At 68.3% G+C, this 115,343-nt stretch carries 97 protein-coding genes and 1 riboswitch (2 of these 98 running past the window's edge); of the genes, 60 read left to right on the top strand and 37 right to left on the bottom strand.

The features are described 5' to 3' along the window. On the bottom strand, positions 1 to 479 hold the 5' portion of the coding sequence (locus K7957_RS11010; RefSeq protein ID WP_223012030.1) for an NAD-dependent epimerase. It extends 550 nt beyond the left edge of the window; only the first 479 of its 1,029 coding nucleotides appear in the window; the start codon lies at positions 477 to 479; the stop codon falls past the left edge of the window. A gap of 2 nt (positions 480 to 481) precedes the next feature. Further along, a complete protein-coding gene (tviB, locus tag K7957_RS11005) occupies positions 482 to 1,750 on the bottom strand; it encodes a Vi polysaccharide biosynthesis UDP-N-acetylglucosamine C-6 dehydrogenase TviB (RefSeq protein ID WP_223012029.1) in 1,269 nt (422 codons plus the stop codon). A gap of 958 nt (positions 1,751 to 2,708) precedes the next feature. Here tviB and K7957_RS11000 point away from each other — a divergent pair. Further along, positions 2,709 to 2,852 (top strand): hypothetical protein, encoded by a 144-nt coding sequence (locus K7957_RS11000; protein ID WP_223012028.1) that lies wholly within the window; start codon positions 2,709 to 2,711, stop codon positions 2,850 to 2,852. Between the two features lie 324 nt (positions 2,853 to 3,176). Here K7957_RS11000 and K7957_RS10995 read toward each other — a convergent pair whose 3' ends face one another. Next, on the bottom strand, positions 3,177 to 4,625 hold the full coding sequence (locus tag K7957_RS10995) for a glycoside hydrolase family 125 protein (protein ID WP_223012027.1): 1,449 nt from the start codon (positions 4,623 to 4,625) through the stop codon (positions 3,177 to 3,179). A gap of 174 nt (positions 4,626 to 4,799) precedes the next feature. Here K7957_RS10995 and K7957_RS10990 point away from each other — a divergent pair, with 174 nt between their 5' ends. After that, positions 4,800 to 6,230 carry a glycoside hydrolase family 125 protein gene (locus K7957_RS10990; RefSeq protein ID WP_223012026.1) on the top strand — a complete coding sequence of 477 codons (1,431 nt, stop codon included), beginning with the start codon at positions 4,800 to 4,802 and terminating at the stop codon, positions 6,228 to 6,230. 13 nt (positions 6,231 to 6,243) lie between these two features. Here K7957_RS10990 and K7957_RS10985 read toward each other — a convergent pair whose 3' ends face one another. Then, complete coding sequence (locus K7957_RS10985) at positions 6,244 to 7,395, bottom strand: ROK family transcriptional regulator (protein WP_246616974.1); 1,152 nt, start codon at positions 7,393 to 7,395, stop codon at positions 6,244 to 6,246. A 297-nt stretch (positions 7,396 to 7,692) separates the two neighbouring features. Between K7957_RS10985 and K7957_RS10980 the strand changes: the two genes are divergently transcribed. From K7957_RS10980 to K7957_RS10935, 10 genes are all read left to right on the top strand, one after another. Further along, positions 7,693 to 9,030 (top strand): sugar porter family MFS transporter, encoded by a 1,338-nt coding sequence (locus tag K7957_RS10980; protein ID WP_223012024.1) that lies wholly within the window; start codon positions 7,693 to 7,695, stop codon positions 9,028 to 9,030. Then, complete coding sequence (locus K7957_RS10975; RefSeq protein ID WP_223012023.1) at positions 9,027 to 9,956, top strand: ROK family protein; 930 nt, start codon at positions 9,027 to 9,029, stop codon at positions 9,954 to 9,956. Before K7957_RS10980 ends, K7957_RS10975 begins: the two co-directional genes overlap by 4 nt. Further along, on the top strand, positions 9,943 to 11,667 hold the full coding sequence (locus tag K7957_RS10970) for a class I mannose-6-phosphate isomerase (RefSeq protein ID WP_223012022.1): 1,725 nt from the start codon (positions 9,943 to 9,945) through the stop codon (positions 11,665 to 11,667). Before K7957_RS10975 ends, K7957_RS10970 begins: the two co-directional genes overlap by 14 nt. A gap of 37 nt (positions 11,668 to 11,704) precedes the next feature. After that, on the top strand, positions 11,705 to 14,491 hold the full coding sequence (locus K7957_RS10965; RefSeq protein ID WP_223012021.1) for a TonB-dependent receptor: 2,787 nt from the start codon (positions 11,705 to 11,707) through the stop codon (positions 14,489 to 14,491). Further along, entirely contained in the window at positions 14,491 to 15,660 is a 1,170-nt protein-coding gene (locus K7957_RS10960; protein ID WP_223012020.1) for a glycoside hydrolase family 76 protein, read from the top strand. The genes K7957_RS10965 and K7957_RS10960 overlap by 1 nt, the downstream gene beginning before the upstream one ends. Continuing rightward, a complete protein-coding gene (locus tag K7957_RS10955; RefSeq protein WP_223012019.1) occupies positions 15,627 to 16,493 on the top strand; it encodes a GDSL-type esterase/lipase family protein in 867 nt (288 codons plus the stop codon). Before K7957_RS10960 ends, K7957_RS10955 begins: the two co-directional genes overlap by 34 nt. Positions 16,494 to 16,667: 174 nt before the next feature. Further along, positions 16,668 to 19,379, top strand: a complete 2,712-nt coding sequence (locus K7957_RS10950; protein ID WP_223012018.1) for a TonB-dependent receptor — start codon at positions 16,668 to 16,670, stop codon at positions 19,377 to 19,379. Between the two features lie 32 nt (positions 19,380 to 19,411). Further along, positions 19,412 to 21,502 (top strand): glutaminase family protein, encoded by a 2,091-nt coding sequence (locus K7957_RS10945; RefSeq protein ID WP_223012017.1) that lies wholly within the window; start codon positions 19,412 to 19,414, stop codon positions 21,500 to 21,502. A gap of 22 nt (positions 21,503 to 21,524) precedes the next feature. After that, positions 21,525 to 23,564 carry a beta-L-arabinofuranosidase domain-containing protein gene (locus K7957_RS10940; RefSeq protein WP_223012016.1) on the top strand — a complete coding sequence of 680 codons (2,040 nt, stop codon included), beginning with the start codon at positions 21,525 to 21,527 and terminating at the stop codon, positions 23,562 to 23,564. Between the two features lie 241 nt (positions 23,565 to 23,805). Beyond that, entirely contained in the window at positions 23,806 to 24,198 is a 393-nt protein-coding gene (locus K7957_RS10935; protein WP_246616973.1) for a DUF4174 domain-containing protein, read from the top strand. Between the two features lie 72 nt (positions 24,199 to 24,270). Here the strand turns inward: K7957_RS10935 and K7957_RS10930 are convergent, their stop codons facing one another. Both K7957_RS10930 and K7957_RS10925 read right to left on the bottom strand, forming a co-directional pair. Then, on the bottom strand, positions 24,271 to 25,998 hold the full coding sequence (locus K7957_RS10930; RefSeq protein ID WP_223012014.1) for an N-acyl-D-amino-acid deacylase family protein: 1,728 nt from the start codon (positions 25,996 to 25,998) through the stop codon (positions 24,271 to 24,273). Between the two features lie 23 nt (positions 25,999 to 26,021). Then, a complete protein-coding gene (locus tag K7957_RS10925; RefSeq protein ID WP_223012013.1) occupies positions 26,022 to 26,483 on the bottom strand; it encodes an Lrp/AsnC family transcriptional regulator in 462 nt (153 codons plus the stop codon). A 129-nt stretch (positions 26,484 to 26,612) separates the two neighbouring features. On the opposite strand from K7957_RS10925, the gene K7957_RS10920 reads away from it, so the two are divergent. Then, a complete protein-coding gene (locus K7957_RS10920; protein ID WP_223012012.1) occupies positions 26,613 to 26,843 on the top strand; it encodes a hypothetical protein in 231 nt (76 codons plus the stop codon). Here the strand turns inward: K7957_RS10920 and K7957_RS10915 are convergent. From K7957_RS10915 to K7957_RS10880, 8 genes are all read right to left on the bottom strand, one after another. Beyond that, the gene (locus tag K7957_RS10915) at positions 26,833 to 28,791 is read right to left on the bottom strand and encodes a serine hydrolase domain-containing protein (RefSeq protein ID WP_223012011.1); all 1,959 of its coding nucleotides are present in this window, start codon (positions 28,789 to 28,791) and stop codon (positions 26,833 to 26,835) included. The genes K7957_RS10920 and K7957_RS10915 overlap by 11 nt on opposite strands. 10 nt (positions 28,792 to 28,801) lie before the next feature. Beyond that, positions 28,802 to 30,370 (bottom strand): serine hydrolase, encoded by a 1,569-nt coding sequence (locus K7957_RS10910; protein ID WP_223012010.1) that lies wholly within the window; start codon positions 30,368 to 30,370, stop codon positions 28,802 to 28,804. Beyond that, positions 30,367 to 31,485: a hypothetical protein gene (locus K7957_RS10905; RefSeq protein ID WP_223012009.1), complete on the bottom strand. Its 1,119-nt coding sequence runs from the start codon at positions 31,483 to 31,485 to the stop codon at positions 30,367 to 30,369. The genes K7957_RS10910 and K7957_RS10905 overlap by 4 nt, the downstream gene beginning before the upstream one ends. Next, a complete protein-coding gene (locus tag K7957_RS10900; RefSeq protein WP_223012008.1) occupies positions 31,473 to 32,516 on the bottom strand; it encodes an N-acetyltransferase DgcN family protein in 1,044 nt (347 codons plus the stop codon). Before K7957_RS10900 ends, K7957_RS10905 begins: the two co-directional genes overlap by 13 nt. A gap of 2 nt (positions 32,517 to 32,518) precedes the next feature. Beyond that, positions 32,519 to 34,828, bottom strand: coding sequence for a TonB-dependent receptor (locus K7957_RS10895; RefSeq protein WP_223012007.1), 2,310 nt, complete (start codon positions 34,826 to 34,828; stop codon positions 32,519 to 32,521). A 65-nt stretch (positions 34,829 to 34,893) separates the two neighbouring features. Further along, positions 34,894 to 36,177 (bottom strand): peptide MFS transporter, encoded by a 1,284-nt coding sequence (locus tag K7957_RS10890; protein WP_223012006.1) that lies wholly within the window; start codon positions 36,175 to 36,177, stop codon positions 34,894 to 34,896. Then, a complete protein-coding gene (locus K7957_RS10885) occupies positions 36,165 to 37,154 on the bottom strand; it encodes a dipeptide epimerase (RefSeq protein ID WP_223012005.1) in 990 nt (329 codons plus the stop codon). Before K7957_RS10885 ends, K7957_RS10890 begins: the two co-directional genes overlap by 13 nt. Then, positions 37,154 to 39,139: a serine hydrolase domain-containing protein gene (locus K7957_RS10880; RefSeq protein ID WP_223012004.1), complete on the bottom strand. Its 1,986-nt coding sequence runs from the start codon at positions 39,137 to 39,139 to the stop codon at positions 37,154 to 37,156. Before K7957_RS10880 ends, K7957_RS10885 begins: the two co-directional genes overlap by 1 nt. A gap of 116 nt (positions 39,140 to 39,255) precedes the next feature. Here K7957_RS10880 and K7957_RS10875 point away from each other — a divergent pair, with 116 nt between their 5' ends. From K7957_RS10875 to K7957_RS10855, 5 genes are all read left to right on the top strand, one after another. Continuing rightward, positions 39,256 to 39,945, top strand: coding sequence for a helix-turn-helix domain-containing protein (locus K7957_RS10875; protein WP_223012003.1), 690 nt, complete (start codon positions 39,256 to 39,258; stop codon positions 39,943 to 39,945). Beyond that, positions 39,942 to 41,210, top strand: a complete 1,269-nt coding sequence (locus K7957_RS10870) for a dipeptidase (protein ID WP_223012002.1) — start codon at positions 39,942 to 39,944, stop codon at positions 41,208 to 41,210. Before K7957_RS10875 ends, K7957_RS10870 begins: the two co-directional genes overlap by 4 nt. Before the next feature lie 135 nt (positions 41,211 to 41,345). Continuing rightward, positions 41,346 to 42,500, top strand: coding sequence for a Gfo/Idh/MocA family protein (locus tag K7957_RS10865; RefSeq protein WP_223012001.1), 1,155 nt, complete (start codon positions 41,346 to 41,348; stop codon positions 42,498 to 42,500). Between the two features lie 128 nt (positions 42,501 to 42,628). After that, positions 42,629 to 43,168, top strand: a complete 540-nt coding sequence (locus tag K7957_RS10860) for a GNAT family N-acetyltransferase (protein ID WP_223012000.1) — start codon at positions 42,629 to 42,631, stop codon at positions 43,166 to 43,168. Positions 43,169 to 43,326: 158 nt separating this feature from the next. After that, positions 43,327 to 44,076, top strand: a complete 750-nt coding sequence (locus tag K7957_RS10855) for a sulfite exporter TauE/SafE family protein (RefSeq protein ID WP_223011999.1) — start codon at positions 43,327 to 43,329, stop codon at positions 44,074 to 44,076. Between the two features lie 278 nt (positions 44,077 to 44,354). Here the strand turns inward: K7957_RS10855 and K7957_RS10850 are convergent, their stop codons facing one another. Next, positions 44,355 to 45,482, bottom strand: a complete 1,128-nt coding sequence (locus tag K7957_RS10850; RefSeq protein WP_223011998.1) for an epoxide hydrolase family protein — start codon at positions 45,480 to 45,482, stop codon at positions 44,355 to 44,357. A 193-nt stretch (positions 45,483 to 45,675) separates the two neighbouring features. Between K7957_RS10850 and K7957_RS10845 the strand changes: the two genes are divergently transcribed. Then, entirely contained in the window at positions 45,676 to 46,578 is a 903-nt protein-coding gene (locus K7957_RS10845; protein ID WP_223011997.1) for a LysR family transcriptional regulator, read from the top strand. Positions 46,579 to 46,721: 143 nt separating this feature from the next. Here the strand turns inward: K7957_RS10845 and K7957_RS10840 are convergent, their stop codons facing one another. Both K7957_RS10840 and K7957_RS10835 read right to left on the bottom strand, forming a co-directional pair. Beyond that, entirely contained in the window at positions 46,722 to 47,051 is a 330-nt protein-coding gene (locus tag K7957_RS10840) for a hypothetical protein (RefSeq protein ID WP_223011996.1), read from the bottom strand. 24 nt (positions 47,052 to 47,075) lie between these two features. Further along, positions 47,076 to 47,987, bottom strand: a complete 912-nt coding sequence (locus tag K7957_RS10835) for an SDR family oxidoreductase (RefSeq protein WP_223011995.1) — start codon at positions 47,985 to 47,987, stop codon at positions 47,076 to 47,078. 82 nt (positions 47,988 to 48,069) lie between these two features. On the opposite strand from K7957_RS10835, the gene K7957_RS10830 reads away from it, so the two are divergent. Continuing rightward, on the top strand, positions 48,070 to 48,678 hold the full coding sequence (locus K7957_RS10830; RefSeq protein ID WP_223011994.1) for a TetR/AcrR family transcriptional regulator: 609 nt from the start codon (positions 48,070 to 48,072) through the stop codon (positions 48,676 to 48,678). A gap of 140 nt (positions 48,679 to 48,818) precedes the next feature. Here K7957_RS10830 and K7957_RS10825 read toward each other — a convergent pair whose 3' ends face one another. Beyond that, a complete protein-coding gene (locus tag K7957_RS10825; protein ID WP_223011993.1) occupies positions 48,819 to 48,962 on the bottom strand; it encodes a hypothetical protein in 144 nt (47 codons plus the stop codon). Position 48,963: 1 nt separating this feature from the next. Beyond that, on the bottom strand, positions 48,964 to 51,132 hold the full coding sequence (locus tag K7957_RS10820; RefSeq protein ID WP_246616972.1) for a TonB-dependent receptor: 2,169 nt from the start codon (positions 51,130 to 51,132) through the stop codon (positions 48,964 to 48,966). Between the two features lie 107 nt (positions 51,133 to 51,239). Then, a riboswitch (cobalamin riboswitch) is annotated at positions 51,240 to 51,446 on the bottom strand. A 111-nt stretch (positions 51,447 to 51,557) separates the two neighbouring features. Here K7957_RS10820 and K7957_RS10815 point away from each other — a divergent pair. The 12 genes from K7957_RS10815 to K7957_RS10760 all read left to right on the top strand — a co-directional run bounded on the left by K7957_RS10815 (position 51,558) and on the right by K7957_RS10760 (position 63,565). Continuing rightward, a complete protein-coding gene (locus K7957_RS10815) occupies positions 51,558 to 51,857 on the top strand; it encodes a TonB-dependent receptor (protein WP_223011991.1) in 300 nt (99 codons plus the stop codon). A gap of 107 nt (positions 51,858 to 51,964) precedes the next feature. Further along, complete coding sequence (locus K7957_RS10810; RefSeq protein ID WP_343228378.1) at positions 51,965 to 52,321, top strand: DUF3253 domain-containing protein; 357 nt, start codon at positions 51,965 to 51,967, stop codon at positions 52,319 to 52,321. Positions 52,322 to 53,240: 919 nt separating this feature from the next. Then, positions 53,241 to 54,137, top strand: a complete 897-nt coding sequence (locus K7957_RS10805) for a Crp/Fnr family transcriptional regulator (protein ID WP_223011990.1) — start codon at positions 53,241 to 53,243, stop codon at positions 54,135 to 54,137. A gap of 154 nt (positions 54,138 to 54,291) precedes the next feature. Then, positions 54,292 to 55,473, top strand: a complete 1,182-nt coding sequence (locus K7957_RS10800) for an inositol-3-phosphate synthase (RefSeq protein ID WP_223011989.1) — start codon at positions 54,292 to 54,294, stop codon at positions 55,471 to 55,473. Between the two features lie 5 nt (positions 55,474 to 55,478). Then, on the top strand, positions 55,479 to 56,402 hold the full coding sequence (locus K7957_RS10795) for a hypothetical protein (RefSeq protein WP_223012258.1): 924 nt from the start codon (positions 55,479 to 55,481) through the stop codon (positions 56,400 to 56,402). Beyond that, entirely contained in the window at positions 56,399 to 57,511 is a 1,113-nt protein-coding gene (locus K7957_RS10790; RefSeq protein ID WP_223011988.1) for a class I SAM-dependent methyltransferase, read from the top strand. Before K7957_RS10795 ends, K7957_RS10790 begins: the two co-directional genes overlap by 4 nt. Continuing rightward, positions 57,511 to 58,506 carry a Gfo/Idh/MocA family protein gene (locus K7957_RS10785; protein WP_223011987.1) on the top strand — a complete coding sequence of 332 codons (996 nt, stop codon included), beginning with the start codon at positions 57,511 to 57,513 and terminating at the stop codon, positions 58,504 to 58,506. Before K7957_RS10790 ends, K7957_RS10785 begins: the two co-directional genes overlap by 1 nt. Further along, positions 58,497 to 59,312: an MBL fold metallo-hydrolase gene (locus K7957_RS10780; RefSeq protein ID WP_223011986.1), complete on the top strand. Its 816-nt coding sequence runs from the start codon at positions 58,497 to 58,499 to the stop codon at positions 59,310 to 59,312. The genes K7957_RS10785 and K7957_RS10780 overlap by 10 nt, the downstream gene beginning before the upstream one ends. Positions 59,313 to 59,326: 14 nt before the next feature. Next, positions 59,327 to 60,814 (top strand): YcaO-like family protein, encoded by a 1,488-nt coding sequence (locus tag K7957_RS10775; RefSeq protein ID WP_223011985.1) that lies wholly within the window; start codon positions 59,327 to 59,329, stop codon positions 60,812 to 60,814. Continuing rightward, the gene (locus K7957_RS10770; protein ID WP_223011984.1) at positions 60,811 to 61,641 is read left to right on the top strand and encodes a sugar phosphate isomerase/epimerase family protein; all 831 of its coding nucleotides are present in this window, start codon (positions 60,811 to 60,813) and stop codon (positions 61,639 to 61,641) included. The genes K7957_RS10775 and K7957_RS10770 overlap by 4 nt, the downstream gene beginning before the upstream one ends. Next, on the top strand, positions 61,638 to 62,852 hold the full coding sequence (locus K7957_RS10765; RefSeq protein ID WP_223011983.1) for a glycosyltransferase family 4 protein: 1,215 nt from the start codon (positions 61,638 to 61,640) through the stop codon (positions 62,850 to 62,852). Before K7957_RS10770 ends, K7957_RS10765 begins: the two co-directional genes overlap by 4 nt. Beyond that, positions 62,849 to 63,565 carry a PIG-L deacetylase family protein gene (locus K7957_RS10760; protein WP_223011982.1) on the top strand — a complete coding sequence of 239 codons (717 nt, stop codon included), beginning with the start codon at positions 62,849 to 62,851 and terminating at the stop codon, positions 63,563 to 63,565. The genes K7957_RS10765 and K7957_RS10760 overlap by 4 nt, the downstream gene beginning before the upstream one ends. Before the next feature lie 20 nt (positions 63,566 to 63,585). On the opposite strand, the gene K7957_RS10755 is transcribed toward K7957_RS10760, so the two are convergent. Continuing rightward, on the bottom strand, positions 63,586 to 64,335 hold the full coding sequence (locus tag K7957_RS10755; protein ID WP_223011981.1) for a Crp/Fnr family transcriptional regulator: 750 nt from the start codon (positions 64,333 to 64,335) through the stop codon (positions 63,586 to 63,588). 96 nt (positions 64,336 to 64,431) lie between these two features. On the opposite strand from K7957_RS10755, the gene K7957_RS10750 reads away from it, so the two are divergent. The 13 genes from K7957_RS10750 to K7957_RS10700 all read left to right on the top strand — a co-directional run bounded on the left by K7957_RS10750 (position 64,432) and on the right by K7957_RS10700 (position 74,077). Continuing rightward, positions 64,432 to 65,553, top strand: coding sequence for an alpha/beta hydrolase (locus K7957_RS10750; protein WP_223011980.1), 1,122 nt, complete (start codon positions 64,432 to 64,434; stop codon positions 65,551 to 65,553). A 115-nt stretch (positions 65,554 to 65,668) separates the two neighbouring features. Further along, entirely contained in the window at positions 65,669 to 66,778 is a 1,110-nt protein-coding gene (locus K7957_RS10745; RefSeq protein ID WP_343228377.1) for an L-dopachrome tautomerase-related protein, read from the top strand. Positions 66,779 to 66,811: 33 nt separating this feature from the next. Next, a complete protein-coding gene (locus tag K7957_RS10740) occupies positions 66,812 to 67,903 on the top strand; it encodes a catalase family protein (protein WP_223011979.1) in 1,092 nt (363 codons plus the stop codon). A gap of 11 nt (positions 67,904 to 67,914) precedes the next feature. After that, positions 67,915 to 68,799 (top strand): alpha/beta fold hydrolase, encoded by an 885-nt coding sequence (locus K7957_RS10735; RefSeq protein WP_223011978.1) that lies wholly within the window; start codon positions 67,915 to 67,917, stop codon positions 68,797 to 68,799. A 466-nt stretch (positions 68,800 to 69,265) separates the two neighbouring features. Then, on the top strand, positions 69,266 to 69,814 hold the full coding sequence (locus K7957_RS10730; protein WP_223011977.1) for a PRC-barrel domain-containing protein: 549 nt from the start codon (positions 69,266 to 69,268) through the stop codon (positions 69,812 to 69,814). 426 nt (positions 69,815 to 70,240) lie between these two features. Beyond that, entirely contained in the window at positions 70,241 to 70,744 is a 504-nt protein-coding gene (locus K7957_RS10725; RefSeq protein WP_246617015.1) for a sigma-70 family RNA polymerase sigma factor, read from the top strand. Further along, complete coding sequence (locus K7957_RS10720) at positions 70,734 to 71,372, top strand: NrsF family protein (protein WP_223011975.1); 639 nt, start codon at positions 70,734 to 70,736, stop codon at positions 71,370 to 71,372. Before K7957_RS10725 ends, K7957_RS10720 begins: the two co-directional genes overlap by 11 nt. 111 nt (positions 71,373 to 71,483) lie before the next feature. Then, on the top strand, positions 71,484 to 72,065 hold the full coding sequence (locus tag K7957_RS10715) for a DUF308 domain-containing protein (RefSeq protein ID WP_223011974.1): 582 nt from the start codon (positions 71,484 to 71,486) through the stop codon (positions 72,063 to 72,065). Positions 72,066 to 72,185: 120 nt separating this feature from the next. After that, positions 72,186 to 72,404, top strand: coding sequence for a hypothetical protein (locus tag K7957_RS10710; RefSeq protein ID WP_223012280.1), 219 nt, complete (start codon positions 72,186 to 72,188; stop codon positions 72,402 to 72,404). After that, entirely contained in the window at positions 72,404 to 73,132 is a 729-nt protein-coding gene (locus K7957_RS10705) for an aspartate/glutamate racemase family protein (RefSeq protein ID WP_223011973.1), read from the top strand. The genes K7957_RS10710 and K7957_RS10705 overlap by 1 nt, the downstream gene beginning before the upstream one ends. Next, a complete protein-coding gene (locus K7957_RS20560) occupies positions 73,129 to 73,251 on the top strand; it encodes a hypothetical protein (RefSeq protein WP_281422857.1) in 123 nt (40 codons plus the stop codon). The genes K7957_RS10705 and K7957_RS20560 overlap by 4 nt, the downstream gene beginning before the upstream one ends. Before the next feature lie 2 nt (positions 73,252 to 73,253). After that, a complete protein-coding gene (locus tag K7957_RS20555) occupies positions 73,254 to 73,376 on the top strand; it encodes a hypothetical protein (protein WP_281422856.1) in 123 nt (40 codons plus the stop codon). A 380-nt stretch (positions 73,377 to 73,756) separates the two neighbouring features. After that, on the top strand, positions 73,757 to 74,077 hold the full coding sequence (locus K7957_RS10700; protein WP_223011972.1) for an alpha/beta hydrolase: 321 nt from the start codon (positions 73,757 to 73,759) through the stop codon (positions 74,075 to 74,077). 407 nt (positions 74,078 to 74,484) lie between these two features. On the opposite strand, the gene K7957_RS10695 is transcribed toward K7957_RS10700, so the two are convergent. From K7957_RS10695 to K7957_RS10670, 6 genes are all read right to left on the bottom strand, one after another. Beyond that, on the bottom strand, positions 74,485 to 75,840 hold the full coding sequence (locus K7957_RS10695; RefSeq protein ID WP_343228376.1) for a M20/M25/M40 family metallo-hydrolase: 1,356 nt from the start codon (positions 75,838 to 75,840) through the stop codon (positions 74,485 to 74,487). Then, entirely contained in the window at positions 75,837 to 76,277 is a 441-nt protein-coding gene (locus K7957_RS10690; RefSeq protein WP_223011971.1) for a hypothetical protein, read from the bottom strand. The genes K7957_RS10695 and K7957_RS10690 overlap by 4 nt, the downstream gene beginning before the upstream one ends. Before the next feature lie 138 nt (positions 76,278 to 76,415). Beyond that, positions 76,416 to 79,385, bottom strand: coding sequence for a TonB-dependent receptor plug domain-containing protein (locus K7957_RS10685; RefSeq protein WP_343228375.1), 2,970 nt, complete (start codon positions 79,383 to 79,385; stop codon positions 76,416 to 76,418). 440 nt (positions 79,386 to 79,825) lie between these two features. After that, positions 79,826 to 80,437 carry a cupin domain-containing protein gene (locus K7957_RS10680; protein ID WP_223011970.1) on the bottom strand — a complete coding sequence of 204 codons (612 nt, stop codon included), beginning with the start codon at positions 80,435 to 80,437 and terminating at the stop codon, positions 79,826 to 79,828. Between the two features lie 428 nt (positions 80,438 to 80,865). Beyond that, on the bottom strand, positions 80,866 to 83,118 hold the full coding sequence (locus K7957_RS10675; protein WP_223011969.1) for a hybrid sensor histidine kinase/response regulator: 2,253 nt from the start codon (positions 83,116 to 83,118) through the stop codon (positions 80,866 to 80,868). 333 nt (positions 83,119 to 83,451) lie between these two features. Beyond that, the gene (locus K7957_RS10670; protein ID WP_223011968.1) at positions 83,452 to 84,096 is read right to left on the bottom strand and encodes a TetR/AcrR family transcriptional regulator; all 645 of its coding nucleotides are present in this window, start codon (positions 84,094 to 84,096) and stop codon (positions 83,452 to 83,454) included. A gap of 83 nt (positions 84,097 to 84,179) precedes the next feature. Here K7957_RS10670 and K7957_RS10665 point away from each other — a divergent pair, with 83 nt between their 5' ends. Genes K7957_RS10665 through K7957_RS10655 form a run of 3 tightly spaced genes read left to right on the top strand, consistent with a single transcriptional unit; the run spans position 84,180 to position 88,354 of the window. Further along, the gene (locus K7957_RS10665; RefSeq protein WP_223012254.1) at positions 84,180 to 85,613 is read left to right on the top strand and encodes an efflux transporter outer membrane subunit; all 1,434 of its coding nucleotides are present in this window, start codon (positions 84,180 to 84,182) and stop codon (positions 85,611 to 85,613) included. Further along, positions 85,610 to 86,800, top strand: coding sequence for an HlyD family secretion protein (locus K7957_RS10660; RefSeq protein ID WP_223011967.1), 1,191 nt, complete (start codon positions 85,610 to 85,612; stop codon positions 86,798 to 86,800). The genes K7957_RS10665 and K7957_RS10660 overlap by 4 nt, the downstream gene beginning before the upstream one ends. A 9-nt stretch (positions 86,801 to 86,809) precedes the next feature. Next, positions 86,810 to 88,354, top strand: coding sequence for a DHA2 family efflux MFS transporter permease subunit (locus K7957_RS10655; protein WP_223011966.1), 1,545 nt, complete (start codon positions 86,810 to 86,812; stop codon positions 88,352 to 88,354). A 105-nt stretch (positions 88,355 to 88,459) separates the two neighbouring features. Here the strand turns inward: K7957_RS10655 and K7957_RS10650 are convergent, their stop codons facing one another. Further along, positions 88,460 to 89,563: an aldo/keto reductase gene (locus K7957_RS10650; RefSeq protein WP_223011965.1), complete on the bottom strand. Its 1,104-nt coding sequence runs from the start codon at positions 89,561 to 89,563 to the stop codon at positions 88,460 to 88,462. A gap of 95 nt (positions 89,564 to 89,658) precedes the next feature. Between K7957_RS10650 and K7957_RS10645 the strand changes: the two genes are divergently transcribed. The 3 genes from K7957_RS10645 to K7957_RS10635 all read left to right on the top strand — a co-directional run bounded on the left by K7957_RS10645 (position 89,659) and on the right by K7957_RS10635 (position 93,636). Next, positions 89,659 to 90,543, top strand: a complete 885-nt coding sequence (locus tag K7957_RS10645) for a LysR family transcriptional regulator (RefSeq protein WP_223011964.1) — start codon at positions 89,659 to 89,661, stop codon at positions 90,541 to 90,543. Between the two features lie 268 nt (positions 90,544 to 90,811). Further along, positions 90,812 to 92,500: a carboxylesterase/lipase family protein gene (locus K7957_RS10640; protein WP_343228373.1), complete on the top strand. Its 1,689-nt coding sequence runs from the start codon at positions 90,812 to 90,814 to the stop codon at positions 92,498 to 92,500. A 92-nt stretch (positions 92,501 to 92,592) separates the two neighbouring features. Then, the gene (locus K7957_RS10635; RefSeq protein ID WP_246616970.1) at positions 92,593 to 93,636 is read left to right on the top strand and encodes a poly(ethylene terephthalate) hydrolase family protein; all 1,044 of its coding nucleotides are present in this window, start codon (positions 92,593 to 92,595) and stop codon (positions 93,634 to 93,636) included. A gap of 728 nt (positions 93,637 to 94,364) precedes the next feature. Here K7957_RS10635 and K7957_RS10630 read toward each other — a convergent pair. Beyond that, complete coding sequence (locus K7957_RS10630) at positions 94,365 to 94,781, bottom strand: BLUF domain-containing protein (protein ID WP_223011962.1); 417 nt, start codon at positions 94,779 to 94,781, stop codon at positions 94,365 to 94,367. A gap of 245 nt (positions 94,782 to 95,026) precedes the next feature. Here K7957_RS10630 and K7957_RS10625 point away from each other — a divergent pair, with 245 nt between their 5' ends. Then, the gene (locus tag K7957_RS10625; RefSeq protein ID WP_246616968.1) at positions 95,027 to 95,434 is read left to right on the top strand and encodes a host attachment family protein; all 408 of its coding nucleotides are present in this window, start codon (positions 95,027 to 95,029) and stop codon (positions 95,432 to 95,434) included. A 289-nt stretch (positions 95,435 to 95,723) separates the two neighbouring features. On the opposite strand, the gene K7957_RS10620 is transcribed toward K7957_RS10625, so the two are convergent. The 3 genes from K7957_RS10620 to K7957_RS10610 form a co-directional block, all read right to left on the bottom strand. Further along, positions 95,724 to 96,542 (bottom strand): kinase, encoded by an 819-nt coding sequence (locus K7957_RS10620; protein ID WP_223011961.1) that lies wholly within the window; start codon positions 96,540 to 96,542, stop codon positions 95,724 to 95,726. Next, positions 96,532 to 97,503 carry a 2-hydroxyacid dehydrogenase gene (locus K7957_RS10615; RefSeq protein ID WP_223012251.1) on the bottom strand — a complete coding sequence of 324 codons (972 nt, stop codon included), beginning with the start codon at positions 97,501 to 97,503 and terminating at the stop codon, positions 96,532 to 96,534. Before K7957_RS10615 ends, K7957_RS10620 begins: the two co-directional genes overlap by 11 nt. 240 nt (positions 97,504 to 97,743) lie before the next feature. After that, on the bottom strand, positions 97,744 to 99,210 hold the full coding sequence (locus K7957_RS10610) for a deoxyribodipyrimidine photo-lyase (protein WP_223011960.1): 1,467 nt from the start codon (positions 99,208 to 99,210) through the stop codon (positions 97,744 to 97,746). Between the two features lie 281 nt (positions 99,211 to 99,491). On the opposite strand from K7957_RS10610, the gene K7957_RS10605 reads away from it, so the two are divergent. The 3 genes from K7957_RS10605 to K7957_RS10595 all read left to right on the top strand — a co-directional run bounded on the left by K7957_RS10605 (position 99,492) and on the right by K7957_RS10595 (position 102,287). Beyond that, entirely contained in the window at positions 99,492 to 99,980 is a 489-nt protein-coding gene (locus tag K7957_RS10605) for a nuclear transport factor 2 family protein (RefSeq protein ID WP_223011959.1), read from the top strand. Between the two features lie 208 nt (positions 99,981 to 100,188). After that, entirely contained in the window at positions 100,189 to 101,364 is a 1,176-nt protein-coding gene (locus K7957_RS10600) for a zinc-dependent alcohol dehydrogenase (RefSeq protein ID WP_223011958.1), read from the top strand. A 149-nt stretch (positions 101,365 to 101,513) separates the two neighbouring features. Beyond that, positions 101,514 to 102,287 (top strand): alpha/beta fold hydrolase, encoded by a 774-nt coding sequence (locus K7957_RS10595; protein WP_223011957.1) that lies wholly within the window; start codon positions 101,514 to 101,516, stop codon positions 102,285 to 102,287. 126 nt (positions 102,288 to 102,413) lie between these two features. Here the strand turns inward: K7957_RS10595 and K7957_RS10590 are convergent, their stop codons facing one another. Continuing rightward, positions 102,414 to 103,328: a LysR family transcriptional regulator gene (locus K7957_RS10590; RefSeq protein WP_223011956.1), complete on the bottom strand. Its 915-nt coding sequence runs from the start codon at positions 103,326 to 103,328 to the stop codon at positions 102,414 to 102,416. Between the two features lie 88 nt (positions 103,329 to 103,416). On the opposite strand from K7957_RS10590, the gene K7957_RS10585 reads away from it, so the two are divergent. Then, positions 103,417 to 104,433 (top strand): NADP-dependent oxidoreductase, encoded by a 1,017-nt coding sequence (locus tag K7957_RS10585; RefSeq protein WP_343228372.1) that lies wholly within the window; start codon positions 103,417 to 103,419, stop codon positions 104,431 to 104,433. A gap of 32 nt (positions 104,434 to 104,465) precedes the next feature. Beyond that, positions 104,466 to 104,768, top strand: coding sequence for a putative quinol monooxygenase (locus tag K7957_RS10580; RefSeq protein WP_223011955.1), 303 nt, complete (start codon positions 104,466 to 104,468; stop codon positions 104,766 to 104,768). A gap of 40 nt (positions 104,769 to 104,808) precedes the next feature. On the opposite strand, the gene K7957_RS10575 is transcribed toward K7957_RS10580, so the two are convergent. After that, a complete protein-coding gene (locus tag K7957_RS10575) occupies positions 104,809 to 105,426 on the bottom strand; it encodes a hypothetical protein (protein WP_223011954.1) in 618 nt (205 codons plus the stop codon). 436 nt (positions 105,427 to 105,862) lie between these two features. Here K7957_RS10575 and K7957_RS10570 point away from each other — a divergent pair, with 436 nt between their 5' ends. After that, positions 105,863 to 107,602, top strand: a complete 1,740-nt coding sequence (locus K7957_RS10570; protein ID WP_223011953.1) for a DUF885 domain-containing protein — start codon at positions 105,863 to 105,865, stop codon at positions 107,600 to 107,602. A 41-nt stretch (positions 107,603 to 107,643) separates the two neighbouring features. Then, the gene (locus tag K7957_RS10565; RefSeq protein ID WP_223011952.1) at positions 107,644 to 109,191 is read left to right on the top strand and encodes a S10 family peptidase; all 1,548 of its coding nucleotides are present in this window, start codon (positions 107,644 to 107,646) and stop codon (positions 109,189 to 109,191) included. A gap of 385 nt (positions 109,192 to 109,576) precedes the next feature. On the opposite strand, the gene K7957_RS10560 is transcribed toward K7957_RS10565, so the two are convergent. Both K7957_RS10560 and K7957_RS10555 read right to left on the bottom strand, forming a co-directional pair. After that, positions 109,577 to 111,982 carry a GH92 family glycosyl hydrolase gene (locus tag K7957_RS10560; protein ID WP_223011951.1) on the bottom strand — a complete coding sequence of 802 codons (2,406 nt, stop codon included), beginning with the start codon at positions 111,980 to 111,982 and terminating at the stop codon, positions 109,577 to 109,579. Positions 111,983 to 113,167: 1,185 nt separating this feature from the next. Then, positions 113,168 to 113,824 (bottom strand): UPF0149 family protein, encoded by a 657-nt coding sequence (locus K7957_RS10555; RefSeq protein ID WP_281422855.1) that lies wholly within the window; start codon positions 113,822 to 113,824, stop codon positions 113,168 to 113,170. Between K7957_RS10555 and K7957_RS10550 the strand changes: the two genes are divergently transcribed. Next, a complete protein-coding gene (locus K7957_RS10550; protein ID WP_223012279.1) occupies positions 113,809 to 114,012 on the top strand; it encodes a hypothetical protein in 204 nt (67 codons plus the stop codon). The genes K7957_RS10555 and K7957_RS10550 overlap by 16 nt on opposite strands. 79 nt (positions 114,013 to 114,091) lie before the next feature. Here the strand turns inward: K7957_RS10550 and K7957_RS10545 are convergent, their stop codons facing one another. Together K7957_RS10545 and K7957_RS10540 are read right to left on the bottom strand one after the other, a co-directional pair. Continuing rightward, a complete protein-coding gene (locus tag K7957_RS10545; protein ID WP_246616966.1) occupies positions 114,092 to 114,739 on the bottom strand; it encodes a PEPxxWA-CTERM sorting domain-containing protein in 648 nt (215 codons plus the stop codon). A gap of 272 nt (positions 114,740 to 115,011) precedes the next feature. Further along, positions 115,012 to 115,343, bottom strand: the 3' portion of a protein-coding gene (locus K7957_RS10540; RefSeq protein ID WP_223011949.1) for an IS6 family transposase. The gene runs 385 nt beyond the window's last position; 332 of the gene's 717 nt are visible here — the last part of the coding sequence; the start codon falls outside the window, past its right edge; it ends in the stop codon at positions 115,012 to 115,014.

Genomic DNA, 115,343 nt, shown 5'->3' with positions numbered 1-115,343 from the left:
TCATTGGCCTTCTTGGTGGCGGCGTAGAGGCTGACCGGATGATCGATGTTCTGATGTTCGCTGAACGGCAGCGCGACGTTGCCACCGTAAACGCTCGAGCTGCTGGCATAGACGAGGTGTTCGGTCCCCTGCGCGCGGCACGCCTCGAGAATATTGAGGAAGCCCTGTATGTTCGCCTCGATATAGGCGTGCGGGTGCGTGAGCGAGTAGCGCACGCCGGCCTGTGCGGCGAGGTGCACCACCCGATCTGGCTTCTGCTCGGAGAAAATGCGTTGGATTGCCGCCGCGTCCGCCACGTCGGCGTGATGAAAGGTGAAATTCGCGTGAGCACGCAGTCGCGCCAGACGAGCTTCCTTCAACGAGACATCGTAATAATCGTTGAGATTGTCGACGCCGATCACTTCGTCGCCCCGCGCCAGCAACAGCGAGCTGGTGTGCATGCCGATGAAACCGGCGGCTCCGGTCACTAGGACTCTCATGTTCACAGCCTTCCTTCAGCGGAACCCTGGGGCAATATGCCCTTGACGTCGAACAGTACCGCCCCCGGACGCCCGAGGGCCCGCAGCGCATCAGCCCCCAGTTCGACAAATTGACGATGCCCCACGGCAATCACTACCGCATCATAGCCGCCCACGATGGGCAGATCATTGAGGCAGTCGAGGCGGTACTCGCGCCGGACCTCGGCGGCGTCAACCCAGGGATCGTAGACGTCAACGTTGAGCCGATACGCGCGAAGTCCGTGCACGATATCGATCGCACGCGTATTGCGGGTGTCGGGACAATTCTCCTTGAAGGCCAGCCCGAGCATCAGGACGCGCGCGTTGAGCGGCTGTATATCGCGCGCCAGCATCAGCTTGACGATGCGGTCGGCGACATGTTCCCCCATCCGGTCGTTGATACGCCGCCCGGCGAGGATCACCTCCGGATGATAGTCGATCTGCTGAGCCTTGTAGGTCAGGTAATAAGGGTCGACACCGATACAGTGCCCGCCGACCAGCCCGGGTCGGAAAGGCAGAAAGTTCCACTTGGTGCCGGCGGCCTCCAGCACCTCGAGCGTGTCAATGCCTAGACGTTCGAAGATAAGGCTAAGTTCATTCATCAGTGCTATATTGACGTCGCGCTGCGTGTTCTCGATCACCTTGGCCGCTTCCGCTACCTTAATACTGCTTGCCTTGTGCGTGCCCGCGCTAATGATGTCGCGATACATCGCATCGATCTGCTCCGCGATCTCCGGCGTGCTGCCGCTGGTGACCTTGGTGATCGACGGCAGGCGGTTGTGCTTGTCACCCGGGTTGATCCGTTCCGGGCTGTAGCCGCAGAAGAAATCGACGTTGAAGCGGAGACCCGAGCAGCGCTCGAGCACGGGCACGCAGACCTCCTCGGTGCAGCCAGGATAAACGGTCGATTCATAGATGACGATGTCGCCGCGCTTCAGCCGCGCGCCGATCGTCTCGCTCGCGCGGACAAGGGCCGTGACGTCGGGGCGCTTGGCGGCGTCCACGGGCGTGGGCACGGTCACGATGAAGATCTCGGCCGCGGCGAGCTCCTCGGGAGCTGCGGTGAAGGTGAGGTGCGGGGCGGCCGCCAACTCTTCCGCCTCGACCTCGAGCGTATGGTCGTGGCCGCGCCTTAGTTCGGCGATACGCCGCGCGTCGACGTCGAAACCTATCACGCGCCGACGCTTGCCGAACTCCACCGCCAAGGGCAGGCCGACATAACCTAAGCCAATGATGCCAATCGTCTTTTCCATTCGACGCGTATCCCAAGAGGCTGGTGTTGTACGTAGCAGATCGGTCGCCTCGTCGACGTGTCGCTGTCAGGAAGAGGTTTAGGCTGAGATCCGCTCCGTCATCGCGCGCGACTGTCGCCCGCACGTGAGCGTACTGTCCGTTCGCGGCGCGCGGATGCCACGTCGTCAGGGCGGAGGCAACCGCCGCGGCGACGGCGCCCAGCCCCCCTCATCCCGCCGCCGGCGTCACGCGGCGCGACCTGATCGAACAGCGGGACCGTGTAAGCGGCGTCGCCGTGCGCGGGGCTGTGATGCATGCCATTGGCAATCAGGCTGTCGCGTGGAGGCGCTACCGAGAAGACCTTGACGCCGAGCGCCTCCGCCACGTCGCTTGATCGATGCGGCCCAAGCGGCGCCATCGCGCGCAGGTACGTTTCTCCGCCGAAGTGAGCCAGGCGGAGCGGACCCCGAGAAAGCTGACGTCGAGCTCGGCCAACGCCGCCGCTCGCGCCACGGCCACGCCGCCCGCGGTGAGCGGCGGCACCTCCGTCGCGTTGGCGACCGCCTCCACCTCGATCGCCTCCTCGTCGCGCTCGATCGGCAGGCGGATTGCGACGGACGCGGCCGACCGATCCGCACACCGCGCCGAGCAGCACCGTCTTGCCGACGCCACGCAGACCGTAGAAGCTCGTCGAGCGCACGGTCCTCCCGCGCGGATACGATCGAGCGCGATGAGGGTGACCTCGAGCAGCGGCTCGCGCCGGGCAAGCTCGGGTGGCGGGGTGCCGTCGCCGGAGGCGAAAGGGTTGCAGCGCGGGCCCATAGCGATGTTATGATAGTTATGGTTCTTTCGTAACTTGACCTAATATCGTCATATGCCGGGCCGTCGCGGCTCTGCCGCGCTCGGCCGCGGGTCACCCGCGCGCCCGCTGCGAGCCAACGTGATGACAAGCGCGAATGATTATGCAACAGGCGCGCGATGATCGACCTGACACCCGAACTCGTCGCTTACACGATCATCGCTGTGATAGTTCTGGTCGCCGCGCCGACGACCGTCGTCGTCCTGCGGCGACGCCATCGCGAGAAGCTGCGCCGTCGCGGTATCAAGCGCTACGGACACTAGCACCACTCCTTGCCCCCGCGGCCCGGCAACGATCGATGCCACGCAGCCGGCGGGCGCACTCGGTCCGGAAAACATCATCCTGCCAGAGCCGGCCGTGGCCCGACGTCCTGCCTGGCGCGGCCGAGAGAACGCGGGTGCCCGGCTGATCGACGGGTCGCGTCCTGCTCTGACCACTGACTCAGTGTGCCCGGCGTTCTACCCCCCCAAGGCTCCAGCCCAGCGAGCCATGCAGACCGCCGCGTGCCAGCACCGCTCGCCACGATCGCCGAACTGCAAGCGAGGGAGCCGTACCGCCGGTTCGCAGCCGGCGTCTCCACGCTACCGTCACAGGCGCTGGCGCAGCGCCGCGGGCCGGTCGCGTGCCAAGGTCACGATCAGTTCGCCCAGCAACCCGTTGGCCCAGGCGAACCAGGGCCGCGTGAAGCGTGTGGGGTCGTCCTTGTGGAAGGTCTCATGGACGAAGCCGGTGTCCGCGTCCGTGTCGCGGATCGAGCGCAGGCACGCGCGGACCAGCGCATCGTCGCGGCTGGAGGCCGCGCGCACCAGCGTCGCCATCGGCCAGATCAGATCGAAGCCGGCGTGCGGCCCACCCAGCCCCTCGCCGGCGCGGCCGCGCACGAACCAGGGGTTGCGCTCGCTCCACGCCGCCGCCTCGGTGCGCCGCCATAGCGGATCGTCGGACGCGGCGCAGCCGAGGAACGCGAGCCCAGAGAGCGACAGCTCGCAGCAATCGTCCATGAAGAGCGCGTTGCCGAAGCCGTCGACCTCGAACGCCCAGACCTCGCTCCCGTCCGCCAGCCGCATGCGGCCGTGCGCCTGCAATGCGGCCTCGATCTCCGCCGCCAGCGCGGCGGCGTCGGCGGCCAGCGCGGTGTCGCCGCGCGCCTCCGCCGCGACCGCGGCGAGCTCTCGCAGGGTGCGCGCGGCGAAGATGTTGGCGGGGATCAGGAACGGCAGGATGGTCGCGTCGTCGGAGGGGCGGAAGCTCGAGTGGATCAGCCCGACCTTGCGCGTCGGATTGCCGACGCTCCACAGCTGCGTCTCGGTCGGCTGCACGCTGCTGCGCTGGAAGCGGTAGGGTCCCGGCCCGTCGCGGCGCTGCTGCTCGCGGAAGGTGCGGACGATCGCACGTGCCGACTGCGCCCATTCCGCGGTGAAGGGTGTCCGGTCCCTGGTCGCGCGCCAGTAGCTCGACGCGAGCCTTAGGACGTAGCAGAGCGAGTCGACCTCCCACTTGCGCTCGGCCACGCCGGGCTTCATCTCCGTCTGATCGTGCTGCGACGAGTCGAGGTCGGTGCGTGCGCCGGGGTTCTGCAGGAAGGCGTTGGCATAGGGATCGATCAGCACGCAGCGCGCCTGGCGCGCGATCAGGCCGCGGAACAGCCTGGTCAGCGCGCGGTCGCCCGCCGCGAGGTGGAGATAGGGGCGCAGCTGCGCCGACGAGTCGCGCAGCCACAGACACGGGATGTCGCCGGTGATGACGAAGGCGTCGTCGTCGGTGACCGAGAGCACCGTCGTGTCGAGCGTGTTCGGGTAGCAATTCTCGAACATCCACGCGAGCTTCGGGTCGGCGATCAGCCGCGTCATGCGCACGATCTCGCGCTCCACCGCGGCGCTGTGGAAGCGCCTGGCCGATAACGGTGGGCGCTTCGACGGCCGCGCCGACGCGGCCCAGGCGGGGCGAGCGGCGGCGAGCGCGGCGGGTGCGGCCAGTAGCGTGCGTCGGTCGAGGCCCAGCGTCGCGCCCGCTCGGGCGCCGTGTCGACCGTCCATGCTCATCCCTCCTCGTCTGCCAGCCCGCACTGCATCGGTGCGCGCCTCTCGTCCGCTCGGTTACCATAGCCAGCCACTAATCTTACACCTACTTTCTTTTTGATTGCCGCGTCATCCCGTGCGTGTCACATCCGCTCGGCCACCGGCAGCACCGGGGCGGAGCAGGAGAGAGACATGCACCCGACGCGACGCGCCGTGATGGCGCGCGCCGCCGCGCTGACGATCGGCACCCCCGCGACCGCCGCGGCGCCGGTCGGCTTCGTCAGCCAGCGCCCGCCGCTCGCGAAGCGGCGCTTCGTCAGCGCCGCGGTGGAACGCGAGCTCGGCCGCCTCAAGACGCGGATCGCCGACCCGGAACTCGCCTGGATGTTCGAGAACTGCTACCCCAACACGCTCGACACCACCGTCTTCACCGGCACGGTCGACGGCAAGCCCGACACGTTCGTGATCACCGGCGACATCGACGCGATGTGGCTGCGGGACAGCGCGGTGCAGGTCGAGCCCTATCTCCCTCTCGCCCGTGGCGACCGGCGGCTGCGCGAGATGCTGCGCGGGCTGATCCAGCGCCAGGCGCGCTGCATCCTGATCGATCCCTATGCCAACGCCTTCGTCCGCGATCCCGGCGCGCGCTCCAACCTCGACTCGGCCACGCTCGACGACACCGAGATGCGGCCGGGCGTGGCGCAGCGCAAATGGGAGATCGACTCGCTGTGCTACCCGATGCGGCTGGCGCACGATTACTGGGCGGTCACGCGCGACCGCGCGCCGTTCGATGACCTTTGGCGCCGCTCGGCCGCGCTGATCGTCGAGACGCTGCGGGTGCAGCAGCGCAAGGAGGCGCCGGGTCCGTACCGCTACCAGCGGCTCACCAAGATCCCGACCGACAGCCTGATGCTAGACGGTTACGGCGCGCCCTCGAACAAGGTCGGCCTGATCCACTCCGCCTTCCGCCCCTCCGACGACGCCTGCGTCTACCCCTTCCTCGTTCCCGCCAACCTCTTCGCGGTGTCGAGCCTGCGCCAGGTCGCGCGCGTCCACCGCGAGGCGCGCGGCGACGCCGCCGCCGCGGGCGAGGCAGAGGCCCTGGCCGACGAGGTGGAGGCGGCGCTTCGCGAGCATGCGATCGTGCCCGACGGGCGCGGCGGACAGGTCTGGGCCTATGAGGTCGACGGTTTCGGCAACTGGCTGTTCGCCGACGACGCGGGCATCCCCAGCCTGTACGGCCTGCCGCTGATCGAGGCCGCGTCGGTCGACGACCCGCTCTACCAGCGCACCGCCGCGCTGGCGTGGAGTCCGCGCAATCCCTTCTTCGTGCAGGGCAGCGCCGCCAGCGGCGTCGGCAGCCCGCACATGGGGCTCGACAAGGTGTGGCCGATGGCGATCATCGCGCGCGCGATGGTTACCCGCGACGAGGGCGTGGTGCGCGACTGCCTGCGCACGCTCAAGGCGACCCACGCCGGCACCGGCTTCATGCACGAATCCTTCCACAAGGACGATCCCGCGCGCTTCACCCGCGCCTGGTTCGCCTGGGTCAACGGCATGTTCGGGCAGATGATCGGCACGGTCGCCGCGCGCTACCCGCGCCTGCTCGCCGAGCGCTTCTGAGGCGAGGCGCGGGTCAGTCGTCCGCCGACAGGAAGACGAGATCGTTGAAGGGCAGGATCGCCGCGCCGATCGCGGGGGCGTCGGCGGCGAGCTGCGCGGTCAGCACGGGCGCGGCGGGCACCACCGGATCGTCCACCGTGTCGCGGTGGCGCGCCACCGCGGCGGTGAGCTGGTCGATCAGCGGCACCGGCAGCCGCCCGCCGATCACGATCGCGCCGGGATCGATCAGGCAACTGATCGTGGCGATCGGCCCTGCCAGCGCCGCGGCGGCGCGCTCGATCCAGCCGCCGATCACCGCACGCGCGGCGGCGTCGGCGCTCGCCAAGTCCGGGGGCGCGATCGGCGCGATGCCGTGAGCGGCGAGATCGGCCTTCAGTGCCGAGAGCGAGACGATCGACTGGAGCGGCGCGCCGGCGCGATCGGTGAGGAAGCCGATACGCCCGGCGCGGCCGGTCGCGCCGTGATGGTAGCTGCCCGCGACGACCAGCCCACCCCCGAGTCCCGCGGAGAGCAGCACGTAGAAGAAGCTACGGTGGGTCAGCCCGCTGCCGAAGCGCGCCTCGCCGATCGCCGCCGCGGCCGCGTCATTCTCGGTGATGACGGGCCCCGCGCCGAGCGGCTGGAGCAGCTCGGGCAGGTCGACGCGGTCCCACTCGGCATAGGCGCGCGGCAGGCCGGGCAGGTCGACGTGCCCCAGCCCGCCCGGCAGCGCGACCCCCATGCCGAGCACGCGGTCGCGCTCGATCAGACCGTCGCCGAGCAAGGTTCCCACGGCGTCGCCGATGAAGGCGGTGACGGCGCGCGGCGCGGCGAAGTCGATCTCCTGCGTGTAGCGCGCCCGCACCGCGCCGGTGAGATCGAGCGCGACCAGCGTGACATGGTCGCGGTCGATGTTGACGCCGTAGCTGAAGCAGCCGTCGGGGTTCACAGCGAAGCGGATCGCGGGCATGCCGCGCACCCCGGTGCGACGGCCTTTCTCGAACACGAAGCCGCGGTCGGTCAGCCGCTGGGTGATGTTCGCGATCGCCGCCGGCGACAGGCCGGTCTGCTCCGCCAGCTGGAGCCGCGTCGACTCGCCCGCGCGCAGGATCGCCTCGAGCACGAGGCGCTCGTTGCGCTCCCCCGCCCGCGCCGGGTTGGTGCCGTGCAGCGTCCGCTGGCTCAACCGCTCGCTCCCGTCGCTTGAGGTGGCAGGGGCAAGGAAAGTCTCCGATGTCGAGGGCGGGGCGCAACGCGCTTTCACAGGTAAACACTGCCTGCGTCACGCACAACAAGCGCTTCTGCGCTAACTTACACCTACTTGCTTTTTTAATTGACGCGCTCGCGGGTTCGGCAGAAAGGTCGGCAACTGCCCCGATCGCGGCACGCCTCTCGGGGCGTGACACAAAGCGCGACACGGCGAGGCAGGAGGGAGAGGGGCGCGCGACCGCATCGCGCCGCCGCCGGTCAGGAGGAACGTGCCATGGGCGATGCAGCACCGCGCGCGCGCCTGTTGTTCACGGCCTTCGCGATCTCGCTCTCCGGCCTGCTCTTCGGCTTCGACACCGCGGTGATCGCGGGCGTGACCGGCGCGTTGCGCGACCAGTTCGGCCTGTCGCCCGCGGCGCTGGGCGTGACGGTGTCGTCCGCGCTGCTCGGCACGATGGTCGGCGCCGCGGTGGCGGGCGTGTACGGCGATCGCCGCGGCGCACGTGCTGGGCTGCGGCTCGCCGCCGCGCTCTACCTCGTCTCGGGACTGGGCTGCGCGCTGGCGTGGAGCTGGGGCGCGCTGCTCCTGTTCCGCGTCATGGCCGGAGTCGCGATCGGCGCCTCCTCGGTGCTCGCGCCGGTCTATCTCGCCGAGGTGGCGCCGCCCGCGCGGCGCGGCGCGATCGTCGGCAGCTTCCAGGTCAGCATCGTCACCGGGATCCTGATCGCCTATGCCAGCAACGCCGCGGTCGGGGTGCTGCTGGCGGACGCCGCGGCGGCGTGGCGGTGGAAGCTCGGCCTGACCGCGCTGCCCGCCGCGCTGTTCCAGCTGCTGCTCGTCGCGGTGCCCGACAGCCCGCGCTGGCTGATGCTGCGCGGCCGCCGCGATGAGGCCGCCGCGGCGACGCTGCTGCTCCACGGCGATGAGACGGTCGACCTGACCCCTGCCGTGCCCCCGCGCGCGGTGTCGCTGGCGTCGCTGTGGCGCGAGGCGCCGCGGCCGATGATCCTCGCGATCGTGCTGGGCGCGCTCAACCAGCTCACCGGCATCAACGCCATCCTCTATTATCTCAACGATATCTTCGCGGCCGCCGGGTTCCGCCAGGTCTCCGGCGATCTGCAGGCGATCGCGGTTGGTGCGGCCAATCTCGTCTTCACGCTGGTCGGCATGGCGCTGATCGACCGGCTCGGCCGGCGGCCGCTCCTTCTCGCCGGCGGCGCCGCGATGGCGGTGCTGCTGTGCGCCGCGACCGCGATCATGCTCGGCCTCCTGCCGCGCGCGCTGATGCTGGCAGTGCTGGTCGGCTTCATCGCCGCCTTCGCCACCTCGCAGGGCGCGGTGATCTGGGTCTATCTCAGCGAGATCTTTCCGGCGCACGCGCGCGCCGCGGGCCAGGCGCTGGGCGCGGGCACGATCTGGCTGGTCGACGCGCTGGTCGCCGCGATCTTCCCGGTCGCCGCCGCCGCCTCGCCCGCCGCGCCGTTCCTGTTCCTCGCGGCGTGCATGGCGGCACAGTGCGTGCTGGTGTACCGCTGGTTCCCCGAGACGCGCGGTGCCTCGCTCGAGCAGATCGAGCGGCAGATGCGCGGCGGTCCGGAGCCGGCACGATGACCGCCTATCTCGCGGTCGACGTCGGCGGCTCGCACGTCGCCTGCGCGCGCGTTCGCGGCGGCATCGTGGAGAATCGGCGCGAGATCCGGTTCGCCGCCCCGACCTCGCTGGCGGCGGTGATGCCGGGACTGGAGGCGCATCTCGCGATCCTGCGCGGGAGGGAGCCCGTGGCCGGTGTGTCGATCGCCTTCCCCGGCCTGGTCGACCCGCGATCGGGCCGCGTCGCCTCGACGCCGGCGGGCAAGTTCGAGGACGCGGTCGGCTTCGACTTCACCGGCTGGGCGCGCGAGCGGCTCGGCCTCGCCCTGCGGCTCGAGGTCGACGGGCGCATGGCGCTGCTCGGCGAGCACCGCTTCGGCGCGCTGCGCGGCGTCGACGACGCGGTGCTGCTCAGCCTCGGCACCGGGATCGGCTCGGCCGCTCTGATGCGGGGCGCGATGGTGCGCGGCCGCAGCGGCCAGGCGTCGGTGCTCGGCGGCCATCTCACCGTCGAGATCGACGGGCCGACCTGCCTGTGCGGCAACCTGGGCTGCGCCGAGGCGCTGGCATCGAGCTGGGCGCTGCCGCGGCTGATCGCGGCATTGCCGGGGCGCGGCGCGCTGCACGACCTCGCCGCGCCCGACCTCAAGGCGGTGTTCGACCTCGCGCGCGACGGCGACGCGGGCGCGCGCGCGGTGCGCGCCGCCTGTCTCGCCGCCTGGGCCGCCGCCGCGCTCAACCTCGTCCACGCCTATGACGCGACGCGCGTGCTGGTCACCGGCGGGGTCGCCGCGGCGGAGGAGGTGGTGCCCTTCATCCAGGCGCACGTGCGCCGCCACGCCTGGTGCCTGGGTGAGCCGCCGCTGGTGCTGCGCGGCGCGCTCGGCGCCGACGCCGCGCTGCTCGCCGCCACGCCGCTATGGGAGAGCGATCGTGACCAACTATGACAAGCGGCCCGTCGTCCGGGTCGACGACGCGGCGGACGCCTGTCTGGTCGGGTGGGACGCGATCCTGCCGCACCTCGCCACCGCGCTGGACCTCTGCGTCGAATGCTATCCCGGCGCGCCGGTCGCTTCGATCGTCGCGGTGCTGCGCGACGCCTGGCCCGACGCCGAGGTGGTCGACACCACCGCGCTGTTCCGCGATCCCGAGGTGCTCGACGCCGAGATCGACGCGTTGCTCGGCGACGACCCGGTGTTCGCGCGCTTTTCCGCGATCGGCATCCACGACTTCCTCGACGAGACGAAGGTCGCGGCGTGGCGCGCGGGGCGCGCGCCGGGTCGCCGCACGGTGCTCGTCGGGCCGGGCGCCGCGACCGTCCTGCGCGCGCCCGACCGGCTGGTCTATGTCGCCATGGCGCGCTGGGAGCTCCAGCAGCGCCAGCGCCGCGGCGAGATCGCCAACCTGGGTGGCAGCGACCGCGCCGCGCGAGCGGCAGAGCTGTACCGCCGCGCCTTCTTCGTCGACTGGCGCGTCGGCGACGCGGTCAAATACGCGCTGCTGCCCGGGGCCGACTTCGTTATCGAGGCGAACGGACCGGTGCCGCGGATGATCGCTGGCGACACCTACCACCGCGCGCTCGACGCCGTCGCCGCGCGCCCGTTCCGCGTCGTGCCCTTCTTCGATGCCGGGCCGTGGGGCGGGCAGTGGGTGCGGCGCACCTTCGACCTGCCCGAGGGCCCGCCCAATTACGCCTGGTGCTTCGACTGCGTGCCCGAGGAGAACAGCCTGCTGCTCGGCTTCGGCGAGGAGGCGTTCGAGCTCCCCGCGCTCGACCTCGTGCGGCTCCGCCCCGACGCGCTGCTCGGCGGCGACGTCATCGCGCGCTTCGGCGCCGAATTCCCGATCCGCTTCGACCTGCTCGACACGATGGAAGGCGGCAACCTCTCGCTCCAGGTCCACCCGCGCGCCGACTATGCGCGTGCCGCCTTCGGCCTGCCCTACACCCAGGACGAGAGCTATTATCTGCTCGATGCCGGCGCGGACGCGTGCGTCTATCTCGGGCTCACCGACGCGGCCGAGCCCGCCGCTGTCGCCGCCGCGCTCACCGCAGCGCAGGCGGGCGGCCCACCGCCCGACGTCGACGCGCTGGTGAACCGCCTGCCGGCGCGCGCGCACGATCATTTCCTCATCCCGGCCGGCACGATCCACTGCTCCGGGTGCGACGCGATGGTGCTCGAGATCAGCGCCACGCCGTACATCTTCACCTTCAAGCTGTGGGACTGGGGACGGCTCGGGCTCGACGGTCGTCCGCGCCCGATCCACCTTGAGCACGGCCTCGCCAATATCGACTGGACACGCCGCGAGACGGTGACGCGGACCGAGCTGGTCAACCGGTTCACGCCCGTCGCCAGCGGGAGCGACTGGCGCCGCGAGCGCACCGGGCTGCACCCGCTCGAGTTCATCGAGACCGAGCGCGCCTGGTTCGAGACGAGCGTCGCGCTCGACACCGCGGGCACGCTCAACGTCCTCAACCTCGTCGCCGGCACGGCGGCGATGGTGGAGAGCCCGGATGGCGCCTTCGCGCCCTTCGAGGTCCACTACGCCGAGACCTTCGTCATCCCGGCAGCGCTCGGCCGCTATCGGCTGCGCTCGCTCGGGCCGCCGGGTGCGGCCTGCGCGGTGATGCGCGCCTGGGTGCGCCCGACCGACCGGTGAGACGACAGCAACGACAAGAACGCAGGGGAGAGTGACCATGATCCAGTTGAACCAGCTCGCGCGGACGTCCGCGCTCGCGCTCGCCGCCGCCTCGCTGTGGCCCGACGCGGCGGTGGCGCAGGACGCGCCGCCCGCCGCGCCGCAGGGCGAGGCACCCGCCGAGGCAGGGCCGCCGGCCGCGGCGGACGGCGCGGTCGCCGCGGCGCCGGGCTCGGACGACATCGTCGTCACTGGCCTGCGCCGCAGCCTCCAGACCGCGCAGGCGCTCAAGCGCGACTCCGACCAGATCGTCGACGCGGTGGTGGCCGAGGACATCGGCAAGCTGCCCGACAACAACGCCTCCGAGGCGCTGGCGCGGATCACCGGCGTGCAGGTCAACCGCAGCAGCGACGAGGCCGGCGGTGTGCAGGTGCGCGGCCTGCCCAACCTGACCACCACCTACAACGGCCGCGAGATGTTCACCGCCGAGCTGCGCAACGTCGCGCTGCAGGACTTCCCCGCGGGCGCGCTCGCCGGGCTGGAGGTGTACAAGACCACCAGCGCCGACTTGATCGAGGGCGGCATCGCCGGCCTCATCAACGTGCGCTCGCGCCGCCCGTTCGACTTCGACGGCTTCCAGATCGCGGGCGCGGTGCGCGGCACCTACGGCGACCAGGCACGCAAGTACGACCCGAACTTCAACGTGCTCGTGACCGACCGCTGGGACACGCCGATCGGCGAGCTGGGCGCGCTGGTGAACGTGTCCTACACCCAGCTCCACTATCTGACCTCGTCGCGCTACATCAACGGCAACATCGTCAGCCCCGGCGCGAACCAGCCGGTCGACGGCGCGCGCGACTTCGTCCTGCCCGAGACCGCCGGCGTCTATTACGACCGCGGCAAGCGCTGGCGCCCGTCGGTCAACGGCACGCTCCAGTGGCGCCCCGCGCCCAACCTGGAGTTCTACGTCGACGGGCTGTTCCAGGGCGCGCGCACCGACGTGGCCAACGATTTCGCCGGCTTCGACCTCGTCAACAACAACCCGGCGCTGACCAACATCGTGCGCAACGCCGCCGAGCCCGGCACGCTCGAGAGCGTCACCGTCACGCCCGATTTCGCCAACGGCCGCGGCATCGACTTCTCGCGCAGCACGCGCGCGGGGCGCACCAACGCCTATCAGGGCGCGATCGGCGGATCGTGGAAGACCGGCCGCGCGACGCTGACGACCGACTTCGCCTATACCGACTCCAAGGCCGAATATACCGACTACAACGTCGACTTCGCGCCCGCGACCGCGCAGTCCGCCAACCTCGTGTTCGACATCGGCGGGCAGGACGGCGGCGCGCAGTTCGGCCTGCCGGGCTTCGCCGCCAACGATCCCAACAGTTACATCCTGCGCGGCATCTACGACCGCCGCTCGCTGGCGACGGGCAAGGGCGTCCAGTGGCGCGTCGACCTAAAGCTCGACACCGAGCTGCCCGTGATCACCCAGCTCGACGTCGGCTTCCGCCTGACCGACCGCGACGCGCGGCTGCAGAGCGGCGGCCGCTACGCCACGCTGCGCCCGCTCGGCCTGCGCCTCTCCGACATCCCCGGCGGCGACACCGGCACGCCGATCGACCGCGGCTTCCGCGGCGGCCAGGCGCCCGGGCTGAGCCAATGGTATGCACCGACGCGCGCGGGCATCGTCGACAATATCGAGGCGCTGCGCGATCTCGCACGCAGCGGGCTGGAGCAGATCGGCACCCCCGCCGCGCTGACCGAGCGCGGCGCGTGGGACTCCGACATCCCCGCCTATGTGCAGAACGAACGGCTCGACGCGCTGGAGAAATCCTACGCTTTCTACGGCCAGTTCCACTACGGCTTCGACGTCGGCGGCGTGCCGGTCGACGGCGTGGTCGGCGCGCGGATCGTCAACACCAAGGCGCAGCTGACCGGCAACGCGCTGGTCGGCGGTGAGCTTCAAACCACCACCTCGCGACAGAACTACGTCGACGTGCTCCCCAGCGCCTCGTTCCGCGCCAAGTTCACCGACCAGCTCCAGCTTCGCCTCTCGGCGACCGAGACACGCACCCGGCCCGAATATAACCAGCTCAACCCGGCGGTGACGATCGGCAGCCCCGGCGTGACGCCGATCACCGGCAACAGCGGCAACATCAACCTGCAACCGATCCTGTCGACCAACTACGATGCCTCGCTGGAATGGTATTTCTCCAAGGCCGGCTCGCTGACCGGCGCGATCTTCCGCCGCGACGTGCAGGGCTTCATCACCAACCTCAACAGCCAGGTCGACCTCGGCTATCCCACGCTCGTGACGGTCAACCGCCCTGAGAACGGCGGCAAGGGCCGGTTGCAGGGCGCCGAGGTCGCGTTCCAGACCTTCTTCGACTTCCTGCCCGGCGTGCTGAGCGGCTTCGGCACCCAGCTCAACGCCACCTATATCGACGCGTCGCAGGCGCTGCCCGTCTCGCTCGGCGTCGCCGGGCAGGACAGCGACATCCCCGGCGTGTCGAAGTGGAGCTACAACGCGGTCGGTATCTACGAGAAGGGGCCGGTGTCGGCGCGGCTGGCGTATAACTGGCGCTCGCGCGTGACCAACTTCTTCGCCACGGACAATGCCGGCCAGCTCATCGGCGCCGAGTTCAACCGGCCGATCGAGCGGCTCGACTTCTCGCTCTCGGTCGCCGCGATCGAGGCGGTGACGCTGACCTTCGACGTCAGCAACATCACCGGCTCGCCCTATCGTGCGCTGCGCGCGGTGCCGGGGCTGGCCAACGCGAGCTACCCGCGCGACGTCCGCTACGAGAGCCGCGTCTTCGCGCTCGGCGCGCGGTTCCGCTTCTGATGGCGGCGCATCCCACGCGCCGCGCGGTCGTCGGCGGCGCGCTGGCGCTCGCCGGCGCGCGCGGGGCGGCGGCGACCGCCTCTACCGCTGCTCCTGCCCCCGTCCCCGGCGCGCGCGCGCTCGCCTGGCACGCGGCGCTGGAGAAGGCCTTCGCGGTCGGCGACGGCACCGGGCTCTACCGCGAGTACCATCCGCCGCGCGCGGACGACGAGCCTTACTCGACCGAATGGCCCTTCTCGCAGGCGCATGTCGCGCTGCTCGATCTCGCGATGATGCCCGGCGCCGCCGGGCGTCGCTTCGCGCCGGCGCTGACGAAGGTGCGCGCGGCGCAGCAGCGTTACTGGTCGCCGACCTCGACCACGGGCGTCGCTGGCCATCTCGCCAAGGTGGTCGCGCCGCTCGGCCGCGGCGACGATCTCTACTACGATGACAATGAGTGGGTCGGTCTCGCCGAGGTGCAGCACCACCTGTTCCGCCGCGACGCCGAGTCGCTGCGCCGCGCGCGCGCGATCTTCGCGCTGGTGCGCTCGGGCTGGTCCGAGGAGAAGGGGCTGCCCTCGCCCGGCGGCGTGATGTGGACGCAGAAAAGCGACAATGGCGACCGGAACACGGTGTCGAACATGCCCGCCGCCGAGCTCGGCGTCCGCCTGTACTTGATCACGCGCGAGCGCGCCTATCTCGACGACGCGATGCGCTATTATCGCTGGACCAACGCGACGCTGCAGCGCCGCGATGGCCTCTACGCCGACCATATCAAGCGCGACGGCACGATCGAGCCGCGCGTGTGGAGCTACAACCAGGGCGTCCCGGTCGGGGTCAACGTGCTGCTGTGGCGCGCCACCGGCGAGGCGCGCTATCTCGCCGAGGCACGCCGCATCGCCGCGGCGAGCCGCGCCCGGCTCGTCGTGGGCGAGCAGGTCGACGACCAGCCGCCGCCCTTCAACGCGATCTACTTCAAGAACCTGCTGCTGCTCGCCGACGCGACCCACGACCGCCGCGACCTCGACGCGATGCGCGGCTACGCCGACCGCATGTGGCGGCGCCGCCGCAATGCCGCCGGGCTCGTCCACTTCGCCGGCCGCCGCGCCGAGCTGATCGACACCGCCGCGCTGGTGCAGGTGGAGGCGGTGTCGGCGTGGCGCCCGGCCGACTGGGCGCTGCTGTACTGATGCGCGGCGCCGTCGCGCTGCTCGCGCTCGCCGCTGCGGCAGCGGTGCCGGCGTCCCCCGCGCCCGTGCCGCCGGGATCGACCTATGTGGCGCTCGGCAGTTCCTATGCGGCGGGCGCGCGCGCCGGCCCGCTCGCCCCGTCCACGCCGGCGCGCTGTGGCCAGACGGTCAACAGCTATCCCCGGCTGGTCGCGGCGGGGCTCCACCTCCACCTCGTCGACGCGAGCTGCGGCGGCGCCACGACCGAGCATCTGCTCAGCGCCTGGGACGAGCTGCCCGCCCAACTCGACCATCTCACCCACGCGACCCGGCTGGTGACGGTGACGATCGGGGGCAATGACGTGCATCTCGTCGGCGATCTCGCCCGCGCCGAGTGCGCACCGCCGCGTGACGGCACCGCAGCGGTCTGCGGCCGTCCACCCGCGCCGACCGCGGCAGAATGGGCTCGGCTGGAACGCAATCTCACGCGGGTCGCGCGCGCGGTGCGACGCCGGTCACCGCGCGCACGGCTGGTGTTCGTGGACTATCTCGACATGCTGCCGGCGCAGCCCTGCGCCTCCGTCCCCTACGACGCGGCGGGGCTGGCGCGAGCGCACGCGACCTTCCGCCACCTCGCGCGGCTCACCGCCGCGGTGGCGCGGCGCGAGCGGGCGACGCTGCTGCGCGCCGGCGCGCTGTCGCGCGGCCATGATTCCTGTTCAGCCGAACCCTATGCCGTCGGCCACTCGGAGACAGCGGCGTCGTGGCATCCGACCGCCGCGGGACATGCCGCGGTCGCCGCGGCGCTCGTCCGCCTGTTGGGTGGGAAGGTGGCGCAACAGCATGCACCTTAGCTCCTGATAACGCTTCCAGATTATCTGATTATATGCTTTCTTTTATAGTGAGGCGGCAGTAGCTCTACTCGCAAGCCGTTGAAAAAGCGGTCACGGGAGAGGGCTACCATGACAATCAGGGACTCGGCGTCCGTGCTCGCGGTCGCGTGCGCGCTAAGCTGGACACCGCTCGCGATGGCGCAGGACAGGGCCGCCACACCGCAGGACGCCGACGCTATGCCGTCCGGCAGCACCGTCATGACCGACGTGGAGGCGAGCGCAGCGCCCGGCGTCGGCGAGGAGGATATCGTCGTCACCGGACTTCGCCGCAGCGTTCAGGGCGCGCAGGCGCTCAAGCGCGACTCCGATCAGATCCTCGACGCGGTGGTCGCGGAGGATATCGGCAAGCTGCCCGACAACAACGCCGCCGAGGCGCTGGCGCGGATCACCGGCGTGCAGGTGTCGCGCTCGCAGGACGAGGCCAACGGCGTCTCGGTGCGCGGCCTGCCCGACGTCACCACCACCTTCAACGGCCGCGAGCTCTACACCGCCGAGGGCCGCCAGGTGGCGTTCCAGGACTTTCCTGCCGCCTCGCTCGCCGGGCTGGAGGTCTACAAGTCGACCACCGCCGACCTGGTCGAGGGCGGCATCGCGGGGCTGGTCAACGTGCGCTCGCGCCGGCCGTTCGACTTCGACGGGTTCGAGATCGCTGGCTCGATCCGCGGTATCTACGGCGACCAGGCGCGAAAGGTCGATCCGCAGGGCAGCCTGTTGGTCACCGACCGCTTCGACACGCCGATCGGCGAGATCGGCGCGCTGATCAACCTCTCCTACACGCAGACCAATTATCTCACCTCGGCGCGCTGGGACAGCGGCGACGTCGACACGCCGGTCGACGGACAGGTGATCACCACGCCCGGCGTGGGCCGCGATTTCAAGATCCCGGAGTCGGTCGGCATCTTCTACAACAACGGCAAGCGCTGGCGGCCGTCGGTGAACGGCTCGCTGCAATGGCGCCCGGCCGCCAACGTCGAGCTGTACCTGGAAGGCCTGTACCAGGGCTATCGCGGCCGGGAGGAGAATAGCGAGCTCGCGATCCGGCTGCGCAATGGCAATCCCATCTTCAGCAACGTCGTGCTGGACGAGAACGATCCGGGCAAGGTGAAGAGCCTCACCCGCTCGGGTGGCGAGGGATCGATCGGCACCGACCTGTTCCGCGGCGTGCCGCACAGTACCACCAACACCTATCAGTTCGCCGGCGGTGGCAGCATCAAGGGCGAACACGCCAAGTTCAGCACCGACCTCGCTTATACCGACACGCGCAACTACTTCACCGACTACGGCTTCGATTTCGCCGCGCGCGATCCGGCGACCGCCGACATCAGCTTCGACATCGACCGCGACTATGGTGGCGTCGAGTTCGCGCTGCCCGGCTTTGACCTCACCGACCCCGGCAATTATGTCATCCGCGGGATCTTCGACCGGCGTCGCGAGGGACGCGGCTCGGGCTGGCAGTGGCGCAACGATCTGGAGCTGGATTTCGATCTCGACGGGATCGACAAGCTCCAGTTCGGCACGCGCTACACCACGCGCAAGAGCACCTTCGCCGATGGCACGCGCTACGCCAACATCCGTGCCCAGCGGGTGCCGCTGACCGCCGCGCCGATCGGGATGGGCGGATTGGTGAAGGAGGGTTTCCGCGGCAGCGACGCGCAGCCGACGCGGCAATGGTACGCGCCAAGCGGCCATGACGTCTTCGACAATATCGAGGCGCTCCGCGCCTTCGCGCAGGATCGGCTGCGGATCAGCAACCTCGGCAATGCCGACCAGCAGCCGGAGTTATGGGACCCGGCGCTGCCGCCCTATACCACGCAGTTCGCCGCGGACGAGAAATCCTATGCCTTCTACGGCCAGCTTCATTACGCGTTCGAGCTCGGCGGCCTTCCGCTCGACGGCGTGGTCGGCGCGCGCGTCGTCAACACCACCATCCAGACGGTCGGGCTCGGGTCGGTCGACGGCGACGTCCGCATCACCGACGACCGTAAGAACTACGTCGACGTGCTGCCCAACGTCAGCCTGCGCGCGCGTTTGACCGACCAGCTCCAGTTCCGCGCCTCCGCCACGGAGACGCGCACGCGCCCCACCTTCGGCCAGAGCAACCCGGCCTTCGTGCTCCAGCGCGACTCGGTGAACCTGGGCGACTACAATGGCAGCAGCGGCAACATCGACCTCGAGCCGATCCAGTCGAAGAACTACGACGCCTCGCTGGAATGGTATTTCAGCCGCACCGGATCGCTGACCGGCGCGGTGTTCCGCCGCGACCTCAAGGGCTTCATCAGCAACTACACGGTGTTCCAGCAGGTCCCCGGCTTCGGCAACATCCGGGTGACGCGGCCCGAGAACGCCGGCGAGGGCCGGATCCAGGGTGTCGAGCTGGCCTTCACCACCTTCTTCGATTTCCTGCCCGGCGTGCTGAGCGGCTTCGGCACTCAGCTCAACGGCACCTATCTCGACGGCAAACAGGCGCTGCCGACGGTGCTGGGCGAGCAGGGCCGGCTGGTGCGCGTGCCCAACACCTCGAAATGGACCTACAACGCCAACCTGCTCTACGAGAAGGGCTCGGTATCGGCGCGACTGGCCTATAATTACCGTACTGACTGGGTGAACTTCTACAACAACACCGAGAGCGAGTCGGCCGTCGCCGGCGAGTACACGCGCGCCACGGCGCGGCTCGACTTCTCCGCCGCCTTCACCCCAGTCGAGTTCCTGACCTTCACCTTCGACGCCACCAACCTGACCGGGGTGCCGTTCCAGAACGTCCGCAACTTCAGCGACACGCAGAGCTACCCGCGCGACATCCGCTACGAGGCGCGCACCTTCTCGCTCGGCGCGCGCTTCCGGTTCTGATGTCGTCGCCTTACCCTCACGCAGGAGCCAGGATGCCCGCTACCCGTCTCGCCGCCCGCGCGCTCACGCTCGCCTGTCTCGTCGCGCTGCCGCTCACCGCGCCGCTCCGCGCGCAGGCACCGGTCACCGTGCGCACGCCCGCCACGCCGCTGGTCGCGCACGACCCCTACTTCAGCCTGTGGAGCCTGACCGACCGGCTCAACGACGCGCCGACGCGGCACTGGACCGGCAGCGAGCAGCAGGTCAGCGGCTGGGTCCGCGTCGACGGCAAGGCGCTGCGCTTCATGGGCGGCGGGCGCGGCGACACGATGACGCAGGTGTCGCGCGAGCTGACGCCGACGCGCACCAGCTACGACTTCGACGGCGGGGGGGTGCGGCTCACCGCCACCTTCCTCTCGCCCGCGCTGCCCGACGACCTCGACCTGGTCTCGCGCCCGGTCACCTATCTCAGCTGGACCGTGCGCTCCACCGACGGGCGCGCGCACGCGGTGCAGGTCTATGTCGACGCCAGCGCGCAGCTCGCGGTCAACGACGACCAGCAGCAGGTCGTGTGGGGCAGCAGCCGCGTCGGCGACATGAACGTGATGCGCGTCGGCACGACGTCGCAGCAGGTGCTCCAGAAGGTCGGCGACAACGTGCGGATCGACTGGGGCTGGGCGCAGCTGGCGGTGCCGCAGCAGCCAGGCACCACCACCGCGACGATCGGCGAGGGCGAGCGCGCCGCCTTCCGCGACGGCACCGCGCCGGTGCCCGACGATCTCGCCATGCCGCGGTTGGCGCACCAGAACCGACCGCTGCTGGCGGCGCGCTTCGATCTCGGCAGCGTCGCCGCCGAGCCGGTGACGCGGCGCGCGATGCTCGCCTATGACGACATCGACTCGATCGAATATTTCAAGCGCCGCCTTCCCGCCTACTGGCGCCGCGACGGCATGACGATGGCGCAGCTGCTCCAGGTCGCCGAGCGCGACGAGCCGGCGCTGCGCGAGCGCGCCGCCGCCTTCGACCGTGAGCTCACCGCCGATCTCGAGCGGGCCGGCGGCCGCGGCTATGCCGAGCTGGCGGTGCTCGCCTATCGCCAGACCCTCGCGGCGCACAAACTGGTCGCCGACATCGACGGCACGCCGCTCTATTTCTCCAAGGAGAATTTCAGCAACGGCTGTATCGCGACGGTGGACATCACCTACCCCACCTCGCCCTTCTACCTGCTGCTCAACCCGCGCCTGCTCGAGGCGCAGCTGCGCCCGATCCTCGACTATGCCAGCATGCCGCGCTGGCGCTTCCCGTTCGCGCCGCACGACATCGGCACCTACCCCCAGGCCGACGGGCAGGTCTATGGCGGCGGCGAGCGCAGCGAGGACGATCAGATGCCGGTCGAGGAGAGCGGCAACATGCTGCTGATGATCGGCGCGCTCGCCAAGGTGCAGGGCAACGCCGCTTTCGCCGAGCGCTACTGGCCGCTGCTGACGAGATGGGCCGAGTTCCTCCGCGACAAGGGGCTCGACCCCGAGAACCAGCTCAGCACCGACGATTTCGCCGGGCATCTCGCGCACAACACCAACCTGTCGATCAAGGCGATCAGCGCGCTCGACGCTTATGCCGAACTGGCCCGGCTGCTCGGCAAGAAGCAGGACGCGGCGCGCTATCGCACCACCGCCAAGCAGATGGCGGCGCGCTGGCAGGTGATGGCGCAGGACGGCGACCATACCAGGCTCGCCTTCGACCAGCCCGGCACGTGGAGCCAGAAGTACAATCTCGTGTGGGACAAGGTGCTGGGCCGCGGGCTGTTCCCAGCGTCGCTCCGGCGCAGCGAGCTGGCCTTCTACCAGCGCCACCAGGGCAAGTACGGCCTGCCGCTCGACAGTCGCAAGACCTATACCAAGCTCGACTGGATCACCTGGAGTGCGACGCTGGCCGACGACCGTGCCACCTTCGCGGCTTTGGTCGAGCCGCTCCACCGCTACATGCAGGAGACGCCCACGCGCGTGCCGCTGAGCGACTGGTACGAGACGACCGACGGCGCGCAGGTCGGCTTCCAGGCGCGCGCGGTCGTGGGCGGCGTGTACATCAAGATGCTCGACGACCCGGCGCTGTGGCGCAAATGGGCCGCGCGCGCCGCGAAGTAAGCCGGATAACGAGGAGGACAACATGGCCTATTCGATCAGCCGCCGCGCCCTGCTCCGCGCCACCACCGCCAGCGCGGCGCTCGCCGGCATCGCGAAGGTTGCCCCGCTCCACGCCGCACCGAAGGCCGCGCCCGGCGCCGCGCCGCTGACGCAGAATCGCGCGCCGCTCGCGCCGCAGCCGTTCCAGCCGCTGCCCACCGGTGCGATCCGCCCGGCTGGCTGGCTGCGCCGCCAGCTCGAGATCCAGGCGCGCGGCATGGGCGGGCGGCTCGACGAGACCTGGCCCGACGTCGGCGCCAACAGCGGCTGGCTCGGCGGCACCGGCGAGAGCTGGGAGCGGGGCCCCTATTTCGTCGACGGGCTGCTGCCGCTGGCGTGGCAGCTCGACGACCCCGCCCTCAAGGCCAAGGCGCAGCGCTTCGTCGAGTGGACGCTGGCGAGCCAGCGCCCCGACGGCATGTTCGGCCCCGCCAGCAACGACGATTGGTGGCCGCGCATGGTGATGCTCAAGGTGCTGACGCAATATCACGAGCTCACCGGCGACCCGCGCGTGCTCCGGCTGATGACCGCCTATTTCGCGCACCAGCTCGAGGCGCTGCCCGCACGCCCGCTGAAGGACTGGGGCAAGTTCCGCTGGCAGGACCAGGTCGTCTCGGTGATCTGGCTGTACAATCGCACCGGCGATGCCTCGCTGCTGGAGCTCGCAGCGCTGCTCAAGCGGCAGGGTTATGACTGGCAAGGGCTGTTCGCCGACTACCCTTATCGCACCAAGACCAGCAAACAGGCGATCGGGCTCGACAAGCCCGACATCCCCGGCGAGGTGCCCGAGGGGCTCAAGGACCCGGCATTGTCGGTCCACGGCGTCAACAACGCGCAGGCGCTCAAGGTCTCGCCGGTCTGGTCGGTGGTATCCGGCGACGCGGCGGATCGCGCCGCGATCCAGCGCCAGCTCGGCGCGCTCGACCGCTACCACGGGCTGCCGATCGGTATCTACTCGGCCGACGAGCATCTCGCCGGGCGCAGTCCCAGCCAAGGCGTCGAGCTGTGCGCGATCGTCGAGGCGATGTACTCGCTCGAGCAATCGCTGGCGATCACCGGCGACGCGGGCTTGGCCGACCGAATCGAGCGGCTGGCCTATAATGCGCTGCCCGCCACCTTCACCGACGACATGTGGGCGCACCAATACGACCAGCAGCCGAATCAGGTGCAATGCGTCCACGGTCCCGGACCGTGGACGACCAACGGGCCGGAATCGAACATGTTCGGGCTGGAGCCGCATTTCGGCTGCTGCACCGCCAACTTTCACCAGGGCTGGCCCAAGCTGACGACGCACCTGTGGATGGCCTCGGCCGATAGCGGACTGGCGGCGACGCTCTACGCGCCCTGCACCGTCGCGACGCGGGTGCGTGACGTGCCCGTCACGTTGCGGCAGGAGACCGACTATCCATTCCGCCACGCCATCGACATCGCGGTGGAGCCCGCCCGACCGTTGACCTTCCCGATCCGGCTGCGAGTCCCGGGCTGGTCCCAGCAGACGACCGTCCTCGTCAACGGCGCAGCACAGTCCGTGCGACCCGACGGGGGGTTCGTGCGCATCGAGCGCGAGTGGCGTGCCGGCGATCGCATCGAACTCGCCTTCACCAGCCGCCCGCGCGCCGTGGTGACCCCGGAAGGTTGGACCAGCTTCGAGGACGGTGCGCTCGTGTTCGCGCTGCCGGTCGAGGAGAAGTGGACCAAGGCGCGCCAGCGCGGGCTCACGGCGGACTGGGAGATTCGTCCGGCAAGTCGCTGGGCGTTCGGCGTGACGGGTGACCCCTCGATCGAGCGGATCGAGCGCGCGGTCGGACCGGTCCCGTTCTCGCGACGGTCTCCCGCGGTCGTCCTGTCGACGCGGTTGGTGCCCGTCAGTGGCTGGGACATCGTCGACGGTGCGGCGGCGCCCCCACCGGCGACGGTCGAACCGTCAGGCGACGCTCGGACGATCGTCCTGATCCCCTATGGCGCGCCCAAGCTTCGCGTGACGGCCTTCCCGGCCGGCGCTCCTTCGCGGGATGTCGGCTGAGCCGCGATCATGCCTCATCGGCTGCGGCCGGCTCCGTCGCTCGCGCCGACGGACCGATTTCTCCTTCACCGGCCGCGCCACGGGTGCGTCGTGTCGTACCGCCCGGATCGGCCTGTGACGCCAGCGCCGCGATCGAGGCCAGCGATATGGCTGCGACCGTCTGACGTCCTCCATCCGGCCGCGAAGAGTCCCTCCCCGGCCAGGCGAAACGTCATGAGCGCCAGCGCGTTGCGGTTACATGATGGCATCCAAACTGCTCATCGCCTTGTCGCTGGCGGCAGCGGCTCCTTCCAGCATCGCGGCGATGCGGTGGCAGCAGCGCGTGCTGCTCGTCGCCGCCTCCCACGAGCAGGATCCAAAGCTTCAGCAACAGCGACGGATCATCGCACGATGGAGAGAAGCGGCTGCGGAGCGCGACGTGACGGTGGTCGAGGTCGTGGGCGAGCGGGTGACAGGCGCACGTGATGCAGCGGCAAGCCTGAGGAGACGCTTTCGCCTTCCACCAGACGGCTTTTCGACGCTCCTGGTCGGCAAGGACGGTGGCACCAAGCTCCGCCAGACACGCCCGATCTCCGCGACCCTCCTCGAAGAGACGATCGACGCGATGCCCATGCGACGCCAAGAACGTCGGTGACCGTGACCGGGGCAGCGCCTCGAGGCGTCTTATGCGCGCTCCGCGGGCGGTGTTTACCGCGCCAGCGCGAGCTTAATACCATCGCCAGTCCGCTGCCGCGGCGCGGCAACCGCCTCCCCCACCAATGCGGTAGGCGCGGCCTCGCACCACGCGCCCGGTGTGGGCGCCCGTCGGTCGACCGTCGCGCAACGCGAACCGTCCGTTGACCAAGACGGTGCTGACACCCGTCGCCAATCGCGCCGGCTGCTCATAGGTCGCACGGTCGGCGATCGTCGCGGGGTCGAACACCACGACGTCGGCGAACTGCCCGGCGCGCAGCCGACCGCGGTCCGTGATCGCGAGATGGTCGGCCGGCAAACTGGTCAGCCGCCGCACCGCCTCGGCCAGCGTCAGGTCGTGCGTGTCACGGACATAGTGGCCGAGGAGCCGCGCGAAATTGCCGTAGGCGCGCGGGTGATCCTTCGTACGCAGGAACACACCCTCGGGCGCGGGCGCGGCCTCGTCCGAGCCGAAGCTCATCCACGGCTGGCGGATGGCTTTGCGCACATTGTCCTCGCTCATCAGGAAATAGGCGATGCCGACGCGTGAGCCGTCCTCGACCACAAGGTCCATCGCGGTCTCCTCGGCCGACTTCCCGCGCTCGCGCGCCACCGCGGCCAGCGTCTTGCCCGCCAACGGCTTGAGCTTCGGGTTCTTGAAGCCGAGCAGCAGCGTCCCCTCCGCGCCTGCGCCGGCGAGCAGATTCTCCCAGTCGCTCGGGTGCGGCTCGCGCATCGCGGCGGCGACCTTGGCACGCGTCACCGGATCCTTCAGCCGCGCGATCCAGGCGTCGAGACCGCCCGCCTGCACCCAGGGCGGCATCGCCGCGTCGAGCCCGGTCGCGCCGGCGGTATAGGTGTACATGTTGGCCGAGACGCGCACGCCGCGCGCGCGCGCCGCGTCGATCGTCACGATGACTCGGTCGATCTTGCCCCAATTGTCGCGTCCGGCCTGTTTGAAATGGTAGATCTCGGCGGGCGCTCCAGAGGCCTCGGCGATCGCGATCGTCTCCGCCACGCCCTCCTCCAGCCGGTCGCCCTCGCTGCGCATGTGGACGGTGTAGATCCCGCCGCACGCGGCCGACACCTTGGCCAGCGCGATCAGCTCGGGCGTCCTGGCGAAAGTGGCGGGCGTGTAGATCAGCATGTCGGTCAGCCCGAGCGCGCCCTGCTCCATCGCGGCGCGGACCATTCTGCGCATCTGCTCGAGCTGCGCCGGCGTCGGTTGGACGTCGTCGGCGCCGAGCACCGCCTCGCGCACCGTCCCCGCGCCGACGAAGGAGGCGACGTTGGGCGCGATCGCGCGGCGCGACAGCCCGTCGAGATAGCCGCCCAGCGTCGTCCAGCTGACGGGAAAGCGGATGTCGCCCTGCTCCTTGACCATGTCGCGCCGCATCGTCGCGCTGAGCGGTCCCATCGAGAACTCGCCCATCACCTCCAGCGTGACACCCTGCGTGAGGTCCGACAGCGCGCGGCCGTCGACCAGCAGGCTCTCCTCCGGGTGCGCGAGCATGTTGACGAAGCCGGGTGACACCGCCTTGCCGCGCGCGTCCAGCTCGGTCGCGCCGCGCCCCGCGATGCGCGGCGCGATCGCCGCGATCCGGTCGCCGGCGATCGCGACGTCGCCGACGAAGGGCGTACCGCCCGTGCCGTCGTAGATCGTACCGCCGCGGATCACCACGTCGTAGCGCGGCGGCGCGGTGGCGCCTGCCAGCGGCAGCGGGGCGAGTAGCAGGGCGGCGAGCGGTAACAGGCGCTTCATGGCGGCTCCTCGGAAGGTTCGGGTCAGATCGGCAGCTCGGACGTGGATTTGATCTCGGACAAAGCGACGGTGGAGGTGATCTCCTGCACGCCGGGCAGCCGGCTCAGCTTGTCGAAGAAGAAGCGCTCGTACGCGTCGATGTCGCGCGCGACGATGCGCAGCATGAAGTCGGTGGTGCCCATCAGCACATAAGCGTCGAGCACCTCGGGGAAGCCCCGGATCGCGTCGGCGAACTCGTCGAGATTGGCGCGGCCGTGCGCGTTGAGCCGCACCTGCGCGAAGATATGCGCGCTGAGCCCGACCTTGCGGCGATCCACCAGCGCCACGCGGCCGCGGATCACGCCCTCGCGCTCGAGCCGGTCGATGCGGCGCCAGCATGGCGAGGCGGACAGGCCGACCTTGGCGGCGATCTCGGCGACAGTCTGCTGCCCGTCGCGCTGCAACTCGCGCAGGATGCGGCGCTCATATTCGTCGAGCGGGGTCATTCCTGCCGCGATCCGACATATTTCCGGTGGATCATGCCCCAGCTTAGCGTCTCCGGTGCGGATGAGGAGACCTTTTCCGCCGCGCCGCTGCCATCCTGCGCGCCAACGATCCGACCGAGGCCTACCCGCATGACCGTCCACTTCCTCGTCGCCGGCGAGGCCTCGCCCGACCTGCCGCTGCGCGTGCTCAACCTGCTGGCGCTGCGCGCGATCGCCTTCGACGCGGCGTCGGTCGAGCGCGACGGCGACACGTATCGCATCGGCGTCGCGGTGAGCGGGCTCGAGGACGGCGTCGCAGAGCTGCTCCTCGCCAAGATGCGCGCGCTGGTGCTGGTGGAGAGTGCCACGCTCAGTAGTTGAGGCTCCAGCCGATCAGATGCGCCATCGCGGCGACCCACAGCAGCCCGAGGAACGCCAGCGACACCAGCGTGGCGCGCAGCCGTACACCCCAGCCGAAGGCGCCACGGAACGCTTCCACCAGGTTCCACACGCCGATCAGCGCCGCCGCGATCGGGATCAGCGCGGCGACCTGGAGCAGCCGGATCATGCCGTCGAGCGTGGCATTATAGGCGTCGACCTGCTGGCTCAGGATCGGGGCGACGATCGTGTACCAGCCCGCGACATAGAGGAGGTCGGCGACCGCGGCGACGCGCACCAGCAGCCGCGCGCGCGCCGCGCGCCCGCTCGCCAGCGGCGGTGCGGCGTAGCGCCGCCGGATCCACCAGCCCGCCGGCCAGGCGATCACGGTCAGCAGCAGCACCAGCAGCGACACGCCCGCAACGGTCTGGAAGATCGTCGAGTTGCGCGCCGCGGGCACTGCCTGGAGGACGCCGACCGGATTCTGGCTGTCGACGAGCGTACGCCGCCCGCGCAGCTCGGTCACGCGCAGCAGCCGCGTGCCGTCGACGGCGCGCCACAGGGCGGGGGCGATCTCGCGGAAGCGCTTGCCCTCGATCGAGGAGACGCTGATCGTGCCGTCGTCGTTGGCGCTCACCACGTCCTGCTGGAGCAGGTAGAACAGGCTGATGAAGCCGGTCTCGACGCGCCGTGAACTCTCGTAATGCCCCGCCAGCGCGCGCGCGTCCGCCGCGGCGCTGGCGATCGCGGGCGGCAGAGGCGCGGGCTTGGCCGGGAAGTAGCGGTCCATGAACAGGTCGAACAGCCGCTCGCGCGCGCCATAGACCGCGTCGCGCTCGCCGCGGCTGCTGAAGCTCATGAACAGGCCGACGTTCTTCTCGGGCAGCAGCGCGAGGTCGGTGTGGAAGACGATCGTGTCGCCGCCATGGCCGATCACCGTCGTGCCGTTGCGCTGCATCCAGAAGAAGCCGTGCGCCATCGTGTCGAAGCCCGCGGCGGGCGGCGCCGGCGGGCGGTGCATGAACGCCACGGTCTCGGGGCGCAGGATCCGCGCGCCGCCGTAGCTTCCGCCGCCGAGATGCGCGAGCATGAAGCGCGCCATGTCGTCCGCGGTCGCGGCGACGCTGCCCGCGGGCGCGGTGCCGACCAGCTCATAAGCGTGCGGCGGGCCGTCGCTGGTGTCGTACCCCTTCGCCGCGAGCGGCGCGAGCGCGGGCGGCAGCGGCTGGACGAAGGTGGTGTGCGCCATGCCCAGCGGGCCGGTGATATGGCGCGCGACATAGGCCTCGAACGGCTCGCCCGAGACGCGCTGGACGATATAGCCCGCGAGCGCGACGCCGTAGTTGGAATAGGCCGGCGCCTCGCCCGGCCTGAACAGGAACGGGCGGGTATTCTCCTTGAGATAGCGCTCGGTCGTCTTGAGCAGCTTGGGATCGCTGGCGAGCAGGTCCTTGAGCCCCTCCTCGAAGCCGCCGCGATGCTGCATCAGGTCGTTGACCGTCACCGCGCGCCCGGGCGGCGTGATGCGAAAATCGAGGTAGCGATTGACGTCGGCGTCGAGGTCGATCTTGCCCGCCTCGACCAGTTGCATCACCGCGGTCCAGGTGAGCAGCTTGGAGGTTGAGCCGATCCGCATCAGCGAGCGGCGCGGGTCCATCGGCGTCTTGGCGGCGACGTCCGCATAGCCATAGCCCTTCTCGAACAGGATCGCGCCGTCCTTGACGACCGCCACCTGCGCGCCCGCGATCTTCCCGGCCTGGAGCGCGGCGGGCATATAGCCGTCGAGCCAGGCGCCGACGTCGGCGGCGGTGAGCTGGGGCGTCGTCGCGGGCGTGGCGGGCGCTGGCGGAGCGGCATCACCAGGCGCCACGGGCGGCGCGACGGGCGGGCGTTGCGCCGGCGTCGCGGCGACCAGCATAGCGGGGAGCAGCGCCAGCAGGAGCGTCTTCATCGTCATCGTCTCACCTCGCGGGCTCGGGCTCGAACAGCAGGTCGGCATAGTCGAAGCTGAAGTCGGCGATCGGCGACACCGGCTGCGCGGTCACCCGCGCCACCTTGCCCGCGGCATCGAGCGCGAACGTCAGATAGGCGGGCTCGATCGCGGGATCGTCGAAGCGCGCGACGAACGTGTCATACTGATAATGCTCGAGCCGCCCCGCCATGCGCGGCGTCGGCACGAAGCGCACCGTCAGCCCGGCGGCGTCGCCGCCGACCTCGATCGGGCCGTACCAGCGGTCGACGTAGCGCCCGGCGTAGCGCGCCAGCGGCAGCGACGGCCCGACCTTGACGGGCGTGGCCGCGGCGGCGCGCACCGCCGTCTCGGCCGTGGCGATCCGCTGCGCGCGATACCGCGTGAAGCGCGCGGGCCAGTCCTGCCGCTTCGCCCCGAGATAATGGTCGATCAGCTCCCACATCAGCCCGTGCCGCGGCGCGGCTTCCTCGCTGTTGAGCTCGATCGCGAAGCCGACGTGGCGCGCGGGGATCAGCACCACCACCGAGGTCATGCCGAACAGCCCGCCGGCGTGCCATACGATCCGCTCGCCGCGATAGTCGCGCACCTCCCAGCCGAGTGCATAAGCGTCGAAGGTCGGCGTGGTCGCCGCGACCGGTTCGGGCAGCGGCGTGATCGGGATCGGCGTCACGGGCGCCCACATCTCCCGCCCCGCCGCGGCGGAGAAGACGCGCGTGCCGTCCGCCGCGACGCCGCCGCGTAGCTGCACCTGGAGCCAGCGCGCCATGTCGGTGGCGCTCGCCGCGATCAGCCCGGCGGGCGCGGCGGCCTGCGGCAGCTGGTCGTGCTCGTCGAGCCCGCGCATCTCTCCGGTGCCGCGCACCGCGCCGCCGAAGCGCGCGTGCGGCAGCGCGCGGTTGGGCATCGCCCAGAAGGTCGCCAGCTCGCCGGTCGCACCCACCATGCCCGCGGGGGCGAGCACGTGCGCGCGGACATAGTCTTCCCACGTCTGCCCGCTCACCGCCTCGATCAGCTGCCCCGCGACGGTGTAGAGCACGTTGTCATAGGCATAGCCGCTGCGGAAGCTGGTCGCGGGCGGTATGTAGCGCAGCCGCCGCACGATCTCCGCGCGCGCATAGCTGCCGCGGGGCACGTACAGCAGGTCGCCCGCGCCCAGCCCGAGCCCGCTGCGGTGCACCAGCAGGTCGCGCACCGTCATCTCGCGCGTCACCCAGGCATCGTACATCTGGAAGCCGGGGAGATGGTCGACGACGCGGTCGTCCCAGTCGAGCTTGTGCGCATCGACCAGGGTCGCGATCGCGGCGGCGGTCATCGCCTTGGCGGTCGAGCCGATCAGGAAGGCGGTGCTCGCGTCGACGCGTTCGGGCGCGCCCTGCCCCCGCACGCCATAGCCCCTGGCGAGCGTGACCTTGCCGTCCTCGACGATCGCCACCGCCATGCCCGGCGTGCCCGAGGCGCTCATCACCTGCTCCACGCGCGCGTCGAAGCCCTTGGGCGGTGCGGCGGACGCGGGCGCGGCGACGAGCGCGGCGAGCAGCACGGGTGCGGCGTATCTCATACGATCGGCTCCGGCTCGGCCGGTACGCCGCGGCCCATCAGGGTGAGCAGCAGCAGCGGCACGACGTAGATCAGGATCAGCAGCGCCGCGAGCAGCCGGTAACCGCCCGCGATCAGCCCGACGAGCCCGACGCGCTCGGCTAGCAACATGCACGGCGCGAGCAGCGCCAGCGCGAGCAGCGCCCGCGCCGCGGGCGACAGCGTCGCGCGGCCACGCGCGCGCGCGACCCGCTCGTTCACCGCGTGCACCGCGCCGGTGCCGCTCTCCAGCAGCGCGGCGAAGATCATCAGCTGGAAACCGAGGTGGAACAGCGGGTGGCCGAGCCGCGTGAGGATATAGTCCGACGGCAGCACCGTCCCCGCGATCTCGGGCAGGAAGGCCGCCATGGTGACGAAGAACAGCAGCGCGGGCAGCATCGCCAGCGGCGCCGCCAGCGCGCCCGCGATCACCGCGTCACGGCCCGAGCGGAGGTGGCGTGTCACCGGCAGCACGATCACCGCGCCGACGATGTTGTAGCCCGCATAGGTCAGCCCGCCGAGCGCCCAGCCGGGTGCGGGCGGCCCCGCCGCGGCGAAGGCATCGGCGATGCGGTCGCTCGTGCGCGTCAGCGCGAGCAGCAGGAACAGCGCGTAAGTAGCGTAGAGCAGCACCGAGACCCAGAGGAAGACGCGCTCGACCCCGGCATTGCCCCAGGCGACGCAGGCGGTGATGCCGACGAGCAGCGCCAGCGTTCCCGCCAGCGGGGGCAGCCCCAGCGTCGCCGCGCCGATCTCCCCCGCGGCGGCGCCGAACACCGCGAGCACGACCACGACGAACAGGGCGTAGGCGGCCTCGAACAGCACCCAATAGCGCCCCAGCAGCGCCTGGAAGAAGGTGCGATAGTCGCGCGCGCCGATCGCATGCGCGAGCCGGAAGGTAGCCGCGGCGACGAGGCCCCAGATCAAGGTCGCCAGCGCCATCGCGAGCACGCCGCCCCAGGCGCCCGCGGGCAGGAAGAATTCGGCGAGCTCGCGCCCGGTGGCATAGCCGCCGCCGATCACCACCGCCTTGAACGCGAGCCCGGGCAGCACGTACCGCCGGAAGCGGTCGGCCGCGGCGGGGCTCAGCCCGCGCATGCGTCGAGCAGCCGCTCGAAGGCGTGGCCGCCGCGGATCGGATCGGCCGCGGGCAGGCCCAGCCGCGCCGCGGTGCGCGCGATCGCCGCCTGCGCTTCTTCCTCGATCATCCCGGCGGTGTTGAGGCTCACACCGGCGCAGCGGATCGCTTGATTGGTCAGCCGCCCGACCGCGATCGTCTGCTCGATGACCGCCTCGATAGAGGGCACGCGATAGCCGGGCGTGCCGAGGATCTGCGCGCGCATCGGCTGATGGCAGACGACGAACAGGTCGGGCTGGCTGCCGTGGAGCAGCGCCAGCGAGACCGCGGCGTATGAAGGGTGGAACAGCGAGCCCTGCCCCTCGATCACGTCGAGGTGGGTCGGCGCGTTGGCGGGGCTGAGCAGCTCGGCCGCGCCCGCGGCGAAGTCGGCGACCACCGCGTCGATCGCGATCCCCTCGCCCGCGATCATGATGCCGGTCTGCCCGCTGGCGCGGAAGGTCGCGTCCTGTCCGCGCGCCTGCAGCCCGCGCGCGATCGCGAGCGCGGTATATTTCTTGCCGAGCGCGCAATCGGTGCCGACCGTCAGCAGACGCCGCCCGGCGCGCTTGGCGCCGGTCGCGATCGGTAGCGCGGGCGGTGGCTCGCGCACGTCGACCAGCCGCGTGCCCGCGCGCGCCGCCGCCTCGCGCAGCGTGGGCATGTTGCCCAGCCGCGTGTGCAGCCCGGCGACGAGGTCGAGTCCCGCCTCGGCCGCGGCGACCAGCTCCGGCATCCACGCCGCCGGGATCACGCCGCCCTGGTTGGCGACACCGATCACCATCGAGCGCGCGCCCGCCGCGGCCGCGGCCGCGGGCGTCATCCGCGGCAGCCCGGTGGAGACGGTCGCGGCGGGCAGCGCGTGCTCGGCGAGGCATTTGTCGCCTGCCCAGTCGCGCAGCCCCAGCGCGGTCTTGGCGAATCCCGGCTCGGTCGCGTCGCCGAGAAACAGCAGGTAGGGCGCCGCCAGCGCGTGCACCGCGCCCGCGGCCGGAGCGACAGCGTCGCGCACCGTCAGAACCCGACCCCGAGCGTCGCGCCGATCGTGCGCGGCTGGATCGGGCTCACCTCGATTCCGCCGTTGGGACGCGTCTGGAACGTCCCCGCCGAGACCAGCCCGCGCGAGTCGCCGACGTTGCGCGCGTAGACCGACAGGTCGAACCGGCCGAGCGACACGCCCGCGCGCAGGCTGGCGGTCGTATAGCCGTCGAAGCTCAGGCGCCGCCCGTAGACGTCGCGGTAGGCCGCGTCGAAATTGCCCTGGCGGTCGCTCACGGTCGACACGTCGGCGCCGACATAGGGCCGCGTGCCGTCCCAGTCCCAGCTATATTCGGCCGAGACATTGGCGTTCCAGCTCGGCGCGAACGGCAGCTGGTCGCCGTCGCGGCCGCCGTTGGCGGTGTCGCCGCGCAGTCGCGAGTGATTGTAGGCGACGGTGGCGGTCACGGTGAAGCCGCGCGTCGGCCGCAGCGTGGCGGTCGCCTCGGCGCCGTAGCTGCGCGCGCCCTCGCCGTTGGCGTCGGCCGAGATCGGCCCGGCGTCGGTCTGGAAGGTCGCGATGATCAGCGTCTTGTCCCAGTCGAGGTAATAGCCGGACACGTCGATGCCGAAGCTGCGGTCGGCGGTCTCGGCGCGGATGCCCGCCTCGTAGCTCATCAGCGTGTCGGCGTCGGTCTGCGTGGGATAGTCGGCGGGGGCGCCGGGCGGCACCACGTTGGGGCCGCCGGGACGATAGCCCTTGGCGACGCGCGCGTAGACCTCGCTGCGCGGCGCGAAGGCGTAGCGCGGCGCCACCGACCAGGTGAACACGCCCTGCCGCGAGGTCGCTCGTTCCTGCGACAGGCCGCCGAACAGGGCGCCGTCGAGCGTCTGCGTGGTGCGCTGGTCGTTGTGGCTGTAGCGCCCGCCCGCGGTCAGATCGAACGCCTCGCTCAGATGCAGCGTCGCGCTGCCGAAGCCGGCATATTCCTTGTACCGCGAGTCGAGCTGCGCCAGCACGAGCCCGTCGAAGCCGGGGATCGCCGGCGCGGGGGTCACCGGGCGGCCGGTCGCGACCTCATAGGGAAAATAGCGCTGGTAGAGCTGCCCCGGCTCGCGCGTGTAATAGCCGCCCACCAGCCACTCCAGCGTCGCCGAGCCGGTGGAGGCGAGCCGCACCTCCTGGGTGAATTTCTTCTGCGTCGAGCGATTGGGATAATAGATGCCATAGGCATCGGGCGCGAGCCCGTAGATCGCCGAGGAGGCGAGCTGCGCCAGCGTCACGCCGTCGCCCACCGCATTGTACGACACGTCGCTGCGATCGGTCGCGACCTGCCGGCTGTAGCTGGTCACCGAGGTGAGACTGGCGAAGCCCAGGTCATAGTCGAGCGTGCCGGTGTACAGGCGGTAGCTCACCTGGTTGCGGTCGGGGAACAGCTGGTAGCGCACCTCGCGCCCGCCGGTGCTCGCGCCGGTGAACGGATCGGCGGCGATCGGGCGCAGCGTCGCCGGGTCGGCGTCGAAGGCGTTGCGCGAGTCCACGTCGATGTTCTGCACCACCGCGGTGAGCCGCAGCGACAGCCGGTCGCTCGGCTTGAGCAGCAGCGAGGCGCGGCCGCCGTAGCTGCGCGCGCGGTTGACGTCGTCGTCGGCGATGCCGATCGCGTCGATATAGCCCGCGGTACGACGGTAGAAGCCGCTCGCGCGCAGTGCCACCGCGTCGCCGAGCGGTACGTTGACCACCGCGTTGCCGTAATAGCCGGTGCCGCCGTCGCGCACCGTCTCGGCGCCGCCCTGCCCGCGCGCCTCCCACTCGCCCAGCTTGGGCGCGACGGTGACATATTTGACCACGCCGCCGAGCGAGTTGGCACCGTACAGCGTGCCCTGCGGCCCGCGCAGCACTTCCAGCCGCTCGATGTCGAACGTGTCGAAATCGCCCGCGAGCGTCGCGCCGTTGGTCTGGCCGGTGCTCGAACCGAACGGCGTGTCGTCGAGGTAGACCGCGACGGTCGGGCTGGCGCCGCCGGCGTTGATGCCGCGCAGCACGACGCGGGTCTGGCCGGGGTTGCCCGATTCGAACGACAGGCCGGGGACCAGCGCGGCATAGTCGGCGATGGTGCGCGCCTGGCGCTGCTCCAGCGCCTCGCCGCCGAGCACCGACATCGACTGCGGCACGTCCGACAGCAGCTGCTCGCGCTTCTGCGCGGTTACGATGACGTCGTCGACCTGCACGGTCTCGCGTTCGGGCGGCGCGACTTCGGGTGACGCCTGCTGCGCCGCCGCTGCCCCGCCGAGGAGGAGCGCCAGCGCACTCGCGACCGACGCGCTACGACGAATGTTCCTCATCGCTTCCCCCTCGATGTTGCCAATCAGGATGCTAGTGTCCTGATCGGAGAATAGTCAACCGGAAATCAGCGCCGCTCGCCGACCCCGATCACCGCGATCGACGCGGGATCGATCGCCGCCAGCAGCGCCGCGGCCAGCCCGGCCAGCCCGGCGAGCAGCAGGAAGAAGGCGCCGTGCCCGAGCGCGGTCCAGGCGGTGCCGACCAGCCCGGCGGCGAGGCTGCCCGCGAATGTGGCGAGGTACCAGGCCGCCACGGTGGTGGCGCCCAGCCCCGCGGGCGCGAGCCGCGCGAACAAGCCCAGCCCGGTCGGCAGGATGTGCAGCTCGCCGACGGTGAGCAGCGCGAAGAACAGCGCGAGCCACAGCCAGTGCGAGGCGCCGCCGCGCGCCGCCAGCGCGGCGAGCAGGAGATAGGCGCCCGCGACGATCAGCGCGCCCACCGCCATGCGCCGCACTGGCCGCTCCGCGCCGCCGCGCTCGGCGCGTCGCCGCCAGCGCGCCAGCAGCGGCGGGGTCATCGCCATCACGAACAACGGGTTGAGCGACTGGAACCAGGTCATCGGCACGATCGCGTCGCCGGCGCGGCGATCGACCCCGGCGTCGGCCCAGAGTGCGACGGTATTGCCGACCTGCTCATAGGCGGCGCGGAAGACGGTGACGCACAGCGCCACCGCGATCAGCAGCAGCGCCACCTCGCGCGTGAAGCGGCCGCGCGGCGCGGCGCGGCGCACCGGCGCGGCGCGTGCCGACGCGGGCAGGTGGCGCTGCCCCCCAAGGTAGATGCCCAGCCCGGCCACCATCCCGATGCCGGCCGCGCCGAAGCCGTAATGCCAGCCGTACAGCTCGCCCAGCGTCCCGCACAGCAAGGGCGCGAGGAAGCCGCCGATGTTCACCCCGACGTAATAGACGTTGTACGCCCAGCCGACGCGCGGGTCGCCGGCCGCGTAGAGGTCGTCGATCTGGCTCGGCAGGCTCGGCAGGAACAGGCCGTTGCCGAGCGCGATCGTCACCAGCGCGACGTAGAAGAGCGGCTCGAAGGCCATCATGAAGTGACCCGCCGCCATGATCGCGCCGCCCAGCACGATCGCGCTTCGCTTGCCGAGCAGCCGGTCGGCGATCACGCCGCCCAGGATCGGGGTGAAATAGGCGCAGGCGGTATAGGCGCCGTAGATCAGCGAGGCCTGCGCCTGCCCCAGCATCAGCTGCTTGGTCATGTAATAGACCAGCAGCGCGCGCATCCCGTAGTAAGAGAATTGCTCCCACATGTTGGTGAGGAACAGCACCGTCAGCCCGCGCGGCTGACCGAACCAGGTCGGCGCGGGCGGCGCGGCGGCGCTCACCCGCCCCATACCTCGGCACCGGCGAAGAGCAGGCCGTCGTCGTAGCGGACGCTCGGCGCGCGGTCCCCGGCGAGGAAGGTCGGGCCGTCGAGGTCGACCAGATCGGCGAGCTGGCCCAGCACGAAGCCCGGCGCGGTGGCGAGGCTGGTGCCGATCATCGTCCCCACCATCACGCCCAGCCCGAGCCGGCGCGCCTCGGCTGCCATCAGCAGCCCCTCGGTGAGCCCGCCGCACTTGTCGAGCTTGATGTTGACGACGTCGAACCGCCCGACGGCGCCCGCGACGTCGTCGAGCGTCAGCAGGCTCTCGTCGCCCGCGATCGCGATGGCGGAGCGATAGCCGTCGAGCTCGGGCTCGGCGCCGCGCGCGAGCGGCTGCTCGAGCAGGGACACGCGGTGCGGCAGCAGGCCCGCGACCAGCGCGTCGAGCTCGGCGCGCGCGAAGCCCTGGTTGCCGTCGACGCCGAGCCACACGTCTGGGCGTGCTTCCCGGATCGCGGCGACGCGCGCGAGGTCCAGCGCCAGCTCGCCGGTCAGCTTTACCTTGATCGAGCGCGCGCGCGCGTAGCCGAGCGCTACCGCCGCCATCGCCTCGGGCGTGTCCGCGCTGACCGTGAAAGTGGTGACGATCCCGCGCGGTGGCTCGCTCAGCCCCGCGAGCCGCCACACCGGCGTGCCGCTGCGCCGCGCCTCCAGCTCCCACAAAGCGGCGTCGACCGCGTTGCGCCCCCCGCCCGCGGGCATCAGCGCGCGCAACCGCTCGCGCGTCGGCCCCGCCTCGATCGTCGCGCGCGCCGCCTCCACGTCCGACAGCATGTTCGAGAGATCGTCGCCGAGATAGTAAGCGCCGGCGCCTTCGCCGCGCCCCCGGTGCGTGCCATCGTCGAGCGTGACGACCAGCACCTCCGCGGTCTCGAAGACATAGCCGGCGATGCGGAAGGGCTGCGCCAGCCGCAGCGTCGCGGTCTCGGTGGAGAGTCGCAGCATCAGTAGAACACCGTCAGCGCGAGCAGGTGGAAGGCCGCGGCGACCCACAGCACCACCAGGGTGGCGAGCAGCAGCAGCGCCGCCCACAGCTTGCGCGTCCACGGCCGGTCGCCGCGCCACGTCACGACCGCGTTCCAGGCCGCGATGCCGACCGCGCCGACGAACACGACGATGCTCGCGAGCTGTAGCAGCGTCAGCGCGGCGTCGCCCGGCGCGGTGTCGCCGAACAGGACCGAGATCAGCCAGAACCAGCCGCCCAGCACCAGCAGCACCGCCAGCGCCATCACCCGCGCCGCGCGCGCCGCGCGCAGCGACACGCCGGCGAGCGGCGCGGCGGCCTGGTAGCGCCGCCGCAGGTACCAGTTGGCGGGCCAGAACAGCGCGGTGAACAGCAGCACCGCGAGGCTGGCGTAGAGCGCGGGGAGCAGCCAGGCGGCGTCGCGATAGGCAGGCACGCGGTCCCACACCATGAAGGGAGAGACGAGGTCGAAGCTCCAGCGTACCGGCTTGCCGTCGACCAACTGCGCCGCGAGCCGGTCGTGCCCGGCGGGGTCGCGCCAGACATAGGGCGCGACCTCGACCCAGCTGACCGGCACGCCGTTGGCGCCCTTGACCGAGGGGATGACCAGTCGACCCTGCGCGTCGGCGCCCACCTCGGCCTGGCCGAACAGATTGGCGACGTCGACGAAGTTGGTGAAGGACGTGCGGCTCACCTGCCAGTGGCCGGCGAGCGCCGCGGCGTGCCGGCGCGCGGTGGCCGCGTCGACGCGCCCGGCCGGCAGCGTCGCGCCGGGGAAGTAGCGGTCGGCGAAGTCCTGGAACAGCTGCCCGCGCGCGACATGCGCCGCGCCGTCGCGCCCGGCCGAGTTGAACGAGACGTACAGGCCCGTGCGCTCCGCCAGGAAGAGGTGGAGCGAGGTGTGCATCTGGTTGGTGTCGCCCAGGTGCGCGATCACGCGGCGGCCGTTGATGTTGGTCTCGAAGAAGCCCAGCTCCATGCGGTTGAGCGGCGGGATCAGCGAGCGCGGGTTCACCTGGGCGAGCGGGCTTTCGTGCATCAGCGCCGCGGTCTCGGGGCGCAGCACGCCGCGCCCGCCGTCGAGATGCGCGATCATGAACTTGGCCATGTCGAGCCCCGAGGCGGAGAGCGAGCCGGCCGGGCCGGGCACGACGATCTCGAACGGCTTGGGATCGCCCGAGCCGAGCGGATAGCCCCGCGCCATCAGCGGGCGCAGACGCGGCGGGAGCGGCTGGCGGAAGCTCGCGGTGCGCATGTCGAGCGGACGGAAGATGCGTTCCTCGACATAGTCGTCGAACGGCATGCCGCTGACTCGCTCGACGATATAGCCTGCCAGCGTCGTCGCCCAGTTCGAATAGGCCGGCGTCGTGCCCGGCGCGTAGACGCGCGTGGGGATGTGGCGCTTGAGATAGGCGCCGATCGGCTCGACGTCGCGCGCGTCATAGGTGATCAGCTTCTTGTTCGCCTCCTCGAACCCGGCGGTGTGGGTCATGATCTGGCGTAGCGTGATCGGTTGCCCGTGAAAGGCGGGGATGGCGAAATCGAGGTAGCGGTTGACGTCGGCGTCGAGGTCGAGCTTCCCGGCCTCGACCTGCTGCATCACCGCGGTCCAGGTGACGAGCTTCGAGACCGAGCCGGGTCGGAACAGCGTGAGGTTCGGGTCGACCGGGCGGCGCTTGGCGACGTCGGCATAGCCGTAGCCGCGCGCGGCGATCACCTGGCCCTCGCGCACCACCGTCACCACCGCGCCGGCGATGTCGCCGCTGTGGAGCGCGTAGGGCATGTAGCCGTCGAGCCAGGCGGTCACGTCCGCGCCGGTGAGCGCGCGACCGGTCGAGGGCGAGACCGGCGCCGCGGGGGCGGCGGGCTGTGCCACGGTCGGCGCGCTGGGCTTCACCGGCGCCTGTGCTGGTGCCAGCGCCGCGAGCACCCCCGCGCTGAGCGCGGCCGACAGCCACGCGAGCATCCGTCCCGTCCCCATTGCCCCGGCCTCCGCTTGCCGTTATCCTCAGGTATCATCCTAATCAGGACGAACGTATCCTGTTTAGGCGCTTCGTCAATGGCCCTCAGGAGGACGCCGCTTTGCCGACATCGCCCCCGACCCTGGGCGCGCTCCTCAAAGGACTCCGCGCGCGCGAGGGCTGGACGCTCAAGGAGATGAGCGCCAAGTCCGGGATCCCGGTCTCGACCCTCTCCAAGATCGAGCACGACCGGCTGACGCTGACCTATGACAAGTTACAGGCGCTGGCGCGGCGGCTCGGCCTGCGCATGACCGACCTGTTCGCCGAGGAGAGCGAGGAAGCCGCGCAGCCGGTCACCGCGCGACGCAGCCTCGGCGACGTGGCGCATTCGGTGCGCGTGGAGACGCCCAATTACGACTATTATTACCTCTGCACCGAGCTGCGGCGGAAGCGCATGATCCCGGTCGTCACCAAGATCCGCGCGCGTTCGGCCGAGCAATTCGGCGAGCTGGTGCGCCACTCCGGCGAGGAGTTTCTCTACGTGCTGAGCGGGCGGGTCGAAGTGCAGACCGAATTCTACGATCCGGTCACGCTCGAGCCTGGTCAGGCGATCTACATCGACTCGAGCATGGGCCACGCCTATCTCGCCGCCACGGGCTGCGAGGAGGCCGAGGTGCTGGCGGTGATGTCGAGCGCCGAGGAGGAACTGATGGAATCATTGCTGACGCTCCACCACGGCCAGCGCGGCGCCGATGCAGAAAATGAGAATGACGCGCCCGCCCCGCCGCGCCGCAGCGGGCGCGCCCGTTGAGGGCGGCGTTGCTCGCGACGGTGGCGCTGCTCGCGGCCGTCCCCGCCACGGCGCAGGATCATGCCGCGCGCGTCGCTCGCGTGCTCAAGACGACCCCGCTGATCGACGGCCATAACGACTGGCCCGAGGCGCTGCGCGAGCGCGAGGGCGAGGCGCGCTGGACGATGGACCTGCGCGATCTCGGCGCGAGCGACCCCGCCTACAACACCGACATCGCGCGGCTGCGGCGCGGGCTGGTCGGCGGCCAGTTCTGGTCGGTGTGGGTGTCGCCCGACCTGCCCGGCAAGGAGCAGGTGGAGCAGACGCTCGAGCAGATCGACCTCGTCCGCTCGCTCGCCGACCGCTACCCCGACACGTTCGCGCTGGCGCGCACCGCCGCCGACGTGCGCCGCGCGCATGCGGCGGGTCGGATCGCCTGCCTGATCGGCGTGGAGGGCGGCGGCCAGATCGACGGCAGCCTCTCGGTGCTGCGCGCCTATGCCGCGCTGGGCGCGGGCTATCTCACCCTCACCCACTCGCGCACGATCGACTGGGCCGACTCCGCCACCGATGACCCGCGCCACGACGGGCTCACCGACTTCGGGCGGAAGGTGGTGCTCGAGCTCAATCGGCTCGGCATGCTGGTCGACCTGTCGCATGTCAGCGAGAAGGTGATGCGCGATGCGCTGGCGGTGACACGCGCACCGGTGATCTTCTCGCACTCGGGCGCGCGCGCGCTCAACGACCATCCGCGCAACGTCTCGGACGACGTGCTGCGGCTGGTGGCGCGCAACGGCGGGGTGGTGATGGTCGACTATGCGCCGGGCTATGTCGCCGACGCCTACCGCCGCTGGTCCGCCGATTCGCTGGCCGAGAAGGCGCGGCTCAACTCGCCGCCGTACAATGGCCTCGACATCGGCCAGCCGGAGAAAGCGGCGGCGGATTACGCCGCCTGGCTCCGCGCGCACCCGGCCCCGGCCGTGACGCTGGCGCAGGTGGCGGACCATATCGTCCATGTCGCCGAGGTGGCGGGCGTCGATCACGTCGGGCTCGGCTCGGACTTCGACGGCGTCGGCGCGACGCTGCCGACAGGGCTCGGTGACGTGTCGACCTATCCCGCGCTGCTCGCCGAACTGATGCGCCGCGGCTGGTCCGACGCCGACGTCGCCAGGCTGGCCGGCGGCAACGTGCTGCGCGTGATGGAGGCGGCCGAGCGGGTCGAGGCACAGCTGCGCGCTCGACCGTCGCCCGTCCCAGGCCGCCGTCGCACTGGAACGGGTCAGTAGCCCCGATACCGGTCGACTACGGAGAAAGCCTGCGACAAGGCGCCTGCCGCAGCGACGCGGCAGGCCGATGTGTCAGCTGCATCACGCGTTGACCTGTACGCAGGTCGACGGAATGTGGCACCGTCACTGACACGATTGTCGGAGCGGCCGCCCGTCCGGAAACGGGTGATCAAGCACGAGGGGTATCCCATGCACCGGTTGATGAGCCTGCTATTGATGCTGCTCTGCTCGATCTCGACAGCATCGGCACGGCCGGCCGATCGACCAGTTCGCGTGGCGATCGCGCGCCTCACGCACGGCCATGTCGGCGGTCTTCTTGGGCGGCGCGCGATCGGGGACGTCGAGATTGTCGGCATCTACGAACCCGATCGAGCCGTCGCCGCACGCTACGTCCGCGATTATCACCTCGACCCCGCGCTCGTGCACGACCGGCTCGCGCCGATGTTGGACCTGATAAAACCGGAGGCGGTGCTGGCGTTCGGGTCCGTGGCGGAGCATCGCGAGGTGGTCGAGGCAGCCGCGCCGCGGCGCATCCACGTGATGGTCGAGAAGCCGCTGAGCTTCGACGCGGCGGAAGCCGCGGCCATGGCAGCCTTGGCACGGCGGCATGGCATCCAGCTGCTCACCAACTACGAGACCAGCTGGTATCCAAGCCGTACCGCGCTGGGTCGGGCGCTCGCCGCGGGTAGCGTCGGTGCGATCCGCAAGGTAGTTTTCCGCGACGGTCATTACGGCCCGAAAGAGATCGGCGTACAGCCCGAGTTCCTGTCCTGGTTGGTCGACCCGAAGGCGAACGGGGGCGGCGCGATGGTGGATTTCGGCTGCTATGGCGCCGACCTCATGACCTGGCTGATGCAGGGCAGGGCGCCGATCAGCGTCACCGCGGTGACGCAGCGGCTCAAGCGCGACCCGGTCTACGCGCGGGTCGACGACGAAGCGACGATCGTGCTGTCCTACCCCGCCGCCACGGCCGTCCTGCAGGCGTCGTGGAACTGGCCCGACCATCGCAAGGACATCCAGCTGTTCGGCGAGACCGGCGTGCTATCGACGCCGGACGGGAAGACGCTGGTGCTGCGCCGCCGCGGCGAGACGGCAGACCGGACGCTCGACATGCCGGTGCCCGCGTTCACCGACCCGTTCGCCTTTCTCGCCGCGGTCGTCCGTGGGCGCGTTGAAGTGGCTGAGGCGGATCCGTCCTCGCTAGACAACGCGCTAATTGTGGCGCGCATCCTTGATGCCGCGCGTCGCTCTGCCGCGACGGGGCGGACGGTCGTTCTGGATCAAGACTGAAGCAGAGAGCGGAGGGGAAGCGGTCCCTCAAGCGATCCCGCCCGCCCTCACCTTCCGACCGCTCGTTCATTTCGGTGCCAGACCCGACCGGACATCGCAAACCCGCTTCAGGGGTGTAGGGATCCCGCATGAAGGCAGCGATCGCAGTTCGAGCGGAGTGCCCCGGGGACGTTCCCGCAATCTCAGAGATTGTGGTGCGCGCTTACGACAACGTGATCTACAGCGATCATCGCGAGCACCTGATGATCGAGCGGCTTCGTGGTACCGGCGCCTGGATCCCCCCGCTGTCCCTTCTGGCCGAGGTTGACGGTAGGGCCGTGGGACACATCCTGCTGACGAGGGCGTCTATCTGTGGCTCGGGATCGTGCGTTGAAACGCTCGCCCTAGCGCCCCTATCGGTGGTGCCCGACTATCAATCCAGGGGCGTCGGCAAAAGGCTGGTCGAGGCGGCTTGTCAGAGGGCGCTCGAGCTCGGCTTTGACACCATCGTCCTGGTCGGCCTTCCCTCTTATTACCCCCGATTCGGCTTCGAGCCGATGAGCCGTTATCCGATCACGCTGCCATTCGACGCGCCTGGTGAGAACTGCATGATACTTCCTCTACGACCGGGAGCGCTCGACGGCATCGCAGGCGTGGTGAAATACGCCGAGGAATGGCTGGAGCACTGAATAGCTGCCGGAGGCGGCGCTACGATCCGAGACGATGTTCGAAGAGCGCTCCTGCAACCGCCCTGCCGCTTAGCGCCGCGGTCTCGGTGATCGACGCGGTAATTCGATACCGCCGCTTGCCGGTGGGCGTGATCGGTCGAACTCGGTAATGGCCCACCATGATCGTCGACTGGCACTTCTATGTCCTTGCCATACCGGCCATCATCCTCCTCGGGCTAGCGAAGGGCGGGTTCGCTGGCATGGGCGCCTTGTCGCTCCCGCTGCTCGCGCTGGCGATCGATCCGGTACGGGCCGCGGCGATCACGCTGCCGCTCCTCATCGCGCAGGATGTCGTCGGTGTGTGGGCGTTTCGGCGCTCCGTCGACTGGCGCCTGATCGGCTGGATGCTGCCCGGCGCGATGGTCGGGATAGCGCTGGGATACGCTTTCGCCGCGAGCGTGTCGCCGAGGGCGGTGATGGCCGCGGTCGGGGCGATCTCGATCCTGTTCGGTCTGTACCGGCTCTGGATGGCGCGCCGCCCGCGTTCCCGCGAGATCGCGCGCTGGCCCGAATGGCTCGGCACCCTCTTCGGCGTGGCCTCGGGCTTCACCAGCCAGATCGCGCACGCGGGGCAGCCGCCCTTCCAGCTCTGGGTTCTGCCACGTGGTCTGCCGCGCGAGCGCCTGGTAGGTACGACCGCGATCTTCTTCGCCGCGGTGAACTGGATCAAGGTGCCGGCGTATCTGGCACTCGGCCAGTTCACACGGGCCAATCTCCTGACGTCGCTCCTGCTTCTTCCCGTGGCGCTCGCCGCCACGGTGACCGGCGTGGCCCTGGTTCGCCGCGTCGCACCCGAGCGCTTCTACACGGCCATCTACGTGCTGATGATCGCGGTGGGAGTCATTCTGACGTGGGAAGCGCTGGCGTGACGGCGTCTGGGCCGCTCTCCCGCGGCGAGAACGAGCGCATCCCCGAGCGAGGCGCGGGTGCCGTACGGGTGACCAAATCGACCGACGAGGCTCGCGTCGTCGGCGTCGGAACCGCGGGTCGTAGACGGGAGCGGCGATGGACAGCACGCCGCCGCGGGTGACGACCGTCGGGTGCGAGGAACTCGTTCTCGGGAGAGATCGACGGCGCCGTCGTCAAACGGCCGTTCGCCGGTTCGGCGGCCAGCCAGGCCGCTCATGAAGGAGCGCCGGCCACGGCGTTACCAAACGTCTTCCACGAAGGCACGTAGGTCAGCCAGCAGCAGATCGGGCTGTTCGAGCGCCGCGAAATGACCGCCACGTTCCATGTTCGTCCACCGCTCAATCCTGTAGCTTTGCTCCGCGAGCGAGCGCGGCGGCAGCGGGAAGACCGGATCGGGGAACGCCGCGACCCCTGTGGGAACGGTGACGCGCGAACCCGCCGGAAAGACGTGGGAACCTTCCAAGACGCGGCCACGATAGAGCCAGGTCGAGGTGACGAACGATCGAGGCGCCACGTAGAGCATGATGTTGGTGAGGAGGAGATCCTCATCGAAGGCAGCCCACAGGTCGGGACGGCCGGCGTCGTCGCGAGGAACGTCCGCCCAGACGCCGAACTTCTCGAGGATCCAGGCCGCGACACCAACAGGGCTGTCCGACATGGCGATGCCGAGCGTCTGCGGGCGGGTGCTTTGCTCGAGGAAGTAGCCGCGCTCCTCCTCGGCCAGCTTGCTGACGCGCTCCGCCCAGGCCTTCTCTTCGGCGGTCTCGGGATCAACGCCGTCCGTCTGCGCCGTCATCATGTTGATGTGGAGCGCGGCGACGCGATCGGGATAGTCGTGAGCCAGCCAAGCGCCGATCGCGCTGCCCCAGTCGCCGCCCTGGACGAGATAGCGCCGACCTGGGAAGAGCTCGCGCATCAGTCCATCCATCAGCGCGGCCGTGCGCCGGGGCCCGATCGGCGCGTCTGAACGGCCCGAGAAAGCGCAGCCGGGCAGCGATGGAACGACGACGTCGTGCCCATCTCCCGTCAGCGGATCGATCAGTGCCTCGAACTCGAGAAACGACCCGGGCCAGCCATGTAGGAGAAGGATCGGCAACCGCGATCCATCTCCACTCTCCTTGACGAAGTGGAGCGTCTGCCCATCGATGTCGGCAAGATGATGCTGTCGTCGGTTGAGTTTCTCTTCTTGGGAGCGCCAGTCGAAGGCCTTGAGCCAGTATTCGACGAGGCGGCGAAGATCGGCAAGACCAACGCCCGACTTCCACCCGCCGGCATCAGGGAACTCTCGCCAGTCGAAGTCCTCGACCTGCCGCCGTATCAGGCTCAGGCGGTCATCTGAGATAGCGATCTTGAATGGACGGATCATGTTGTGCCTCTTGCGTGGAAATCGTTTCGTCGCTGCGCCATCCGGACCTGGCCATCATCCCCTGCTCAGCGACGGGGCGCGGGCGGCGTTTCTCCGTCGACCGGTCGGTCCCATGGCCGCCAGAGACTTAAGCGGTGGGACTGGGCGAGACTATTGGCGCCATCGTGCATGGTCCGGTAAGCTTGGCTGGACAATGAAGCTCGACCTCAACGCCCTCAGCACCCTCGCGGCGGTGGCTCACGCCCGCAGCTTCACGGGCGCGGCCGATCAGCTCGGCGTCACCCGGTCGGCGGTGAGCCAAGCCGTCCGCAAGGTGGAAGACGGGCTGGGAACGGCGGTGCTGCGTCGAACGACGCGCAGTGTTGCGTTGACGGAGGCAGGCGAAGCCCTGCTGGATCGCGTCGCGCCGGCGCTCGCCGAGATCGAAGCGGCTGCCACGGCCGCAGCCGCCCATGGAGGCAAGCCTGCCGGCCTTCTGCGCCTCGCAGTGTCCTCCATCGCAGAAACCTTCCTCTCGGGAGACCTGCTGGCGTCCTTCCGGGCCGCCCATCCGCATGTACGTCTCGATATCCTCGTCACCGATGCCAGGTTCGATATCGTGGCGCGCGGGTTCGATGCTGGGGTGCGGCTCGGCGAGGTGATCGAGCGCGACATGATCGCGGTGCCGGTGAGCGAGGAGCAGCGCCAGATCGTCGTTGCCTCCCCCGCCTATCTGGCAGCGGCCGGAACGCCGCTTCACCCGCGCGAGCTGATACAACACCGCTGCATCGGCTGGCGCTCGTCCGACGGGACGGCACCCTATCGCTGGGAGTTCAGCGAGCTCGGGCGCGACTTCGCTGTCGAGGTCGAGCCGGAAGTGACGACCAATGACATGGCACTGATGGTGAAGATGGCGCTCGCCGGCAGCGGCTTGACGATCGGCATGGCAGAGATATTCACGCCGTGGCTGCACAGCGGCGAACTGAGAGAGGTGCTGGGACCGTTCTGTCCGCCGCTTCCGGGCTTCTTCCTGTTCTATCCCGGCCGCCGCCACATGCCGCTCAAACTACGCGCCTTGGTGGATCATGTGGCCGACTGGCGGGCCGGGCGAAGATGATCGATATCAGATCGGAGCACTCCGACCATCCGGCGGATACGCCGGGAGCGTATAGAAGCCTCGTTATAGTCCGTCTCCATTCGTCTCGCGGCTGGCGCTTTCACGGAATCAAGCCCGCACGCGTTCGAGCATGATCGCGGCGATCAGCAGCGCGATGAAGATGCCGGCGTTGAGCTTCGGCTCCCCATCGCGAAGAAGGTGAGCGCCAGCCAAGCCGCTGCGCCCGCGCCCGCGAGTATCACCACCATGGGCTCCCGCAGCAGACCAGGCTCACGCCGCGCCGCCCACAGGGACATCAGCCCGAACAGGAGCTGCCCGAGCGCGAAGGGCGGGTTCAGCCCGTGATAGAGCGTTGTTTCGGGTCCGGGGACGCGTTTCCCCCGCAGATACGGAATGCTGACATCGATGGCGAAATGCATCACGCCTGTGAACGTCAGCCAGCCGAAGGCTGCGTAGGTGAGGTATCTCGCCATACATGCCCTTTCCTATCGACGTCATCAGTATCGCACGCCGGTCGCCTGCTCGGACAATGCCCAGAGCTGCTTGGCTGCCACGCGGTCCAACGCTGGCGACGGGATTTTGGCGTCGGTGGGGTACCCTCGGGTTTCGCCGAGCCGGTCGGGGCCGTAATAACCCCCTGCGCGCGCGTCGGGCGACGTGGCGGCGAACAGTAGCGGCAGCGCACCCTGCGCCGCGGGCTGGAACAGGAATGGCAGCAGCGAGCGGACACGACTGTGCAGGCTGCTCCGGCCGGGTCCGTTGTGGAGCAGCTCCGTGCGGGCGACACCCGGATGGGCGGCGATGCTATCGAGCGGCCACCCGGCGAGCGCGCTGCGTCGCTGCAGTTCCAACCCGAACATGAGGCACGCGATCTTCGAGCGGGCGTATACCGGCATCGCCTCGTAGCTGCCGGTCGCGTTCCAGTCGCCCCAGTCGACTGACCCGGCACGCGCCGCGACGCTCGACACCGAGACTACCCGCGCACCTTTGGACGCGCGGAGTAGCGGCAGGAGGTGGCCGGTCAGGGCGAAATGCCCGAGGTGGTTGGTACCGAACTGCAGCTCGAAGCCATCCGCGGTCGAGCGCCGCTCGGGCGGCACCATGACGCCCGCGTTGTTGACGAGCAGGTCGACTCGCTCCTGATCCCTGCGCAGTCGCTCGGCGAACTGCGCCACGGAAGCAAGCGACGCGAGGTCGAGTGGTTCGAAGCGAAGCTTGGCCCTGGGTACTGCCGAGCGGACGTGCGAGACGGCCGCCGCGCCTTTGCGCGGATCGCGTCCGGCGATCACGACCTCCGCCTCGGCGCGCGCTAGCGCCAGCGCCACCTCAAGGCCGAGCCCGCCCGTCCCGGTCACCACCGCTACGCGCCCCGACTGATCCGGCATGTCGTTCACTGTCCACTTTGCCATCCTGGCCGATCCCGCTATATGCACCGAGTGCAGTTATTTAAATTGCACTCGGTGCATAAATCAAGCGTGAAAAGCAGGGATAGTGGCTGATAAGGTTGCGGCGGCGACGCCGGGTCTACGCGAGCGGAAGAAACAGGAGACCCTGAATCGCATCACCGACGCCGGCATCTGCCTGTTCATCGAGCAAGGCATCGACGCGACGACCGTCGACGAGATCGCCGCCAAGGCGGGTATCTCGCGCCGTACCTTCTTCCTCTATCTGAAGTCCAAGGATGACATTCTCCTCTCGCTCCAGGGCCGGATGGGCGATCTGATCGTCGACCGCATCCGCCATGCCGCCGACACCGCCTCACCGATCGACGCTGTCCGAGCTGCCGTGATCGACGTCTGTGCCCAGGTCCCGGCCGACGACCTAGCCGCGATCGATCGGCTGATGCGGACGAGCCCCGCGGTTCAGGCGCGCAAGCAGGTGACCTATGTCGAGCAAGAGCGGCGCTTGGTCGATGGTCTGCGGTCGCGATGGCCAAGCCCTGACCGTGAGATGGCGCTCCGGCTTGTCGCGATGCTCGCCATGGGAGCGGTTCGGCTGGCGACCGAGGCGCTAGGTCGTGAAGGCGAACGACGCTCGCTGGTTGAGCTATTGCACGCCAACTTCGACGCTCTGACGACCGAGGTCACTGCCTTCAATTGATGGTCACACTCCTGCGCGACGAGGGCGCGTCGCACCGCCTCTCGAGCTGACGAAACCGGCGAAGGAGAGGAGCCGCACTGCTCAGGCCCTCCCCATCGCGCCAGGCCGCGCATCGTGTCGGTGCTCGGGCGCCACCCTGGTCACAGCGCCCTCGCGAGCGAGGTGCTCAGGCACTGCCCGTACCGGAACCACATCAGGAAGAGTAGGCAGCTGGCCACGCCGATCCAGCAGTGGATCAGGTACAGCCAGCGCTTGGCCGCGGGCACCAGGAACGAGCGCGCCATCTCACAGCCGCGCGCGTAGTGCGACGTCGAGCGAGCGCGGCCGCCCGAGCAGCCACTGCGCCGCGCCATAGGTCGAGGTCACGTAGCGGCTGTCGAAGACGTTGTAGACACGCACGTCGGCAGCGAGCGCCGGGGTGATCGCGACCGAGAGCCCGCCGTCTGCGACGGTGTAAGGCGGTACCCAGGCACTGTTGGCCGAGTCGACGAAACGAGCGCCGACGTGGCGCAGCCCGGCCTGGACGCGCATGCCGCGGCGGCTCTCCCATGTGAGCCATAGGTTGCCGGCGCGCTCGGGCACGTTCGGCGGGGTGTTGCCGGAGAGATCCGTGTCGCCGCTCAGGAAGTCGTCGTAGCGCGCGTCGAGCAACGTCCCGTTCGCCTCGGCCGAGAAGCCGGCGGCGAGCGTCAGCGACAACGCCACCTCGATCCCCCTCGAAGACTGCCGCCCGATCTGCTCGAGCGGACCGTTGGTGACGCGTTGCGCGACCAGATCGTTCTTGACGATACGATAGCCAGCGAGCGTCGCGTTCGCTCGTCCGCCGAGGAGCGCTGCCTTGACTCCCGCCTCGACCTGGTCGCCCTTGGCGTTGGTGAAGGCGAACTGCGTCGCGCTGGTAGTGAAGGTGGTCAGCGTACCGACGGGATCCACGCCGGTGGCATATTGGGCGTAGAGCGAGATGCTCGGCTCGGGCTGGTAGACGGTGCCGACGCGCCATGTGGCGTCGCGGAACCTCTTCTCCCGCGCGCTACCCGGGAAGGCATTCGCCTCGCCCGCCGGGGCGCCGGCCGCGTCGTAGAGGATGTTGCGGCGGCGCACCGCGTCGTCCTCGTAGCGGAAGCCGCCGACCAGCGAGAGCCGACGCGACAGCCGCAGCCGGTCCTCGCCGAAGATGCTCCACTCGGTCGTGGTGGTGCGATAGCGCGGCAGCGTTGCGGTGCGATCCTCCAGCATACCGGGAGCGAAGTCGAAGGGGTCGACCGCATCCGCCTGATCCGCGACTGCGAAATTGTTCGAGTAGCGCAGGTTCACGCGATTGACCTCGGCGCCGAGCACCAGGTCGTTGGCGAAGCCGCCGCCGAGCGGTGCGCTCAGCTTCAGGTTGGCCTGATCGCCATATTGGCTGATGTCCTGGACGATGCCGAGATTGTCCGAGCGCTCGATCACGCCGTAGGGCCGACCCGCCGCGGGTGCCCAGGCGTAGCTCTCGAGGTCGTACCAGCGCCGCTTGCTGGCGAGCCGATAGGCGGCGTTGGTCAGCGTCACCGCATCGCTGACCGCCCACTCCGCGACGAGCGTCTGGCGATCGTCGCGGAAGCGGATGTCGGCGTCGGCGACATTGTAGTTGCGGCGTCGGTTGCGCGGGTCGAGCCGGCCGTCAATCAGCGGCGTGCCCCAGTAGCGCATCGGTAAGACGTCGCCGAGGTCGCCGCGCAGCGTGACGGTGAGCCGCTCGGTCGGCGCCAGGCGCAACGCGCCCGACAGCGCCAGGCTGTGGTGGTCACCGCGATCGACCCAGCCGTCCGACCGACGGTAGCTCGCGTCCAGCCGGTAGCCGAGCCCCTCGCCGAGCGGGCCGCCCGCGCCCATCGCGCCGTGCCATGTGTCCTGCGCACCGTAGCTCAGCTCCGCGTCGTAGCGCGCGGTCTCGCTCGGCGCGCGAGAGACCACGTTGACCGCGCCGCCGAGCGCGCCTTGGCCATAGAGCACGGATGCGGGGCCGGTCAGCACCTCGATCCGCTCGACGTTCCACGGGTCGATCGGGAAGGTGATCGTGCCAGCCACCGGGAAGAGCCGGATACCGTCGACGAGTTGCAGCACCGAGCCCTGGCCGACGAAGCCGCGCGCGGCGAGCGCGGTGTTGCCGTTCCCGGCGTTGGCCGCGGCGCTGATGCCGGGCGCGCGCGACACCGCCTCGCCGACCGTCAGGTCACCGCGCGCGCGGACCACGTCGCCGTCGACGCTCGCCACGCTGGCGGGCAGTTCGAGCGGCGTGAGGCCGAGGCGGCTGCCCGTCGCGCTCGGCCGGTCGAGCGTGCCGTCGCCGCGGCCGACGACGAGGATGTCGTCGCGCGGCGGTACGCGATCGTCGTCCTGCGCCAGCGCGCCGCAGGAGCAGGTGGCGAGCACCAGCGCGGCGACATACGTCGCCGGGCGGTAGGTATCGATCATCTTCATATACCCCGATGAAGGACGGGGCACGCGGACCAGACACCGGCGCGCGCGGACGGAAGGCCCGACCGCGGCATGCGAGCGGCCAGACCGGGCACCCCGCCGGTGGACGTTATGGCGTCGAGGCAGGTCTCCTGGCTCGCGGGTCGGTGCGGATGATCTGGCCTTCCCGGCCGCGTGAGCGCGACCAGTGACACGGAGCGACCATCTGCTCGCCGCTTACAGTTGCGGGGGCAGCGCCGGCATCGCACCGGCTTCCCGTCTTAGCTTCGGCGCGGCGAGCCGACCGAAGAACCTTGACCGGCATCGCATCGCCGAGCCGGGTCGGCGCGTCAAGGCTCATATAAAGATATCTTTATATGAGTTGCAGCTGAAGCGGCCCGAGGCCTGCGTAGGTCACCTGCTTCGGTCCTTGGTCGAGTGACATGGCACGCGAGCCGAGCTATCCGCGACTCGCGGAAGCGATACGGCACCTCCTCGCGCATCGCCGCTCCGCCGTGTTTCTGTGCACGCTGGCGTTGCCGCGCGTCTCGGTGAGCTATGCCCCGATTGAGGCGGCGACGGTGTACGCCAGCTATGCGCAGGGCGTCCGCACCGGCGATGCCGTCCCGGTGTTCGGTCAGGAGGTCACGACGTCGTCGGGCAACACCGCGGCCACGAGCTACTTCTCCCATCCCGTCGCTCCGCCACGGACGGCTGGAGTACGGGTGTCAGTGGGGATCTAGCCGGGCATGTTAAGGAGAGAGGGTCTGTGCAGCGGCCGCCGCTCGCGGAGACCCAACAGCGGTCATTCAGACCGTCCGTTGTGATTACCAGACGCGGACCTTCGTTCATGTTGGTCCCGCGCGCGCTTAGCGATCAGCGAGATCGCCGTGCCACGCTGACCAGGCGCAAGGCCATTTGCTCCTTCAGCGGGCTTGACCGGGCGGCGTGCGGGACCGACGCAAGAAGGATGACCGATCCAAGGGCCGTGGCTCTCTCCCTACTCACGCGCCGCGCACCAGACGCTACGATCTGCCCGAGCGAGGTGGCGCGAGCGATTGCGCCGGACTGGCGCGGCGCGATGCCGGCGGTCCACGCGGCGATCGACGGGCTTGTCCGAGACGGACAGGTGCGGCTGAGCTGGAAGGGACGACCTCTTGCAACGCGATCAGGACCGTACAGGATCGGCCGATACAGCGACGATTGAGACAAGGCTTCGCTCTCGCGCGCGTCGCCCCTCGGCTCTCGCGCATTGCTGGCGAGACTTTGGACGCCGCCCATGTTGCTGCGAGTTCTTCGCAGGCTGGCCGGGTTCAAGGGAGTTCTGGGTGCGCTGCGGCATTTTAATCAACTAAGAGCAAGCCCCAGAAGCATACGTCCGCGGCACCTTCCCAGCTCGCCAGTCTCGGCCGCTCGTTCATCCCCGCGTTGCGACCGCTTTTGGCGCCTGAACCGGCGAACTCGAACGTCGCGACTGGGCGCTGGGAATCAAGCGGGCTGTCCGAGCGCGAGTTTGTGCGGAATGAGCTGCGAACCACTTTTGCAGGAGGCTCAGGCACGGGGTTAACGGCATCGCTACGTCGAACCCTCGATGCCACTAAGGAGACCTCTTGGTAGAGAACCAGGATTGTAGCGATCGGGACGGCGGTGACGATCAGCAAGAAAGGCTCATCCGCCATTCGTCGGTCTCTAGCGATTGCGAAGGTACCGCTGGGCTGCAGCGAGGGGTAAGGCCGCGTCGGGCGCCCGCCGGCTTTCCTTGGGTGAAACGAGCGATCCACGCTCGCTCGGTGGACGGACGGCCTGATCTGCGAGCGATCATATGCGTCGCTTGTTTCCTTCTTCCCCGATGGGGGCACCTGCCTCGTTGATCTCTTTCACACAAGCGGGAACATCCACATCGTGGTTGGCATCGTGGTGGTGTTGACGCAGAAGCGCGTCCTGCACCGCCATGGATGGTATCGCGAGTTGCGACTGTGAGCAGCTACTGGCAGCGGCGCTTACGACTGCGCAGGCTCGCGGATCATCTACGGCAACCGTCCCCTCTGACCTAGGGAGACTGCCATGAGAGACGGCAGCTAGTGCGGTGCCGGCATCCCGTACTAGCGCTCACATCAAGGCAACTAGTGTCGCTCTTCAACGGATGCTCGCGTTCTCACGCGACGAGCCGCGCGTGCTACCCGCCTGCGAGATCTAGCCGGCGCGATCGCGCCGACGGCACCATTGCGAGCATTCGGCTAGGGGGAAAATTTTCCCGGCTGTTGCGTTCGGCCCGCATGCTTTCCAGCCCACTCGAAGGACGCTTCTCCACCCACCTCGATCTTACCTTTTCCGAACGTGAGACGTTGCGCTCGCTCGAGCGGCGGGAGCGATCGTTCGAGCCAGGCGAAGTCGTGGTTCACGAGGGCGAGCGGCTCGACAGCCTGTATATCGTCGCGAGCGGCTGGCTGCATGGCTCAACTCAGATGAAGGGTGGCGATCGTCAGATCCTCCGCTTCTATTTCGTCGGCGATGTCACCACCACCTTCTCGATCGCCTGGGGGTATAGCGCCGCCACGCTGCAGGCGGTGAGCCACACCACCCTGTTCCAGATGCCGAAGGAAGCGTTCGGCCACCTTTTCCGCAAGCATCCGCGGCTGGGGGCGCTGATGTTCGCCATTGCCTCCTCCGAACAGGTCGCGATGGCCGATCGCCTCACCTCGATCAGCAAGACCGACGGCTTCACCCGCATCGCGACGTTGCTGCTCGACATCCGCTCGCGGCTGCGGGTCGTCGATAATCTCGAAGGCTGTTCGTTCGAACTGCCGCTGACGCAGAAGGATCTCGGCGACGCTGTCGGCCTGACCAAGACCCACGTCAATCGTTCGCTCAAGGCGCTGGAGGCTACAGGGCTCGTCTCGCGTGTCGGTCGGGTGATCCGGATCAGCGATACCAACAAGCTCGCGACGCTGGTCGATTTCAATGACCGGCACAGCGAGATCGACGTCAACTGGCTGCCGCCGGTCGGCGCCGTATCGATGTGAGAAGATGACTTAGATCACCACGAAGCGCCCGCGCGGTGATGTAAATTACCGCTTTCGCCGATTTTCCTCCGACTCGCGTGAGGGTCGGGAACGTGGTTAACGCGCGCGGCCTTTCCGCCCCACTGGCCCACTCGGGTGCTTGCGGGGACGATAAGTGGCGGAACGTTTGGGTGTGGCGATCGTCGGGGTCGGCGGTGCGGTGGCGACGACGGCGATTGCCGGGATCGAGATGATCAAGGCGGGGTCGAACAGCTTCGACGGTCTGCCGCTTGCACATCGCGATATCGCCGGGATGATCGCCTATCGCGATCTTGAATTCGGCGGCTGGGATCTCTCGGCGGAGACGCTCGGCACGCTGGCGCTGCGTCACGGCGTGATCGGCGAGAGGGAGCTTGCCGACGGCGCCTCCGCGCTCAACGACATGCGCGCCTGGAAAGCGGCCGGCTCGACCGGCTATTGCGCGAATATCGACGGCGGCAACAAGCTGGCCAGCGGCCATCGGGCGGCCGTTCGGCAGATCCAGGACGATCTCAAGCGCTTCGCCGCGGACCGCAAGCTCGACCGGATCGTCGTCGTCAATCTCGCCTCGACCGAGCGTGTGCCGGACTTCGAAGAGGCGGCGCTGCAATCGCTCGAGGGGTTCGAGCGCGGGCTCGATACCGACGATTCCGCGATCAGCCCGGCGATGCTCTATGCCTATGCGGCGATCGACGCAGGCACGCCCTACGCGAACTTCACGCCCTCGGTCGCGGCTGATGTCGCGCCGCTCGCCGCCCTTGCGGCGGAGCGCAACGTGCCGATCGCCGGCAAGGACGGGAAGACCGGCCAGACCTTCATGAAGACGGTGATCGCCCCGGCGCTGCGCGACCGCGCGTTGCATGTCGACGGCTGGTTCTCGACCAACATCCTCGGCAATTCGGACGGTCTTGCGCTCGACGATCCCAAGTCGCTGCAATCGAAGCTTGGCACCAAGGGCAGCGTGCTCAACTCCATCCTTGGCTATCCGGTCGAGGACCATATCGTGATGATCCATTATTACCGGCCGCGCGGCGACGACAAGGAAGCGTGGGACAATGTCGATCTGACCGGCTTCATGGGTCAGAAGATGCAGCTTAAGCTCAACTTCCTCTGCAAGGACTCGATCCTCGCCGCGCCGCTCGCGATCGAGATCGCGCGCTGCCTCGACCTCGCGCAGCAGCGCGGCGAAGGCGGCGTGCAGGAGCAGATGGGACTGTTCTTCAAGTTGCCGCAGACGCAGGGCGCCGGTGATCCGGTGCACGGCGTTCCCGAACAGCAACTGATCCTCGACACCTGGTTGAACGGCACGCGCGCGTGAGCCTGATGCCGGCGGGGGCGGCGCGAGCGGGCAAGCTCTCGCCGGCCGCCCTGCCCCTCTTCCGCGAACTTGGGGGCCTGAAACGGATCTATTCCGCCACGGCGCCGGGATCGATCGCCGAACGCCTGTTTGTCTCCGGCTGGGCCGCACTGGTCCGCGGCGACGCACCTACGCAGGTGATGGAGCGAGTGGTCGGCGCGGCGCTGGTATCGGCGCGACTGGGCGACCTCGATCTCGCCGCGCTGCGGGCGCTCGGCGTCGGTGACGGTGCTGTCGAGGTGCTCGACCGCGCCTTCGGCGCGATAAGTGGGGATCTCGAGCCGGCGCTGCGCGAGCGGTTGCGTGGAGCCTTGTCGCTCGGCAGGCCCGCGGCGGGTAATACGCCGGCCTTCGTGGGCAAGCTCGCGCGCCAGCCGCGCGCCGGCGTGACCTGCCCCGGCGCACCGCGGATCATCCTGCAACCGGCCGAGAACCACGCCGAACATTGCCTGATGGTCGCGGTCTATGGCGTGCTGGCAAGTCCGTGGCACGGCGCCGATCCGGTGCGCGTCTTCCTCGCCGGCATGGCGCATCACCTGCACAATGCCGATCTGGCGGACAGCGGCTATTCGGGCGAGATGCTGCTCGGCGATCTGCTGGAGGCGGTGATCGAGCGGGCGCGAGATGCCAGCCTCGGCGAACTCGCCGCCGCCGATCCGGCGCTGGCGGACACGGTGCGCGATGCCCTTGCCCCGATCGCGGGCGACCAAACCCCGGAGGCACGCGCCTTCCACGTCGCCGACGTGCTCGATCGCGTCCTCGAGATCGAACAGCATATGCGCGCCACGCGCCTGTCGATGACGATCGTGCTCGACGAGTACGGGCTCGTCCACGACGGCCCGGTCAAGGCGTTCCACGACCGCATCCTGGCGGACGCGGGCCTGGCGTGAGTTATCGTTCGCCCGTCACCGGCCGAGCGCTCGTCGCGGATAGCCCCCATTCGCTGGCCGCGCCGGGCGAGCGCTGGCCGGTCGTCGAGGGCATCGCCTATCTGCGCACCGACAGCGAGGGGCTGGTCGCGGTCGCACTCGACCATCTCGATGCCGGCTGCCCCGACGATGCGCTCGTCGCGCTGCTGACCGATCAGGACGATTGGTGGACCGGGCCGGCCACTGATCTCGGCGAGCTCAAGCAGTTGGTCCGCCGACGCGACGAACTGACGCTGCGCGAGGCGATGGCCTTGCTGCGGTTGGGCCCCGTGGCCGATTATTTCGCCTATCGCTGGAGCGATCCGACCTATCTCGCCGGTCTCGCGCTGGTCGAGGCGCATTGGCAGGCGCCCGCCACTGCCTTCGAGCTCGCGTGCGGTATCGGCCATTATCTACGCGAGCTCACCCGCCGCGGCGTGGCGTGCACCGGTGCCGATGTGGTGTTCGCCAAATGCTGGCTCGCCAAGAACTGGGTGGCGCCGGCGGCCGATTACGTGGTGTTCGATGCGGCGGCGCCTTGGCCGATCGCCGACGCGCGCTTTGACCTCGTGACCTGCCACGACGCCTTCTATTTCCTGCCCGATCAGCCGCGCGTCGCGGCAAGCCTTCGCGCCGCAGTGGCGCCGACTGGCGTGTTGGCGATCAGCCATATCCACAATCTCGATTATGCCGGCGGCGCCAAGGGGCCGGCTCAGCGCGCGGCGGAATGGAAAGCGATCTTCGCCGACGCGACCGTCTACGACGAACGCGCCTTGCTCGACGCGCTGATGCGACGGGCGACGCCTCACCCGGTCGGCTGGGGGGCGGACAGTCGAGTCGAAGCCTGGTCGCTGGTCGAGCGGCACGGCGACGATCCCGGCCGCCGGGTCGATGAGGGTCTCGCGATGCCGCCTCCCGACGCGATGCTGCGCCCCAACCCGCTTTTGGGTCCGCACGGCGTGACGTGGCCGTCCGACCGCTATCACGACGAATATGGCGATGGCTGCCTGTGGGCGCAGCCGGATGCGGATCTGCCGACCACCGACGCCGTCCGCCTGCGCCGGGTCGTCGACCTGCCGGAGCGCTGGTAATGCGCTGGGGCATCGCCGGGTACGGCTGGGTCGCGCGCGACTATATGGCGCCCGCCATCGCGGCGGCCGGCGGCCGGGTCACCGCCATTGCTGATCCCGCGCCGTCCGCCCGGGCGCGGGCAGCGGCGCAGGGTCTGGCGGTGTTCGACAGCGTGGTCGAGATGCTCGCCGCGCGGGCTTGCGACCTCGTCTATGTCGCGACCCCCAACGATGCGCACCTCGATCCGGTCCGCGCCTGTGCGGCCGCCGGCGTGCCGGTGCTATGCGAGAAGCCGATCGCCGCGACGCTCGACCAGGCGGAGGCGATGGCAGCAGCCATGTCGGCCGACATGCTCTACGGCACCGCCTTCGACCAGCGTCACCACCCCGCGCACGGCGCCCTCGCGCGCGCGATCGTGGCGGATGCGATCGGGCGCCCGGTGGCGGTGCGGATCGTCTACGCCTGCTGGGTCGATCCGGCCTGGACGCCCGACGGTGGGGCGCATGACAATTGGCGCGCCGATCCGGTGCGCGCGGGCGGCGGCGCGGTGATCGATCTGGCGCTGCACGGCCTCGATCTGTGCCAGCGCCTGCTCGGCGAGCCGCTGGTCCGGCTGTCGATCGCGCTGCAACGGCGGATCCACGCCTACCCGGTCGACGACGGCGGCATGCTGACCGGGGCGACGGCGAGCGGCGTGCTGTTCCAGAGCCACGTCGCCTATAATTGCGCGGAGGTGCTGCCGCGCCGCCGGCTGGAGGTGCTCGGCGAGCGCGGCTTGCTCGTCGCGACCGACACGATGGGGCAGACCGCGGGCGGCACGCTGGTGCGGCGCTGCGCGACGACCGGCGAGGAGACGCCCATCGCCTTCGACGGCGCGACGTCGCCGTTCGCGGCCCAGGCCAAGGCCTTCATGCAGGCAGCGGCCGGCGCCCCCCACGACTTCTCGATGCCGCGCGACCTCGCGCTGATGCGGCTGTTCGACAGCGCCTACGGAGAGGCCCGATCATGGCTTTGAGCTGGTTCGCCTGCGCCAATTGCGGCTTCTGGCAGCATCATTTCGCCCCGCCGGACTGCCCGGTGTGCAGCGACGTGCGCAACGACCTGCCCGCGGACGGCTGGCACTTCCTGCCCGAGGCGGAGGTCGCCGCGACGCATGACGGCGGGGGCCGCGAGGTCGCGCCGGGGCTGTGGGCCTTCGCCACCCGTCCCGCGCTCGGCCTCGCCGGGACCGGATGGCTGATCGTGCGGGGCGGCGGCAACATCGCCTTCGAGGCAGCGCCTTATTATTCGGACGCGATGCTGGAGCAGATCGCCGCCCTGGGTGGCATCGCCTATCTGTCGGCCAGCCATGCGCATGGCTATGGCGCCTTGTTCCAACTGCAACGCCGGTTCGAGCCGGAGATCGTCGCGATCCAGCGCGACGATCTGCGCATGACCAAGGCGTTCCGCGTCACCGCCCCGTTCGACGACACGCTCGAACTCGCGCCGGGCTATACCCTCCATCACGTCGGCGGCCATTATGAGGGGCAGGCCTGCCTGTACGATGCCCCCGGCCGGCGGCTGTTCTGCGGCGACATGTTCAAGATCGATCAGGATGGCCAGGGACGCAGTCACGCGATCTCCAGTCACAAGGCGTTCCACAAGGACATCCCGCTCACCCACGCCGAGTTGCGCCGGTACCGCGACGTGATCGAACCGCTCGCCTTCGAGGCGGTACTGACGCCGTTCGAGTTCGCCCCCGACATCGACCGGACGCTGGCGCTGCGCGCGCTCGACGACGGGCTGGCGCGGGCTCCCGGTGTAAAGAGGATGACGCTGTGACATCGAACCCGCGAATGACCGGAATGCCGGCCGACCTCGGCCCTGCGGCGCAGCGGTATCTCGCCGCCTTTCCGAAGGGCGACGTGGTCGCCTTCCCGATCCACGCGCTCGACCGGCTCGGCCTACCGGTGTGGGTGGTCGCTCTCTTCCCGGACGATCCGGCCCTGTCGGGGATCATGCCCTATGGCGTCGGTTACGGCGCGACCGACGAGGCCGCGATCCTCGGCGGGCTCGGCGAGATCGCGGAGATGGTCTGGCCGACGCTGACGCTCGCCCGCCGGGCGAAGACGCGGGGCAGCTACGCCGATCTCGTCCGCGCCCTCGGGGCCCGCGCCGTCGCCGACCCGCTGACGCTCGGCCTGCCCGCGGGATCGCCGGTCTGCTGGGACAGCGAACTCGACTGGGTCGAGGCGAAGCGCTGGGCGGACGGCTCGACCGTGCTCGTGCCGATCGACCTCGCCGCCTATTCGTCGAAGGAATTGTCGCCGGGCTACGTGCCGTTCACCACGATCATCTCGAACGGCATGGGTGCCGGTCCGGATCTCGACTGGGCGATCGGCCACGGCCTGTGCGAGATCCTGCAACGCGACGGCAACGGCCTTCTGTTCCGCGCGCTCGATCAGGGCGTGATGCTCGATCTCGACGAACCGTTATCGCCCTCGACGCAGGCGATCCTCGATCGGTTCGCGGCGGCGGGCATCCGCGCGATGCCGAAGTTCGCGACCGATCAATATGGGCTGCCCAACCTCTATTGCGTCGGCATCGACACGCGCGGCGAGCCCGCCGCGCCGATCATGGTGACGGCGTGCGGTGAGGCCTGCCACCCCGATCGCACCGCCGCGCTCGAGAAATGCCTGACCGAATACGCCGCCAGTCGCGCGCGCAAGGCCTTCGCCCACGGCGCGCGCGCGCTGGTCGAGACCGTCGCGCCGGACGGCTATGTCCGTCGCTTCATGGCGCAGGCCGGCGGCGCGGCGAAATCCACCGACTCACGGGCCTTCACCGCGATGCAGGAATGGACGCGGCAGGATGCGGCGACGCTGCGCGACTGGCTCGGCGGCAGCGTCCTCGCCGAACGGTCGCGCCATCCCTTCTCCGCTCTGCCCTCCTCGCCCGCGCCGGACGGCCACGCCCGCGCCGCAGCCGCGCGTGCCGCGGTCGAGGCGGCCGGATTTGACGTCTTCTATGTCGACATGTCGCCCGAAGACCGCGCGCTCAGCGTCGTCAAGGTGATCGTCCCTGGCATGGAGGTCGAGACAATGAGTTATTACCGCATCGGCACGCGCAACACCGAGAAATTGTTGGCAATGGACTCGCCGCTGATCCAGTTCGGTGAGGCCGGCGCGGCATTGCAGCCTATCCGCCTGCCCGCCGCCGATGCCGAGCGCCTCGGCCATCCGCTGTTCGATACCGAGGCGGCGGATCGGCTCGTCGGGCCGCTCTACCCCCTCTATCGCGAGCCGGAGGCGCATCACGTCGGGTGGCAGGGAGCGCCGGCATGAGCCTGCGCTATGCCTACAACACAAATGGCGCCGCCAATCACCGGCTCGACGATGCGCTGCGGCTGATCGCGGATGCGGGCTATGCCGGCGTCGCCCTGACGCTGGATCACCACCACCTCGACCCTTACGCACCCGATTGGGAGCGCGAGGCCGCGCGCGTCGCCGGCCTGCTCGAGCGGCTGGGACTGGGCAGCGTGATCGAGACGGGCGCGCGCTATCTGCTGGACCCGCGCGACAAGCACGAGCCCACCCTGATCGCCGCCGCGGCGGAAGGACGCGCGCGGCGCGTCGCCTTCCTGTGCCGCGCGCTCGACGTCGCGGCGCGGCTGGGCAGCGAGACGATGTCCTTCTGGGCCGGGGTGCCGAAGCCCGGCGTCGCGCACGAGCAGGCGCGCCAGTGGCTCGACGAGGGTCTCGACCGCGTCCTCGACCATGCGGAGGCGGTCGGCGTCGAGGCGAGCTTCGAACCGGAACCCGGTATGCTGATCGAGACGGCCGGCGACTATGCGGCACTGGCCGAGCGCCATCCCCGCCTGCGGCTGGCGCTCGACACCGGCCATTGCCTGGTCACCCAGGACATCGACCCCGCCGAGGCGATCCGGCGTTATGCCGACCGGCTGGGCACGGTCGCGATCGAGGACATGCGCCGCGGCGATCATACCCATCTGCCGTTCGGGGAGGGCGACATGGACATGCCGGCGGTGCTGGCGGCGCTGAAGGCGATCGGCTTCGACCGGCTCGTCTGCGTCGAACTGTCGCGGGAGAGCCCGCGCGCGCATGCCGCGATCCCGGAATCGATCGCCTTCCTGCGGGGAATCGCGGCGTGAGGATCTGCTTCGTCTCGCGCCGCTTCTTCCCGGCGATCTCGGGCATGTCGATCTATGCCATCAACCTGCTGCGCCAGCTCGTCGCGGCCGGTCACGACGTGACGATGATCAGCCAATATTACGGCGATCCGGCGCGCGCGCGTGTCTACGGCGGCGGGCCGCCGCCAGACGTTGCCGGCGTGCACGTCGTCGGACTGGAAGCGCTCGGCGAGCAGGCGGGCGGCGATTTCGAACGCGACGTCGACGCGATCGTCGCGGCGATCACCGCCGAACATGCGCGTACGCCGTTCGACGTGCTCCATGCGCAATATGGCTATCCCACCGGTTGGGCGACCCTGCTCGCCGCGCAGGCGCTCGGCCTGCCCTGCGTCGTCTCGATCCAGGGCGGCGACGGCCATTGGGTGGGATCGTGCTGCGACACGCACCGTATCGCGATGGAGCGGGTGCTCGCCAACGCCAATGCGCTGCTGATCGGCGGCACCAGCTTCGCGCAAGAGGTGCACGAGCGGCTCGGGACACCGCTGGCGCGCTTCACGATCGTGCCCGGTGCGGTAGACACCGAGCGGTTCACGCCGCCCGCGGTGTCGCGTCCTGCCAACGGACCGGTCCGCCTGTTCTATCATGGCCGCGTCGATCGCCGCAAAGGCGTCCTCGATATGCTGCACGCTCTGAGCGCCGTCGAAGGCGAATGGCAGTGCACCGTGTCGGGGATCGGACCCGACTATGACGCCGCCCGCGCCCTCGCCGCGGACCTCGAGCTCGCGGACCGAGTCACCTTCAGCGGCTATGCCGATTACGACACCGTCCCCGCTCTGTATCGCGAGCACGACGTCTTCGTCTCGCCGACCTATGCGGAGGGCTTCTCCAACACGATCCTCGAGGCGATGGCGAGCGGACAGGCGGTGTTGTCGTGCCGGTCGGTCGGCGTCGTCGATTGCATCCGCGATAGTGAGAACGGCCTGCTGGTCGAGCCGGGCGATGTCGCGGCGCAGGCGACCGCCCTCTCCAGCCTCGTGAACGACGACGGCCTGCGTCATCGGCTCGCCGATGCGGCGCTGATCGAATGTCGGCGGACCTATAGCTGGCACACGGTGGGGCGGCAAATCATGGCGATCTACGACAGGGTGCGCGCCGCACCGCCGCCGACCGGCTTGTCCGCCGCCATCCCCATGCACCCCTGTCGTTTCCGCTCGGAGCCGCACCTGCTGTGACCCATGTCGTCGCCATCTCGCCGCATCTCGACGATGCCGCCTTCTCGGTCGGCGGGTATCTCGCCGCACGGGCGCGTGCCGGCGACCGGGTCACCATCGTCACCTGCTTCACCGACAACGTCGCGCGGCCGACCGGCTTCGCGCTCGCCTGTCAGCTCGACAAGGGCCTTCCCGCCGACGTCGACTATATGGAGCTGCGTCGTAGCGAGGATCGCGACGCATGCGCCGTGATCGGCGCCGAGGCCATCCACCTGCCGTTCCTCGAAGCGCCGCACCGCGGCTATGCCTGCGCCCCCGCCCTGTTCGCCGACCGGCGGAGCGATGACGGGCTGCTCGCGCCGCTCACGGTCGCGCTCGGCGAGCAGATCGACCGACTGGCGCCCGATCGGCTGCTCGGTCCGCTTGCCGTCGGCGATCACGTCGACCATTGGCTGGTCCGTGACGCGCTCGCCGCGACCGGCGCCGACCACCTGCTCTGGGAGGATTGGCCCTACCTTCGCCGTGCTATGGCGGCACCGGACGAGCCGGTGCGATTACGTTATGCCCTGTCGGAGCAGGACCGCGCCGAACGGCTCGCGATGTGCGCTGCCTATATTTCACAGTTGCCTTTCCAATTCGGCTCGACCGAGAATCTGCAGAAGGCGATCGACGAGCTCAAGGAAGAACGCCTCCGATCGACTGCACCTCGCGGGCCTGACGGGGCGACTGGTTGAGCGAGAGAGCACACTACGCCTCAGCCTAGCAGTCGAGCATACTCCTGTTCCGGCTGACCGTAGGTGTCACCAGCTAGAGTCAACAGCTTAGCCCGATCGTGCACGAGCACCTTGGCGCGCACGGAGCGGATGGCCTGCTCACCCTCGAGCCGATGCAGCGCCTCGGTGACACTGCTCCGCCGAACCCCGAGCATCAGCCGGAACTCCTCGTGCGTCATGCAGATCTCATCCTTCTGCACGCGGTCATGGTACAGCAGGATCCAGCGCGCCATGCGGCGGTCTACCGCATGCGCCAGCGACGACACGATCGTCCGTCCCATCTGCAGCATGAAAATATGGACGTAACGCAGGAGGGCGAGACGAAGCGTGGCGCTTCGATCGATGGCGGCCAGCAACGCGTCGGCGGAGATCCGCTGGGCCTGCCCCTGTTCGGCCCGCATCGTGACATCGTACGGGGAGCGATCGCTGCCCATCAGCAGCGGCCATCCGATGAAGCCCTCGGCGCCGACGAGTCCGACGGCGTAGCGCCGGTCATCGTCGAGCGAGTCCAGCACGCCGGCGATACCCTGCTCGAGGAAGCAGATGCTGTCGATCTGCTCGCCGGCGCGAGCGATGAAGTCGCCCACCGCGAACGTCACCGGCTGCAGATGCGGTCGCAGCAGGGCGAGGTCCTGCGCGGAGCAGCCGGCCAGCAGCTTGTTGCCGATCGATCCGCCGATGCCGGCAGCCGGATTCGCTGGCGTGCTGCTCGCAAACGATAGGACCGTCATTCCTCATCCTCCCGGACCGCCTTCGGCTTGGGACGGTTCCGTACAGAAACGTTGCCGGCGCTCGCTTTGTTCAGGTTCGAACAACAGGAGGAATGCATGGTATCCGTCTCGAAGCTGTCTCTGCGCGCCGGCATTGTCGCGGCCGCCGCGCTGACAGCCTCCGCCGGCGCGCTGGCGCAATCGCCGTCCTCTCCGAGCGCGCCGCCGCCCGCCGCACCACCCGCCAGCGCGACCCAGCCGCCGAAAGCCGCGCCCGATATGCAGATGGTATTGGACGCGCTCGCCGGTCTCGGTGGCAAGCCGATCGAGTCACTCACGCCCGCCGAGGCGCGGATGCAGCCTTCCGCTACTGACGGTGCGAAGGCGGTCATGGCGAAGAAGGGCATATCCACCGCCCCCGACTCGACGGTGACGACGCAGGATCTGCCCTATGGCGCGGACCCGAAGCAGTTCGCGCGCGTCTACAGGCCCGCGGCGGCGCCGGTAGGCCGCAAGCCGATGCCCGTGATCGTCTATTATCATGGCGGCGGCTGGGTCATCGCCGACGTGGACACGTATGACGCTGCCCCGCGCGCCATGGCGAAGGCGCTCAACGCGATCGTGGTGTCCGTCGAATATCGCCACGCTCCCGAATTCAAGTTCCCCGCGCAGCACGACGACGCCTCGGCGGCCTATCGCTGGACCTTGCAGCAGGCGGCGAGCTGGGGCGGTGACCCTGAGAAGATCGCGGTGGCCGGTGAGAGCGCCGGAGGCAATCTAGCGGTCGCGACCGCGGTCTACGCGCGCGACAACGGCCTGACCGTCCCGCGCCACATCGTCTCGGTCTATCCGATCGCCAACAGCAGCATGACACTGCCCTCGCGCAGGGACTCGGTCAACGCCAAGCCGCTGAACGCCGCGATGCTCAAGTGGTTCGGCTATTACTATCAGGTCAGCCCGGCGGACGCGCAGGACCCGCGCCTCAACCTCGTCGCGGCGAACCTGCGCGGCCTGCCGCCGACGACGATCATCAACGCGCAGATCGACCCGCTTCGCTCCGACGGCGAGACGTTGGCCACGGCGATGCGCGCGGCCGGCGTCAAGGTCGAGCAGAAGACCTATCCGGGCGTGACGCACGAGTTCTTCGGCATGGCGAAGGTCGTCCGCGGCGCCAAGGACGCCAACGATCTCGCGGTCGCGAGGTTGAAGGCGGCCTTCGCGGCGCCCGCGCACCGCTGAGGCCAGGGCGGGGGACGTCCAGTCCCCCGCGCGAGGACGTGGGCCAGATGCCGCGTTCGGGTGTTTGCGCTCGAGATGTCGCCGATCTTCCCTCTCGATTAGCCGGAGCCATGACGTGCAGCGAGCCAACCCCTATCTCACCGCAGCCATCGCGGTCGCGTTGATCGCCTCGGTCGGCGGAGCAGCGCTCGCGCAGCGACCCTCGCAACTGACCGAAGTCGCACAGTTCGACCATCAGGCCACGGGCGTAGCGGTGGTCGCCGATGGGCGTCGCTTCGTCAATTTCCCACGCTGGACGGACGATGCGCCGATCTCCGTGGCGGAGGTCATGAAAGACGGGTCGCTCAGGCCCTATCCGGACGCGCGTTGGAACGAGTGGCGCAACGCCCGGTCGAGCGAGCTCGCGGTCGGCGACCATTTCGTCTGCGTGCAGTCCATCGTTCCGGACGGTCGCGGCAACCTGTGGGTGCTCGATCCCGGCGCGCCGGGCAACGAGAAGATCCTGACGGGCGCGCCGAAGCTCGTCCGCGTCGACCTCAAGACCGATACCGTCACCAAGGTGATCCCGGTGCCCGAGAACGTGGCGCTGCAGGGTACCTACCTCAACGACATCCGTTTCTCCCCCGACGGCAAACTGGGGTACATCACCGACAGCGGTACGCGCGGTGCGATCATCGTCGTGGATCTGGAGAGCGGCCAGAGCTGGCGGACGCTCGACGGTCATCCTTCGACCCAGGTCGACAAGACCGTGACGGTCACGCTCGACGGCGCTCCAATGCGCCGCCCCGATGGTCGGCAACCCGCTTTCGCCGCCGACGGCATCGCCATCTCGAATGACGGCAAGACGCTGTTCTATCAGGCGCTGACCGGCCAGACGCTCTACTCGATCGACACCGCGCTTCTCGCTCGCGACGTGGCAGAAGCACGCCGCGCCGCGGGCGTGCGCACCATCACGCGCACCCATGTCGCGGACGGGCTGTGGATGAGCAAGGCGGGCGTGCTCTACCTCACCTCGCCGCAGGATTACTCGATCAAGCGCCTGAGCGGAGCGACGGTCGAGACGGTGCTCACCGATCGCCGGCTCCGCTGGCCCGATACCTTCGCCGAAGGTCCGGACGGGCGCATCTACGTGACCGCGAGCCATATCCAGGACACCGCGTGGTTCAAGCCCGGTGCGCCGGCATCGGTGCCCACGCGATTGTTCGCTTTCACCCCCGCCCGATAACCCCAACAGCCCCCTAGCCTGCGAGAAGAGCCCATGACCGCCATCCCCGTCCGCTACAGCGACAGCGTCGAAACCCCGATCGAGGACGAGGAGACGGTCCACCGCGACCTGATCGACACGATGCGTTCGATAACCGAGACCACCTCGGAAGATTACGGTCACGCGGTACGCAGCGTCCACGCCAAGGCGCATGGCATCCTCTCCGGCGAGATCGCGATCGTCGACGGCCTGCCGCCCGAGCTGGCGCAGGGGTTGTTCGCCGAAGCGGGCGCGCACCGCGTGCTGATGCGCTTCTCCACCAACCCGGGCGACCTGCTCGACGACTCGGTCTCGGCGCCGCGCGGGCTGGCGCTGAAAGTCCTCGACGTCGCGGGCGAGCGCTTGCCCGACTCGGCCGAGGACACGACGCAGAACCTGATCCTGGTCAACGCGCCCGCCTTCGCCGCGCCCGACGCCAAGGCGTTCCTCGGCAGCCTCAAGCAGCTCGCCGCGACGACCGATCGCGCCGAATGGGCCAAGAAGCTGCTCTCCGCCACGCTGCGCGGGGTCGAGACCGCGCTGGAGGCGGTCGGCGGCAAGAGCGCGATGATCGCGACGATGGGCGGCACGCCGATCACGCACCCGCTCGGCGACAGCTATTACAGCCAGGTACCGTTCCGCTACGGTGCGTATATCGCCAAGTTCGCGCTGGTACCGGTGTCGTCCAACCTCACCGAGCTGACCGGTGACAGCGTCAACACGTCGGGTCGTCCCGACGCGCTGCGGGAGGTTATCCGCGAGACGATCGTCGAGCGCGGCGGCGAGTGGGAGCTGCGCGTACAGCTCAACACCGACCTCGACGCGATGCCGATCGAGGACGCTTCGGTCGAGTGGGACGAGGCCGCGAGCCCGTATCGCACCGTGGCGCGGATCACAGTGGCGCCGCAGCTGTCGATCGGAACGGACCTCGCCGGTGCGGTCGACGAGAACACCTTCTTCAGTCCCTGGCACGGCCTCGCCGCGCATCGGCCGCTCGGCTCGGTCAATCGCGCGCGGCGACAGGCCTATGAGATGTCGGCGGCGTTCCGCGCGCGCTACAACGGCTGCCCGATGCACGACAGCGCCCGCTTCCCGGCGGTCGGCTGAGGCGCGACGCGATGCCGACGATCACCGCGGGCGACCTCGACCTCGCCTACGCCGTCGCGGGCCCCGGCGACGGTCCACCGGTGTTGCTGCTCCACGGCTGGCCCGACGACGCCTCGACCTGGGACGGCGTGGTGCCCGGGCTCGCCGCGGCCGGCCGGCGCGTTATCGTGCCGACGCTGCGTGGGTTCGGCGCGACCCGCTTCCGCGACCCCGCGGCGCCGCGCACCGGCAACAGCGCGACCCATGCCATGGACATGATCGCGCTGCTCGACGCGCTCGGTATCGGTCGCTTCGCCGTGGTGGGTCACGATTGGGGCTCGAACATCGCGGAGGCGCTCGCGGTCGGCTGGCCCGATCGCGTGGAGCGGCTGACGATGCTGGCGACCCCGCCGCGGCTCGGCGGCATGCCGACGCCCGGCTTCGAGCAGGCGCAGCGTTACTGGTACCATTGGTTCATGGCGACCGCGCGCGGTGAGGAAGCAGTGCGGCGCGACCCACACGGGTTCGCGCACGTGCACTGGGTCAATTGGGCACCGCTCGGCTGGTTCGACGAGACCACCTTCCGAAGCGTCGCACGCTCGTTCGACAATCCCGACTGGATCGACGTGACGCTGCACAGCTATCGCTCGCGCTGGGAGAACGCACCGTTCGATCCGCGGAGCGAGTGGCTCGAGGCCAGGATCAAGGCGGCGGCAACGCTCTCGTTGCCCGCCCTCTTCATCAAGGGCGACGAAGATGGCGTCACTGCACCCGCCAGCTTCGAGCGCGTGCCGGCGAAGTTCGACGGGCCCTTCGAGTTGGTCGGCCTGCCCGGCGTCGGCCATTTTCCGCAGCGCGAAGCGCCCGAGCGAGTGGCGCAGTTGCTGATCGACTTTCTCGTCAGCACGCGGCGGTGACCATCGACCTTCCTGTCCCTCCCCGCTGAAGCCGCAGGGATCGCTAAGACTCTCGCTTGGCGCGCAGGCGGCACCACGCCGTATGATTGTGCAGGTGGCAGAGCGCCCTCGTGTCAGAACCGGCGAGACCCAAAAACGGACGTTCGGGCACCCTGTGCGCCCCCCCAATTCCGGCCGCTCGTTCAACTCGGTCATCGATCGCTTTAAGTGTTTAGCGGAACTCCAAGTTGGCCTGGTTGGGCGGAAGCGCGAGGTATCCGCATGAACGCTTAGTTCGGCGATGGGCGCCTTCGCTCATCCGGGGCGCTGGAGCAGCTAGGCACCCGCTATCTGGCCTAGCGGCCTGCCGAAAGGCGCCTGATCCCAGTTAGCCCGATCAATCCCCGCCGAGACTTATCCAGCAGCTTAGCTAGGCGGAGGCGGCGCGACGTCGCTCCATCTGTGCGGAGCTGTTGGGAGAAGGCGGATGGCGGATACGGCTGGTTGGGTGGCGCTGGTCGCGACCTGTGTGGCAGCGCTCATGACCGCCGCCAACCTCGGTGCCCGCGTCACGGGCTGGGGCTTCGTCGTCTTCACCATCGGCGCCGCCGGCTGGATCGTCGTCGGGCTCGCAACGGGCGAGCAGCAGCTCCTCTACTCAAACCTGTTCCTCGGCATCGTTGACCTGTTCGGCATCTGGCGATGGCTGGGCCGCCGTGCGCGCATCAGCGACGCGACGCGGGCGGAGGGGAAGCGAAGCACCAAGCTGCCGGGCGAAGCGCTGTTTTCAGTGGGGTCGCTCGACGGTCTTCCTGTTAGAGCGGCCGACGGCTCGGTGGCAGGCCACGCGGTAGACGCTCTGGCCGGCTGCGGCGGGGGCGGTATCGAGTATCTGGTCGTTCGCATCGGCGGCTTCGGCGGTATCGCGGAAACCCTCCACCGTCTTCCATGGTTCAACGTGTCGGTCCGCGACGGCGAGGTGCACACGGCGCGGCGGTCGGAGGAGTTCCAGGAGCTCGCAGCGGTCGTCCAGTAGCGACGGCTGGCTACCCGCGGACGCATCGCAGTCTCAGCGCATAGGCCTCGCCGTGCGACTCATTGAGCGACCGGACGGGCATGCTCGGGTTGTTCCGAGTAGCGGCACTGCCCTGCGCCACCGACCGCCGCCTCAGAACGCGGCGCGGGGGCGTTCGCCGATGCGCGGGATCACACCTCCTTGCACCTGCCGTTCGAGGTCGCTCGGCCGGAACCTCTTGATCCGAGAGCCGCCAAGCGAGAGCATCTTCCGAGCGACTGGGCAAAATTCAGAGACGCGGCGAGTGACCGAGATCGCGCGGCGAGCGAATAACAGACCATGCGAACCGAGTTCCTCTCGAGACTGATCCCCGGGTCGTCGCCCCGCGCGGCGCGGGTCAGCCGTGAGCGACCGTCGCGCGCCGCGCCGGACGAGTGGGGCAAGCTGATGGCCGCCGCCCAGGACGGGCATGGCGGCGCGTACCGGCGGTTGCTCGCCGAGACGTCGGAGTGGCTCACGCGCTATTTCACCCGGCGCCTGCCCGCCAGCGAGGTGGACGATGCCGTCCAGGAGACGCTGATGGCGGTACATCGACGCCGTCATACCTACGACCCGCGGTACCCCTTCGCACCGTGGCTCGCGGCGATCGCCAAGAACAAATGGGTCGATCAGCTGCGGAGCCTGGCGCGACGCCCGGAGGACGAGCTGCCCGAGGACGTCACGGTCGGCGACCACGAGGCGACGGTGGTCAGCAGTTCGGTTCTCACCACCCTGCTCGGGGCGCTCCGCCCGGCGCAGGCCCAGGCGATCCTGCTGGTGAAGGTGCAGGGCTACAGCGTCGAGGAGGCCTCGTCGCGGATCGGCCTATCACCCTCGGCCGTGAAGATGAACATCCACCGTGGCCTCGCCCGGCTCACGACGCTGATCGAGAAGACCCCCGATGTCGAATGATGCCCTCATCGCTGAGCTCTCGTCCGGCCTCGCGCCCGTTCAGCGCCGCAGCGCCGTGCGCGAGGGCGCTCTCCTGCTCGCGCTGTGCGGGATGGAGCTGGCGCTGTTCCTGGCCATGGGTGCGATGCGGCCGGACATGAGCCACGCGGCGGCCTCGCCCTATCTGATGTGGCGGGTGGGAAGCCTCGCCCTCCTCGCCGTGACGGCCTGCGCGGTGGCGATCCGTTCCTTCTCGCCGGCGGCGCGGACGCGAGCGGGCCTGACGCTCGCCGGCGCGCTCGCGGCCGCCGCGATCGTCGGCGTGTTCGTCACGCCGACGGGGTCGGCGCACCGCGCGCTGCTCGACCGCCTCGACCCGGCGAGCGGGATCGTGTGCGCCACGTCGATCGTCGTGCTCTCGCTTCCCATCATGGCGTTGCTCGGCGCGCTGATGCGACGCGCCGCCCCGACCGAGCCGCGGCTCAGCGCGCTCGCCGCCGGCCTCGCCGCGGGCACCTGCGGCGCCCTCGTCTTCGCCTTCTGCTGCCCCTACAACGACCCGCTCTACGCGGTGGTCTGGTACAGCATCGGGTGCGGCGCCGTCGCCGCCACGGCGCGATGGTGCCTGCCGCGCCGCTTCCGCCTCTGACCTGAGCTGCCGCGGCCAGCCCCGCCGCGCCTCGATCGACCCGACCGCCACCGACCAACCCGGCTCGCCGGGAAGGAAGACGTGCGCCCTCCACCCAGAAAGGATCCTGCCATGACGACCACCGCCGCCGCGAAAGCGCCCGACCTGAGCTGGCTCACGACCTATTACTACCTGCGCTTCGCGGTGGCTGCGGCCTGGGTGGCGCTCGCTCTCACGATCGCTGGCACGATGCCCGCGCTCGCCGCCGCGATGCTGGTCGCCTACCCCGCCTGGGACGCGCTGGCGAACTATCTCGACGCCGCGCGGAGCGGCGGGCTCGCGCGTAACAGGAGCCAGATGCTCAACTTCGCGGTGAGCACCGTCACCGCGGTCGCGGTCGCCGCGACGCTACCGCATGGGCCGCACGCGGTGCTGCAAGTCTTCGGCGTCTGGGCCGTCCTGTCCGGTCTCTTCCAGCTCGCCACCGGCGTGCGGCGGTGGAAGGCCTATGGCGCGCAATGGGCGATGATCCTGAGCGGCGCGCAGTCGGGTCTCGCCGGCGCGCACATGCTGAGCAAGGCCGTCGGCCCCGCCGCGGTCGGCATCGCCGACATCGCGCCCTACGCCGGGTTCGGCGCCTTCTACTTCCTCGTCTCGGCCGTCTCGCTGACGGTCAGCACCGCACGCAGGCGCGCCAAGGTTGCCGCCGCCTGATCGGTCTCGCCTTCATGACGCGCGCCTGACCCTCGTCAGATCGCGCGCGTGCCCGCCTCGCGCGGCCCTGCCACCTCTGCCACAAGGCTCAGCGCCTCACTCGATCAAGGTACGCCCAGCATGCGCAGCTTAGACGCCATCATCATCGGTGCCGGCCGGGCCGGTCCCGCGCTCGCCGCGAGGCTCAGCGGCGACGAGGCGATACACGGCGTGCTCGACATGATGAATGCCGAACAGCCGATCGAGCAGCTCCGCCGGGCGGTGCCGATCCACCCCACCGTGCCGGAGCTGATCCCGACGCTGTTGCTCGACCTCGAGCCCTGGAACGGAGCGGCATGATGCGCATGATCGGCCTGATCGGCGGGATGAGCTGGGAGAGCTCGGCGACCTATTACCGCCTGCTCAACGAGGGCGCCCGCGCGCGCCTGGGTCCGACCGCCTCGGCGCGCTGCCTCTTGTGGTCGTTCGACTTCGCGGAGATCGAGGCGCTGCAACACGCCGGCGATTGGGACGGTCTCACCGCGCGGATGGTGGATGCCGCGCGGCGGCTCGAGGCGGCCGGCGCGGAGCTGCTGCTGATCTGCACCAACACCATGCACCGGATGGCGCCGGAGGTGCAGGGGGCGGTCGGCGTCCCCCTGGTCCACATCGCCGACGCCACCGCGGAGCGGATCGTCGCCGCCGGCCTGCGGACGGTCGGCCTGCTCGGCACCGCGTTCACGATGGAGCAGGACTTCTACAAGGGGCGACTGCGCGACGCCTTCGGCCTGGAGGTGATCGTCCCCGAGGCGGCGGATCGCGCGACCGTGCACCGGATCATCTACGACGAACTGGTCGCCGGGCGGGTCGAGCCCGCCTCGCGCGAAGCCTATCGCGCGGTGATCGCGCGGCTCGTCGCGTCCGGCGCCGAGGCCGTGATCCTCGGCTGCACCGAGATCATGCTGTTGGTGGGACAGGACGACAGCCCCGTGCCCATCTTCGACACCACCGCGCTCCACGCGGTTGCCGCGCTCGACCGCGCCCTGTCGGTCGAGCGCGACGACGGTGTGCGGGGGACGATCGGATGACCCGAGGCACTCGCACCGCCGCAGCGCGGCAGCCCGGCGCGTCCAGCGCGACGCGCCTGCTGCTCGCGTCGGCGTCGGCCGCGCTCCTCGGCGGCGCGGCCGAGGAGCGCGGCGCCTGATCGTGACGCTGCGCCCCGGCCTCGCCGCGGACGCGCGCGGGCGGCTGCTGGTGTTCGCCGCGCCGGCGACCGGCGCGCACGCGCACCGCGACGCGGTCGACCTGGAGCGCGGTCGTCAGGTCTGAGTCGCGGGGCGCGAGGTGATGGGGTTCAGCGCCGGGCGTTCGGTGACGATCGACGCGGCCACAGACGCCTTCCCGGCGAGCCTCGCCTCGCTGGCACCCGGCAGCTACCGCGTGCAGGCGGTGCTCGACCGCGATGGCGACTATAATCTCGCGGGCCGGGGCCAGGCGACCTCCTCTCCGATGTCATTACCCTGCACCTGCCGCTCGCGTCGACGCCGACACTGCAACTCGACCGTGCGGCGCCACCGGCGACCGGCCAGTTCGACACCGCCGGCCTGCCCCCCGCGGCGGCCGCGCAGATTACCGCGTCGCGCCCGCACCTCCACGACGAGCGGATCGCCTCCCGCGCGCTGACGCGCTTCCGCGGAGAGCGACAGGCCGTGGCGGCGTGGGTGCTGACCCCGCCCGGCTATGACCCAGCATCGCGCCGCACCTATCCGACGGTCTATACGGCGGGCGGGTTCGGGGTCGGGCACAAGCTCGGCGGCCAGCAGCTGTCGCGGATATGGCGCCTGACGGAGACGGGCGCGATCCCGCCGATGATCTGGGTCGCGTTCGACCACGCGACAGCGACGGGCACGACCGAGTTCGCGGACAGCGCCAACAACGGTCCATGGGGCGAGGCGCTGGTGCGCGATGTCATCCCCGCGCTCGAGGCGCGTTACCGGATCCTCAACGTGGACGGTGGGGCGCTCACCTGAGGAACGTCGCGGCACGGCGCGCCGCTTGGTTGCGCCGTGCCGATCCAATCGACCGACCTTAGTTCGGACGACCCAATTGCGGTCACTCAGAGGCCTCTGCCCGGCTCTTAACTTCGGACACCTGATCGACAAGAAGATCGAGGCCATGCGAGAAGAATTTGCACTCTGGGCGCCGCTGTCGCGATCAACCGCCTTCTCATCGTAGCGGAGATGAGGAGAAGGTGACGACGCGTGGAACTCATAAGCGGTCATGCACGAGCCCCCGCCGATGTCTTAGCTCCGGACACTCGTTCATACCGATATCGAACGGCGAGGAACGGCACTATCAAACCGGCTTGTGCCGCGCGCCTAATCGAGAACGCACGATCAGGCGTGGTTACTCGCGCTTGGCCGAGAACAGTCTCTTCTTACCGCATCCCCGCAGCGGCGAGCAGCAGCAGCAGGTCTAGACGCTTGACGCGCTGGGACGGGACTTTTGCCGTCTCGATCCACTCGTCGGGCGAGTGGCCGCGATCCCCGGTCGCAGCGCGCGATAGCGTCACGGCCGGGATGCCAAGGCTCATCGGCACGTTCGCGTCGGTCGAACTGCTGGTCAGTCGCGGCGCGATCTTCTCTTCGCGGTAAGCGGCGATGCCGAGCCGAACGAGCGGGTCGGTCACCGGCGTGGCGCCCGCGGGCCGATCGCCGACCGGCACCTTCTCGACTGTCACCGCGCCCTGCTTCACCGAGCGCGCCGCGTTTTCCGCGGCGACGGAACGATCGACTACCGCGAGGAAGTCGCGCTCGAGCCGCGCGAGCGCGGCGGCGCTCTCCGAGCGCATGTCGACCTCCAGCGTGACCTCGCGCGGGATCGCGTTCACCGAGGTGCCCCCGTTCACCACGCTCGCGCTGTACGTCGTCTTCGGGTCGGCCGGCGTCGGCAGCGCGTACAGGCCCGTGACGGAGGCCGCCATAGCCGCCATCGGATTGACCAGCCCGAATGCGCCGTAGCTGTGCCCGCCCGGGCCCTTGTAGACGAGGCGATAGCGTTTGGAGCCCACGCCGCCCACGGTGAAGCCGTCCTCGGCGGCGCCGTCGATCGAGAAGAAGGCGGCGGTACGGTCGCGGTATGCCGGTTGCGAGAAGAGGTGGCGTACGCCGCGCAGGTCGCCCAGCCCCTCCTCGCCGACGTTGCCGACGAAGAGGATGTCGAGCGGCGTCGCGATCTTCGCCGCCGCCATCGCGCGGATCAGGCTGAGTTGGGTGGCCAGTCCCGTCGAGTCGTCGCCGACGCCGGCGGCAAGAAGCTTCGTGCCGTCGCGACGCACCGTCACCGGCGTCCCGGCGGGGAAGACGGTGTCGAGGTGCGCCGCCATGATCACCATCTTGCCGCCGGGGGCGCCGGTACCGCGGCGCAGCCCCAGTACATTGCCCACCTCGTCGACCCGGACGTCGCTGAGCCCCGCCTCCTCGAACATGGCGGCGTAGGCGCGCGCACGCGCCGCCTCCTTGAACGGCGGCGCCGGTATCTCGGTGAGCTGCACGATCGTCTCGACCCAGCGGTCATGCTCTTGGTCCAGCGCCTGCACCGCGGCGCGATAGTCGTCGCGCTCGCGCAGAGCGTGCACGATCGCGGCGTCAGAGGCGGCGGTCGGCGGCGCCGCGACCTGCGCGCGCGCGGCCAAGGCGCAGAGCATCGTGCCGACCAGCATCACGCGTCCGACCTGCCGCGCCGTCGTGTGGCTGCCTCGCATCGCGCTCTTCTCCTCGATGACCCGCGTCACGCCCGGCCGATCCTGGCCGAACGATCGGGTCGTGAAGCATAACCAAGGTCCGCCACCCAGGGGAAGGTGGGCACGCGGTACCGGTTGACGATATGCGGGATGTCCTGATCGATCGCGCCCGGCGACAGCGCCGTCAGGTGCGGGTTGGCAAGCGGCTTCATCGTCGGGTTGACCGTGTTGCGCAGCTTCGTGCCGGTCTGCACCGACATCAGGCGGCCGCCCGGGGTCGTGTTGGTCACGCCGTTGGCCGAGCTGCCGCGACCGGTGACGACGATATCCGCCGCAGCGGCGTCGGCAGTGCCGTCGAACCGCTCGCGCGAGGCCGCCTGCGGGTCGCCCTCCGCCGGATCGACGACCTGAGCCCGGGCAGGCCCGCCGGTGAGCGCGGCGACGACCGCGGTGGCGAGCAGCAGCCCGGTGTAGCGTCGGATGGTCATGCGTCTGTCCCCTTCGTTGAGCGCGATGGTCCTTTCGCTCGTCCTGCGGTGGGTGCGGGCGCTATGGTAGCCTCGCGTCGCGCGGCCGCTCTGACGGCGGCCCCTGCGGGATCGGTCGGAATGCCCGAGTATCCCTCGTCAGAAGTTGGCGCGCACACCCACCCGGAGGGTGCGGCCGAGCACGTCGTACAGCAGCGAGTTGACGCCCGGACTCACCCCAGTGGACGGCGCCGCGACGGGGTCGTTGTCGAGAAGATTGTCGACGCGGAAGAAGGCGCTGACCTCGCTGGTCAAGTTATAGCTGCCGCCGAGATCGACGTAGAAGGCGCCCGGCATGCTGTTGTCGTCGACGGTCGGGTTATTGTTGGTCGAGACGGGGCAGCTGCTGCGGCACTCGATCCACTCGTTGGAGTAGACGCCATCGCTGATGAAGCGCTCGGTCAAGGACAGGCTGAAGCGGTCGGTGTCCCAGCTCTGCGTCAGCAGGCCCTTCCAGTCGGGCGTGGTGCCGCTGTTGACTCCGGCGGTGTCGATCGGGATCGAGCCGACGACGTTGGACGTCGTCACCAGCTCGATGACGTGCGTGGCCAGGCCGCGCAACGTGACGCGCCCGGGCAGGCCGACGCCGGACAGCGGGAAGCGATACGATGCCTCGATGTCGACACCCTTGGTGCGGATACTGGCGGCGTTGAAGGCGGTGACCTGGACATAGTTCGTTCCCGGTGTCGGGCTGTCGAGCAGGGTGGCGGCGCACTGGTCCTGCGCCCCCTGCTCGCACAGGTCGACGATCTGCTGCGCGCCGAGCGAGATGATCGCGTCGCTGATCTTGATGTCATAATAGTCGACCGACACAGCGAAGCCGGGCAGCCAGCTCGGCTCGGCATAGACGAAGCCGACCTCGGTGCTGCGGCCGATCTCGGGCCGCAGGTCGATGTTGCCGGCGACGCGGTTCTGGATGTTGATGACGTTGCCGCGGTACAGAACGGTCGAGTTGGTGACGATCTGCGCCGCGAACAGCTCGCTCAGGTTGGGCGCGCGCACGTCGCGCGAGGTCACCGCGCGCAGGCGGAAGCCGTCGAGCGGGGTCTTCCACACGCCGCCGATCTTCCACGCCTCGACCGTGCCCGAGGTGGTATAGTCGGTGACGCGGATCGCGCCGTTGACGTTGGCCTCGCCGAGGACGTCCGAGTCGAGGATCGGGACGTTGATCTCGGCATAGGCTTCCTTGACGCCGTAGCGGCCCCGCCCGGCCTTGTAGTTGCCCGCGTACCAGTTGTTGCCGATAGTGGTGTTGAGCAGCGGATCGGCAGGATACAGCGCGGAGTTCGGCGTCGCCGCGCTCACGCCATTGCCGTAAGGGTCGGCGACGGTGCGGTAGAGCTCCTCTCGCCCCTCGACGCCGAAGGCGATCGCCACCGGTCCCACCCAGGACGAGAAAGGCTCGCCGGTCAGGTTGAAGCTGGCGACATTCTGCTCCTGGCGCGAGCGCTGCCGCGGGCCGTTCTCGGGCATCACATAGGCGTAGGCCGCGGCGGAGTTGGTGACGTCGCCGAAGGCGTTGAACGGCACGCAACCCGCCGCGCGCGCGACCGCGCTGCGGCACACGATGCTGCCGTCGGACGCGGTCACCGCGTCGATCGCGGCGTTGAAGTGCGGTTGCAGCGAGATGTTGCTGACGTCGACCGCGATCGTGCTCACGCCGTGCGCGCCATAGGCGTTGACGCGCCACTCGGTGCCGGCGATCGCCACCTTGCCGTCGACGCCGAGCACGTAGCGCTGCTGGTCGCGGCGCGTCCGCACCGTGATCGGGTCAGCGAACTGGCCGGTGACCGTGCCGAACTGGAAGCTGGTGATGCCATTGGCGGCGCAGCCGTCGCGCACGGCGGCGGGGAGGAAGGCATTGTCGCACTGGACCGTCAGTCCGATCCGCTCGGCGCCGCGGTTGGGAAAGTTGCGCGACAGCACGCGCGCCAGCGTGGCGGTGGCGAACACCTCCATGCCGTCGCTGACGTCGAAACCGACCCGACCGTAGCCGACTCCGCGCTCGAGCCGACTGGCGAGACTGGGCGACTCGCCGATCTGCGCGCTGAGGTCGCCGCCGACGCAGAAGGGATTGAAGCACCCCGTCACCTGACCGTTGCCCAGAGGTCGACCACCCGAACCATAATCGAACTGGTAGGGCACGCCGCCGGGACCGAAGGCGGTGCCCTGCAGCGGGCCGGACGTGATCAGGCCGTATCTGGCATATTGGAAAGGCTGCGCGCGGCTGATCAGCGTGTAGCGCGGCAGGCCGTCGACCGTCGCGGCGTTCGAGCGGCCGAGGAAGGCGGGCGCGTCGTACCAGTCGCGCCCGTTGACGCCGCCGGAGACGCCGAAGTCGCCGGCGGGCGTGCCGCCCTCATAGCTATATTCGCCGCTCACCTGAACGTGCAGCCGCCCGTCCTCGGAGGAGCCGCCCCAGGCGACCTGCGCGGTCAGGTTCGGGTCGTCGCCGTAGGTGGTGATGCCGGTCTGCAGGTTGGCCCGCACGCCCGTGAAGCGCTTGTTGGTGACGAAATTGACCACGCCGCCGACCGCGTCCGAGCCGTAGGACGCCGAGGCACCGCCGGTGACCACGTCGACCCGCTCCACCAGCAATTGGGGGAACTGGCTGATGTCGGGCACGCCGATGAAGTTGGCGGGGGTGACCCGTTGGCCGTCGAGCAGCGTGAGCGTGCGAAGCTCGCCGAGGCCCCGCAACGCGAAGGAACTCAGCCCCTGCTGGCCGCTGCTGGTGCTGTTGCCGCGCGTCTGACGGCCCGAGCTGCCTTGCAACGCGGGCAACAGGCGGATCGCCTGGAAGAGGTTGGGCTGGGACAGCTTCTCGATGTCGTCGCGGTTCACCGTGGTCGTCGGCGTGGGCTGCGAGTAGCCGCGCGAGGCGAGACGCGAGCCGGTCACGGTGATGTCGGCGGTGGTGGCATCGTCCTGGGCCGGTGCGGGATCAGCCCCGGCGCCCGGTGGCTCCGTGGAAGGCGCAGGAACAGCGACGCTCTCGGCCTGCGCGAACGCTGCCCCCGGCGCCAGCAGCGCCGAGACGGACGCGAGCATCAGCAATGTGGTCTTCAAAGCCCGATTCCCCCGTTTGGAATGAACCCACCCTGCGAACGATTATTTTGTAATTTGGTTATCTGATCGGTGCGCTTGGTTATAATGTCAATATAACCAATCATGTAACGTTAGTTTGCTGGCGGTGCTCGACACAGCGGCCGCACGCGTGTCAGAGCAGGCGAGTGTCGGGCGATGTCGCGCGCGCCCGCGGCGTTTCGGTCACGCGTCGTTTGTTGCTGCCCGCTCTCGCGCTCGTCTGCGGCCGACACCCATGGCACGCCGCAAAGCCGTTAACCTGGTCGAATCTGGCAGGAAAGCGGAACGGCGGCTTCCGGCGAGGCGGAGCGCCACAACAGACAGCAGCGGATCGCTACCTTTCCGGAAAGGATCGAGTTTCCGTTATGGGCATCACCGTGTCGGGCGTCCGGCGTTGCGCTGCGTGGCGCATCGGACAGGCGTTAAAGTTGGATTGGCGGCCCCATGCGCTTCATCCCGTAGGACTCCAACAAGGCGGCGTCCTTCTCCTTAGAATAACCTCCGGGACTAAAGCCCAGTTGCTCCCACGCGTTGAAGAACGCCTCCATCTTGCCGGCGGGCGCGTAGCTCAACAACAAGCGTCCCGTGGAGCTGCCCGTGAAGGCCCACGCGTGGGGAATGCCGCGGGGGCCAAGGACGCAATCCCCCTTCGCGAGCGAGAAGCGCTGGTCGCCGACCTGCACGACATACTCGCCGTCCAGCACATAGAAAAGTTCGTCTTCTCCGTGATGAACATGCAGAGGGGGGCCACCACGGCGCTGGTTCTGCTGTTCGATAACGAACAGGTCGCCCCCCGTCTCGCTCGTCACGACCTTGTAGGTCGTTGCGCTGACGCCGATTTGATGCTGCCGCCCCTGGCGATCGCTGCCCGCCTTAACGGCAGCGACCGACACGGCACCCGACAGCCCCGAGCGAGGTTTTGTCTCGGCTGGGAGCAATGCCTCTGTCAGGTCGATCGATTTCGCAGAGGCGCGCAGCGCCGCTCCCCCGGCCAGCGTCGCGAACGGTAAGCTCAGGACTGATCGGCGCTTCATTGACCTACCTCTCGCCAGTGTTGAAGCTCGTCAACGATAATAGATCAACGACAGGTTGAGCCATCCGCCACACGAAATCTAGCCGGCATCCCAGCCCTGCTGGAAGGCTGATTAACTGCGACGTTCGCGTGGGTCCTTCGGGGAAGGGTGAACAGACGCTCTCCCGAATGCGAACCCGCAGCGTTAAGGCGGCCCTGCCGATCGCGCCGAAAGGGCCCGAAGCATCCGCTTTCCCAAATGCTCTCCACGAATTTCTCCGTCGAGGATGGAGAAACGACGTGTTGGCGCTGGACGAAAGGCTGTTTCCGGGAAGACGAATTGGTCCCTGAGCGTCCGGGTCTGGGCGCTTGCGGCCCCCTACCCTCTCGAAGCGGTCACTCGAGCACGCGCGAGGATCTCGCTCGCAAGAGCCGCCGATGTTTGAGACTCTAGGCTGCCTCGTCTGTGAGCGCCTCATGGAGGAACGTGGCCAGTTGGTTCAGCGTGAAGGGCTTCTCGATCACGGGCCGGCCCTTGTCGACCAACCCGTTCAATGTCACGTTTTTGCTGTAGCCGGTGGCGTAGACGACTTTGATGCCAGGCTTCGCACGCGACGCAGCCTCAGCGAGCTCGCGGCCGTTCATGCCCGGCATGACGACATCGGTGAAGAGTAGATCCACCTTCGAAGCCACGGCCAAGCGCCGAAGCGCTTCTTCTCCCGACGAGGCATGGATGACCTCATAGCCCAGCTCTCGTATGCCCCTCACGCTTGCTTCCCGCACAACGTCATTGTCCTCGACGACGAAGACAATCTTCTCCTTCTCAGAGGTGTCGATCTGATCGACGCCCCCGATCGGCTGCTCGTCACGCTCCGAATCGTAACGCGGCACGTAGAGGCGGACAGAGGTGCCTGAACCCTGCTCCGAATGGATCCGCAGGTAGCCATTGGACTGGCGCAAGAAGCCATGGACCTGACTGAGCCCCAACCCCGTTCCCTTCCCGATCTCTTTGGTCGTGAAGAAGGGATCTATGACGCGGCTGAGCAGCTCTTTGGGTATGCCCGTCCCCGTGTCGCTGACCGTGACGACCGTATAATCACCGGGAGCGACATGCTCGAGGGTCAGGCTCTTGGTCTCGTCGATCGAGAGATTGGCGGTCTCAACGGTCAACGTCCCGCCCCGTGGCATGGCGTCGCGCGCGTTGATGGCGAGGTTCACCAGTGAGCTCTCGGTCTGCGGCCGGTCAAGGAAGCTCGGCCAGAGGTCGCCGGACAGGCGGAGGTCGACGACGATCTTCTCGCCCAGGGTGCGCTGAAGCATGTCGCGCATGCCGAAGACGACCTCGTTGAGATCGATTTTCCGGGGAGACAGCGACTGTTGCCTGCCGAACGCGAGGAGCTGACGGGTAAGCGCTGCCGCCGACTGCGCACCTGACAGAGCGTCACCTAAGAGCCGATCTAGATGCTCCTGTCCGGGCGCCCTCTTTCTCAAGGCAAGCTCGATGCTGCCGATGATGACCGACAGCATATTGTTGAAATCATGTGCGATCCCGCCAGTTAATTGCCCTACCGCTTCGAGCTTCTGCATCTGTCGAAGCTGAGCCTCGACAGCGGCGCGCTCCTCCGCCTCATGCTCCAGCCGAGCGTTCGCAAGGGCGAGTTCTCGCGTCTCCTCACTAACCCTCGCCTCAAGGTTCGCGTTGAGATCCGCCAGGGCGGCCGCGTGCTGATCTTTCTGCGTCGTCTGCTCTCGCAGCAGGAAGGCAACCTTCTCCAGTGCCTCCTCTACCTCCCGGATCTCGCGGATGTTGGATCCCGGCGCGGTGGCGCGACCGTCGCCAGCTAGGCCGTGAGCGCTGTCGCGCACTCGCTTCAGCGATCTCGACATCGCCCGACCGAGCAGCCCGGCAGCAGCCAGGCCGAACAATGTGGTCACGACGCCAAAGGCGATAATGCGATCGCGCGCGCGCCCGGTCGCGACCGAGAAGGCGCCGACGCGTGGACCGCGCAGAGCCAGCCGCCAGTCAGAAACCTTTGACCTCGCTACCGCGTGAGGTCCGCCAAGCGGGATCGACGGTCCGATTGACGCAGCTGAAGCGCCCTCCCGGTCGACAAGCTCGACCCGCCAGGTCCGGTTGACGTTTGGCGGACTGATGGAGGCAAGAAGCTTGGAGGGCGACTGCGTGGCGCTTAGGACGTAGTCAACCTTACCGTCCTTTATGACCGGCACGCTGACAGCTATAAGGGGGCGATGAATGATGTCGTCCGGGTAGACGCTCGACACCTTGGCGCGCCCTGATTCGAGAACATCCTGAAAAGCGGGAGGCCCTCCGGGCGATGTTGTCGCGCGGACAGCCGGTGAGCTTGTGTCGACAAGCCGCTTTCCCTCCGCGCTTTGAAGAACCAGACCATAATCCTGCCCTTCGGCGGCACGCAGCGCCTGCGCGCGGAAAGCTGCGACGTTCCCGTCGTCGAGCAGCGGGGACGTCGCTAGCGCCTGCACGACGGCGGTGAGATTGAGGAGCTTGCCGTCGAGCAGGGTCGTGAGGCGGTCTGCAGAGCCCTGCGCTCTCGAAGCTGCCTGCACGCCCTGGTCAGCGACAAGCTGCTGCAACAGCAAAGCGGAACATAAAATCGTCGGAACGACGGTACCAAGACAGAGAAGAGCGACATAGCGGCCGATCGGCTGCACACGCTTCGTCATAGTCGGCGCCTCAGATTCTTATTTCCGGGGGTATAGTGAGCATCAAGGCACGTGAGTCACGTTCAACATACGAACGTGCTCGGCAGGTCTGTGCCATCGTCAGCGTCACATCCGCCTCCTACCTTGGAATGGTGAAAGATGCTAGACCGTGTCCTACCTCACCGTCGCGGAGGTGATGGGGGGTGCCTTCATGAGCTTGACCCCGGGATCGGCGAAGGACCCACATCCGGTCACTCAGCAGGCCCCACTTGGTCGTCGAAACCTGCCGTTCGTTCATGTCGAACCTAAAGCTAGGAGTTTGCTCGACACGTCACCTCGGGTCGCCGCCTCGCTTCACTCGGACACACTGGCCCCGGCCGGTGCAAAAGCTCGAAAGAAAATCGAGATTATGTCGTCGCAGAAGGTTCGAGCCTCGGCGCCGCGCATTGGAGCCTTGACGCCCCAGAGAACAAAAGTCTGCTGAGACTGAATGAGCTGTACGAGAATAACGGCGGCGTTAGTCGTGTCGCACGCGCGAAGCTGTCCTGCCGCAACACACTCGGTGAGATAGGTGGACAGACGTTCCAGAACACGACGTGGCCCACTTTCGTAGAACAGCCGTCCGACTTCCGGAAAGCGCCCGCCCTCCCCTATAATTAGACGAGACAGGCGAAGGGTGTCTGCGTTCGTCATTTTACCTAGGAAGCGCTGGGCGAAGTCCACCAGGGTCGTGCGACAGTCCCGTCCAGGTCGCAGAGCGTCCTCAAGGTGCATCCGAAAGGTCGCGGTAACTTCGTCCAGCACGGCCGCGAAAAGCTCCTCCTTTGATGGGAAGTACGCCCACAGCGTGCCCTTTGAGCCACCCAACTCGCTCGCGATCGTCGACATCGAGGTCGCCGCATACCCGTTTTCGAGAAAAGCCTGCCTCGCCACCGCCACGATCGCGGCGCGTCTCGCCTCCCGGCTCTGGCTTCGGCGAGTTCCGGCCTGCGTCATCATCGTACCATACAGTACGATTGTAGATTGACAAGAGGAGCGCGCCGGCTCATCTGCGCGCACCGTACCAAGGAGTACGGTTGCCGATGCGGTTGGTTCTTGCTCTCAGCGTTGCCACGACGCTCGCCGCCTGCGGCGTGCCCAACCTCGGGCCCAAACCCGAACTCGCGAAGCCGAGCGATTTCGTCAGCAGCACGAGTCTCGACGACCGCGTGGCGGGAAACGGAGCGTGGCCACGCCGCGATTGGTGGCGGGGCTACGGTGATCCGCAACTCGACACGCTGATGACCGAGGCGCTGAGGGGCTCCCCCGATATAGCGGTCGCTGCCGCGCGTCTGCGTTCGGCGCTCGGCGCTGCTCAGCGAGCCGGCGCTCGTGGCCTCCCCACGCTCGATGCCGAGGGGTCCGCTGGCCTCAACAAGCAGAGCTACAACAACGGTATACCTGCCGAGTTCGTGCCCAAGGGTTGGAACGACACGGGCAGGATCGCGCTTGAGGGCAGCTTCGATCTCGATCTCTTCGGGCGCAATCGCGCCAATTTCGCTGCCGCCACGTCGGATGCCGAGGCGGCCAGGTTCGAGGCAGACCGGACCGCGCTCGCGCTGACCACGTCCGTTGCCGCCACCTACGCTGATCTAGCGCGCCTCTACTCGGAGCAGGACGTGCTTCTCCGTGCGCTGGCAGTACGAACCGCTACCGAGAGGCTGGTCGGTGACCGAGTGGCTTCTGGGCTCGACACGCAAGGCGAACTTAGACAGGCTCGCTCGTCGGTACCTGCCGCCCGGGTCGAGCTCGCAGCGAACGCCGAACAGATCGATCTCACCAGGAATGCGCTGGCCGCCCTCGTCGGAGCGGGACCGGACCGAGGTCGCTCGATCGAGCGACCAAAGGTGATCCTGACCGCCGCGGCCTTGCCAAGCGATGCCGGCATCAGCCTCGTCGCAAGGCGACCCGATATCGTCGCCGCTCGCGCTCGCGCCGAAGCGGCTGGGAGCCGCATCAGGGTCGCTCGAGCGGCATTCTATCCCAACATCAGCCTCTCAGGTCTAATCGGCTTGCAATCGCTCGGCCTAGACAAGCTGTTCAAGAGCGGCTCGAGCATCGGCGACGTCGGGCCGGCCTTGAGCCTCCCGCTCTTCGACGGTGGAGAGCGCAGCGGACAGTACCGCCAGGCGCGCGCCGGCTACGATGAGGCGGTCGCCACCTACAACCGTACGCTGATCGATGCTCTGCGCGAGGTGGCGGATGCGGTGACGAGCCGCCGGCAGCTGGCCTCGCAGGTAATCGATGCTCGTACGGCTCTGAATGATGCCGAAGGGGCCTACCAGGTGGCGCAGCTACGCTACCGCGGTGGCCTGTCCTCCTTCCTGAACGTGCTCAGTTCCGAGCAGAACGTGCTCAGCGCCAGGCGCTCGCTCGCCGACGTCGAGGCACGCAGCTTCACCCTTGACGTACAGCTCGTCCGCGCACTGGGCGGAGGCTTCCAGGACCCCAACACTCCCAGCGGCGAGACGCGATGATGGACGACGAGAACCAGTCGAGCGGCGTTAGTGCCGAAGCGCCCGCGTCGGCGGAGGAGCCGGAGAGCGGCAGCGGAGACAAGCCTCAGCCGACTCCCGGAAGGCGCCGACGGCTGATCATCATCTTCGCCGTCGTGGTCGCTGCGGTCGCGGCGGCCTACTTGATCTACGATCATCTGGTGCTCTCGCGCCGCGTGACGACCGACAACGCCTATGTCGCTGCGGAGACGGCGCAGGTCACGCCGCTGGTGGGCGGTCAGGTCGTCGAGGTCGGCGTCAGCAACACGCAGACCGTTCGCGCCGGACAGCCCCTGCTACGTCTCGACGACGCGGACCTCCAGATCGCAGTGGCGCAAGCTGAGGCAGATCTGGCCGCGGCCGAGCGCCGCTACGGCCAAACTGCGGCCACGGGCGAGGCGCTTCAGGCGCAGGTGGCCGCGAGGGCGGCGGACGTGAACAGCGCCCGCGCGCAGCTCGCGGCCGCGCGAGGCAGCCTCGAGCGTGCCGAGATCGACTTTCAGCGACGCCAGGCGCTTGTCTCTGCGGGCGCCGTGTCAGGCGACGAGGTCACGTCGGCCACGAACGCGCTACGCACCGCACGGGCAAATGTCGTCGTAGCGGAAGCTGCCGTCTCGCAAGCTCAGGCCACCCGCACCTCGGCCGAGCGGGACCGTGCGGCCAATGCGGCGCTGACGCGAGGCACGACGAGTCGCACGGCGCCGGAGGTGCTCACCGCACGTGCACGCCTGCGGCAGGCCAAGCTCGACGTATCGCGGACGGTCGTCCGTGCGCCGATCGGTGGTGTGATCGCGCAGCGGAATGTCCAGGTCGGCCAGCGGCTCTCGTCCGGGACCGTCACCATGTCGATCGTGCCGGTTGATCGCCTGTATGTCGACGCGAACTACAAGGAGGGGCAGCTCTCCCATGTCCGCGTCGGCCAAGCCGCCACCCTCGTCTCCGACCTCTACGGCGATGACGTGGTATACCACGGCAAGGTGGTCGGCGTGGCGGGTGGCACGGGATCGGCCTTCGCGCTCATCCCCGCGCAGAACGCCACCGGCAACTGGATCAAGGTCGTCCAGCGACTACCCGTTCGTATCGCGCTCGACCCCCGTGAACTCCGAGCGCATCCGCTTCGAGTCGGCCTGTCGATGGACGCCAAGATCGACCTCTCGGACGCAGAGTAGGCTTCGAGGATGGCTAACGCTGCTCCATCGAAGGATCAAGCCGACCCGGCGCTCACCGGCGGCCGGCTCGTTCTCGCGGGCTTCGTGCTGGCCCTCACGAACTTCATGGTCGTGCTGGACACGACGATCGCGAACGTCTCGGTGCCTAACATCTCGGGCGGTCTGGGCGTGTCCCCTACCCAGGGCACGTGGGTGGTCACGTCCTACTCCGTTGCGGAGGCGATCTGCGTGCCTCTCACCGGATGGTTGGTGAGACGCTTCGGCACGATCCGAGTCTTCATGGCAGCGATGATCGGCTTCGCCGCCTTCTCGGCTCTGTGCGGTGTCGCTTCGTCGCTCGGTGCCATGGTGGCCTTCCGCATCGGACAAGGCTTCTGCGGCGGCCCGCTCATGCCGCTGACCCAGACGCTGCTCCTCAGGATTTTCCCCAAGGAAAAGCAGGCGGCCGCCATGGGCGCGTGGGCGATGACGACCGTCACCGCCCCGATCCTGGGACCCATCCTGGGTGGTACGATCAGCGACAATTGGTCGTGGCCGTGGATTTTCTACATCAACCTTCCCGTCGCGATCTTCTGCATCGTCGGCGTGTTCGTGCTCCTGCGTCAATCCGAGACCAAGACCGAGATCGTGCCGATCGACCGGTTCGGCCTGGCGATCATGATCACCTGGATCGCCGCGCTGCAGGTCATGCTCGACCTCGGCCGGGAGGAGGACTGGTTCGGCTCCAGCTTCATCGTCGGATGCGCGATCGTGGCGGCGATCGGCTTCGTCCTGTTCCTCATCTGGGAGCTGACCGAGAGGAACCCAATCGTCGACCTGAGGGTGTTCCGGCATCGCGGCTTCACCGTGAGCGTCGCCGCTCTGTCTTTCAGCTTCGGGACCTTCTTCTCGTCCGTTGTCATCATCCCGCAGTGGCTGCAGACGAGCCTGGGCTATACCGCGACCGAGGCCGGCTACGTGACCGCCTTCAACGGCGTACTGGCCGTCATCTTCTCGCCCATCGTCGCGAAGCTGAGTAACAAGTTCGATCCGCGCGCGCTGGTGTGCTTCGGTATCTTCTGGCTGGGCCTCACCTCCCTGCTACGCACCTACTGGTTCAGCGGCGCAGACTTCTGGATCCTCGCCTTCCCGCAGCTGGTGCAGGGCCTCGGCATGCCCTTCTTCTTCGTCCCGCTGACGATCATCGCGCTGGGGGCCGTGGAGCCGAGCGAGACCGCGTCCGCGGCCGGCGTCATGAGCTTCCTGCGCACGCTGGCGGCCGCGATCGGCACGTCCATCGGCGCGACGCTCTGGCAGAACCAGGCGCAGACGAACAGGGCTGAGCTTAGCGGGCTGCTGAACGGCGCCGACCAGGTAGTCGCCAACGCTCAGCGAGCGGGGCTGTCGGCGCAGCAGGGTCGCGGCATGATCGAACGCCTGGTCGACCAGGAGAGCTTCGCGCTGGCAACCACTCATATTTTCTCGCTGGCAGCCGGCATCTTCTTCATCTCCGCGACGCTCATCTGGATGGCTCCGCCACCACGGAAGAACGTCGACACGTCCGCCGCGCACTGAGGTGCGTCTGCTTCTGCACGACTCCGAACCTCCGCCGCTCGCTACCGGCGGTACTCACATCCATGTGACACCGCAGCGCCGTGTTTCGCGACTTTTCGCTGACGCTCAGCTGGCGGCGTCCCAGCTCGTGATCTCGGTGACACCGAAGATGCTCTCATGGGGCAGATCGAAGATAAAATAAGGGTTGAGCGGCGGCAGCGCTCCCATCGCGTCGAGACGCTGCTGCTGCGGTGAGGACAGCACGATGTCGAGCGACGCGATGTTGTCCCGGACCTGCTCGGGTCCGCTCGCGCCGAGCAACACGGAAGAGACGCCCGGCCGGTTCACCACCCACGCGAGCGCGACCTGCGCCATCGGGCGACCAACCTCTCCCGCCACCGCGCGCAGCTCGTCGACGATGGCGAAGTTGGCCTCGGTGAACAGCATCCCTCCGTAGGGATTGTCGCCGTTCAATCGGCCGTCGCTCCCGCTGCTCGGCTTCCCGCGCTTGTTCGGTAAGTCGCCCGCCGGCCCGAACGCCGCGAGCTTGTCGCGCCCGTACTTGCCCGTCAGCATGCCGAAGGCGAGCGGGCTCCATGCCACCATCCCCAGACCGAGCGCCCGTCCCGCCGGGACCAGGTCCAGCTCGACACCACGATCAAGGAGTGAGTAGCTGTACTGCAACCCGACCGGCTGCGGCAGCCCGTGCGCACGGGCCAGCGTCGCCACCTGCGCGGCATACCAGGCGGGTGCGTTGGAGAAGCCGTAATAGAGGATGTCGCCGCGGCGCACCGCATCGGTCAGCGCGCGCAGCACCTCCTCGGGCGGCGTCGTGCGATCCCACACATGCGTCCAGTACATGTCGATGTGGCCGCAGCCGAGCCGCCGCAGCGATCCCTCGAGGCCATCACGGATGTTGCGGGCCGAGTTCCCGCCGGCGAGCGGGTTGCCCTCGCCGCGCGGGAAGCCCGACTTGGTGGCGATCACCAGACGGTCGCGACCGCCGCGCTCCCGGAGAAAGCGGCCGATCATCACCTCGCTCTCGCCACCCGAGTAGACGTCGGCGGTATCCATGAAGTTTCCGCCCGCGCCGACGTAAGCGTCGAAGATGGCTCGCGATCCGTCCTCCTCGACGCCCCATCTCCCCGCGCCGAAGGTCATCGTGCCGAGCGCCAGCGGGCTCACCGCCAGTCCCGAGCGGCCCAGCGTGCGATATGAGGTCAGGTCCATGGTGAGTCACTCCTAGTTCCCGGACGCAGGTAAGCGGCGATCGTCCGCCCGATTAGCCGTTGCCCTTCGCAAGGGCTTGTGAGCACACTGCATCAATGCGGCGCGGCGACCTCGACGATCTCGCGGCCTTCGCCAGCGTCGCGAGGGCACGCAGCTTCACCCGCGCGGCGGCCGAGCTGGGCCTCTCTCCCTCCGCGCTGAGCCACGCGATGGCGGCGCTTGAGCGTCGGCTCGGCGTGCGGCTGCTCGCCCGTACGACACGCTCCGTGGCGCCCAGCGCCGCCGGGCAGCAGCTACTGCAATCGCTCGATCCGGCGCTGGCGCAGGTGAAGCAGGGCCTCGCATCGCTGGCGGACTGGCGCGGCGCGCCGTCCGGCACGGTGCGGTTAGCGACCTTCGGCTATGCCGCGCGCACGATCCTGGCGCCGCGCCTGCCGCAATTCCTGCTCGACCATCCGAAGGTGTCGGTGGAGGTGATCGTCGAGGATCGACTGATCGACCTCGTCGCTGGTGGCTTCGACGCCGGCATCCGCCTCAGCGAGGCGGTCGAGAAGGACATGGTGGCGGTGCCGGTTGGCCCAGACCTTCGCACCGTCGTGGTCGGCACCCCCGCGTATTTCGCGCGGCACGCACCGCCCGAGACGCTCGCGGAGCTCGAGCGTCACGTCTGCGTCAACTACCGCCTGCTCGGTGGAGGTGGCCTGCTGCCATGGGAGTTCGAGGAGGCAGGACGTGACGTGAGGCTCAAAGTTTCGGGGCAGCTGATCGTCAACGATGAGGTCCTGGCCGCCGCGGCGGTGCGCGCCGGCGCGGGCCTAGGCTATATGATGGAGCACGACGTGGCCGACGAGGTCGCCGACGGACGGCTGGTTCAGGTGCTGGCGACCTGGTGCCCAACCTATCCCGGCTGTTGTCTCTACTATCCCGACCGTCGGGTCTCTCCGGCGTTGCGCGCGCTGATCGATGCGCTTCGCGCGTGACCCAGAAGCGGCCGCTCCCAACACCCTGCGCCCGTTCCAGCTCAAGACGTTCGCTCATCTTGCCAGCTACCGCAGGGGGGGCCTCCATCTTAGGGCGGAGCTCCCGGCACGCCTCTAGCAGGCGACCTTTCTAGGGGCGAGGTGCATACAGCGGCAGAAGGCACTCCGCCGACATACGTACCTCGGGGCGCCTGCAGCTGCATAGCGAGCAGAACTTGACGAAACGCGTTCGCTTACGCACCGTGGTGGTAACGATACCATTGCCGCAATGCCGGCTGGAGAGGAAGTGCGCATGCCACCACGTGTCACTATCGGCCGGCGTTCCGCGCTCTTCGGTGGTGCAGCATTCAGTGCTGCCGCTTCGCTGCCCGCGGGTGCCGTGATGCCGCGTCAAGGCGAGCGGATCGCGACTCGTTGCACTACCCCGCGAAGCGCCATCGCTCCCACCCGATACGGCCCGGTGCGTGGATACGTCTCGGACGACGTCCTGATCTTCAAAGGCATACCGTACGGCGATGATACTGGCGGCGTGAACCGCTGGCTGCCTGCCAAACCGCCGACGCCGTGGCAGGACCCCTATCCCGCCCTCGCCTATGGCGCCAATTGCCCGCAGACCTCCCATAGCTTCCGCGCCAAAGAGCATACCTTCCTGCAGCAATGGACCGACGGATTCCAGGGGGAGGACATGCTCAAGCTCAACGTCTGGACGCCGGCGCTGAGCGGCAGCCGGCCGGTGATGGTCTACTTTCACGGCGGCGGTTTCAGCTTCGGTTCCTCCTACGAACTCGCCTCGCACGACGGCGCGCAGATGGCGCGCCACCACGACGTGGTGCAGGTGTCGGTCAATCACCGGCTCAACGTGCTCGGCTTCCTCGACCTGACCGAGGTCGGCGGCAGCGCGTACGAGGGATCGGTCAACGTCGGCATGACCGACTGTGTCGCCGCGCTGCGCTGGGTGCAGGAGAACATCGCCGCGTTCGGGGGCGATCCTGACAAGGTGATGATCTACGGCCAGTCCGGCGGCGGATCCAAGGTCACGACGCTACTCGGCATGCCGTCGACCCGCGGCATGGTCCACCGTGCCGCGATCCAGTCAGGCGGTGGTGGCAACATTCCGGACCGCGAACAGTCGCGCGACTATGCCCGCCGGGTCGTTAAAGAGCTGGGCGTCGGCCCGCGCGATCTGGCCGGGCTGCAGGCGATGCCGTGGCAGCGTCTGTTCGACGCGAGCAACAAGGTGGCGGGCGAGATCAACGGGCCGATGCGTCGCTCGTTCTGGTTCGCCATGGGGTCGGGCGCCGCGCCGCGCGTGGGTCGGGGCCCCACGCTCGACGAGGCCACCGTGACGCTGCGCTCGTTCCATGACGCCGCACCGGCCCAGGCGCGCGACGTGCCGCTGCTGATCGGCTCGGTCAGCGAGGAGGGTATGTCGTACAGCTCCAACCCCAGCGAGGCGGAGTGGCGCGCCTCGCTCGCGAAGGATCTCGGCGCCGCCAAGGCCGACGCGTTGATCGCGGCGATGAAGCGCGCGCAGCCGAACAAGAGCATCCGGACGCTGTCCTACGGCGTGGGCGGCTACGCGCAGCGCAACAACGTGCAGCGCATGGTCAAGCTGCGCCACGACGCTGGCGGGGCGCCCGCCTACCAATATTGGTTCACCTGGCAGTCGCCCCAACTCGACGGACAGTGTGGCGCCTGGCACACCGCCGAGCTCGCCTTCTGCTTCGACAACACTGCTTTGTGCGACCAAGGCACGGGCAACACGCCGGCCGCTCGCGCGCTGGCGCGCCGGACCGCGACAGCCTGGGCGCAGTTCGCCCGCACGGGCAACCCCAGCCAACCCGGCCTCGCCTGGCAGGCGACCGAATCGAGCCGCTGCCAGACGATGATCCTCGACGATCACTGCCGCATGGCGGACGACCCGGACGGTGAGGTCCGGCGCCTGCTGCTCGCCTGAGTGGCGGGGCGCCTCAAAGGCAATAGAGTCTTCGCGGGTTAACGGTTGCAGCGACGCGGTACTCGCGGATCAAGACACGACGGAGCGCCAGGATGATCAAACTCAGACGCTTGCATAAGAAGGATGCTGCATCGCCGACGCAGCGCAGGGTCCAGCGCCTGATCGACGCGATGCTCGGCAGCATCCTGGTTGGATGCTCGACTGTCAGCATGGCGCAGGGGCTGCCGCAATCGTCGGCCATCGCCGTGGCTAACGAGCGGCTCCGCATCGATGAAGCCAGAGCGCGATCCCTGCCCTACACGCCGGGGAGCGGCCCCTTCCCCTCCGTCATGGAACAGGCACCCTCCCTGCCTGATCACGTGATCTACCGGCCCGCCGACCTGTCACGGCTCGGCGTGCACAAGCTGCCGATACTCGTCTGGGGGAACGGCGGTTGCCGGAGCGATGGAGCAGGCCAGCGCCTGCATCTCGCCGAGCTTGCGAGCCACGGCTATCTCGTGATCGCCAATGGTACGATTGGGTCCGGGCCTGGCGTCCTCCCTCAGCCCAACCCGGCGCGGGCGGAGACGAATGCCTCGCCCGCCTCGCCGACCCGCGCAGCGCAGCTGACCGAGGCAATCAGTTGGGCGATCGACCAGAACGACACTCCGGGCAATCCGCTGCACCACAAGCTTGACCCGCGAGCGGTCGGCGTGTCGGGGTGGAGCTGCGGTGGCGTTCAGGCGCTCTCCGTCGCCACGTCCGACCCTCGCATCAAGGCGGTCGTCATACACGACAGCGGCTTGTTCACAGGTCGGGCGCCAGGGCGGGAGATGGATGTACCAAAAGCCGCGTTGTCGCGGCTACATACGCCTATCCTGTACGTCCTGGGTGGGCCAACAGACATCGCTTACGCCAACGGTATGGATGACTACGCGCGTATCAATCGCGTCCCAGCCGCCGTCGTTAATCTGCAGAACGCAGGCCATGGAGGTACCTTCTTTAAGCCTAACGGCGGAAAAGCAGCGCAGATTGCAACAGCCTGGTTCGACTGGCAGCTAAAGAAAGATGGCGTCGCGAAACGCATGTTCGTCGGCGCAGGCTGCGAGCTGTGCCGCGATCCTGCTGTGACGTTGCAAAGAAAGCTACTCAAGTGACTCTGCTGAGGTGGATGAACTGACACACGCACTCGCTCGCCCTCATAGTCATATGGCCAGAGAGCCCCGTAGCGGTGACACAAGGTGCAGTTGCAGGCAGTGATCGACCCTGGATTTTCCTCAAGCGTCCAGCTGACGCCCCGCAGTGGCATGCCCCCGAGAGCATTATGGCACCCCCTCAAGCAAAAATTGCGCTTATTTAACGCATCGCAGGACGATGTTCGCGACGGAACTAACGCGCCCCCGCCCCCCGCTCATGCCAAGACCCAAACCCAGCCGTTCAGAAGAAGCTAGCGGTCGCCAACATCTGGTCATTCGTTCAGCTTCGAGCGTCCTCACCGCTTCGTTGTCGGCGTTGCCCCTGCAGATGCGGACTGCGCCGGTCGCAAGGTGGATTGAGCCATTCTTGCAGACTCTCGGACGAGCATAGACCATATTGCATGTGCCGCGTTTGATCGCAGGAGATCCTCCCGGTCGGCTTGACCTCTCAGCTACGCGTACCTACCGCCGCGGCGTTATCGACGAGCTTTGACCGACGGGATGCACGCTATCCAGCTTAGCCAGAAGGTCGTCGAACGCGGCGTCGTTCGGCAGCGGAAACATCCGCTTGAACCCTTTCCCTAAGAGGGCCACGTCGTCCTGGGTCAGCAATGCAACCGCTACGATCCGCTCAGATGTCACACCGATCTCCCGTCGGCGTACCAACCGCCGGACGCGGGTTCAGTGCCTTAGCCGACCTCTTGATCCGAGCCGCAAGTGTCTCGAAAAAAGTAGTGGTGCAGATCGGGAGAGAACCGCTCGAGCCGGCGACGCAGGCGCCAGATGGCTTCCTCCGACGGGGCCTCGGGATCGCTCAATTCCATGCTCCAGTAGGCGAAATCTCGCTCCGCGACCTCACGATCGCTGATCACTGTGAGGCTGTGATGCCGCGGGTCAGCCATAACCCTGGCGAACGTGGCAGCAACGCTCGTCGCCGGGCCTTCGAGCACCTGGAGAAACGAGCGGCCATCGAAGAACATCACGCCGGTGATGCCATCCATGCCGTTGTTCCGCTTCGCCGTGGCGATGATCTGGTCGATGTCCACGTCCAGGCCGGCTGCAGCCTGGCTATGGTAGAAAACCTGGCGGAGAGGATCATTCTGCACGAGGGTGCTGATAGCCTCTGGGTTCCTGAGCGGCAAGCTGCGCGCATCTCCTGGTCCATGGTAGCTTAGCTAAAACGGGACCGCTCAGAATGAGGCTGGCATCCCGCCGAGGAAGGCGATGGAGGATTCGGCTGAGTAGGACGGCAGATCGTGGTGAGCTGACGCCGAATCCGATCGGTATCCGAGATGAACCGTCCAGGCGGAAGGGAGTTACCCCATGTCTGCGAACAACCATTGGAAACATCATGGTAGACCTGAAAAAGGGCGCGCTCGTTGCGGTTGTCGACGGTGAGCACCTTCGGCTTTTCTCGAACACTGGTGATGCGGGATCACTGAAGCTCAGCGAGCGGCCGGCCGGCGACGTATCAACTGAAAACAAGGGGTCGGGCGGACGGCACGCGAGCAGTTCCGCCAACCCGTCGGACAGCCAGCAGGATGAGGACGCCTTCGCTGCTGGCGCCGCCGAGCTCCTCAATCATAAGGTGATGAGTGGCTCGGTCGATGAGCTGGTCGTGATCGCCGCACCGCGCACTCTAGGCGAACTGCGCAAGCACTATCACGCGACGTTGAGCGCCAAGCTGGTCGCGGAAGTCTCGAAGGACCTCGCGGGTCGCCCCGTGGCCGACATCGAGAAAACGGTCGATTCAGCCTGACCATCCATAAGGGTGAGAAAGCCTGTGCCACCGGCTTGCCGCAGCGATGCGGCAGGCCTTTATGGAGCATGGCACGTCACTGACGGACGCCTGCGCTGACCATCAGATTCTGCAGAAAGCCTGAGCGGCTCAGGTCGAGAACGTGTGGTTGTAACCCCGCCAATCGTGCCGCGGGACCCAGGAGCGGTCACTCGGAACCGCTTGCCCGCGGTCTATCGTCGTAAGTTCGTTCATCTTGATATCTGAGCGTGGAGCGTAGACCGAAGTTGCAGACATGGCTGCCGCCGTCTCACTCGCCAGACGGCGCCGCCGCGTTCGTGGTTGCGACCTCGCGCTCCTCTGTCAGGCGCAGGCACAGATCGGCGCGCCGCGGCATCTCCCACCAGATATGGCGTGTGAGCCGCTCGTAGTGACGGACGAAGCGTGCCACCGCGACGTCGTCCATCACGCCGGGGCCGTCGCCGCCGCGCGCGCTGCGCAGCGCCTCCTCCTGCTGGATGCGCCAGCGCCGCACAGTCGACCAGTCCGGCGGTATCATCAGCGCGAGTAGGCCGATGGTCTCGAACAGCGCGGGATAGTCGGTTGCGAGTGCGACGTTGGCGTAGCGCCGCCAAGTCCCGCTGCTGTCTTCCTCCGCCTCCAGTCGGTTCACGGGCGCGATCAGGCTCTCTTCCGCCTGCGGGCGTGCCCCGACGCACCAGCCCTCGAACACGATCAACGCGGTGCGCTCGGGAGCGGCCGGCCAGCGGCTGCGGGACACGCGATCGTCGGTTGCCTTGTCGAACCGTGGCAGCGGCGCGGGCTCCCCGCGCATGATGGCGGCGAGCGTCGCGACGCCGAGCGCCACGTCATGCGTGCCCGGCACGCCGCGCGTTGCGAGCAGCGGGTGGACCTCGCGCGCCAGCCGCTGACGCTCGGCGCGGGTGAGATACAGGTCGTCGAGCGACAGGATCGCGCTCCGGTCGAAGCGCTGCGCCAGCCGCGCGGCGACGGTCGACTTGCCACTGCCCTGCGCGCCGCACAGACCCAGGACCAGCGGCGGATCGCCGGGGGCGCGATCGGCCAGCCGGTCGGCGACGAGTTCGGCGATCGCCGCCTCAGGCGACACGATCGCCGGGCTCCTCACCGCGCCAGAAGGCCGCGAGGTTATCGGCGACGCGCAGTCCCATCGCGGTGCGTGCCTCGATCGTCGCGCTGCCCAGGTGCGGCAGCAGCACCGCGCGCGGATGCGCCAACAGCGCGGGGTGGACGATCGGCTCGTGCTCGTAGACGTCGAGCCCGACCCCGCCGATCCGCCCCTCGCCCAGCGCGTCGGCGAGCGCGGCCTCGTCGATCACCGAGCCACGCGCGGTGTTCACGACGATGGCTTGCGGCCGCATTCGTGCGAGCAGCGCGGCGTCGACTAGATGGTGAGTCCCCTCCCCGCCCGGTACGTGCAGCGACAATACGTCGCACTCGGCGGCCAGCGCCGCAGGTGACCCGGCGCGGGTCGCCTCCGACGCGGACTCCACCTCGGGCGCGGCGGCCGAGCGACTGGCATAACGGATCCGCATCCCCAGCCCTCGCGCCTTGACCGCCGTCGCCTGCGCGATCCGGCCGAAGCCGATCAGACCGAGCGTCTTGCCCGAGAGCCCCTGGCCGATCAGGTGCGAGGGTCGCCAGCCGGTCCACGCCCCGGCACGCAGCTCGCGCTCGCCCTCGCCGGCGCGGCGCGCCGCCATCAGCATCAGCAGGATCGCTATCTCGGCAGTCGCCTCGGTCAGCACGTCGGGCGTGTTCGTGACCACCACCCCCGCGTCCCGCGCCGTCGCCAGATCGATGTGGTCAAGCCCCGCTCCGTAGTTGGCGAGGATCCGGACCCGTCGGCCCGGCGTCCCCAGCAGGGCGCCGTCGATCCGGTCGGTGATCGTGGGGATCAGCGCATCGTAGCCGGTCATCGCCGCCGCGAACGCGGCACGGTCGAGCGGGCGGTCGTCGGCGCTGAACGTGGTGTCCCACGTCTCCTCGAGGCGGCGCTCCACCGGCTCGGGCAGGCGGCGGGTGACGAGAAGCTTCGGCCGGTCGGTCATGGTCAGCGGTGTTCCAGCGGCAGTGAGGATGTCGGCGGATAGCGGGGTCAACCGGTCCACGGCCGCTCGGTTGTTCACAGCTTGCCCGGACAATCAAGGCCTGTACAAGACAACCGATATCCCTTCCGACCTTGGGCTGAGACGCGAAAGTGGTCATCCCGGGCGCGCTTCTCACCTCCCCTTTTCCGGTCGGTCGTTCATCTCGGCAGCCGTCTTGCCCGACTATGATTGCATGACTGCTCAGACCGTCGGCTGGCCGGTGAGATAAGGGTCGACAGGCAGCTCTTCTATCGCCAGCAGCGGCGCCGGCCGAGATGCCGCCGCTGCGAGCCACGCGTCACCTCCCTCCCTCTTCCGCGTGGAACCGTCGCCGCGCGTGGCCACACGCCCGTAGACAGGTCTCTCGCGGTCGGATGGCGATCCGGCGAACATGGCGGCGATGTTGCCGTAGGTGCTGGGATCACGACCGTCGAGGCTGAGCCGATCGTTGAGGTAGCAGGCGGTGGCCCAGGCGGCCTCTGGGCTGGCCGTCATCGCGATGATCCGCTTGGCCCAGTACATGCGCAGGTTGTTGTGCATCCAGCCATCGATGAGGAACTGCCGCTGACACGCGTTCCATGTCTCATCGCTCGTCTCGCCCACCAACATCGCAGTGAGCGTCTCCATCTCGGGGCGAGGATCGACGGCGTGGTCGGCGAGCGTGCGGTGAGCCCAGTCAGCGACGCGGTCGTACCGTTCCGGCGCCGCCAGCTGCCTGGCCTGATGGTGGAACCATTCACGCCAGCCGAGCAGCTCGTCTGCGAACTTCCGCTTATGCTGACCGCCCGCCGGGGCGGCGTTCACCGCCGCCATGATCTCGCGTGGGCCAAGTACACCGAAGTGCAGGTAGGGCGAGAGGCCGCTGGCGCCCTCGCTTCGTGTGGCATCGTTCCGGGATGCGGCGTAGGCCGGCAGGACCTCGGTCACCAAGCGGGCGAGGCGCGCGCTCGCGGCGACACGGCCCGGCGGATGCATCGCGCTGACCGGTAGGGAATGGTCGATGTCGAGGCCCGCGACCAGATCGTCGAGGTCGAACTCCTCCAGCGGGTCGGGCTCGAACGGCACGTCACCCGTGTAAGGCGCCACGTCGGATCGCTCGTCATTCCACGTCGACCAGGCAGCGCGCTCCGGCTCGTGCCGTCGTAGGAAACCGGATCGACCGCGAACATCGTCGCCGATCAATGCCGGCGGCACCAGGCACGCGGCGTTGACGGCGAATACCGCCACCTCAGCCCGCGCGGCGACGCGCTCCGCCTGCCATCGCGCGACAAAGGTCGGCTGATCCTCCAGCACCACCGCCGCAGCTTCCGCGGCGAGGCGATACACCAGCCCCTTCTCTCGTCGTTCGGCGCGGTCGACGTGCTGCACGCACGAGAGCCCTCGCTCGCGACAACCGGCGGCGAGATCGACGCTCGCCCCCAGGATGAAGCGGTGCAGCCGATCGGACGCGTAAGGGTAATCCTCCCGCACGCCGTGGTAGACCAGCACGGGCAGCCCTAGCGCATTGCCCAGACGGACCGCTGCGTCGACGACTGGATTGTCTCGGGCACGCAGTGCCTGCTGCAGCCAGCAAAGGACGTAGCGGCCACCTGGCGCCACAGGGCGATCGGCGAGCAGGCGCACTCGCGGCGCCTCGTTCCACGCTTCGGTGAGGACCCCGGTGGTCACTGAACGTTCTCCTTGCTTCAGCGCCAACGCCGCAGACGCGAAAGATGCTCAACCCTCGCGCCAACGAGCAGACTCTCTCTGACCGATCTCGCAACGGTGACCCGGCCGTCTGGCATGCACAGCACGCGGAACGACCTCACCTCACTGGATGGGTGAGGCCGCGAACTCCGATGCCGCGGGCTGCCTGTCGACGCACAAGTTCAGCTACCCCTTGACTGCGGGGAGCCTTTGAGCCGCGTCACAGCTGTGTTACTAGGGCAATACACAAAGGGAGCTACGCCGTGTCCGTACTGCATGCCCTCGCGCAAGCCGCTGCCGCAGCCGCAGTCGTCGTGCCGCCGACCGGCCCCGCGCTTACTGCCGAGATCAGGACGCGCGACGCTGCCTTTTTCGCCGCATTCTTCGAGCGCTGCGATCGTCGGGTCGTGGCCGCCTATCTCACGCCCGACTTCGAGATGTACCACGACAAAGGTGGCAAGCTGGCCGGAGGAGCAGCGGTGTTCCTGGACGATTACATGAAATCCTGTACCGCAGCTGCCAAGCCAGATGGCTGGCGTCATCGGCGTGAGCTGGTTGAATCCTCCCTGCGCGTCGAGGCCGTGCCAGGCTTCGGCGCCATCGAGGAAGGCGACCACGACTTCTACGAAGGCAAGGGGGATGGCCCAAAGCGGAAGGTCGGAACGGCACATTTCGTCCAGCTATGGCGGCGCGCGCAAGACGGCTGGCGACTGGCGCGCGTCTTCAGCTACTCGCACCGGGAAACGTCTTGACTGCTGGCGTCGCTGAGGAGGGGGTAGGGGCCCTCCCCTTCCGTGCTGACGCAGTTGCGGACGTTCGAGTGTCGTTTACTCCTGCTTAAAGCCGGAAGTCCGTTCACATAAATTAATAGGTGCGAGCCCGTTCCGTGCGACGAGACGTTGAAGTGGTTCAGTCGCTTTTCCGATCCTGGCAGAGCTCCTGCTCACACGGAGAAGAAACATGCGCGCACTTTGCTGGCACGGTAAGGGAGACGTCCGCGTCGACACCGTCGCGGATCCCGAGATCAAGCACCCGCGCGACGCGATCATCAAGGTCACCGCCTGCGCGATCTGCGGCTCGGACCTACACCTGCTCGACGGCTACCAGCCCACGATGGAAGCAGGCGACATCCTCGGTCACGAGAACATGGGCGAGGTCGTGGCGCTCGGCTCCGAGGTCACTAATCTGAAGATCGGCGACCGTGTGGTGGTGCCGTTCACGATCAGCTGCGGCGACTGCTGGTTCTGCCGCAAGGGCCTGTTCGCGGCATGCGACCGGACCAACCCGAATGCCGAGATGGCCGCCAAGGCGATGGGGCACTCGCCCGCCGGCCTGTTCGGCTTCAGCCACATGCTGGGCGGCTATTGCGGCGGTCAGGCCGAGTATCTCCGCGTGCCGATGGCGGACATCGGGCCCATCAAGATCCCCGACAGCGTCACCGACGATCAGGCGCTGTTCCTGTCGGACATCTTCCCGACCGGCTACATGGCCGCCGAGAACGCGCAGATCGAACCGGGTGATACGGTCGCGATCTGGGGCTGCGGACCGGTCGGCCAGTTCGCCATCCGCTCCGCGCTGATGATGGGTGCGGGCCGCGTGATCGCGATCGACGAGGTGCCCGAGCGGCTCGTGATGGCGGAAACCGGCGGTGCCGAGACGATCAACTTTGCCGAGACGGACGTGTTTGACGAACTTCAGGCCCGTACCAAGGGACGTGGCCCCGACAGCTGCATCGACGCCGTCGGCTGCGAGGCCGCCGGCCATGGTGCGGCCGACGCCGTTATGGACAAGGTGAAGGCGAGCATGATGCTTGCCACCGATCGTGTCCATGTGTTGCGCCAGGCGATCATGAGCTGCCGCAAGGGCGGCACGGTGTCGGTACCCGGTGTCTATGTCGGCATGGGCGACAAGCTGCCGATCGGCGCGGCGATGAACAAGGGACTGACGATCAAGCTCGGCCAGACCCATGTGCAGCGCTACACCAAGCCGCTGCTGGAGAAGATCGTGGCCGGGGAGATCGACCCCAGCTTCGTCATCACGCACCCTGCCAGCCTTGAGGACGCGCCGGACATGTACGCCAGGTTCCGCGACAAGGAGGACGGCGTCATCAAGGTGGTCATGCGCCCGCACGGCTAAGCTGCGCATCCCTCATCGTCGTGGCGGCGTGCGATCCCTTTATGAGGATCGAGCGCCGCGACGACCGGCGCACGGCAGCTCGCAGATCAACTGGTGCCATGCACGCACAGTGCTCGTTGAGCCGCCTCAGATAATCGAAATGGAACGAGATGCACGAGATCAACCGTGGCTCCGGCCGCAAGCTGCTGCTTATCCACGGTCTGGGCGGAAGCTCACGATCATGGAGTCCCATTCTCGATTCTCTCGGCGCCAGTCGAGCGGTGATCGCGATCGACCTGCCCGGACATGGCGCGACACCTGCGGAGCCCGATAGTGGGACGTTCGACGGCCTGGTCGGGAGCGTACAGCGCTATATCGTGGAACACGAGCTGACCGGGATCGACGTCGTCGGCAGCTCGATGGGCGCGCGGATGGTGCTCGAACTTGCCAGGCGCGGCGTCGTCGGCAACGTCGTCGCCCTTGATCCAGGTGGGTTCTGGCGCGGTTGGGAGCGCACCTTCTTCAGGACCACGATCGGCTTCTCGGGCCGCTTGTTGCGGGCGATCCGGCCCGCCCTGCCGACGCTGGGCCGTAACGCGGCCTCGCGCACCGCCCTGCTCGCCCAATTGTCCGCGCATCCCTGGGCGCTTGATCCGCAGATGGTGGCGACCGAGCTGACAAGTCTCAGTACGACACCGACGTTCGATGCGCTGGTTCATGACCTTGCGACCGGCCCCGAGCAGACCGGTCCTGCTGCCGAGAGCACTGGCCGGATCGTGATCGGATGGGGCAGGCACGACAGGCTATGCCTGCCGGGTCAGGCGGCGCGCGCAAAAGCTGCGTTCCCGTCCGCAGAGCTGCACTGGTTCGAGTCCAGCGGTCATTTTCCGATGTGGGACATGCCGGAGGAGACGGTCGAGGTCATACTCAGAGCTACACAGTAAGAAGAGCGAGGAGTAACGCCGACCCATATGCGGCCGTTCAGATGCGCCTTGTCGCTCGCCACTTCCGGTCACTCGTTCATCTCGGACCAGGCGGAGTTATTACCGTTATAGCTTGGCAACCGAAGGCTAACTTCGGCGCGCGAACACTCTCTCCAGCATACCGAGCGCCGCACGCACAGCTGGGTTGACCCGACGGCTTTCTGGCCAGAGCGCAGTGATATTGTTCCGCTCCACCGAGAAGTCGGCCAGCACCGGGACCAGTTCTCCCCGCTTGACGTATGGTGCCGTGACGAACGTGGCGCCCATGCCGATGCCGGCACCGGCGGCAAGCATGGCAACGAGCGCCTCGCTGACGTCGACGGTCAGTGTTGAGGGAGGGACGACCTCGACCACCTTGCCTCCGATCCGAAACGGCCAGCGCAGCGGCTGTCCCGTGCTCTGATAGCGCAGCGTGACCGTATCATGATCGGCCAGGTCATCTGGGTGCGTCGGGATCCCGCGATGGGCGAGATAGGCCGGAGATGCGAAGCAGCAGAGCTGCACCGGCGCCAGCTTGCGCGACAAGAGTTGGGTATCGGCGAGGTCGCCGATGCGGACGGCGATATCGATCCCCTCCTCGACGATATTCACCAAGCGGTCGCTCAGCCGCAGATCGATTGACAGCCGGGGATATTGGCGGCGGAACGCAGGGAGCGCCGGCGCGATCACGTGTACTCCGATCGGCAGCGACGTGGCGATCCGCAAGCTGCCCGATGGCTCAGACCGCGTCGACGCCGCGACCTGCCCGATCTCCTCCGCGTCGCGCAGCAGCTGGACCGCCCGCTCGTGGAGCTCGCGGCCTTCTGCGGTCAGCGTCAACGAGCGAGTTGTACGCGTGAACAGCGGAACGCCGAGCTGCTTCTCGAGCCGCTGGACGCTCTTGCTCACCGCCGAGGGTGAGATCGACAGCGACTGCGCAGCGGCGGTGTAACTGCCCAACGTTCCCGCGCGCGCGAACGCGAGGAGGCCGGTCAGCCGCTCGAGGGCCATCTGTTCCTTCATGGCATCACTGAAACGCCACTTACCACCATTATCAACCCCGCCAAGCGATCGTACCTCCTGCCGCGTGGACATGACGAAGGAGATCCCGGTGAGCGAGACGATGATGGCCGTACGGCTACACGCATTCGGCGGACCCGATGTTTTGCGCTACGAGGAGGCGGCGCGCCCGTTTATCGGACCGGGCGAGGTGCTGGTCCGGGTCCACGCGGTCGGCGTCAATCCACCCGACCTGTACCTGCGTGACGGTTACAGGACCATGCCGCCCGAGTGGCAGCCTCATCCTGCGTTCCCGATCATCATCGGCACCGATGTGTCGGGCGTCGTAATCGCGACGGCCGAGGACGTGGCGGGCTTCGCCGTTGGACACGAGGTCTTCGCGATGGTGCGGTTTCCGGAAGACCTCATGAAGGGCAGCGATGCTTATGCCCAGTACGTCAGGGTATCCGCCAAGGAACTTGCCCACAAGCCCGCGGGCATCGACCACATCCACGCGGGCGCTGCCCCCATGTCGCTGCTGACGGCATGGCAGTTCCTGATCGACCTTGGCCACGACGCGCCAAACCCCTTCCAGCCATTCCGCCACGATCCCGTGCCGCTCGCGGGCAAGACGGTGGTGGTCAATGGCGCCGGCGGTGGGGTGGGTCACCTGCTCGTCCAGCTCGCCAAATGGCAGGGCGCGCACGTCATCGCTGTCGCGTCGGGCGAGAACGCGGCGCTCATGCGCGACCTCCACGTCGACCATTTCGTCGACTACACCGAGCAGGCCGCCGAGCAGGTGGTCCACGACGCGGACCTTGTCGTCGACGCGGTGGGCGGGGCCAACATGGAGCGGTTCCTCCGTGTCCTCAAACCCGGCGGCGCGCTGTTCCTGGTCAATCCGCTTGGCTTCGCGGGACATGACGAGGCCCGCGGACGCCGCATCACCGTGTCGTCCACCCAGGTCCGCTCCAACGGGCCGCAGCTTCAAGAAGCGGGTCGCCTGCTCGACGACGGCACGGTCCGCGTCGTAGTAGACAGCCGCTTCCCTCTGGCAGAGGCGGCGCTCGCCCACACGCGTGCCGCCAGGCGTGGCATCCAGGGGAAGATCGTCCTGACTGTCGCCTGACCATCGCACCCGCAGGCCGGAGGCGTCCACCCATGCTGATCGTCACGGGCCACATGACCGTTCCTCCCGCCGATCTGCCGGGCTTTGTGGAGGAGGCCGGCCGCCTCGCGAGCGTCGCGCGGCAGCGCGACGGCAATCTATCCTACGACATTGCCGTGCTTGATGCGGCAGCCGGACGGCTGCTGGTGGCGGAGCGGTGGCGTGACAAGGCGGCACTTGCCGCGCACCTGCGGGCCAACGAGTCGGTGGCGTTCGTCTCCCGGTGGCAGGGCCGCATGCTAGGAGACGTTCGCCAGTATGACGCGGAAAACGGGAGTCCGATCGCCGCGACCTGAGGCGGCATGCTTGTGCTAAGCCGGCAGTTGGCCGGAAGGCTCAGGAGGGGAGACCCAGAACCAGCCATTCATCGCTTCTTGCTCGTTTACCCGAAAGCGGACACTGGTTCATGCTGGTGCACTGGATCGTCCGCAGGCTCATCCTCGAGCAGCCTTCGAGGACAGGTAGACGCGTGTAGACTGCCTTAAGGTCGCAAATCTCGAACTTATATTTTTTGGCAAGCGCCATTCGTGCAGTTTCGGTTATCTGGTATACGGCCTGCCTAAGTGCGCCACGATTATGATGATTGAATGCATAGCCCTCGTTTTGCCGGCGAACAAACCCAGCTCGCACGAGGTCGGAAACGGCGCGGCTGATGTTGGCTCTCCCTGATCGGCGCAACCGGTCGCGAACTTCGGCCTCAACAAGCTTCTGAGCCGCAGACGGGTCAGTCGATGCGTCGCTCCGATCTCCAAATGCCCGCCGGACCGCGACCATCATGGCCAAACGAACAGGTTCGCGGCCAGATATCGTGGTCACCGCATCGCACAGCCAATCTCGCACCGGTACGGCCTCATCATCTTGAATGACGATCGGACCGATAGAGCCGTCCTTCTCTGAAGCTCCTGCGATCAGCTCGAGAACGATGAATGCAAAACACGGACGAGCCGAAACCACTTCTATTTACTCGGCGATTGCCGTCCGATCACGCGGAAGACCGTCGCTACTGACAGTTGCAAAGAGGCCGAGCTGCTGCATGGAACATGCCAAGCACAGGTCAGCTGCGATGTGAATGTCTTGCCATCCTCTACTTGTCAATTGGGTCGCAGTGACACTTTGCCGGTGCGGCAAAGTGTCACGATGGCTCTCCCGACGGCAAACCATCCGATTTGTCCGCAGAGGAAAGAACCGTTGCCATACCGTATACCCTGAATTAGGCTTTCGTTTAGGTAGGTTAGAAGGGGAGACCGCGGAGCATGCAGGGGATCGGAACGACACTGGCCGCGGCGACAGGTAGCTTCAACATCCACACTGAGGCGCGCAGCCTCAAGGCCGCTGTCTCCTCGGGCTACGTCGCCGTCTCGTGCCGCTCAAGTCTTATGACGGAGTCTTAATGGGCCCTCTCCTGCTCTCACTCGCGCTCGTCGGCGCCTTGGCCACAGCACAGACTCCGCCCCCCGCCGATGCCGTGCTCCGCACGCTCTACGAGGAGGAATGGACGTGGAGGCAGAAGCAGTTTGCGCGCCTGCCTGATGATGAGCCGTGGTCCGCGGCTGACGATCATTTCCCGCGCGTCAACTCCGTCGCGCAGGCGGAACGCGCGGCATATTGGAAGCGCACACTCGCGGCCCTCGATCGCATTCCGACCGACCAACTCTCGCCCGAGGAGCGGATCAACGCCGCGGTATTCCGCGCCAGCCTGGAGGCGTTTGTCGCCGACGCGCCGTTCCGCATCTGGGAAATGCCGTTCAACGCCGACAGCAACTTCTGGTCCGGCATCGCGCCGCGCACTCCCTACAGCCGCCCTGAGCAGGTGCGCCGCTATCTCGGACGGATGCGCGACCTGCCTCGCTACTTCGACGAGCAGATCGTCAACATGCGCGCCGGGCTCGCGCGCGGGTTCAGCGTGCCCCGGGTGACGCTCGCCGGCCGAGACGCCTCCATCACCGCCTACACTGTTGCCGAACCCGAGCAAAACCCCTTCTACGCACCGTTCACGAAGCTGCCCGCGGCGATCCCCGCTGGCGAGCAGGAGGCATTGCGCGGAGAGGCGAAGCGGTTGATCGTCGGCACGGTCGTCCCCGCCTACTCCAAACTGCTCACCTTCTACCGCGGTGAGTACCTGCCAAGGACGCGCACCACGCTCGCCGCCGAGACGATGCCGGACGGCCGCGCATTCTACCAAACGCAGATTCGCCAGTTCACGACGCTCTCGCTCACCGCCTCACAGATCCACGCGATCGGCCTCAAGGAGGTCGCGCGGATCACCGTCGAGATGGAGACGGCAAAGGCGGCGGCGAAGTTCGCCGGCACGCTGGAGCAGTTCAAGCAGTTCCTGCGCACCGATCCGCGTTTCTACGCGCGCACCCCGGACGAACTAATGGGCGTGTCGTCCTACGCCGCGAAGCGGATGGACGGCGAGCTCAAGAACATGTTCGGCTTTCTGCCGCGATACCGTTTCACCATCCGCCCGGTGCCGGAAGCGATCGCACCCTTCTACACCGCGGGACGAGGCGGGCTCGAGAGCTGCCTGATGAACACTCATGACCTGCCGTCGCGCCCGCTGTACCAGATACCCGCGCTGACCCTCCACGAGTGCGTTCCTGGCCATAGCTTCCAGGCGGCCGTCGCGCGCGAGGGACCCGACCGACCCGAGTTTCGCAAGCAAACCTATTTTTCGGGCTACGGCGAGGGATGGGGTCTCTACACCGAGTGGCTCGGCACCGTGGCAGGCATCTACCGCACGCCCTATGAGAATTTCGGCCGCCTCTCCTACGAGATGTGGCGCGCCTGCAGACTGGTGATCGACACCGGCATACACCACTATGGCTGGAGCCGCGACAAGGCCATCGCCTACCTCCTCGAGCACACCGCGCTTTCGCGCCACGAGGTCGAAACCGAGATCGACCGTTACATCAGCTGGCCTGGGCAGGCGCTCGCCTACAAGCTCGGCGAGATGACGATCCGCCGCAAGCGCGCGGAGGCCGAGGCGAAGCTCGGCGCGCGCTTCGACCAGCGCCCGTTTCACGACCTGATCCTGAATCTCGGCTCGGTGCCGCTCCCGGTGCTCGAGCGCGAGATTGACGACTGGATCGACGCCGGCGGCCCCGACACGCTCGCCGCGCGCAAGTGATCGCGCGCTCCTTCACCCTCTTCCCTCCGAGGTTCTCGTCCATGCGCCCTACGCTTCTCGTCGCGCTCATCGCATCCGCCTTCGTGTTTCCCGCCGCTGCACAGGAGCCTGATCCCACCGCCACTCAGTCAAAAGAGATTGAGAAGCCCGACCCCGACATCGCGGCTGCAAGCGCGAAGGAAGACGCGCAGCCTAAGAAGGGCCGAGTTACGATCGGTGGGCGCACGATCGGCTACACCGTGACACCTGGCACGCTGACCATCCGCGGCGACGCGGGCGAGCCGGTCGGCAGCATGTTCTACACCTCCTACGTTGTCGACGGCAGCAAGGCCGGAGCGCGCCGTCCCGTCACCTTCCTCTTCAACGGCGGCCCTGGCTCATCGACGATGTGGCTTCACATGGGCTCATTCGGCCCGATGCGGGTGGACACGCCCACGACCGCCACTGCCCCCAACGCGCCGTTCCGTATCGTCGCGAATCATCAATCCATCCTCGACAAGACCGACCTCGTCTTCATCGACGCGATGGCCACAGGCCTGTCGCGCCCGCTCGGCAAGGCCAAGGACAAGGACTTCTTCGGCGTCGACCAAGACATCGATGCGTTCGCCAAGGCGATACAGCGCTGGCTGTCGATCAACGATCGCTGGAATGCGCCAAAATTCCTCCTCGGGGAGAGTTACGGAACGCTCCGCTCGGCCGGCCTGGTCCACACGCTCCAACAGCGCGGCGTGCAAATGAACGGCGTCATCCTGCTCTCATCGATCCTCAACTACGGCATCCGCCAACCGGGCTTCGACCAGATTTACGTCACCTACCTTCCCAGCTTTGCCGCAACCGCTTGGTACCACAACCGCCTTTCCAATCGCCCCACGGCGCTCGAACCCTGGTTGACCGAGGTGCGCGAGTGGGCGCGCGGGCCGTATCTGGCCGCGCTTGCCAAGGGGGACGACATCACAGCGGAGGAACAGCGCGTGATCGCGGCGCAGCTGTCGGCTTACACCGGCCTTTCCACCGACTTCCTGGTTCGCAACGATCTGCGCATCGACCTCGCACGGTTCCGCAAGGAGCTGATGCGTGACCAGCGCCGCACCGTTGGTCGGCTTGATTCACGCTTTCTCGGGATTGACGTGGACGCGGCAGCGGAAGCGCCCGAATACGACGCCGCCGATACGGCGCTTAGCGGCGCGTACATCGGCGCGCTCAACGCTTATCTGTTCGGCACCTTGGGCTACAAGACGTCGCTCACGTACCGCCCCAATTTCTACAGCGGCATTCGCGGGAACTGGGATCAGAAGCACAAGGGTCCAGACGGGTCACAGCAGGCGCTCGCCGTCACGTCGCTCGACCTCAGCCAGGCGATGCGCCAGAATCCAAACCTGAAGGTGCTATCGCTCAACGGCTACTACGACATGGCAACGCCCTTCTACGGCGCGGAATATTCGCTCAAACACATGCAACTCGATCCTACGCTGCGCCAGAACCTAACCTTCGCCTATTACGAGTCTGGCCACATGATCTACATTCATCCGGGATCGATGACGGCATTGAAGCGCGACCTCGACAAGTTTTACGACGACGCGGCGAGCTGAGGCGAGTTTCTGCGCGAGCCGAGCTTGAGGAGGGCATCAGCCGAACGCGGGTGGGGACGCAGGAGGAGTTCAGCACGCTATACCGAGTAGAGTGGGCATAGTGTAGAAACGCCGCAACGCGCCTAGGCTGCTCGCTCGTACCCTCCCCTACCATCCGGGATGAGAGAGGCTGTCCAAGCCGCGCAGCGGCGAAGCGAAGTATGGATCGAGGCACCCGCGCGCCATCAATCCGCCAACCGTCCTCTTCGACCCGTATTGCTCCTGGCAGGCTTCGCTGAGGATAAGCGGCCGGCAATCGATCGCGGCTGCTACATCGCGCTTAGCCGGCCCCTAGCAGCGAGCTTTGGATGGCTCGCATCGGAACACGCGACAACGCGCAGCCTTATCAGCGATGGGATGCGCCCCCTACTCTCGGCCCGAACGATGGTGGCGTAGTACGAGTCGCCCAGGAGCGGTCCGGCTGACGCGCCATGGTGAAGGCGAGCGTGGCGCCGCGCGTCACCGCTTGGGCCGGCAGCCACGCGCGATCGCTGGCGCGACCGTCGATGCGCAGCGCGGAAACGTAGGGCGCGTCGGGCGCAGCGCCGGGCGCGTCGATCACCAGCCGGACGCCGCCGGGGCGCTCGATCGTCGCGCGCGGGAAGAGCGGGCTGCCGATCACCAGCTCGGCGCGGCCGGGATAGAGCGGGTATAGCCCCAGCGCCGACCAGACGTACCAGGATGACATCTGACCCAGGTCGTCGTTGCCGGAGATGCCAGCGGGCGTGTTGGTCCAAATCTGCCGCATCGCCGCGCGCACCGTCTCCTGCGTCTTCCACGGCTCGCCGGTGAACAAGTAGGTCCACGGCGAAGCGATGGACGGCTCGTTGTCGAGCTCGGCATGCAGCGGGCCGGCCTTCGTCACCGCCCAGCCGCCGTCGGCCGCGCGGAAGAAGGCGTCGAGCCGGCGCGACGCCGCGGCACGGCCGCCGAGCACGTCGATCAGACCCGCCGGGTCGAACGGCACCATCCAGAGATATTGCGCGCCGCTGCCCTCCACCATCTCCTCGTCCGAGGACGGATCGAAGCGTGGCCAGCCACCGTCGGCGCGTCGCGGCTGGAGATAGCCGCCCGCGGGTGTGGCTGCGGGGTTGTATAGGTTGCGCCACCAGCCCGAGCGCGCGCGGAACAGCTTCTCGCCGGCGCGGTCCCCGGCGTGGCGTGCCAGTTCGGCGAGCCCGAAGTCGGCCGCGGCGAGCTCGAGCGTGTCGGACACAGCGCCCCAGCCCGGCGCGCCGATGGGCATGTAGTGCAGCTTCAGCCACTGATCGAGCCCGGGCCGCTGCCCGACGCACAGCACAGGGCAGCCCCTGCGATCGAGATCCTTAGCGCTGGGGATCGTCGCGGCACTACGCAGCGAGGCATAGGCGCGCTGAATGTCGAACCAGCGCCCCCCAAAGGCGTAGATGGCGGCGAGCGACGGCGGCGACGGGTCACCGTTCATCACGCCGGTGGCGCCGGTGAGATGCGTCCAGCGGTCCCACGTCCCGCCGTTCTGCTCGGCCTGGTTGAGCAGCGACTGCGCGATGTCCGAGCCGCGCTGCGGGTCGACGAGCGTCACCAGCTGGAGCTGCGAGCGATAGACGTCCCAGCCCGAGTAGTTCGCATATTGTGCCTGCTGCCGCGGCGCGAGCGCGTGCACCGCGGCGTCGAAACCGCGGTAGCGCCCGTCGACGTCGCTGTAGAGGTTGGGCGTCATCAGCGCGTGGTACAGCGCGGTGTAGAAGACGGTGCGCTCGTCGTGCGCGCCACCCTCGACGCGGATACGACCCAACGCCTGCTCCCACGCGGCCCGACCCGCGGCCTGAACCGAGTCCACGCTGGTGCCCGTCGGGCTCTCGCGCTCCAGGTTGCGCCGAGCGCCCGCCTCGTCGACATAGGACACGCCGACACGCATCGTCACCGCGCGCGCGGCGTCAGGCGCGAAACTGATCCAGCCGCCCGCTCCACGCCCCACCGGCGGATGGCCGCGGTCGCCGTAGCCGGTGCCCCCGCCCCCGCTCACTGCGCCCGCGCTGACGCGCTCGTCGCGCCACGTTCCGCCGACGGTGAAAGGCTGGTCGAACTGCGCGACGAAGTGGAGCGTGTAGTAGCTCTCGCGTCGATCCGCCGCGAGATAGCCGCAGAAATTGCCCGACGTGACGGTGCCGCTGACCGTCCGACTGGCCGGATCGATGCGGATCGTGGAATCGCTGCTGCCTACCTCACTGTCGGAGGTGCGGAACAGCAGATTGGCGGGCTTGTCAGCGGGGAAGGCAAAGCGGCCGATCGCACTGCGCTCGGTTGCGCCGAGATCGACCGCGACGCCGTTGTCTAGTGTGACATGGTAGGCCCCGGGTGAGGCGCGTTCGGCGGCATGGTCGAGCAGGCTGGCGTAACTCAGCCCAGCCTCGACGGAGGCGGGCGAGCGCTCGACCGGGATCGTCACTGGCATGATCGGAACGTCGCCGCTCGCCCCGGCACAGCCGGTGCCTGAGACATGAGTAAGGCTGAACCCGCGCACCCCGTTGCCGCGCCATTCGTAGCCGCCGGGCGCTGCGATTGGCAGCCGCTTACCCGGCAGCGGCGTGAGCTCGGGGCTGAACGCGACCATGCCGAATGGCCGTGTCGCGCCCGGGAAAACGTTACCGCCGTTGGTGGTGCCGATGAAGGGATCAACGTCGGCAGCAGGCGTCGATGGCCTGCCCTGCTGCGCCACGGCGAGCCCGGTGAGGCTCAGGCAGGTGGCAGCTGCCAGACCATAGCGGAACATCACCATCTCCGACGCGCAATAAAGAAAGACGATATTCTTAAGTATGGGGATGGCTCGGTCAACCGTGGCTGTGTCCTTCTACCCGCTGAAACAGTGTCGAGCTCCGGAGCTTGGTCGCTTGGAAGAGAGCACGCCCCCGCGCTTCCGAGCCAGCGCCGAAGCGTGGACCCATAGCGATCACTCAGGAGCTCCTACCCTCTTCCCGGGTCCGGCCGCTCGTTCATCCCCACGTCGAGGCTTTCGAGCATCCCGCAGGGCCGCTCGGCTGGCTGAGTAGGGAGGATGTCAGACCGGCAGCTTACGGCTCACGCGACGCAGGCGTGCGCTTCGGGGCGCGGTCGCCGCGCACTCGTCTCCCCAAAGCGACGATTGACGCTCCCAAAACAATGGCTGGGATCAGCCAGAGCAATGCGAAAAGGCTGATCTCATATCTGCCGCCCTTGCGGAGCAGAGCGGGGCTGTGAATGAGAACGTCTATTGTGCAACCGCGTCGCCGACAGTGAAAGCCATAAGCTTCGGGCCAACTTGTTCTATGCTCGATCCACATCCTCGCGCCAGCAAGAACAAATATCCACGTTAGTGTGACGAATATGAGGAGCCAAAAGCGACGCGAACCAAGCGCGGCGTGAGAGGATCGACGATCTGAGAAGGTCCCCATTCCGCCCACCATTAGCTCCAACCTGATCGTGCAGGCTGTATGAACGTCTGAGATGATCTGCGTTCGGCGTGAATTTAGCAGCCACTTCATGCTGTTGCCGAGAGCGTTTGATAAAGCCTCCGTTTCCTTGACCGTCGATCGCGATCTGTAGCCCGGGCGCAACGACCTCAAGTTGATCGATTGTGGGAGTGCTCGGTCCGCTGCAAGCGCTCGTCAGCAACGCCGCCAAGGGAAAGCATGTGAAACGCATGGAAGGAAGGTGCGCGATCACCAGCATGTCGGCAAGTGGGCTTTGCGGCCCGCAGCCCTCTCGAGGCGAGAACCCAGTCCCGGCCACTCAGCCCGCCCCCTGCCGGCCGCCCGACGTCGGACGCTTGTTCATCTCGGGGTTCGAGCCTTGCGGGCAGTTCCGCGCCGATGTCCGGATGACCTGGTTGGGGGGGAAGCGGTGTGGCCGCCTTGCGCCGAGATGTAGGCAAAGCTGACCCGTCGGCGACGCGTGCACATCGCGCGATCGCCGGCCACTCTCAGGCGCAACAGCGCTTGTGTTTCCTGCCTGATCCACACGGGCACGGATCGTTCCGGCCGGTCTTGGCCGCCATCACCGTCGACGGCACCGCGTCGTCCGCTGCCATGGAACGATTGGACACGGCGTAGAGGCGGAGCACCGCGCCAGTGAGGTCGCTTACGACATGGTCCTGGACGGCGTTGACCTCCACGCTGTCCAGGTCGCTCTCGTTACGAGCAACCTTGATCAGCGTCTCCAATCGCGACCATGGCTGCGACAAAGAGTCATCGTTCGCCAGCGCGCTCCACGCATTCGGACGCAATGCCACCGCTTCGGCAAAGCCACCGACCCAGTCTTCCCAGAGCAGCTCGCGATCCCGCTGGTCGACGTCGAGGATCGGCTGGAATTTGCCACGGGCAAGGTCGCGGGCGATCTCCGACTGGCGCGCCAACACCGCCGAAGCGAACCACTGCACGTCGAGCGGATCCTCGAAGGGAGGCACGCCTTGGGTCTCCGGGCCCCAGATGACCTCCATCCACTCGATTGCCGGCGTTGCTTGGGGGGCCACAAGCAGGCCGGTGAGGAAGCCGTCAAGTTCGGTGAGTAGCATCGGCTGTTCGACAGGAAGGTCCGCGAGCGCGCCGTCCAGCCGCCGAAATCGTGATGGAGGCCGCATCACAAGCTGATATGGCGCCGACGCATGGCGTCCTGCGTCATCTCACGCAACGGGCACGTTCCTTTGTCGGCAAAAATATCAGCGAGATCGAGCAGATCCTCGTCTCCGAGAGCCGCTATCGACGCCTCTATCGCAGCCACGCGACCCAACATGCGTTCGACCGCCGCCTCGCGGCGCTTGACCCGTGATCTGAGCATGTGCATCCGCTAGCAGGATCGATAGCGATGACCAGTCACCGCGCGATGTGGCTGGATCTGGTCTGGCCAGCTAGACGTAGTTGGCCCCAGCCTTGCTCGACCGGCCTCGGCGCATCGAGCCGCCTACCACAGCGAAGCCGCTGATCATCATCGCCCAAGAGGCGGGCTCTGGCACAGCTGACGTTGAAAGAACAACGTTATCGAGCGCGAACTCGGGAAAGTCCCGCCCCCCCGATATGGTCAAGGACGATAGATTAACAAGGTTTGCGAACGAGAACGTTGAGAAGCGTTCGGCCGAATTTGGATCAACGAATATTGAGGTCTCGATGGTTCCACCAGCCTGCACCCCGGTCAAGGTCAAAGTAAGAGGGCGGTCTAAGCCCAAAAAGGTCTGCGCTGCGTCGATTGACGTCAACGAGAATAGGTCACCGCCCGCGTGCGAGATGGAGACGCTCGTCTCATTCAGGCCGTAGTATGCTGTCGTGCTGTTTGACGCGCAACCGGGACCGCACATGCCAAGATTCTTGGCGGGATCATTGATAAGATACATGCCAAAAATGCTTGTGGGCGCTAGGGTCACGCGAAATCCATCCTCGGTAAAGTCGTAGCTCTGATAGCCGAAATCGTCGATCTTCTGCGCCTCGAAATCGATTGTCGCGGCTTGTCCAACGGTCGCAAAGAGCGCCACAGCACCGGCGATGAATAGTTTGGCGATCATCAGCCTTCTCCCTCGGAATGGTTGGGCACGACCCCAGGTGTCAGCGCCGCTGCGCTGGCAGCAACGACTGTCGGCGATAATACTGATGATGTCATCCCCTGTTTCAGCTAGCCGCTGCTAAACCGGCGTCTGCCGGACCTAGCTTTGTGGGTGAATGCGCCTCAAGCCCTTACGGCGAGGGCCGACACGGTCACTAAGGACATTTTGAGGTGCTGTCGGTCTAATGCGAACTCGTCTCCACACGATGCACCTCGCCTCCGGCTCGCGTCGGATCAGATGACGAGCGCCTGCCACTCGACCAGCGCCGCGGAGCGGCGCTGCTTGCAGGTCTGCCTGTCGACGAGGTGACGTTCGTGGTTGAAGTGGTTGTGGACGTTGGCGTGGACCGAGGCGAACTTCTGTAGCGTGCGCATCTGCCGGAACCGCAGCATCGCCCGCTCTCGTCGCCTGAACGGCAGGTGCGAGTTCTCCACCCGGTTGTTGGCCCAGCGTCCCACCTCCTGCTTCTCGCGGCTGCCTAGCTCCGTCAGTGCAGCACCGTAGGAGCGCAGACCGTCGGTGGTGATCGCCTCAGGCGAGCCGTGGCGCTTGAGCGCTCTCTTCA

Source organism: Sphingomonas yunnanensis, assembly GCF_019898765.1.
GTDB classification, from domain to species: Bacteria; Pseudomonadota; Alphaproteobacteria; order Sphingomonadales; family Sphingomonadaceae; genus Sphingomonas; species Sphingomonas yunnanensis.
This window is presented reverse-complemented; position numbering and strand designations above follow the sequence as displayed.

What these genes read in the sequence shown, in the direction of transcription:
- tviB (WP_223012029.1), bottom strand. Translation starts at nt 1,750, where the DNA reads ATGGAAAAGACGATTGGCATCATTGGCTTAGGTTATGTCGGCCTGCCC.
- K7957_RS11000 (WP_223012028.1), top strand. Translation starts at nt 2,709, where the DNA reads ATGATCGACCTGACACCCGAACTCGTCGCTTACACGATCATCGCTGTG.
- K7957_RS10995 (WP_223012027.1), bottom strand. Translation starts at nt 4,625, where the DNA reads ATGGACGGTCGACACGGCGCCCGAGCGGGCGCGACGCTGGGCCTCGAC.
- K7957_RS10990 (WP_223012026.1), top strand. Translation starts at nt 4,800, where the DNA reads ATGCACCCGACGCGACGCGCCGTGATGGCGCGCGCCGCCGCGCTGACG.
- K7957_RS10980 (WP_223012024.1), top strand. Translation starts at nt 7,693, where the DNA reads ATGGGCGATGCAGCACCGCGCGCGCGCCTGTTGTTCACGGCCTTCGCG.
- K7957_RS10975 (WP_223012023.1), top strand. Translation starts at nt 9,027, where the DNA reads ATGACCGCCTATCTCGCGGTCGACGTCGGCGGCTCGCACGTCGCCTGC.
- K7957_RS10965 (WP_223012021.1), top strand. Translation starts at nt 11,705, where the DNA reads ATGATCCAGTTGAACCAGCTCGCGCGGACGTCCGCGCTCGCGCTCGCC.
- K7957_RS10960 (WP_223012020.1), top strand. Translation starts at nt 14,491, where the DNA reads ATGGCGGCGCATCCCACGCGCCGCGCGGTCGTCGGCGGCGCGCTGGCG.
- K7957_RS10950 (WP_223012018.1), top strand. Translation starts at nt 16,668, where the DNA reads ATGGCGCAGGACAGGGCCGCCACACCGCAGGACGCCGACGCTATGCCG.
- K7957_RS10945 (WP_223012017.1), top strand. Translation starts at nt 19,412, where the DNA reads ATGCCCGCTACCCGTCTCGCCGCCCGCGCGCTCACGCTCGCCTGTCTC.
- K7957_RS10940 (WP_223012016.1), top strand. Translation starts at nt 21,525, where the DNA reads ATGGCCTATTCGATCAGCCGCCGCGCCCTGCTCCGCGCCACCACCGCC.
- K7957_RS10935 (WP_246616973.1), top strand. Translation starts at nt 23,806, where the DNA reads ATGGCATCCAAACTGCTCATCGCCTTGTCGCTGGCGGCAGCGGCTCCT.
- K7957_RS10930 (WP_223012014.1), bottom strand. Translation starts at nt 25,998, where the DNA reads ATGAAGCGCCTGTTACCGCTCGCCGCCCTGCTACTCGCCCCGCTGCCG.
- K7957_RS10925 (WP_223012013.1), bottom strand. Translation starts at nt 26,483, where the DNA reads ATGACCCCGCTCGACGAATATGAGCGCCGCATCCTGCGCGAGTTGCAG.
- K7957_RS10920 (WP_223012012.1), top strand. Translation starts at nt 26,613, where the DNA reads ATGACCGTCCACTTCCTCGTCGCCGGCGAGGCCTCGCCCGACCTGCCG.
- K7957_RS10915 (WP_223012011.1), bottom strand. Translation starts at nt 28,791, where the DNA reads ATGAAGACGCTCCTGCTGGCGCTGCTCCCCGCTATGCTGGTCGCCGCG.
- K7957_RS10910 (WP_223012010.1), bottom strand. Translation starts at nt 30,370, where the DNA reads ATGAGATACGCCGCACCCGTGCTGCTCGCCGCGCTCGTCGCCGCGCCC.
- K7957_RS10905 (WP_223012009.1), bottom strand. Translation starts at nt 31,485, where the DNA reads ATGCGCGGGCTGAGCCCCGCCGCGGCCGACCGCTTCCGGCGGTACGTG.
- K7957_RS10895 (WP_223012007.1), bottom strand. Translation starts at nt 34,828, where the DNA reads ATGAGGAACATTCGTCGTAGCGCGTCGGTCGCGAGTGCGCTGGCGCTC.
- K7957_RS10890 (WP_223012006.1), bottom strand. Translation starts at nt 36,177, where the DNA reads ATGGGGCGGGTGAGCGCCGCCGCGCCGCCCGCGCCGACCTGGTTCGGT.
- K7957_RS10885 (WP_223012005.1), bottom strand. Translation starts at nt 37,154, where the DNA reads ATGCTGCGACTCTCCACCGAGACCGCGACGCTGCGGCTGGCGCAGCCC.
- K7957_RS10880 (WP_223012004.1), bottom strand. Translation starts at nt 39,139, where the DNA reads ATGCTCGCGTGGCTGTCGGCCGCGCTCAGCGCGGGGGTGCTCGCGGCG.
- K7957_RS10860 (WP_223012000.1), top strand. Translation starts at nt 42,629, where the DNA reads ATGAAGGCAGCGATCGCAGTTCGAGCGGAGTGCCCCGGGGACGTTCCC.
- K7957_RS10855 (WP_223011999.1), top strand. Translation starts at nt 43,327, where the DNA reads ATGATCGTCGACTGGCACTTCTATGTCCTTGCCATACCGGCCATCATC.
- K7957_RS10850 (WP_223011998.1), bottom strand. Translation starts at nt 45,482, where the DNA reads ATGATCCGTCCATTCAAGATCGCTATCTCAGATGACCGCCTGAGCCTG.
- K7957_RS10845 (WP_223011997.1), top strand. Translation starts at nt 45,676, where the DNA reads ATGAAGCTCGACCTCAACGCCCTCAGCACCCTCGCGGCGGTGGCTCAC.
- K7957_RS10840 (WP_223011996.1), bottom strand. Translation starts at nt 47,051, where the DNA reads ATGGCGAGATACCTCACCTACGCAGCCTTCGGCTGGCTGACGTTCACA.
- K7957_RS10835 (WP_223011995.1), bottom strand. Translation starts at nt 47,987, where the DNA reads ATGGCAAAGTGGACAGTGAACGACATGCCGGATCAGTCGGGGCGCGTA.
- K7957_RS10825 (WP_223011993.1), bottom strand. Translation starts at nt 48,962, where the DNA reads ATGGCGCGCTCGTTCCTGGTGCCCGCGGCCAAGCGCTGGCTGTACCTG.
- K7957_RS10820 (WP_246616972.1), bottom strand. Translation starts at nt 51,132, where the DNA reads ATGATCGATACCTACCGCCCGGCGACGTATGTCGCCGCGCTGGTGCTC.
- K7957_RS10815 (WP_223011991.1), top strand. Translation starts at nt 51,558, where the DNA reads ATGGCACGCGAGCCGAGCTATCCGCGACTCGCGGAAGCGATACGGCAC.
- K7957_RS10810 (WP_343228378.1), top strand. Translation starts at nt 51,965, where the DNA reads ATGTTGGTCCCGCGCGCGCTTAGCGATCAGCGAGATCGCCGTGCCACG.
- K7957_RS10795 (WP_223012258.1), top strand. Translation starts at nt 55,479, where the DNA reads ATGCCGGCGGGGGCGGCGCGAGCGGGCAAGCTCTCGCCGGCCGCCCTG.
- K7957_RS10785 (WP_223011987.1), top strand. Translation starts at nt 57,511, where the DNA reads ATGCGCTGGGGCATCGCCGGGTACGGCTGGGTCGCGCGCGACTATATG.
- K7957_RS10780 (WP_223011986.1), top strand. Translation starts at nt 58,497, where the DNA reads ATGGCTTTGAGCTGGTTCGCCTGCGCCAATTGCGGCTTCTGGCAGCAT.
- K7957_RS10775 (WP_223011985.1), top strand. Translation starts at nt 59,327, where the DNA reads ATGACCGGAATGCCGGCCGACCTCGGCCCTGCGGCGCAGCGGTATCTC.
- K7957_RS10770 (WP_223011984.1), top strand. Translation starts at nt 60,811, where the DNA reads ATGAGCCTGCGCTATGCCTACAACACAAATGGCGCCGCCAATCACCGG.
- K7957_RS10755 (WP_223011981.1), bottom strand. Translation starts at nt 64,335, where the DNA reads ATGACGGTCCTATCGTTTGCGAGCAGCACGCCAGCGAATCCGGCTGCC.
- K7957_RS10750 (WP_223011980.1), top strand. Translation starts at nt 64,432, where the DNA reads ATGGTATCCGTCTCGAAGCTGTCTCTGCGCGCCGGCATTGTCGCGGCC.
- K7957_RS10740 (WP_223011979.1), top strand. Translation starts at nt 66,812, where the DNA reads ATGACCGCCATCCCCGTCCGCTACAGCGACAGCGTCGAAACCCCGATC.
- K7957_RS10735 (WP_223011978.1), top strand. Translation starts at nt 67,915, where the DNA reads ATGCCGACGATCACCGCGGGCGACCTCGACCTCGCCTACGCCGTCGCG.
- K7957_RS10730 (WP_223011977.1), top strand. Translation starts at nt 69,266, where the DNA reads ATGGCGGATACGGCTGGTTGGGTGGCGCTGGTCGCGACCTGTGTGGCA.
- K7957_RS10725 (WP_246617015.1), top strand. Translation starts at nt 70,241, where the DNA reads ATGGCCGCCGCCCAGGACGGGCATGGCGGCGCGTACCGGCGGTTGCTC.
- K7957_RS10720 (WP_223011975.1), top strand. Translation starts at nt 70,734, where the DNA reads ATGTCGAATGATGCCCTCATCGCTGAGCTCTCGTCCGGCCTCGCGCCC.
- K7957_RS10715 (WP_223011974.1), top strand. Translation starts at nt 71,484, where the DNA reads ATGACGACCACCGCCGCCGCGAAAGCGCCCGACCTGAGCTGGCTCACG.
- K7957_RS10710 (WP_223012280.1), top strand. Translation starts at nt 72,186, where the DNA reads ATGCGCAGCTTAGACGCCATCATCATCGGTGCCGGCCGGGCCGGTCCC.
- K7957_RS10705 (WP_223011973.1), top strand. Translation starts at nt 72,404, where the DNA reads ATGCGCATGATCGGCCTGATCGGCGGGATGAGCTGGGAGAGCTCGGCG.
- K7957_RS20560 (WP_281422857.1), top strand. Translation starts at nt 73,129, where the DNA reads ATGACCCGAGGCACTCGCACCGCCGCAGCGCGGCAGCCCGGCGCGTCC.
- K7957_RS10690 (WP_223011971.1), bottom strand. Translation starts at nt 76,277, where the DNA reads ATGACCATCCGACGCTACACCGGGCTGCTGCTCGCCACCGCGGTCGTC.
- K7957_RS10680 (WP_223011970.1), bottom strand. Translation starts at nt 80,437, where the DNA reads ATGAAGCGCCGATCAGTCCTGAGCTTACCGTTCGCGACGCTGGCCGGG.
- K7957_RS10675 (WP_223011969.1), bottom strand. Translation starts at nt 83,118, where the DNA reads ATGACGAAGCGTGTGCAGCCGATCGGCCGCTATGTCGCTCTTCTCTGT.
- K7957_RS10670 (WP_223011968.1), bottom strand. Translation starts at nt 84,096, where the DNA reads ATGATGACGCAGGCCGGAACTCGCCGAAGCCAGAGCCGGGAGGCGAGA.
- K7957_RS10665 (WP_223012254.1), top strand. Translation starts at nt 84,180, where the DNA reads ATGCGGTTGGTTCTTGCTCTCAGCGTTGCCACGACGCTCGCCGCCTGC.
- K7957_RS10660 (WP_223011967.1), top strand. Translation starts at nt 85,610, where the DNA reads ATGATGGACGACGAGAACCAGTCGAGCGGCGTTAGTGCCGAAGCGCCC.
- K7957_RS10655 (WP_223011966.1), top strand. Translation starts at nt 86,810, where the DNA reads ATGGCTAACGCTGCTCCATCGAAGGATCAAGCCGACCCGGCGCTCACC.
- K7957_RS10650 (WP_223011965.1), bottom strand. Translation starts at nt 89,563, where the DNA reads ATGGACCTGACCTCATATCGCACGCTGGGCCGCTCGGGACTGGCGGTG.
- K7957_RS10645 (WP_223011964.1), top strand. Translation starts at nt 89,659, where the DNA reads ATGCGGCGCGGCGACCTCGACGATCTCGCGGCCTTCGCCAGCGTCGCG.
- K7957_RS10640 (WP_343228373.1), top strand. Translation starts at nt 90,812, where the DNA reads ATGCCGGCTGGAGAGGAAGTGCGCATGCCACCACGTGTCACTATCGGC.
- K7957_RS10635 (WP_246616970.1), top strand. Translation starts at nt 92,593, where the DNA reads ATGATCAAACTCAGACGCTTGCATAAGAAGGATGCTGCATCGCCGACG.
- K7957_RS10625 (WP_246616968.1), top strand. Translation starts at nt 95,027, where the DNA reads ATGGTAGACCTGAAAAAGGGCGCGCTCGTTGCGGTTGTCGACGGTGAG.
- K7957_RS10615 (WP_223012251.1), bottom strand. Translation starts at nt 97,503, where the DNA reads ATGACCGACCGGCCGAAGCTTCTCGTCACCCGCCGCCTGCCCGAGCCG.
- K7957_RS10600 (WP_223011958.1), top strand. Translation starts at nt 100,189, where the DNA reads ATGCGCGCACTTTGCTGGCACGGTAAGGGAGACGTCCGCGTCGACACC.
- K7957_RS10595 (WP_223011957.1), top strand. Translation starts at nt 101,514, where the DNA reads ATGCACGAGATCAACCGTGGCTCCGGCCGCAAGCTGCTGCTTATCCAC.
- K7957_RS10590 (WP_223011956.1), bottom strand. Translation starts at nt 103,328, where the DNA reads ATGAAGGAACAGATGGCCCTCGAGCGGCTGACCGGCCTCCTCGCGTTC.
- K7957_RS10580 (WP_223011955.1), top strand. Translation starts at nt 104,466, where the DNA reads ATGCTGATCGTCACGGGCCACATGACCGTTCCTCCCGCCGATCTGCCG.
- K7957_RS10570 (WP_223011953.1), top strand. Translation starts at nt 105,863, where the DNA reads ATGGGCCCTCTCCTGCTCTCACTCGCGCTCGTCGGCGCCTTGGCCACA.
- K7957_RS10565 (WP_223011952.1), top strand. Translation starts at nt 107,644, where the DNA reads ATGCGCCCTACGCTTCTCGTCGCGCTCATCGCATCCGCCTTCGTGTTT.
- K7957_RS10560 (WP_223011951.1), bottom strand. Translation starts at nt 111,982, where the DNA reads ATGTTCCGCTATGGTCTGGCAGCTGCCACCTGCCTGAGCCTCACCGGG.
- K7957_RS10555 (WP_281422855.1), bottom strand. Translation starts at nt 113,824, where the DNA reads ATGCGGCCTCCATCACGATTTCGGCGGCTGGACGGCGCGCTCGCGGAC.
- K7957_RS10545 (WP_246616966.1), bottom strand. Translation starts at nt 114,739, where the DNA reads ATGATCGCCAAACTATTCATCGCCGGTGCTGTGGCGCTCTTTGCGACC.